Annotated in this window: 107 protein-coding genes and 2 pseudogenes; 49 read left to right on the top strand and 60 right to left on the bottom strand. The window is 60.3% G+C overall.

Annotated features, from left to right (window positions below; genetic code table 11):
* Positions 1-566 precede the first annotated feature (566 nt).
* The 3 genes from acs (at position 567) to AUR_RS18680 (ending at position 4,542) form a co-directional block, all read left to right on the top strand.
* Positions 567-2,564 carry an acetate--CoA ligase gene (gene acs / locus AUR_RS18670; protein ID WP_062096405.1) on the top strand — a complete coding sequence of 666 codons (1,998 nt, stop codon included), beginning with the start codon at positions 567-569 and terminating at the stop codon, positions 2,562-2,564.
* Between the two features lie 76 nt (positions 2,565-2,640).
* Positions 2,641-3,744 carry an EAL domain-containing protein gene (locus AUR_RS18675; protein WP_062096407.1) on the top strand — a complete coding sequence of 368 codons (1,104 nt, stop codon included), beginning with the start codon at positions 2,641-2,643 and terminating at the stop codon, positions 3,742-3,744.
* Between the two features lie 66 nt (positions 3,745-3,810).
* Entirely contained in the window at positions 3,811-4,542 is a 732-nt protein-coding gene (locus AUR_RS18680) for an amino acid ABC transporter ATP-binding protein (RefSeq protein ID WP_479680824.1), read from the top strand.
* Positions 4,543-4,829: 287 nt separating this feature from the next.
* Here the strand turns inward: AUR_RS18680 and AUR_RS18685 are convergent.
* The 10 genes and pseudogenes from AUR_RS18685 to AUR_RS18730 form a co-directional block, all read right to left on the bottom strand.
* Positions 4,830-5,081: pseudogene (locus AUR_RS18685) on the bottom strand (lipoyl synthase); the annotation flags it as partial.
* Positions 5,082-5,728: 647 nt separating this feature from the next.
* Positions 5,729-5,965: a hypothetical protein gene (locus AUR_RS18690; protein WP_128397276.1), complete on the bottom strand. Its 237-nt coding sequence runs from the start codon at positions 5,963-5,965 to the stop codon at positions 5,729-5,731.
* 403 nt (positions 5,966-6,368) lie between these two features.
* Positions 6,369-7,400 (bottom strand): NAD/NADP octopine/nopaline dehydrogenase family protein, encoded by a 1,032-nt coding sequence (locus tag AUR_RS18695; protein ID WP_062096412.1) that lies wholly within the window; start codon positions 7,398-7,400, stop codon positions 6,369-6,371.
* 228 nt (positions 7,401-7,628) lie between these two features.
* Positions 7,629-8,762 (bottom strand): NAD(P)/FAD-dependent oxidoreductase, encoded by a 1,134-nt coding sequence (locus tag AUR_RS18700; RefSeq protein WP_062096414.1) that lies wholly within the window; start codon positions 8,760-8,762, stop codon positions 7,629-7,631.
* Positions 8,763-8,786: 24 nt separating this feature from the next.
* Positions 8,787-9,650 carry an amino acid ABC transporter ATP-binding protein gene (locus AUR_RS18705; RefSeq protein ID WP_277749652.1) on the bottom strand — a complete coding sequence of 288 codons (864 nt, stop codon included), beginning with the start codon at positions 9,648-9,650 and terminating at the stop codon, positions 8,787-8,789.
* Positions 9,577-10,515, bottom strand: coding sequence for an amino acid ABC transporter permease (locus tag AUR_RS18710; protein ID WP_164888705.1), 939 nt, complete (start codon positions 10,513-10,515; stop codon positions 9,577-9,579). Before AUR_RS18710 ends, AUR_RS18705 begins: the two co-directional genes overlap by 74 nt.
* A gap of 13 nt (positions 10,516-10,528) precedes the next feature.
* The gene (locus AUR_RS18715; protein WP_082694574.1) at positions 10,529-11,446 is read right to left on the bottom strand and encodes an ABC transporter substrate-binding protein; all 918 of its coding nucleotides are present in this window, start codon (positions 11,444-11,446) and stop codon (positions 10,529-10,531) included.
* A 57-nt stretch (positions 11,447-11,503) separates the two neighbouring features.
* Positions 11,504-12,217, bottom strand: coding sequence for a GntR family transcriptional regulator (locus AUR_RS18720; protein WP_062096422.1), 714 nt, complete (start codon positions 12,215-12,217; stop codon positions 11,504-11,506).
* A 412-nt stretch (positions 12,218-12,629) separates the two neighbouring features.
* A pseudogene (locus AUR_RS18725) lies at positions 12,630-13,894 on the bottom strand (IS256 family transposase).
* 117 nt (positions 13,895-14,011) lie between these two features.
* The gene (locus AUR_RS18730; protein WP_062096427.1) at positions 14,012-15,043 is read right to left on the bottom strand and encodes a DUF4192 domain-containing protein; all 1,032 of its coding nucleotides are present in this window, start codon (positions 15,041-15,043) and stop codon (positions 14,012-14,014) included.
* A gap of 2,079 nt (positions 15,044-17,122) precedes the next feature.
* Between AUR_RS18730 and AUR_RS18735 the strand changes: the two genes are divergently transcribed.
* The gene (locus AUR_RS18735) at positions 17,123-18,289 is read left to right on the top strand and encodes an AAA family ATPase (RefSeq protein WP_164888706.1); all 1,167 of its coding nucleotides are present in this window, start codon (positions 17,123-17,125) and stop codon (positions 18,287-18,289) included.
* Between the two features lie 137 nt (positions 18,290-18,426).
* On the top strand, positions 18,427-18,978 hold the full coding sequence (locus AUR_RS18740; RefSeq protein WP_164888707.1) for an HNH endonuclease: 552 nt from the start codon (positions 18,427-18,429) through the stop codon (positions 18,976-18,978).
* A gap of 465 nt (positions 18,979-19,443) precedes the next feature.
* Here AUR_RS18740 and AUR_RS18745 read toward each other — a convergent pair whose 3' ends face one another.
* From AUR_RS18745 to AUR_RS18760, 4 genes are all read right to left on the bottom strand, one after another.
* On the bottom strand, positions 19,444-19,929 hold the full coding sequence (locus AUR_RS18745; protein ID WP_062096432.1) for a DUF4145 domain-containing protein: 486 nt from the start codon (positions 19,927-19,929) through the stop codon (positions 19,444-19,446).
* A gap of 1,190 nt (positions 19,930-21,119) precedes the next feature.
* Positions 21,120-21,326, bottom strand: a complete 207-nt coding sequence (locus tag AUR_RS20625) for a GGDEF domain-containing protein (RefSeq protein WP_062096434.1) — start codon at positions 21,324-21,326, stop codon at positions 21,120-21,122.
* 820 nt (positions 21,327-22,146) lie between these two features.
* Positions 22,147-22,407 (bottom strand): hypothetical protein, encoded by a 261-nt coding sequence (locus AUR_RS18755; RefSeq protein ID WP_062096436.1) that lies wholly within the window; start codon positions 22,405-22,407, stop codon positions 22,147-22,149.
* A gap of 311 nt (positions 22,408-22,718) precedes the next feature.
* Positions 22,719-22,973, bottom strand: a complete 255-nt coding sequence (locus AUR_RS18760; RefSeq protein WP_128397277.1) for a hypothetical protein — start codon at positions 22,971-22,973, stop codon at positions 22,719-22,721.
* Positions 22,974-23,715: 742 nt separating this feature from the next.
* Here AUR_RS18760 and AUR_RS18765 point away from each other — a divergent pair.
* Both AUR_RS18765 and AUR_RS18770 read left to right on the top strand, forming a co-directional pair.
* A complete protein-coding gene (locus AUR_RS18765) occupies positions 23,716-23,928 on the top strand; it encodes a response regulator (protein ID WP_062096438.1) in 213 nt (70 codons plus the stop codon).
* Positions 23,912-24,373 carry a winged helix-turn-helix domain-containing protein gene (locus AUR_RS18770; protein ID WP_128397278.1) on the top strand — a complete coding sequence of 154 codons (462 nt, stop codon included), beginning with the start codon at positions 23,912-23,914 and terminating at the stop codon, positions 24,371-24,373. The genes AUR_RS18765 and AUR_RS18770 overlap by 17 nt, the downstream gene beginning before the upstream one ends.
* An 89-nt stretch (positions 24,374-24,462) precedes the next feature.
* Here AUR_RS18770 and AUR_RS18775 read toward each other — a convergent pair whose 3' ends face one another.
* On the bottom strand, positions 24,463-24,657 hold the full coding sequence (locus tag AUR_RS18775; protein ID WP_128397279.1) for a hypothetical protein: 195 nt from the start codon (positions 24,655-24,657) through the stop codon (positions 24,463-24,465).
* A gap of 167 nt (positions 24,658-24,824) precedes the next feature.
* On the opposite strand from AUR_RS18775, the gene AUR_RS18780 reads away from it, so the two are divergent.
* Positions 24,825-25,562 carry a GAF and ANTAR domain-containing protein gene (locus tag AUR_RS18780; protein ID WP_241650972.1) on the top strand — a complete coding sequence of 246 codons (738 nt, stop codon included), beginning with the start codon at positions 24,825-24,827 and terminating at the stop codon, positions 25,560-25,562.
* Between the two features lie 127 nt (positions 25,563-25,689).
* On the opposite strand, the gene AUR_RS18785 is transcribed toward AUR_RS18780, so the two are convergent.
* From AUR_RS18785 to AUR_RS18795, 3 genes are all read right to left on the bottom strand, one after another.
* Complete coding sequence (locus tag AUR_RS18785) at positions 25,690-26,100, bottom strand: magnesium transporter CorA family protein (protein ID WP_128397280.1); 411 nt, start codon at positions 26,098-26,100, stop codon at positions 25,690-25,692.
* 654 nt (positions 26,101-26,754) lie between these two features.
* Positions 26,755-27,771: a magnesium and cobalt transport protein CorA gene (locus AUR_RS18790; RefSeq protein ID WP_062096449.1), complete on the bottom strand. Its 1,017-nt coding sequence runs from the start codon at positions 27,769-27,771 to the stop codon at positions 26,755-26,757.
* 310 nt (positions 27,772-28,081) lie between these two features.
* Positions 28,082-29,155 carry an ANTAR domain-containing protein gene (locus AUR_RS18795; protein ID WP_062096451.1) on the bottom strand — a complete coding sequence of 358 codons (1,074 nt, stop codon included), beginning with the start codon at positions 29,153-29,155 and terminating at the stop codon, positions 28,082-28,084.
* 679 nt (positions 29,156-29,834) lie between these two features.
* Between AUR_RS18795 and AUR_RS18800 the strand changes: the two genes are divergently transcribed.
* The 3 genes from AUR_RS18800 to AUR_RS18805 all read left to right on the top strand — a co-directional run bounded on the left by AUR_RS18800 (position 29,835) and on the right by AUR_RS18805 (position 31,292).
* Positions 29,835-30,614 carry a fatty acid desaturase family protein gene (locus tag AUR_RS18800; protein WP_321171944.1) on the top strand — a complete coding sequence of 260 codons (780 nt, stop codon included), beginning with the start codon at positions 29,835-29,837 and terminating at the stop codon, positions 30,612-30,614.
* Positions 30,515-30,844 (top strand): fatty acid desaturase family protein, encoded by a 330-nt coding sequence (locus tag AUR_RS20800; protein ID WP_308292717.1) that lies wholly within the window; start codon positions 30,515-30,517, stop codon positions 30,842-30,844. Before AUR_RS18800 ends, AUR_RS20800 begins: the two co-directional genes overlap by 100 nt.
* A 223-nt stretch (positions 30,845-31,067) precedes the next feature.
* On the top strand, positions 31,068-31,292 hold the full coding sequence (locus AUR_RS18805; protein WP_308292716.1) for a lipopolysaccharide assembly protein LapA domain-containing protein: 225 nt from the start codon (positions 31,068-31,070) through the stop codon (positions 31,290-31,292).
* Between the two features lie 367 nt (positions 31,293-31,659).
* Here AUR_RS18805 and AUR_RS18810 read toward each other — a convergent pair whose 3' ends face one another.
* Positions 31,660-32,517 carry a diacylglycerol/lipid kinase family protein gene (locus AUR_RS18810; protein ID WP_308292715.1) on the bottom strand — a complete coding sequence of 286 codons (858 nt, stop codon included), beginning with the start codon at positions 32,515-32,517 and terminating at the stop codon, positions 31,660-31,662.
* Positions 32,518-32,562: 45 nt separating this feature from the next.
* On the bottom strand, positions 32,563-32,985 hold the full coding sequence (locus AUR_RS18815) for a pyridoxamine 5'-phosphate oxidase family protein (protein WP_062096458.1): 423 nt from the start codon (positions 32,983-32,985) through the stop codon (positions 32,563-32,565).
* A 137-nt stretch (positions 32,986-33,122) separates the two neighbouring features.
* Between AUR_RS18815 and AUR_RS18820 the strand changes: the two genes are divergently transcribed.
* Positions 33,123-33,311, top strand: coding sequence for a hypothetical protein (locus AUR_RS18820; RefSeq protein ID WP_128397281.1), 189 nt, complete (start codon positions 33,123-33,125; stop codon positions 33,309-33,311).
* Between the two features lie 95 nt (positions 33,312-33,406).
* Complete coding sequence (locus AUR_RS18825; protein WP_241650973.1) at positions 33,407-33,847, top strand: hypothetical protein; 441 nt, start codon at positions 33,407-33,409, stop codon at positions 33,845-33,847.
* A 1,096-nt stretch (positions 33,848-34,943) separates the two neighbouring features.
* Here the strand turns inward: AUR_RS18825 and AUR_RS20760 are convergent.
* The 6 genes from AUR_RS20760 to AUR_RS18855 form a co-directional block, all read right to left on the bottom strand.
* Entirely contained in the window at positions 34,944-35,078 is a 135-nt protein-coding gene (locus AUR_RS20760; protein ID WP_277749653.1) for a hypothetical protein, read from the bottom strand.
* A gap of 947 nt (positions 35,079-36,025) precedes the next feature.
* On the bottom strand, positions 36,026-36,814 hold the full coding sequence (locus tag AUR_RS18835) for an SDR family NAD(P)-dependent oxidoreductase (protein WP_062096463.1): 789 nt from the start codon (positions 36,812-36,814) through the stop codon (positions 36,026-36,028).
* Positions 36,815-36,957: 143 nt separating this feature from the next.
* Positions 36,958-37,770 carry a sugar phosphate isomerase/epimerase family protein gene (locus AUR_RS18840; RefSeq protein ID WP_062099138.1) on the bottom strand — a complete coding sequence of 271 codons (813 nt, stop codon included), beginning with the start codon at positions 37,768-37,770 and terminating at the stop codon, positions 36,958-36,960.
* A gap of 116 nt (positions 37,771-37,886) precedes the next feature.
* Positions 37,887-39,305 carry an MFS transporter gene (locus AUR_RS18845; protein ID WP_062096466.1) on the bottom strand — a complete coding sequence of 473 codons (1,419 nt, stop codon included), beginning with the start codon at positions 39,303-39,305 and terminating at the stop codon, positions 37,887-37,889.
* A 296-nt stretch (positions 39,306-39,601) separates the two neighbouring features.
* A complete protein-coding gene (locus AUR_RS18850; protein WP_062096467.1) occupies positions 39,602-40,144 on the bottom strand; it encodes a P-loop nucleotide/nucleoside kinase family protein in 543 nt (180 codons plus the stop codon).
* On the bottom strand, positions 40,144-40,791 hold the full coding sequence (locus AUR_RS18855) for a bifunctional 4-hydroxy-2-oxoglutarate aldolase/2-dehydro-3-deoxy-phosphogluconate aldolase (protein ID WP_062096470.1): 648 nt from the start codon (positions 40,789-40,791) through the stop codon (positions 40,144-40,146). Before AUR_RS18855 ends, AUR_RS18850 begins: the two co-directional genes overlap by 1 nt.
* Positions 40,792-40,933: 142 nt before the next feature.
* On the opposite strand from AUR_RS18855, the gene AUR_RS18860 reads away from it, so the two are divergent.
* The 9 genes from AUR_RS18860 to AUR_RS18900 all read left to right on the top strand — a co-directional run bounded on the left by AUR_RS18860 (position 40,934) and on the right by AUR_RS18900 (position 49,204).
* A complete protein-coding gene (locus AUR_RS18860) occupies positions 40,934-41,920 on the top strand; it encodes a Gfo/Idh/MocA family protein (protein WP_062096472.1) in 987 nt (328 codons plus the stop codon).
* Positions 41,913-42,908: a LacI family DNA-binding transcriptional regulator gene (locus AUR_RS18865; protein ID WP_062096474.1), complete on the top strand. Its 996-nt coding sequence runs from the start codon at positions 41,913-41,915 to the stop codon at positions 42,906-42,908. Before AUR_RS18860 ends, AUR_RS18865 begins: the two co-directional genes overlap by 8 nt.
* The gene (locus tag AUR_RS18870; RefSeq protein WP_241650974.1) at positions 42,905-43,534 is read left to right on the top strand and encodes a VOC family protein; all 630 of its coding nucleotides are present in this window, start codon (positions 42,905-42,907) and stop codon (positions 43,532-43,534) included. The genes AUR_RS18865 and AUR_RS18870 overlap by 4 nt, the downstream gene beginning before the upstream one ends.
* Positions 43,476-44,375 carry a sugar phosphate isomerase/epimerase family protein gene (locus tag AUR_RS18875; protein ID WP_062096476.1) on the top strand — a complete coding sequence of 300 codons (900 nt, stop codon included), beginning with the start codon at positions 43,476-43,478 and terminating at the stop codon, positions 44,373-44,375. Before AUR_RS18870 ends, AUR_RS18875 begins: the two co-directional genes overlap by 59 nt.
* A complete protein-coding gene (locus AUR_RS18880) occupies positions 44,375-45,367 on the top strand; it encodes a Gfo/Idh/MocA family protein (protein WP_062096478.1) in 993 nt (330 codons plus the stop codon). The genes AUR_RS18875 and AUR_RS18880 overlap by 1 nt, the downstream gene beginning before the upstream one ends.
* A gap of 121 nt (positions 45,368-45,488) precedes the next feature.
* Positions 45,489-46,679, top strand: a complete 1,191-nt coding sequence (locus tag AUR_RS18885; protein ID WP_241650985.1) for an MFS transporter — start codon at positions 45,489-45,491, stop codon at positions 46,677-46,679.
* Between the two features lie 129 nt (positions 46,680-46,808).
* Positions 46,809-47,846 carry a Gfo/Idh/MocA family protein gene (locus AUR_RS18890; protein ID WP_062096482.1) on the top strand — a complete coding sequence of 346 codons (1,038 nt, stop codon included), beginning with the start codon at positions 46,809-46,811 and terminating at the stop codon, positions 47,844-47,846.
* A 100-nt stretch (positions 47,847-47,946) separates the two neighbouring features.
* Complete coding sequence (locus tag AUR_RS18895) at positions 47,947-48,696, top strand: SDR family NAD(P)-dependent oxidoreductase (RefSeq protein ID WP_062096484.1); 750 nt, start codon at positions 47,947-47,949, stop codon at positions 48,694-48,696.
* 55 nt (positions 48,697-48,751) lie between these two features.
* Positions 48,752-49,204: a VOC family protein gene (locus AUR_RS18900; RefSeq protein WP_062096486.1), complete on the top strand. Its 453-nt coding sequence runs from the start codon at positions 48,752-48,754 to the stop codon at positions 49,202-49,204.
* 363 nt (positions 49,205-49,567) lie between these two features.
* Here the strand turns inward: AUR_RS18900 and AUR_RS18905 are convergent, their stop codons facing one another.
* From AUR_RS18905 to AUR_RS18920, 4 genes are all read right to left on the bottom strand, one after another.
* Complete coding sequence (locus AUR_RS18905) at positions 49,568-50,428, bottom strand: carbohydrate ABC transporter permease (protein WP_062096488.1); 861 nt, start codon at positions 50,426-50,428, stop codon at positions 49,568-49,570.
* The gene (locus AUR_RS18910) at positions 50,425-51,357 is read right to left on the bottom strand and encodes a carbohydrate ABC transporter permease (protein ID WP_241650975.1); all 933 of its coding nucleotides are present in this window, start codon (positions 51,355-51,357) and stop codon (positions 50,425-50,427) included. Before AUR_RS18910 ends, AUR_RS18905 begins: the two co-directional genes overlap by 4 nt.
* Before the next feature lie 55 nt (positions 51,358-51,412).
* Positions 51,413-52,669, bottom strand: a complete 1,257-nt coding sequence (locus AUR_RS18915; RefSeq protein ID WP_128397283.1) for an ABC transporter substrate-binding protein — start codon at positions 52,667-52,669, stop codon at positions 51,413-51,415.
* 432 nt (positions 52,670-53,101) lie between these two features.
* Positions 53,102-54,133: a DUF4192 domain-containing protein gene (locus AUR_RS18920; protein ID WP_062096494.1), complete on the bottom strand. Its 1,032-nt coding sequence runs from the start codon at positions 54,131-54,133 to the stop codon at positions 53,102-53,104.
* Between the two features lie 342 nt (positions 54,134-54,475).
* On the opposite strand from AUR_RS18920, the gene AUR_RS20865 reads away from it, so the two are divergent.
* Complete coding sequence (locus AUR_RS20865) at positions 54,476-54,832, top strand: DUF2510 domain-containing protein (RefSeq protein ID WP_082694582.1); 357 nt, start codon at positions 54,476-54,478, stop codon at positions 54,830-54,832.
* Here AUR_RS20865 and AUR_RS20870 read toward each other — a convergent pair.
* Positions 54,771-55,184, bottom strand: coding sequence for a DUF4192 family protein (locus tag AUR_RS20870; protein ID WP_164888708.1), 414 nt, complete (start codon positions 55,182-55,184; stop codon positions 54,771-54,773). The two genes, AUR_RS20865 and AUR_RS20870, sit on opposite strands and share 62 nt — an antisense overlap.
* A complete protein-coding gene (locus AUR_RS20360) occupies positions 55,120-55,608 on the bottom strand; it encodes a DUF4192 family protein (RefSeq protein ID WP_062096496.1) in 489 nt (162 codons plus the stop codon). Before AUR_RS20360 ends, AUR_RS20870 begins: the two co-directional genes overlap by 65 nt.
* Positions 55,609-56,111: 503 nt before the next feature.
* Here AUR_RS20360 and AUR_RS18935 point away from each other — a divergent pair.
* Together AUR_RS18935 and AUR_RS18940 are read left to right on the top strand one after the other, a co-directional pair.
* Positions 56,112-56,318: a ribbon-helix-helix protein, CopG family gene (locus tag AUR_RS18935; protein ID WP_241650976.1), complete on the top strand. Its 207-nt coding sequence runs from the start codon at positions 56,112-56,114 to the stop codon at positions 56,316-56,318.
* On the top strand, positions 56,315-56,683 hold the full coding sequence (locus AUR_RS18940; protein ID WP_062096498.1) for a type II toxin-antitoxin system death-on-curing family toxin: 369 nt from the start codon (positions 56,315-56,317) through the stop codon (positions 56,681-56,683). Before AUR_RS18935 ends, AUR_RS18940 begins: the two co-directional genes overlap by 4 nt.
* A gap of 897 nt (positions 56,684-57,580) precedes the next feature.
* Here the strand turns inward: AUR_RS18940 and AUR_RS18945 are convergent.
* Positions 57,581-58,522 (bottom strand): aromatic alcohol reductase, encoded by a 942-nt coding sequence (locus AUR_RS18945; RefSeq protein ID WP_062096501.1) that lies wholly within the window; start codon positions 58,520-58,522, stop codon positions 57,581-57,583.
* A 264-nt stretch (positions 58,523-58,786) separates the two neighbouring features.
* Here AUR_RS18945 and AUR_RS18950 point away from each other — a divergent pair, with 264 nt between their 5' ends.
* Positions 58,787-59,164 (top strand): MerR family transcriptional regulator, encoded by a 378-nt coding sequence (locus AUR_RS18950; RefSeq protein ID WP_082694583.1) that lies wholly within the window; start codon positions 58,787-58,789, stop codon positions 59,162-59,164.
* Positions 59,165-59,361: 197 nt separating this feature from the next.
* Here AUR_RS18950 and AUR_RS18955 read toward each other — a convergent pair whose 3' ends face one another.
* The 5 genes from AUR_RS18955 to AUR_RS18975 all read right to left on the bottom strand — a co-directional run bounded on the left by AUR_RS18955 (position 59,362) and on the right by AUR_RS18975 (position 64,296).
* Positions 59,362-60,141: an isocitrate lyase/PEP mutase family protein gene (locus AUR_RS18955; protein WP_062096505.1), complete on the bottom strand. Its 780-nt coding sequence runs from the start codon at positions 60,139-60,141 to the stop codon at positions 59,362-59,364.
* 192 nt (positions 60,142-60,333) lie between these two features.
* On the bottom strand, positions 60,334-60,537 hold the full coding sequence (locus tag AUR_RS20415; protein WP_179012845.1) for a hypothetical protein: 204 nt from the start codon (positions 60,535-60,537) through the stop codon (positions 60,334-60,336).
* A 153-nt stretch (positions 60,538-60,690) separates the two neighbouring features.
* On the bottom strand, positions 60,691-61,530 hold the full coding sequence (locus tag AUR_RS18965) for a cyclase family protein (RefSeq protein ID WP_062096511.1): 840 nt from the start codon (positions 61,528-61,530) through the stop codon (positions 60,691-60,693).
* A 46-nt stretch (positions 61,531-61,576) separates the two neighbouring features.
* On the bottom strand, positions 61,577-63,223 hold the full coding sequence (locus AUR_RS18970; RefSeq protein ID WP_062096514.1) for a thiamine pyrophosphate-binding protein: 1,647 nt from the start codon (positions 63,221-63,223) through the stop codon (positions 61,577-61,579).
* A 131-nt stretch (positions 63,224-63,354) separates the two neighbouring features.
* Positions 63,355-64,296, bottom strand: a complete 942-nt coding sequence (locus tag AUR_RS18975; RefSeq protein WP_164888709.1) for a LysR substrate-binding domain-containing protein — start codon at positions 64,294-64,296, stop codon at positions 63,355-63,357.
* Positions 64,297-64,417: 121 nt separating this feature from the next.
* Here AUR_RS18975 and AUR_RS18980 point away from each other — a divergent pair, with 121 nt between their 5' ends.
* The 13 genes from AUR_RS18980 to AUR_RS19040 all read left to right on the top strand — a co-directional run bounded on the left by AUR_RS18980 (position 64,418) and on the right by AUR_RS19040 (position 77,241).
* Positions 64,418-65,896, top strand: a complete 1,479-nt coding sequence (locus tag AUR_RS18980; RefSeq protein WP_062099142.1) for a 2-hydroxymuconic semialdehyde dehydrogenase — start codon at positions 64,418-64,420, stop codon at positions 65,894-65,896.
* The gene (locus AUR_RS18985; RefSeq protein WP_062096519.1) at positions 65,893-66,681 is read left to right on the top strand and encodes a 2-keto-4-pentenoate hydratase; all 789 of its coding nucleotides are present in this window, start codon (positions 65,893-65,895) and stop codon (positions 66,679-66,681) included. The genes AUR_RS18980 and AUR_RS18985 overlap by 4 nt, the downstream gene beginning before the upstream one ends.
* Positions 66,678-67,139 carry a RidA family protein gene (locus tag AUR_RS18990; RefSeq protein WP_062096521.1) on the top strand — a complete coding sequence of 154 codons (462 nt, stop codon included), beginning with the start codon at positions 66,678-66,680 and terminating at the stop codon, positions 67,137-67,139. The genes AUR_RS18985 and AUR_RS18990 overlap by 4 nt, the downstream gene beginning before the upstream one ends.
* A complete protein-coding gene (locus AUR_RS18995; protein WP_062096523.1) occupies positions 67,136-67,681 on the top strand; it encodes a 3-hydroxyanthranilate 3,4-dioxygenase in 546 nt (181 codons plus the stop codon). Before AUR_RS18990 ends, AUR_RS18995 begins: the two co-directional genes overlap by 4 nt.
* A 38-nt stretch (positions 67,682-67,719) precedes the next feature.
* Entirely contained in the window at positions 67,720-68,775 is a 1,056-nt protein-coding gene (locus tag AUR_RS19000) for an amidohydrolase family protein (protein ID WP_062096525.1), read from the top strand.
* Between the two features lie 69 nt (positions 68,776-68,844).
* The gene (locus AUR_RS19005; protein ID WP_082694585.1) at positions 68,845-70,194 is read left to right on the top strand and encodes an MFS transporter; all 1,350 of its coding nucleotides are present in this window, start codon (positions 68,845-68,847) and stop codon (positions 70,192-70,194) included.
* Positions 70,195-70,269: 75 nt separating this feature from the next.
* Positions 70,270-71,412 carry a thiolase family protein gene (locus AUR_RS19010; protein WP_062096528.1) on the top strand — a complete coding sequence of 381 codons (1,143 nt, stop codon included), beginning with the start codon at positions 70,270-70,272 and terminating at the stop codon, positions 71,410-71,412.
* Entirely contained in the window at positions 71,409-71,714 is a 306-nt protein-coding gene (locus AUR_RS19015; RefSeq protein ID WP_062096537.1) for a hypothetical protein, read from the top strand. Before AUR_RS19010 ends, AUR_RS19015 begins: the two co-directional genes overlap by 4 nt.
* A gap of 7 nt (positions 71,715-71,721) precedes the next feature.
* A complete protein-coding gene (locus tag AUR_RS19020; protein ID WP_082694586.1) occupies positions 71,722-73,338 on the top strand; it encodes an ATP-dependent acyl-CoA ligase in 1,617 nt (538 codons plus the stop codon).
* 81 nt (positions 73,339-73,419) lie between these two features.
* Positions 73,420-74,229, top strand: a complete 810-nt coding sequence (locus tag AUR_RS19025) for a 2-keto-4-pentenoate hydratase (protein WP_062096539.1) — start codon at positions 73,420-73,422, stop codon at positions 74,227-74,229.
* Between the two features lie 39 nt (positions 74,230-74,268).
* Entirely contained in the window at positions 74,269-75,225 is a 957-nt protein-coding gene (locus AUR_RS19030) for an acetaldehyde dehydrogenase (acetylating) (RefSeq protein WP_062096540.1), read from the top strand.
* On the top strand, positions 75,222-76,256 hold the full coding sequence (dmpG, locus tag AUR_RS19035) for a 4-hydroxy-2-oxovalerate aldolase (RefSeq protein ID WP_062096543.1): 1,035 nt from the start codon (positions 75,222-75,224) through the stop codon (positions 76,254-76,256). Before AUR_RS19030 ends, dmpG begins: the two co-directional genes overlap by 4 nt.
* 19 nt (positions 76,257-76,275) lie before the next feature.
* Entirely contained in the window at positions 76,276-77,241 is a 966-nt protein-coding gene (locus AUR_RS19040) for a quinone oxidoreductase family protein (protein ID WP_062096545.1), read from the top strand.
* 1,045 nt (positions 77,242-78,286) lie between these two features.
* Here AUR_RS19040 and AUR_RS20630 read toward each other — a convergent pair.
* From AUR_RS20630 to AUR_RS19085, 9 genes are all read right to left on the bottom strand, one after another.
* On the bottom strand, positions 78,287-78,856 hold the full coding sequence (locus AUR_RS20630) for a DUF6036 family nucleotidyltransferase (protein ID WP_241650977.1): 570 nt from the start codon (positions 78,854-78,856) through the stop codon (positions 78,287-78,289).
* Complete coding sequence (locus AUR_RS19050; protein ID WP_082694587.1) at positions 78,853-79,473, bottom strand: helix-turn-helix domain-containing protein; 621 nt, start codon at positions 79,471-79,473, stop codon at positions 78,853-78,855. The genes AUR_RS20630 and AUR_RS19050 overlap by 4 nt, the downstream gene beginning before the upstream one ends.
* A gap of 313 nt (positions 79,474-79,786) precedes the next feature.
* Positions 79,787-80,137, bottom strand: coding sequence for a hypothetical protein (locus tag AUR_RS20635; protein WP_241650978.1), 351 nt, complete (start codon positions 80,135-80,137; stop codon positions 79,787-79,789).
* 559 nt (positions 80,138-80,696) lie between these two features.
* Positions 80,697-81,635 carry a quinone oxidoreductase family protein gene (locus AUR_RS19060; RefSeq protein ID WP_062096548.1) on the bottom strand — a complete coding sequence of 313 codons (939 nt, stop codon included), beginning with the start codon at positions 81,633-81,635 and terminating at the stop codon, positions 80,697-80,699.
* A gap of 10 nt (positions 81,636-81,645) precedes the next feature.
* Positions 81,646-82,587: a fumarylacetoacetate hydrolase family protein gene (locus tag AUR_RS19065; RefSeq protein WP_062096550.1), complete on the bottom strand. Its 942-nt coding sequence runs from the start codon at positions 82,585-82,587 to the stop codon at positions 81,646-81,648.
* The gene (locus AUR_RS19070) at positions 82,584-83,630 is read right to left on the bottom strand and encodes a phosphotransferase family protein (protein ID WP_062096552.1); all 1,047 of its coding nucleotides are present in this window, start codon (positions 83,628-83,630) and stop codon (positions 82,584-82,586) included. Before AUR_RS19070 ends, AUR_RS19065 begins: the two co-directional genes overlap by 4 nt.
* Positions 83,627-84,931 (bottom strand): phosphopyruvate hydratase, encoded by a 1,305-nt coding sequence (gene eno / locus AUR_RS19075; protein ID WP_062096554.1) that lies wholly within the window; start codon positions 84,929-84,931, stop codon positions 83,627-83,629. Before eno ends, AUR_RS19070 begins: the two co-directional genes overlap by 4 nt.
* Positions 84,928-85,917, bottom strand: a complete 990-nt coding sequence (locus tag AUR_RS19080) for a C-terminal binding protein (protein ID WP_062096556.1) — start codon at positions 85,915-85,917, stop codon at positions 84,928-84,930. The genes eno and AUR_RS19080 overlap by 4 nt, the downstream gene beginning before the upstream one ends.
* A complete protein-coding gene (locus tag AUR_RS19085) occupies positions 85,914-86,990 on the bottom strand; it encodes a fumarylacetoacetate hydrolase family protein (RefSeq protein WP_082694588.1) in 1,077 nt (358 codons plus the stop codon). The genes AUR_RS19080 and AUR_RS19085 overlap by 4 nt, the downstream gene beginning before the upstream one ends.
* Before the next feature lie 167 nt (positions 86,991-87,157).
* Between AUR_RS19085 and AUR_RS19090 the strand changes: the two genes are divergently transcribed.
* Entirely contained in the window at positions 87,158-87,673 is a 516-nt protein-coding gene (locus tag AUR_RS19090; RefSeq protein WP_206616287.1) for a cupin domain-containing protein, read from the top strand.
* A gap of 78 nt (positions 87,674-87,751) precedes the next feature.
* Here AUR_RS19090 and AUR_RS19095 read toward each other — a convergent pair whose 3' ends face one another.
* The 4 genes from AUR_RS19095 to AUR_RS19110 all read right to left on the bottom strand — a co-directional run bounded on the left by AUR_RS19095 (position 87,752) and on the right by AUR_RS19110 (position 91,607).
* Positions 87,752-88,861, bottom strand: a complete 1,110-nt coding sequence (locus tag AUR_RS19095) for an alcohol dehydrogenase catalytic domain-containing protein (RefSeq protein WP_206616288.1) — start codon at positions 88,859-88,861, stop codon at positions 87,752-87,754.
* A 57-nt stretch (positions 88,862-88,918) separates the two neighbouring features.
* Positions 88,919-89,461 carry a carboxymuconolactone decarboxylase family protein gene (locus AUR_RS19100; RefSeq protein ID WP_062096562.1) on the bottom strand — a complete coding sequence of 181 codons (543 nt, stop codon included), beginning with the start codon at positions 89,459-89,461 and terminating at the stop codon, positions 88,919-88,921.
* Between the two features lie 28 nt (positions 89,462-89,489).
* Positions 89,490-90,491: a VOC family protein gene (locus AUR_RS19105; protein WP_062096564.1), complete on the bottom strand. Its 1,002-nt coding sequence runs from the start codon at positions 90,489-90,491 to the stop codon at positions 89,490-89,492.
* Between the two features lie 84 nt (positions 90,492-90,575).
* Positions 90,576-91,607, bottom strand: a complete 1,032-nt coding sequence (locus AUR_RS19110) for a LacI family DNA-binding transcriptional regulator (protein WP_062096566.1) — start codon at positions 91,605-91,607, stop codon at positions 90,576-90,578.
* Positions 91,608-92,091: 484 nt separating this feature from the next.
* On the opposite strand from AUR_RS19110, the gene AUR_RS19115 reads away from it, so the two are divergent.
* The 5 genes from AUR_RS19115 (at position 92,092) to AUR_RS19135 (ending at position 99,180) form a co-directional block, all read left to right on the top strand.
* Complete coding sequence (locus AUR_RS19115; RefSeq protein ID WP_206616289.1) at positions 92,092-93,375, top strand: MFS transporter; 1,284 nt, start codon at positions 92,092-92,094, stop codon at positions 93,373-93,375.
* A gap of 30 nt (positions 93,376-93,405) precedes the next feature.
* Positions 93,406-94,647, top strand: a complete 1,242-nt coding sequence (locus AUR_RS19120; protein ID WP_082694589.1) for a CaiB/BaiF CoA transferase family protein — start codon at positions 93,406-93,408, stop codon at positions 94,645-94,647.
* Positions 94,644-95,807, top strand: a complete 1,164-nt coding sequence (locus AUR_RS19125) for an acyl-CoA dehydrogenase family protein (RefSeq protein ID WP_062096571.1) — start codon at positions 94,644-94,646, stop codon at positions 95,805-95,807. Before AUR_RS19120 ends, AUR_RS19125 begins: the two co-directional genes overlap by 4 nt.
* A gap of 3 nt (positions 95,808-95,810) precedes the next feature.
* The gene (locus AUR_RS19130) at positions 95,811-97,904 is read left to right on the top strand and encodes a 3-hydroxyacyl-CoA dehydrogenase NAD-binding domain-containing protein (protein WP_062096573.1); all 2,094 of its coding nucleotides are present in this window, start codon (positions 95,811-95,813) and stop codon (positions 97,902-97,904) included.
* Between the two features lie 88 nt (positions 97,905-97,992).
* Positions 97,993-99,180, top strand: a complete 1,188-nt coding sequence (locus AUR_RS19135) for an acetyl-CoA C-acetyltransferase (protein WP_062096575.1) — start codon at positions 97,993-97,995, stop codon at positions 99,178-99,180.
* An 8-nt stretch (positions 99,181-99,188) separates the two neighbouring features.
* Here AUR_RS19135 and AUR_RS19140 read toward each other — a convergent pair whose 3' ends face one another.
* A complete protein-coding gene (locus tag AUR_RS19140; protein ID WP_062096577.1) occupies positions 99,189-104,024 on the bottom strand; it encodes an NAD-glutamate dehydrogenase in 4,836 nt (1,611 codons plus the stop codon).
* Between the two features lie 1,171 nt (positions 104,025-105,195).
* Between AUR_RS19140 and AUR_RS19145 the strand changes: the two genes are divergently transcribed.
* Positions 105,196-105,402 (top strand): ribbon-helix-helix protein, CopG family, encoded by a 207-nt coding sequence (locus AUR_RS19145; RefSeq protein ID WP_241650980.1) that lies wholly within the window; start codon positions 105,196-105,198, stop codon positions 105,400-105,402.
* Positions 105,399-105,767, top strand: a complete 369-nt coding sequence (locus tag AUR_RS19150; protein WP_062096579.1) for a type II toxin-antitoxin system death-on-curing family toxin — start codon at positions 105,399-105,401, stop codon at positions 105,765-105,767. Before AUR_RS19145 ends, AUR_RS19150 begins: the two co-directional genes overlap by 4 nt.
* Before the next feature lie 512 nt (positions 105,768-106,279).
* Here the strand turns inward: AUR_RS19150 and AUR_RS19155 are convergent.
* A complete protein-coding gene (locus AUR_RS19155) occupies positions 106,280-107,026 on the bottom strand; it encodes a hypothetical protein (RefSeq protein ID WP_062096581.1) in 747 nt (248 codons plus the stop codon).
* Between the two features lie 279 nt (positions 107,027-107,305).
* On the opposite strand from AUR_RS19155, the gene AUR_RS19165 reads away from it, so the two are divergent.
* On the top strand, positions 107,306-107,524 hold the full coding sequence (locus tag AUR_RS19165) for an SDR family oxidoreductase (RefSeq protein WP_241650986.1): 219 nt from the start codon (positions 107,306-107,308) through the stop codon (positions 107,522-107,524).
* Positions 107,525-107,559: 35 nt separating this feature from the next.
* Here the strand turns inward: AUR_RS19165 and AUR_RS19170 are convergent, their stop codons facing one another.
* From AUR_RS19170 to AUR_RS19185, 4 genes are all read right to left on the bottom strand, one after another.
* Complete coding sequence (locus AUR_RS19170) at positions 107,560-107,802, bottom strand: hypothetical protein (RefSeq protein WP_021473047.1); 243 nt, start codon at positions 107,800-107,802, stop codon at positions 107,560-107,562.
* A 377-nt stretch (positions 107,803-108,179) separates the two neighbouring features.
* Entirely contained in the window at positions 108,180-108,752 is a 573-nt protein-coding gene (locus AUR_RS19175; RefSeq protein WP_062096583.1) for a flavin reductase family protein, read from the bottom strand.
* A 2-nt stretch (positions 108,753-108,754) separates the two neighbouring features.
* Entirely contained in the window at positions 108,755-109,801 is a 1,047-nt protein-coding gene (locus tag AUR_RS19180) for a methionine synthase (protein ID WP_062096584.1), read from the bottom strand.
* Positions 109,802-109,821: 20 nt separating this feature from the next.
* Positions 109,822-110,814, bottom strand: a complete 993-nt coding sequence (locus AUR_RS19185) for a DUF1852 domain-containing protein (RefSeq protein ID WP_062096586.1) — start codon at positions 110,812-110,814, stop codon at positions 109,822-109,824.
* 123 nt (positions 110,815-110,937) lie between these two features.
* Here AUR_RS19185 and AUR_RS19190 point away from each other — a divergent pair, with 123 nt between their 5' ends.
* Complete coding sequence (locus tag AUR_RS19190; protein WP_062096588.1) at positions 110,938-111,879, top strand: LysR family transcriptional regulator; 942 nt, start codon at positions 110,938-110,940, stop codon at positions 111,877-111,879.
* Here AUR_RS19190 and AUR_RS19195 read toward each other — a convergent pair.
* The 3 genes from AUR_RS19195 to AUR_RS20645 all read right to left on the bottom strand — a co-directional run bounded on the left by AUR_RS19195 (position 111,868) and on the right by AUR_RS20645 (position 115,180).
* Positions 111,868-112,719: a DeoR/GlpR family DNA-binding transcription regulator gene (locus AUR_RS19195; protein ID WP_021473042.1), complete on the bottom strand. Its 852-nt coding sequence runs from the start codon at positions 112,717-112,719 to the stop codon at positions 111,868-111,870. The genes AUR_RS19190 and AUR_RS19195 overlap by 12 nt on opposite strands.
* Before the next feature lie 92 nt (positions 112,720-112,811).
* Positions 112,812-113,849, bottom strand: coding sequence for a 4-hydroxythreonine-4-phosphate dehydrogenase PdxA (gene pdxA / locus AUR_RS20640; RefSeq protein WP_062096589.1), 1,038 nt, complete (start codon positions 113,847-113,849; stop codon positions 112,812-112,814).
* On the bottom strand, positions 113,846-115,180 hold the full coding sequence (locus tag AUR_RS20645; RefSeq protein WP_062096591.1) for a four-carbon acid sugar kinase family protein: 1,335 nt from the start codon (positions 115,178-115,180) through the stop codon (positions 113,846-113,848). Before AUR_RS20645 ends, pdxA begins: the two co-directional genes overlap by 4 nt.
* Positions 115,181-115,343 lie beyond the last annotated feature (163 nt).

Below are 115,343 nucleotides of genomic sequence, written 5' to 3' on the forward strand. Positions count from 1 at the left end.
CGATTCTTACCCCTCGTTATGCTCTAGCTCACTGTCTTCAGTATGAATCCCGGCGCCGCCTCAGTGGGTCGTGCAGCTTCTGCCGTACATGAACGCAGGTGCGGTTGGCTTCAACCGTGAATCCATGTATGTGTGCGGAGGAAACACGGCGGAGTTCATTGAAGCTGATGGCGAAGTTTCTTGACTAATCAGTCCCGACGGAGGTGAAGGCATTGGACAAATCAGCTGATGCAAGCACATTCCACTGGGCGGACCAGTGGCAATCGTTGCTAGGAACCGGGATTGGAGTTCGACTGATTGGACTCCGTTGTTGCCAAGGATTGGTGGACGACTCAATGCCTCATGTGTCAGGTCGGGGGCCTCGCAGGTGTTGCCGGCGCACAGGCCATCACCGGGGGGGGTGCACCGAGGCACCAGTGGGCCTATCGGTCTGGAAGCGGCGGGCGGGCGAACCTCCGCGTGCAGATCCAAGCTCATTCAACTCCCTCTCTTGGCCTTCAGTCACAGGCCAATATGCCTCAAGGCTCGTTCTGGACCAATTGGCGATTGATGACGATAGGAAACACATGACCTTTCCTCAGGCCCCACACGTAGAGGCCCTTGAAAACCTCCTTCACGAGAACCGCAAGTTCGCGCCATCGGCAGAGTTCACCGCCAACGCCGTGGCAACAGCTGACGCCTATAAAGAGGCTGAGGCCGATCGTCCCGCATTTTGGGCGAAGCAGGCCCGTGAGCTGCTGACGTGGAGCAAGGACTTCACCGAAGCCCTGGATTGGTCCAACCCGCCCTTTGCCAAGTGGTTTGTCGGCGGCGAAATCAACGCTGCCTACAACGCCCTGGACCGCCACGTCGAAAACGGCCTGGGCGACCGCGTTGCCATTTACTTTGAGGGCGAACCCGGCGACACCCGCAGCTACACCTATGCGGAGCTGACCGAAGAGGTGAAGAAGGCCGCCAACGCTTTCGAATCCCTCGGCGTGGCCAAGGGAGACCGTGTGGCCGTGTACCTGCCCATGATTCCCGAGGCTGTCATCACGCTCCTTGCCTGCGCCCGTATCGGTGCTGTTCACTCCGTGGTGTTCGGCGGGTTCTCTGCCGACGCCCTGCGCTCCCGCATCGAGGACGCCGAAGCCAAGCTGGTGGTCACTGCCGATGGCACCTACCGCCGCGGCAAGCCCTCCCCGCTCAAGCCCGCCGTGGACGAAGCCCTCAGCAAAGAGGGTCATACAGTCCAGAACGTCGTCGTGGTCAAGCGCAACGGCGAGGACGTCAACTGGGTCGAGGGCCGCGACCTGTGGTGGAGCGAAACGGTAGACAAGGCCTCAACCGAGCACACCGCCGTCGGACATGACTCCGAACACCCGCTGTTCATCCTGTACACCTCCGGCACAACCGGTAAGCCCAAGGGCATCCTGCACACCACCGGCGGCTACCTCACCCAGGGCGCCTACACGCACAAGTCCGTGTTCGACCTCCACCCGGAGACGGATGTGTACTGGTGCACGGCCGACGTCGGATGGGTCACCGGCCACTCGTACGTCACCTACGCGCCGCTCATCAACGGCGCCACCCAGGTCATGTACGAAGGCACCCCCGACTCCCCGCACCAGGGCCGCTGGTGGGAAATCGTGGAGAAGTACAAGGTCTCCATCCTCTACACAGCCCCCACCGCCATCCGTACGTTCATGAAGTGGGGCCGGGACATCCCGGACAAGTACGACCTGTCCGCCATCCGCGTGCTGGGCTCGGTGGGCGAATCCATCAACCCCGAAGCCTGGATGTGGTACCGCGACGTCATCGGTGGCAACGCCGGCAAGAACGGTGAAAAGAAGGAGAACCCGGCGCCGATCGTGGACACGTGGTGGCAGACCGAAACCGGTGCGCAGATGATCGCACCGCTGCCCGGCGTCACCGCTACCAAGCCCGGCTCCGCCCAGGTTCCGCTTCCCGGAATCGCTGTGGACGTCGTGGACGAAAACGGCGAGTCCGTGGCCAACGGCGAAGGCGGTTACCTGGTGGTGCGCGAGCCGTGGCCTTCCATGCTCCGTGGCATCTGGGGCGACCCCGAGCGTTTCAAGGACACGTACTGGTCCCGGTTCGAGGCCATGTACTTCGCAGGTGACGGCGCGAAGAAGGACGAAGACGGCGACGTGTGGCTCCTGGGCCGCGTGGACGATGTCATGAACGTCTCCGGCCACCGGCTCTCCACCACCGAGATCGAATCGGCGCTCGTCAGCCACCCCTCCGTCGCTGAAGCAGCCGTGGTTGGTGCCGCCGACGAGACCACCGGCCAGGCCGTCGTCGCGTTCGTCATCCTCCGCGGTGACGCCGTGAACAACGGCGACGAAACCGTCCTGGAACTGCGGAACCACGTAGGTAAGGAAATCGGCCCGATCGCCAAGCCCAAGCAGCTCCTGATCGTGCCGGAACTGCCCAAGACGCGTTCGGGCAAGATCGTCCGCCGCCTGCTCAAGGACATCGCGGAAGGCCGCGACACCGGCGACGCCACCACCCTGGCAGACCCGGGAATCATGACCCAGATCGCGGAATCGCTGCGCAAGTAGCGTCACCTGCCATTGCGACTTTTCGCCCAGGGCGCGTCCTGCGCCACCAATGAAGAATATTCAGAAGGAGTAGCCGATGGCTGGTGGGGCCGAAATCTTTCCACAGCTCGATGGTCCGGAGCGACAATCCAACGGGAGTGGAGACGCCATTCGTTCCGAAGCCACGCCCATGCGAGAGCACGTGCTGGACATTATCAGCTCCATCCTTGCCGACGATGATCCGCGGAATCGAAGCGGCAGAGACAGGCTCCGCCGACTGCTTGACGCTCGTCCAGATAACCCTGAGGGAGCCTTGCTGGAGCACCTGCTTGAAACACGGAAAAACACCGCACAGGAATCCCGGACGGCAGCCCGAGAGGAAGCCATTAGCCTGCACTTTGATTCACCGGATACGGATCAGACCGTAGCAGTTCCGGTGCACCACGAGATTCGTGAACATATTCAGGCAATCCTCGCTGCGAAGCTTTTACTGACAGCTTTCCAGCCCGTCCATTCTCTCCCCGACAAGAACGTCGTGGGGGTAGAAGCACTGACAAGGTTCGTTGGAGAAGACGGCGCCGGCGCAGACGTCTGGTTCAATGAAGCCGCGGAAGCAGGGTTTGGAACTGAATTGGAAATAGCTGCCCTGCATTGTGCCCTGACGGCGGCCAAGGCCATTCCCCACGGCATGTATCTCGCATTAAACCTAACGCCTGCAACATCGCGCGATTCAAGGGTTCGGGCTCTTCTAGCTTCGGCAACCCTGCCGCCCAATAGGATCATTGTCGAGCTCACTGGAAGCCTCCAAGCGGCGGAAGGGTATGACGGCCAGGAAGGACTGGGCCCACTTCGTGCAGCGGGGCTTCGCTTGGCTGTTAGCGCTTCTGGAGCCGCCTTCACGTCCTTCTATCGGATTGCCGAGCTGCGCCCTGACATCATCAAACTGGATCGTCACCTGATTAAAGGCATCGATCACAACGAAGGACAACGGGTGCGCGCCCGAGCCGCCATTTGGCTCGCGCGCCAACTTGGTGCCACCGTCGTGGCGGAGGGAATCGAAACGACGGGCGAACTCAATGAAGTTATTGGACTGGAGGTAACTGCAGCCCAGGGTTATCTGTTCGGACGGCCTTCAACACATCCGCTGGATTGGTCGGAATGGCGTATTCGCAGCCAGCCTGAGGCGCAGCCCGCCCTATAGCCAGATCAGAGACTCCACGACGCTTGATGTCGTAAGGGAATTGTAGCCACGGGAGAGGTTTGTTGCTTGCTGGGCCCTTCAGGCGCAGGCGAACGCACCTTGCTGCGCTGCGTCAATCACCTCCAAAGCATCGATGGCGGACAGTTAATGGTGGACGGCGAAATCATCGGCTACAAAGAAAAGGCCGGAAAACTGCATGAGATGCGCGGTCGCGACATTGCACGCCAACGTGCATCCATCGGCATGGTGTTCCAGCACTTCAACCTGTATCCGCACATGACAGCTGAACAGAACGTAAGTTTGGCGCAGGTGGCCGTCCACAAGATCGAGAAAGTGGATGCCCAACATCGAAGCCGGAAATTGTTGGACCGTGTAGGGCTAAGCGCCAAGACTGGGAAGTATCCACGCCAACTGTCTGGCGGCGAACAGCAGCGGGTGGCCATCGCTCGGGCACTGGCTATCTCCCCGAAGCTCATCCTCTTCGACGAACCGACCAGCGCACTGGACCCGGAGCTGGTCGGGGAAGTGTTGGAAACCATCCGGGCGGTCGGCAGCCGAGGGAATCACGATGATGGTCGTCACCCACGAAATTGGCTTCGCTCGAGAGGTCGCCGACCGGGTCGTCTTCATGGACGGCGGCGTCGTCGTGGAGCAGGGCCCGCCAAGCCAAGTGCTGGAAAGACCGATCGAACCACGGACTGCGGCATTCCTGGAGAGAGTGTTGTGATTCGTTGCGCGCAGGCGTTTGCCGCCAAGACAGGACTGTGCCGAGGTAGGCCGCCTGCGCGCTGGAGGTGACGTTAACCAATGTCCAGGTTGGAGAACACTACGTCCACGTCCAGGTCGCGCTCCAAGACTCCTACACGGGAGTGCCGGCCCTGAACGGAAGATTGCCTATTCAGCCACCCACACCGACGTACTCATGCTAAGTCAAAGCATTTTCAACGAGGGGAGATTCGCCACGATTGGAGGGGACGATCCTTGACAGGGTCAAGAACGGCTGCACTGAGCGATGCGCGGACATTCACGGGCGTGTTGTAGCCTTCTCTCGGTTCTGAGGGGTTCGTCGTGAGGGGCCGCTGGGTGGCGAGGATGGTGGAGGCTTCCTGACGGGTGGTTCCGGAGGATTCGACGTCGGCCAAGGCGGCGGGGATTTCCCAGCCCTTCTTGCGCATCGCGGTGGCCCACAAACGCCCGGCCCGGTACGAGGAGCGCACCATCGGCCCGGACATGACACCGAGGAAGTTCTGGTGGTCCACGAACTCCTGCGGCTTGACCCACCGGTCCACCGGCAGGTGCCGTGCGGAGGGGCGCAGGTACTGGGTGATCGTGACCAGGTGAGGAAATCCAATGAAGGCTTCTTGGTCAGCTCTTATCGTTAGTTCCGGTAGCCGCGGTGTACTTGGCGTCCCCACTGTCCTACATCGCTTTTTCGGGCCATGGGCTGCAAGCCGGCAACCAGTGATGGGGGCAAAAAGGACGTGTGGACAGTAGTCTCGTTGGGACTCCGAGACTTGCCGCTGCTGCAGAGGAGCGGATGCGGCGACTGCGACTTCGTCCTAACAGGGGCGCGGTCGCCGCTGCGTACTCGACCACTTAGACGACGGACGGGAGTTCACGCAGTTACCTCTACCCCGTGCTTCTAGGGCCGATAACCGTGATTCCATCAGCTAGCGGAGCGGTTGAGATCGCCAACGCGTGAGCGGCTTCAGCGACAGGACGTTGTTGTGCACCGGCGTCAGGCTAGGGCTCGACTTTGTGTTAGCTGACGCTGAAGCACGACGTTCATAGATCCCAACCTGACAGATGGACAGGGCCTGAAAAGACCGGGAAAGCCCGATAACTGGGCATAGGTCCAAGGAACTTGAAACATTTGAGTCAGCACGGGGTCTTCCGGCGGCCGAATCACACGATCTGATCGCCGGCGCATCTTCGAGCCGCCCGGGCAACAGCAGGTATTTTGGTCGCCTTGTTCCGAATTTTTCTAGGAAAACTTGGTTCTCTCGTGCACCGGTGGTTTGGCGGTGCTACGGAGTACCTCGTTCACGTCGTCCGGAATGAACATTTGCCTGCCGCCAGCGGTGATGAGCCACATGACATCGCCGTGAATAGAGATCAGGTCGACAGTGCCGGCGAGGCTGGTTCCGTCGATTAAGCTCAGGGAGACCTGATCGTCCTTATGTAGTTTTCGCAAGATGGCGCTAAACGCTTCAAGAGACATCGCATCCGCTGGCCTCTTAGTGTCCGTGAGTCGCGGTTCTAAGAATCGTCTAGGTTTCATCGCATTCCTCTTACTACGGGCTTCGCTGTTCAGGATGTTCATCCGCTGTACCGCGGCAGGAGGCGCTTGGAGCTGGGTGGGAACCGGAACCTTCCAAGTTGCGAGCATCGGAAGGTTCCGGTGATTTGGGAGCCGTGCTCAAAGCCGAGATCACCGGCTTGGGGGCGTTGCGAGTCAGTCTGTCTCCGGGCCGTGGCAGAAGTGACAGTCGTCGTCGCAGGTACTTGTCGCCATCGTTGTAGTCCTGTCTTGCACAGTCTCACCTACGCCGGGTTTGCCATGTTCTGCACCACTTATCTTCTGGGCAGCAGGATTTTCTTCTTGCCGACGGGCTTCGATCGTACTAGTTATCATGGCGTTCAATTGGAAAGTGAAGGGTGTTCAACAGGTTCAGAAAGTCCTGGGCAGGTCGTGCAGCGTGATCCCGAATGTTCTCTTCAAGAAGAATTTCGCCAAGCCTCACGACGGCGCTAACCGTAGGGACATCCACCCGGACTGCTGCGGCCAGTTCCGCCATGGGGGCGAAAGAGGACCGCAGCTCGTGACGCAGAAACCGATGATGGAAGCTTGAAGGAAGCGCGGCTGTCTGACTGGACAGGGTATTGACCTGCTCTCTCAAACTGAGACCTTTTGGCGCATCGGGGCCGCTGTATCTGGCCTTCAGCTCCTGCACTGGCATAAGTCCGAGACCCAATGCCGCGCCCAGCCGTTGACGGTCTGCATCCAGGGCGAGGAGGAGTCTGCACACGCTGTCGCCGAACCCTTCGACATAAAACCTTGTTGCGTCTGCCCGCTCGACGCTCATCGCATTGAGAAGCATCGGTGGAACGTGGAACAAGGCGTTGATACTCGATAGTGCTACAGCAGCCGGATTCCCCAGTGAAAGCCGAGGGAAAGTCGATAGAGCCAGCTCAACTGTCTCTCCAGGCGTATTCGGTCCTAGGAAGCCTGCCAACACGTCATGCTTCTCTGCTCGCACTGCGCTCAGGTTGCCGCCCACCAGGAAAGCACCGACATGGAGTACGTTGGAGGGGTCATAACCAAAGTGGCGCGCCGCCTCGACCGCTTCAACGGCGCCGGTCACTCCACCTCCGACGATGACCATCAGAGCTGGTGAAGCAATCCGTAAAACGTCCTGCAATCCGGTCCTCACATCCTCGCCCTCGGCAAAGACAATCCCGATTACTGATGTTCCGGTCGTGAGCTCATCGATCCCGTGTAGGACCACCTTGCGTGAATCCCCGAAGTATTCGAACTCGTATGGTCCCGGAGAAACTTTGTCCGACAGGAGACACACCCTGTGGTCCCGGGCCGCCAGAGTCAGGGCAGTAGCAGCGGCATTTGCCTCATTGGACCGGATAACGATGTCAACCATTGTCTTCTTTCATAAAATCGCGGCGGCTTATGAATCTGGATACTGTGTCTAGCCAAGGTGCCCTGGCAGGTAGGTAACCAACTGAAACGGGGGCCAAGGAACCCTGCTCGATTAGGAGCCATGATGCTGTATGATCGCCGAAAGGTGTGCGGTGACAGCAAACGATTTTCGGGGCAGCGGGGGAGTGGTTCAGCCAACGTCGGTGGCGAAACCACTCCCGCATCTCTTCTAGAGCGTGACGAACCGGGACAGGCCGAAGGCCTCCAGTGAGGGGTGCCGGTTCCCCGTAAGGACCTCTTCTGCGACAGATGCTGCAAGGTGTGCCGAGAGTGTTACCCCGCTATGTGTGGCTACCGCGTATATAGAGGGGAGGTCGGCGACTCGGTCGGCGATGGTGAGACCGTCTTCAGGCAAGACCCTGATGCCGAGGCTGACGTTTTCTGTGGCTACGTTTTTCAGGGCAGGGTAGAGCTCGCGGGCACGCTCGAGCAACAGCGCCGGGACTGTCCAGATTCGTGGGTCATCGATGTCCCATTTGCCGCCTGTAGGATGGTCGGCGAAGGTTATGCCGCCGTTGCGGGCGGGCCGCATGGCGATGCCTGTTGCCCGTACGATGTGGCGCATTCCAGATGCTACCGGTCCGGTGGTGCTGATGATTCCGATGCCGGCATTCTTCGCGCCGCCTTCGGCTCCGCTGACCGATGGCTCGAGGGTGGGGAAATCGAAACCAGCACTAGCAAGTATCTTTCGGTTTCCGTTGCCCGCGGCCAGAATAATGGTGTCTGCCTCATACTCATGCGCAGCGCCGTCGGGGGTTTGTGTTGTCACACGGTTTGGCAGAATATCGGTGACGGTTTCGTAGGGGGCGAAGGTTGCGCCTGCCTCCATGGCTCGATTCAGAAGGCTGGAGCACATGGTTAGTGTGTCTATCCACCCTTCCTTCGGGTAGAGGGCACCCCCGGCAAGGCGTGGAGCTTCGAGTGCGGGTTCGAGTTCCCGTACTTGAGCAGGCGTTAGCAGGCGCACCTGGTAGCCGTTGGATGCGAGCTTATCGACTTTGTGGTGGAGGGCTCCGAGCTCGTCGTCGCTTTGTGCGATTTGCACGTTTCCGGTTTGGTGGAACCAGCGTCCGCCGCCTCGTGCGGCTGAGCGTTCGTGGGCTTGAAGGCCGAGGAGATTGAGGTTGCTGTATTCCTCGGGGCTTTTGTTGTTGGAGTTCACCCAGGCGAATGTGGCCGCACTGGTAGCTGATCCGACTTCGGCGGCGTCAATGACGGTGACGGAAGCGCCCCGGCGGGCTAGTTCATCTGCGAGGCAGCAACCTATGACTCCGGCCCCGATGACGAGTACTTTGTGTTGCACGACTGATTTCAGCCTTTCTGGGTCTTAAAGTGCCCCGACGGATGCGAAGAACTTTTTTGCTCGGGGTGTTGTGGGGTTGTGAAGTATGTCTTTGGGCGCTCCGCGCTCGATGACGCGGCCGGCGTCCATCATGACCACTTCGTCGGCGACATCTTCTGCGAATCGCATTTCATGGGTGACGATCATCATGGTTGATCCCTGTTCCGCGAGGCCCTTCATGACTGCCAGGACTTCTGCGACAAGTTCGGGGTCAAGGGCGCTGGTGGGTTCGTCAAAGAGCAGGACTTTTGGTTCCATAGCGAGAGCGCGGGCGATGGCAACGCGCTGTTGTTGGCCGCCGGAGAGCTCGCTGGGGTAGTGATCCATTCGGTTGCCCAAGCCAACTTGTTCGAGTACCCGCCGACCGATAGATTCGGCGTCCTTCTTCCGCAGGCCCTTCACGATCATTGGTGCAGCCGTTACATTTTCCAGGGCCGTGTAGTGCGGGAAAAGATTGAAGTGTTGGAACACCATGCCGAAATTCAGGGTCTGTTTACGCCCAACTTTCTTTGACACGGGCACACGATGGCCATTGCGGACTTCGTGCCCGATCATCTTGCCTTCGAAAAAGATCGCACCCTCATTGATCTCTTCCATCATGTTCACTGTGCGGAGCAGGGTGCTCTTACCGGATCCGGATGGGCCGACAAGGCAGGTTACTGAACCGCTGCGGATTTCCAGGCTGACGTCGTCTACCGCTTTGAGGGCGCCGAAGTGTTTACTCACTCCGACGAGTTGAAGCAGCGGTGTTTGTGTTTTAGGGGCGGTTGTCATTTCAGAGGTTTTCCTTGCCTGCGTTCTCGAGGGCTGCTGGCTTCGGGCTGCTGGGATTGCGGCGTGCAAAGCCACGCCCGAACCGCTTCTCCAGCCGTGACTGGCCGAACATCGCGATGCTAGTTAGCACCAAGTACCAGATGACCGCTACGACGAGGAGGGGAATGGTCTCGAAGTTGCGGGCGTAAATGGTCTGCACTGTGGTCAAAAGTTCTGTGTAACCGATGACCGAGACCAGCGACGTGCTCTTGAAAATCGTGATGACGTCATTGGCCAGGGACGGGATAATGACGCGGATCAGCTGTGGTCCCAGGATTTTCTGATAGGCCCTGAACGGCGGAAGACCAAGGGACTTGCAGGCCTCAAACTGACCTGAAGGCAAGGCCAATATGCCGCCGCGGAAAATCTCGGCTGAGTAGGCGCCCAAGTAGATCGACAGGCCGATGATTGCGGCGCTGAACCGAGAGATGACCTCATTTGCCGGTACGGAGGCGAAAGTCGGGCCGAAAGGGATCCCGATTCCCAACGTAGGTGCAAGTGCGCCGAAGAAGAACACGAAGAGGAGCATGACCAGCGGGGGCATGGCTCGCATCAACCATATGTACAGGATTGCAATTGTTCGCAGCACAAGCAAAGGGGACATGCGTGCCCACGCGGTGATCACGCCCAGAATCAAACCGAAGAATGTCGTGAGGAGCGTGAGATAGATCGTGTTCAACAGGCCATTCATGATGATCTGGCTGAACAAGTAGGAGAAGACTACATCCCATTTCCAGTTGTTATTGAATGCGATGAACTGGAGGGTTGCCAGCCCCAGATACACCGCCAGGGCGATGCTGACCCATTGTGCTACGCCGATTCTGGGCCTGATTTTGAGGCCAGCCAGATCAGCCGGTGCCCTTGAAACTGTAGAAGCCTGCGCTGTCCGCCGCCTGGTCAAAAGACTGGACATTCTACTTGCCTCCGAGCCTGTTGGTGCTGTTCACATGCATGTCAGGGATTCCGAAGTCTTTGAGACCCCATTTGTCCAGAAGAGCGTCGTAAGTGCCGTCCTCGACCAGCTTGAGCAGAGCAGCGCGAAGCGCGTCCCGGAGCTTGGGGTTGTCTTTGTTGATGCCGATCCCAAGGACGCTTTTTTGTTCCTGGTATACGATCTTAAAAGCGTCGGGGTCGGTCTTGACGTTGTACGACATCTGCGGAAGGTCGCCCCAGTAGGCGGTTGCGGCCCCGCTCTTCACTGACAGGATCCCGGCGCCAGAGTTCTGGTAGCCATTGACTTCCAGCTTGGCTGCTCCTTTTTCTGCGCAGGCCTGGGCGTATTTCTCCAGGTTGCCCTGCTGGGATGTGCCGCGGGCGTACCCGATGCTCATGCCGCAAAATTGCTCCGGCGTGACCTGGTCTTTTTCGAAGTTCTTGCTGGCGATGATCGCCGTACCGTTTTTCAGGTAGTCGATAAAGTCAATTCGGGTTTGCCGTTCGACAAAGTCAGCGACAGAGGCGATGGCGTCATAACGTTTGGCTTCCAGTCCGGGAACCATGGCATCGAAGGTGCCCTCCTGGAACTCGGCTTCGGTGCCGAGCACTTTAGCTGCTGCCCTAAGGAGCTCGGGGTTCAGCCCCGTGATCTTGCCGTCGCCGTCGACGAACTTGACCGGAGCCACGTCTGCATTGATTGAGATTGTGAAGCCACCCTTTTGGCGGATTTCTTCGGGCAGCATCGCGGCGATGGTGTCGTCCTTCTGGACCGCCGCAAGGATGTCGGTGCTGCCCGATTGCTGGGCGCCAACATTGTCGGTGGGATTCGCGCAAGCGCTCATCCCGAGAATGCCCGCCACAGAGGCGAGAGCCAGGACTGCAAGTCGTCGTTTCATTGGGGTGTGCTCCTGAAAATTTTGTTCTTTCGCCCAGGGATGAGGTCCTCGGGCTTCTTAGTGGCTTGGTTCGGAGTATTCGACGTAGAACTCGAGGGCGTCAGGGCGTAGGTAATACGCCGCGGATTCCGCGATTTGACCGTTGGGCTGCCACATCATGCGACGGCGTCGCAGGACCGCGACCCCTGGTTCGATGCCGAGCAGGTCCGCGTGGCGGGGTTCCAAGAGGATGGGGTCGAAGTACATTCGCGATCTTGCGATTGACACTTTGTTCTTTGCGAAATGTGCCCTGACTGACAGGCTTTCGAGCTGTTCTTCAAGCAGCCTGGGAGCCAGGGAGAAGGGGATGGCGACGACCTCGATGACGATTGGGGTGTCGTCCTGGTCGTGCCTGACACGGACCAACTGTGTAACAGGGTCATCGTCATCGAGGCCGGGTACTTGCACCTCTGCTTTGCCGGCCGACATGATCTCGCCGGAGATCACAACCATGCGGCCGGGAATACCCGCGCTCTCGATCCGAGGATCCAATGAGCGAAGCAGGTTCACCTGGCGGGCACCTTCTGCGACATGAGTGCCCAACCGCTTCTGACGCACGACCAGCCCCGCTTGAGCGAGATCGTTCAAGACCCGCTGAGCAACCGAACGGCTAACGCCATGCTCGGCCTGCAGTTCGGCCTCAGTCGGCATCCTTGCCCCTGGTGGCAATTCACCGGACTGGATCTTCGCTTCGAGGCCGGTGCGGATCTTCAAGTGAAGTGGCGTGCTCATGTATTGACCGTACAATTAAGTAAATGACCGGTCAATAGATTTCTTCAAAAAATTGTCCTCGACATCACAGCTTCCAGGCGTGCGACCCCTGGTTCGATGCCGAAAAGATCTGCGTATCCGCCGGCCTGACGGCCTACTCCGTTGTTGCCAACCCGGCCATCTTCCAGCAGGCCGGCGTCCCCATGCCGAGCGTCCCGCGCGGGTGGCCGCCATGACCGGCTCCGATGCGCCTTTTCCCCTGCCTTCTTTGATATCGCCGCCGCGAACCAAGCACTGGCCAAGCCTTTCAAAGTCCCCGAGCAAGGTGAAGGCCGCCGCAATCGGCCGTGATCTAAAGCCCCATCCACGACACTCCCGGTAAGTTTGACTACGCGGGACTGTCCGATAAACGGTGTGTGGGCTCCGGCGGTTTTCATTGTTTGATGGTTCTTTCGAACCGTCCGGCGAACGTTATGGCGAACGCGTTGAGCGCGGGCTTCCACCTCATGGTCCAGCGTGCTCTTCCGCCGCCTGTTGGATCAAGGGATCTGGTGACCAGATACAGGCATTTCAGGGCAGCATTCTCGTTCGGAAAGTGGCCTCGGGCCCTCACGGCCCTGCGGTAGCGGGCGTTGATCGATTCGATCGCGTTCGTCGTGCAGATCACCCTTCGGATCTCGACGTCGTATTCCAGGAACGGCACGAACTCCGCCCAGGAGCACTCCCAAAGCCGCACGATTGCCGGATACCGTTGTCCCCACTCTTCCGTGAATTCAGCGAACCGGTCTTTGGCTGCTTGCTCGGACGGGGCGGTGTAAACGGGTTTGAGTGCCTTTACGATGCCGTCGCGGTGTTGGCGGCCGGCATAGCGGAAGCTGTTTCGGATCAGGTGAACGATGCATTGCTGCACGATCGTGCGTTCCCATGTGGTCGTGATCGCTTCCGGCAGGCCCTTGAGCCCGTCGCAGACAGCGATCAACACATCTTCCACACCCCGGTTCTTCAACTCGGAGAAGACCTGCAGCCAAAACCGGGCACCCTCGCCACCGTCACCGGCCCAGATACCCAGGATGTCCCGTTCCCCGTTCGCGGTTACTCCCATGACGACATAGAACGGGGTGTTGCGTACCTGCCCGTCACGGACCTTGACCACGATCGCGTCAACGAAGAGCACCGGATAAACCGGATCCAGCGGCCGGGAGGACCATTCAGCCAGTTCGGCTGCGACTTTCTCCGTGATGCGGCTGATGGTGTCTTTAGAAACTCTGGCCCCGTAAACCTCCTCGAAATGCGCCGCGATCTCCCCTGTGGTCAGCCCTCGTGCCGAGAGCGAGAGCACGACCTCGTCGATCCCGTCCAAACGCCGTCTCCGTTTCGGCACGATCATCGGCTCAAATGACCCGTCCCGGTCCCGGGCACCTCGATCTCAACCGGGCCGATCTCGGTCAGCACGGTTTTTGATCTCGTGCCGTTACGCATGTTCGCAGCGACCGGTTTCTGGCCATGCTCATGCCCGAGGTGCTCGGTCAGTTCCGCGTCCAGTGCGGCTTCCAGGACGTTCTTCGTGAGCTGGTTCAGTAGTCCGCCAGGGCCCACCAGGCTCACGCCCTGTTCCTTGGCCTGCGCGAGCAACCGCTCCGCAAGCTCCTTCTGGTCAATGATTTCTCCCGTCACAGGATCGATCATCATCCCTGTCATCTCGGTCGCGGATTCTGACACGGCCGTCTCCTTCGGATCAGGCCGAACCCCACACACCGTTATTCAGACGGTCCCGACTACGCCGATATGGACGTTTCGTTAAGCTGTGGTTCGCCGTCAGGGCATGTCGAGCCGGTTTCTGTAGGCGGTGTTTTTGTTGGTGTTCCATCCTGCGATGATGCCGGCTCCGAGCATGTGGTCGGTGAGGCGTGCGAAGCGGTATCCGGGGTCGGTGTCGAGGGCGAGTTGGAGGTATTGGTGGGCTTTTGATCCTCGGCCTTGCCACCAGTTGATGTATCCGATGGTGGTGAGGATGGGTGCTGCGTGTTCTGGTGCTGTGAGGGTGTAGGTGTGGGTGAGGAGTTGTTTGGCCCATTCGATGCGTGACCAGTCGGGGGCTTGGGTGGTTTGGGCGAAGAGGATGTGTTCGGGTGGTTCGTTGATGCCGGGGATGTCTGCCATGAGCCGGTCCCGGATGTGCGGGAATTGGTAGTAGGCGATGAGCTTCAGGGCGTCGTGGTGGGTGGGGTAGTCCTTGGTCTCCAGCATGCTGGTCCAGAGCTTGTGGCCGTCCTGGGTAGCGGCCGCTGGTGGTCCGTTGAGGATGGTTTCCTTGTGGTGTTCGACGGCGGTCGCGTGCTCTCGCTGGTCGGTCGCCGCTGGAAGACTGACTTGGTTGGTGGGTTCGATGGTGCTGCCGCGGTAGATGAATTCTGCGTTGACTTGCGAGTACTCGGTAGTGCTGAGGGGTATGGCGATGTTGTTACCTGGCACCGCGTCGTAGGGGGAGTAGGTGGTGTCTGTGACGTAAATGCCGTCGCGGATGGTGATGCCTTCCCTTGCGAGGACTCCGGTGAGGGCGGCGATGGTGGCCCGGTGCGGCCGTACTTCTCCCGATTCTGGGGTTTTGGTGGTGTAGAGGGCAAAAACGATGCCGTTGGCTCGTTCGTCGGTCGTGAGGTAGGCGGCGACGGTTTGGGCGAAGTGGATCTCCAGGCCTTGTTGCTTTGGGAGGTCGATGCGGAGGGTGGCGCCGACTTTGTCTTTGTCGAGGGTGATGCAGACGAGGCTTTCTGTTGGCCAGAAGCCGAGGGTGTGGCCGATGAAGCTGAGCAGGTCGGCGGGGTCCTTGATTGTGAGCGCATTCATTGTCCTGTCTCCTCGTGCGTTCTTGACCGGTGTTGACGGGGCCCGTTCTGCGGGAGCTCCAGCTATCCATAGGCGTTTGACAGGCCAGCACTATGACCGGAGTGCGCCGCAGCCGGTATCGGGCGGCGAAGCGACCGGTCGAGCCAGTGCCACGGCGAAGGGAATCCACGAAGATGGGGCGCAGTCATAGCGGGTTGCTTGGTTGCGCTTGCTGACACGAACGCGTCCACGGGGTTTGTTTGTGGAAGCTTTTGTGCAGAGCCTGGGCCCTTAGCCGGAAGGCCGAAAGAGGGGAGTGGAAGATTCGAACATATGCGCCGTTATCGGTGATGCTCGGTGGTGTCGGGGCGGGGTGACCGGAGCTGACCTATTAGTCCCTTTGCCCAAGAGTATTTGCCACGCACGGGGCAAGCCCCCGTAGGACTCGTAAAACCGTGGGAGAAGCCCGCGCAGGGGGCTGTTCGCGCACGTTTGTGCAGTTAACTGCACCTAGGTTTGATCAGAAGGTCGTATTGCAGATAAACCTCGAGTTTGTCGAAAGAGTTACTGGAGACCCCATGCACGTTCTCCGCAGGGTCCAAAGAGCCAACGGCCCGCACTGTACTTGGCTGATTCCATCTCGCCTGCAATGGCTCAGCGTATGATGCGATTGTGGCCAAGGCGGTGGAGATGAACACTGACGATGCGTTCCCGACGCTGTAGCTGGGCTCTAGCTATCCCGGGCATGTAGGCCGGGAGGGCTCATCATTGCGACCCAGACCGTCGCTGCCGCGCGCCGTCCCGTCAGTGTGGCCGTGTAACCAGACGGTCTACGGCGGGGAGCTAAATGGACACTGACAGACGCAGTGCGCATAGCACCGGACGGCGAAATGATGCGGTCCCGTCAGCCTCACCGCCGCTTGACACTGATACCTGTTGGCTATTTTCTAGGGCCAGCTGTACCGATGGAGTTCGTGGGGGCGCCGGTTCATGAAACCATTCCAGAACTCCCCTGTCGCTTGAAGGAGTTTGAGGTGATCCCAGAGGCGATGCGTCGAGACAGCGCTGTCAGCCAAGGATGCCAGTGCAGATTATGAGTCAGCAACTTCAGCCTCGGCCGTACTGATACGGGCCCCTGAAGGTCTAACCGCCTAGCACGCTATCAACTGCCGAGTGCGGCCGGGGAGCTCCATATGTGCTCTCATGTCAAACCGCACGATGGAAACCTAAAGATTGACGACGGGGCAGGCAGACTCTGTCGCGGATGAATTGTGCCAGCTGAGTCAGCGAATGCATCAGAATCGTGGTCTCGACTGTCTGATTTATTGCGCAGGGGTATGGCGAAGGCCGCGCCTGGAATTCAAAGCGGACCTATATTCAGCGATGGCCGACTTCGGACAGAACGGGGACTGGTGGCAACGGCGGAGTGAATCCATAGGTCGTTGACCGTAAACCGTTGTTGGCAGCGACGTCCATTTGATCCGGAACTCAACGTCAAAATTTTGCTCCATGTGCGCCCCCGCCGCCCCGAGTTCCGAACCGTCCGGTCATCGCTCAGCGGCTACGATCCAGTCGACGGGCAGTTGTGAACGTTGGCAGTTGCGTGCGACCGGGATCGACGCGCTAATCGGGGTAGCGTAATGTTCTAACGGCATCAGTTTGTAGGTGGTCTAGGTCGCTGCAATCGCGTTGATAGCTGGATTACAGCGACCTCGTTGAACTGCCACTCGCTTAGCAAACGAAGGTGGTAATGAGAGAAAGTAGATCATGAAAGCATTTCGGTTGTCTTCCTTCGCGGAACTAGATCCGGATTCTGGCGAACCAACACTTGAGGTGAACTTCGATGCCGGGCGACCCGATTCACCAGGAGCTGGTGAAGGCACAGCATCGTGGACAACCATTCTCACGGGCCGAAACGGGGGTGGTAAGAGTAGAACGTTGAGGGCTGTAACGTCATTGTTGGCTGGGAGCCGTGAAGGTCGCCTTCGAACTCGAGGAGCGAGAAAGCTCTGGGAGGTTCGCTACTCGGTTGGCGATACTCAATACTTAGTACGAACTGATCGGCGCGAGAAGGTTGCTGTCTTCAAGGATGGGGTAGAGGTGGCGATCGAACAGGCGGAATTCCCATCCAGAATTATTGCTGCAAGTGCTGCGGCCAACGATAAGTTCCCAAATGCTCGCCGGTATCCTCTGCCTGATGATTATTACTACTATTTTGGACTAAGAGATGCGACGGGCAGGGCGTCCGGAATCGCGCCCCTTCTATCTGCACTTCAAGCGCTCAGTGCGGCGGAAGCGGGAGACGCGCGGAGAATAAATGCGGTTGCCACTGTATTTAGGCTTCTTGGATACCGGGAAGTGCTGACGCATCGTTACGGTTGGCGGTATTTGAGGCACCTACGTCAGGGTGAATCACCGTCAAGTCTCTACGTGCAAGGTTCGTTAGGGCCTGATGCACGCCATCGAATTGAAGGGCTACTTCGCCACGATCCTGACGTTTTGGAAAAGCTGGATGCTGCGGTTGCGTCAGCGAAGATTACTTCGTCGAAAAGCCTATTCTGGGAGATTGAAGCCGACTTCTCAAAAGAAAACATCGGTGCTAAGTCGAATGCAAGCCGCGAATTTTCAGATTCCAATTTGTTGCGGCGTGCCGGTTTGATTCGTCTCGAGTCAGTTATCTTGAAGAGGCTCGGAGACGGAGCCTTGCTTGATCTCCGCGAAGCTAGTTCAGGGCAAATCTCTCTTGCCACCACATTCTTAGGTATTGCAGCATCGATAACCGATGGCGCACTTGTCTTGATAGATGAGCCGGAGATAAGTCTTCACCCAGAATGGCAAGCGGCCTATCTAGGCCTTGCGCAGCGGCTATTCTCGAGTTATACGGGATGCCACTTCTTGGTTGCTACACATTCCCCCTCCGTCGTTGCGGGCATGTCCGAAACCAACGCGAATGCTGTTTCGTTGGATCTGGCGTCTGTTGGCCCGGAAGTAAGTTCCAACTACGGCGGGGACTCTGTCGACGAATTGCTTGTACGAGAGTTTGGGGTTTATGAGAGCGGCAATCTCTTCTTGCAGAAGGAGTTGGCAAGAGCGCTTGATTTGGCCTCAGTCGGGGAAATATCCAGTGATGCGTTTCGGCATGCAGTTGAGGTGATATCTCCTGCAGCGATTGAGCTTAAGGACGAGCCGTTCGGAAGGCTCGTTGCAAGCCTACTCCGCGCGGCAAAGCATGCCGACGACAGTGAAGTGGGTTCCGTTTCGCGATGAGTTCTATGGAATATGAGTACCTGCCCGAAGACTCCCAGGCGCTTCGGTCACACGTCGGAGATGGTCAGGATTTGTGGGGTGCTGACTGGGGTGCATCGGATTTGGAGCCCGTACGAAGTCGGTTGAAGAAGTTTCACATGGCCAATGAAAGTCAGCGCTGTGTGTACTGTCGCCAGCAGATCATTGACCAGCATGCGATCCACTGGAACATTGATCATATTGTGCCGAAATCAGTCGTCCCAGATTATTCCTATTTCCCGAAGAACCTAGCTCTTTGTTGTTGGGGTTGTAACCAGGCAAAAGGAAAAGCAGATCCTCGCACTAGACAGGCCGTTAAGCACGCCTCGTATCCCTCTGAGGCGCGACACTATGAGGCATACCACCCCTATTTTGATGAGTGGGAGGATCACTTTTATATGGATGAAGATTCACTTGTAATTATTCCTCGGAAAGGCAGTGCTAAAGCGAAGAAGACGATTGAAATGTGTCGCCTGAAGCGCTTGGCTGAAATTAAGGCTCAACTCGCAATGGATGCGAAAGAGAGTCGCGCCATCGACACAATGCGCGAATTGATGGGTAAGGGGAATCAGAGCTTGATCCTGAAGTTTATTGCAGCCCTAGATGACTTTAGTGGGTCGAAGGCGGAATTTTCGCAGTTGGTTCGGGAAATGCAAATTACGGGTTCTTGATAGGAGCGGGCGGCTCGCATAGTTGATATGTTTGTCCGTTCCGCGCGGCGCTCTTTAGTCATTTAGAGTTGAGCTGCTCTTTTATAAGGCGGGTGCCACGGCTTGGCGGGATCGCAGGGGCGGATGGAGCAGGAGGCTTCTTCCAGTCCCAACATATGCGCCACAATGATCGATGTGGAAGATGTCGGCGGCAGGGTGATATGCGTGGGCCGAAATTCGCGATTTGGGTCTCTCTCGATGCATGAGGAGAGTAACTTTGCCACGGCGAAGTGATCGGCGGCATAGTGTAGCCGTGTCATCGCAGCCGTCAGCCGTGACTCTCTGATCCTGAGGCGGCCAGTGAGGTGACGCGGCCTCTGGGCTTGGCAGTTGACTGACTTCTCTCAAGGTCATCACAAAATGGCTGGTTATGGCCAAACGATTACAGCGGACTGCACGTTTTTGAGTCCTACGGCGCGGAAGCAACTAGTGGGCCGACGTGTCGCTGTCCCCAGCTGCCGAATTGAGCAAGTTCAGTTCACCCGGTACTTCGAATACGTTTCTTAAGAACTGAGTGGTGAAGCTTAGCGCACGACTTACCTCCTGGGGACTCAACGTCTCGTCCGAATAGTGAGCGCCGATATTGCCGAGTTTTCGCACGTGAGTGAGAACGTCTCCAAAGTCTCGAGTCACCAAGCCGTCTGCAATCATCTGTTCGACGCTCTGTACCAGTGTCCGTTTGCTTGCACCCTTGTGGGCTGCGGCCGCCTCCAGGGTACGCCGCAGTTGAACAGCCGCGGCGTCCGGAACTCCGGCTTCCATGACTCGTAGAGCATCGACGAAGAACTTTTCAACATCCTCCGGGAGATGGTTGATCTGGTACTGCCTATGCTCCCCTTCCGGTATCGCTCTCAGTTCGCGTACCTCCCAAGTGTTGGGGACTGGTTGCTCATCAGAGTGGTTATTGGTCACAAGAATCTCCACCTCGACAGAGACTACGCCCGCACATCGAGGGCAAGCCATAACTAGCCAAGTTCGCTTAGCATAGTTGGCGCTTCGAATACCAACTCGGGACCACATGGGGTGCATTGCGGCGTGCTTGACCCCGCACCACGGACAATCTCGGAAGTATGCCTCTTGAACCTTCATATCAACACAGTAGTGTCCTCTGTGGTCCACTTGGCGGAGACTTGCTAGCGATGCAGCCTGTTAGGATCCAAGGACGTACTTGCGCTGTTTTCTGAGACCGCACTCACGGATGCTTTTGCTTCGGTGTAAATGAGCAAGATCAACAGCTTGTCGCTGAGGCGCAAAAATAAGTGTGGACAATGTCCACACTTTCCGCCTCGGACTGGCTTGTACAGCCGTCGGACTGGTCCGGATTCCGCATGTTTCCGCCGCTTCCCAGTGTTTTCAAGGCTAGGAATCCCGTTCGAGTCCCACCTCGGGCACGGCATAACCCCTCGTCAGAGGGGTTTTTTGCTTTTAAGTGTGGACAAATGTTGACAAGTCCCTCGGATTTGGGAGTCCCGGATGGTGCCTGGCCGCCGGGAACGGCCTGTTCAGTTTGGGTGGGGGAGCGGGGTCAGTGCCCGGGCGTGTGGGCGCTCCGCTGGCTCTACGCTGGGGTCATTCGTGTTCCTTCTTTCTGTTCTGTCCGGTAGGTCTGGAGTGGCCTACACATGTTCATGAGCCCGGGGGACTGGGTACGACATGACTTCGGAAGATTTCTGTTCGTCGGTTCAGCCATCGGATATTCCTCCCCTCACGGCACCTAAGAGTCGCTTTGCAGGGCCTAAGTGGGTGTGTACATCTGCACACTGACGTCTGTTTTGTTGCTGACCGCGGTCTGCTCTTTTCTTGCAGTCACGTGTCCATTCCGCTCGCCGGATGCGGCCACATGACCTAGGCCAAATCCGTGTTGCTCTGCCGGTGCTTCGTTTCGCGGCTGGTAGGCAGTCGCATTACAGCGACGAGGGCGCCAGGGCTGTCTTGCCTCGAGTCCAACGGAATGTCCGGTTGAGGTCTATGACCTTGGGTTTCTGCCGTCTTGCTGATTTCAGCTGCGAATGTTTCGGCTTGTGCGGGACTTGATCCGGGGGGCAAGCGGATGAACTCTACCCCGCCGTAGCGTCCTGTAAGGTCGGTCAGGTGGAGTCTGGCTAGGCAGACGTCGGCGATCCGCGAAGGGCGTTGTCCCCGGCGTCATGACCGTGGGTGTCGGTGATGGCTTTGAATTGGTCGAGGGCGGCCATGGTGAGTGTGCCGGTGCCGGGGATGACGGTGTGATCGGCGAAGGGCTCGGCGGCCAGATCCAGGAAGGCCTTGCGGTTGAGGAGGTTCGTGAGGTTGTCGTGCGATGCGACCACGCGCAGTGTACGTGTTGCTGCACGCTGCTGAGGGCGGACATGCTGGTGGAGACCACCACGAGCAGGACCATCGTGACCAGTGTGGTCACAGCCGAGCCGAAGACCGTGGTGAAGGTCTGTCCATCATGGCTTTTAACCATGCACGCGATCCAACGCAGGAGGTGGAAGGCCGCCAGCGACCCCGAGGCCAGGACCATGGGGATCCTGGCCGGGGATAGCCGGGCTCAAGTCGTCAGGGTTCGTAGGAAGCCATTCCGATGCCCACGCTCATGGAAGTTTCAGTCTGGTTTGTCGACCAAGTCATCGGCACCGTGCCGAAGGTCTTGGAGCCAGCCGATTGAACGGTTACGCCCGCCGATCAGTCAAGTCGGATTGGCGTTTCCAGCAATGGTGTAAAGCTCTACATATGCTGGTAACAAGCCGACGAAATCCCACTGCAGGCCCTATTCCGGGAGTACAGGCAGCGGAAGATTGAGGTCTGTTGATGGCCAGCAAGGGTGATTCGGCCCGGCCTGGAGTTCTGGCGTGGCCGGGGGCGGGGGAGAGGCTTTTCCGGTGGCCCCGTTGTGGAAGTCTTTCCCCGATTGCCCGATACAGGTGTGCATCTACGTCGGGGTCCGGTAGGGCTACCTGCGTCGGAGGACCGGTGGGGCAAAGCACGGCCAAGGGCTGACGTCGCTTGAGGATTTAAACTCTCGCCAATTCTCTCGTTGCGCAAGAGAAAATTGTTTTGCCGCGGGATGCCGCCGGGGAGGTCATCGATGCCGGGGTCCTCTTCCATGGCGCGGGCTTGCCTCTTATTTGCACCTTCCGGCTGGTTTCAGGGCTGGGGTCCGGACTTGGAACCTGCTGCAGTTGGTGGTCGGGCCGGCCATTGCGCGTCTTTAGCGACCAGGTCCTGCAGCGCCCAGATCAGGACTTGCTGCTCTCCGTCGGCTGGGTCCTGAACCTGATCCAGGTAAGCGCTGAAGTCCGAGCACCCGGTTTGTCCGCCATTGGACCAATAGTGGAGCCAGAGTTCGTCAGTACCGAGGTGATGCTGGTTCAGGTACTCGTGCGCCGCTTGCCTTGCGCTGTCCATGAGGTGCCTTCCGTGGTACCGGCGGCGGCCTCATAGAACAATCATCAGCCTCCTGATAGTTGAACTCTACACCTCCCTGCGGAAGCAAGCACCTGAAAGAGCACTATATGTTTTATCGCAGGGCCTAGGTCGGTGTCGCCATCGCCTTCTGGCGGTTACCGCCATGACAAGGCGCAGTGGGTGAGTTTCGACGAGTAAAGTGTTCGTGCGCTGCGGCCTTCTGAGCTGGGGGAGCACCCGCCCGTGAGCGAATCAGTCGGTGAACGCTGCTGCTGAACGATATTCAGCGAGGATTTTGTACCGGCGCAGCGTTAGTGAGGGTGGTCAGGTCCGTTGTCCATCAAGTCGTCGGCAACACGGCGAAGGTCTTGGAGCCAGCCGGTCGAATGATCGGGGGCAACTGAGTTGGCTTCAAAGTTTCCCAGCGCAGTAGCCATGTGTTCCAACGCTTCCGAAAGGTTGGCCTTGACGGCTGTGTATCCTTCCTCTGACCGAGGGTCCGATGAGGCCGCTGAGAGGTGCTCGGCCCCGGCTTTGATGACGAGTGAGGCTTCGTATTCGTTCATATGGCACCTCGCGGTTTCCTGACCGGGGAGCAGATATCTCCCGCGATCCCAACCGTACACCCATAGCAGGGGGATGCGCCTGCCGGTCAAGAAAGCAGAATTCCTGGCGGCGGGAAGGTCGGGGCGTCGGGCAGTACCGGCGGCTCGGGGGCATGAGGCGCTCGGGCTGATACTCGCATCTATGAGCCGGTGCCCAGTGCTTTGCCCATCAGTGGAGCTGTATCAGTAGTAGTCTTTTCGCGGTCCCTGCCGTGAGGAACGCGAGGGGAACGAAAGGAATGGAAGTTGGCACCTTGCCCCGGCAACGCGTCGGTTTTGAAGTTCTTGAGCAGCTGCGCGTCGGTCCGGTAACTCTACAAACCACCACCGGTGCCCGGATATGCTGAGAGCTTTTTCAACCCCGGGCCCGTGATGCCCCACCCCAAAGGGGGTCAAGGGCCCGGTACGTGTCCTCGTTGAGTTCACGGGTGACTGTACGCCCGAGAGCGCCAGCGAGCCTGACCCAAAGTCATCCTACGGGGGCCGCCTTGCTTTCTGTTTCCGCTCCGGGGACGTCGATTGCCCGGGCCCGAGGGGTCCGTTGCTGTAACGTGGTGGCCCTAAGGGGCTACCGCTCCGTTCAGGGGCTGACGCCATGGAACAACCCGCACCGCAGATCACAAGCCCTTCCGTGGTCGTGATAGACAACGCCCCTGATGTTCATGTCCTCCTTCGAGGAATACTGGGTGCGGCCGGCTTCTGAGTGTTCCCTTACCGGTCGGGTGTTGCCGGTCTCGACGGCGTGCTGCGTTTCCGGCCTGTGGCCATCATCCTGGATCTGACATTGCCCGATGTTTATGGCTGCGCCCTCATCGGGCGCATGAGGCGGATCAGTGATGCCCGCTTGATGATCCTCACGGCCCTTGATTCCGAGGCTGACACCGTGCAGGCCCCGGGAAGTGAGGTACCGCATTGAGGCTTTGCTGCGCAGGCCGGCCAGCCGGCAGTGGCAGCACCGGACAGACGGCGGGGACACGGGCGCGGGACGGGCTGGTGCCGGGGCGGCAGAGCCGGACCCTGGGTTCACGGCCCAGGCCGGGTCGCTGACATACCAGGGCATGGTGGTGAGCGAGCAGGACCGCACTGTGGGCCGGACCGGCGAGCAGGTCCACCTGACCCGGTCGGAATTTATCCTCCTTCAGGCACTTCTCCGGTCGGCCCCTAGGACTGTCAGCACCGGTGACCTGATCCAGACGCTGCACGATGAAGAGCCCAAGCAAGCGCCGTCGAGGAGTACGCACGATGCCCAGGCGATCCACGTCCATATCTCAAACCTGCGCCGGAAACTGGGCCCGCCAAGCAGCCATGGACAACGGATTGAGACCATCCGCGGAGCAGGCTACCGCATCAGGGCCGCCTGAAACCCCGGGCAGCCTCGCCGCATGGGCCGGCACGGGGCGTGGACAGAGGCCGGAACGTCAGATGAGGGCTGAGAGTGTGGTTGGGCTGCTTAGCGGGTTTCGTCGATCGCCCAGGTGAGGACTGTTCGGTCGAACTCCGGCCTTGTCCGCACCTCGTGAATATACGCGTCGAAATCGATCATGGAGGCGTTGCCGCGATTTCCCCAGTACCCGACCCACAAGCGTTCAAGGGTCGTGGCAGGCTCTTCCATAAGGAGCCGCGCGGTCCGCATCGGGTCGTTCATGGCCGCTCACCCCATAATGGTTACACCTTACCGGAAAATTATCAGGCACCTTACTAAAGGGTATTCTCCGCTTCCCGGAGAGGTAAAGAGAGCAGCGGACGGGGGCAACAAGTGCTGGTGGCCGCTGATGAGTGACGTACGGAGGTTGAGTTCTTAGGATGGTTCTCATGGAACCGACCGTGCACGCCGAGCATATCTTGAGCCTTCATGACCTTGTCACGGGCACCTCGGATATCCGCACCATCCTGGAGGGCGTGACGCGTTTCGCGGCGAAGGCCATGACCGAGGCTGCGGGGGCACCAATCGATTGCGCCGTGACGCTACGGCGGCGGAAACGGACCGCCACCGTTGCCGGCAGCAGCGACAGAGCGGTCGAACTTGATCGCATTGAACAAAGCCTCGGGCAGGGCCCGTGTCTGGAGGCCCTCGACCGTGGCTGCCCCGTGGTGTTAAAGGACGTGGCAACCGATGTTTCATGGCCCCAGTACAGCAAAGCCTTGGCATCAGCGGGCTGCCACAGCGCCCTGGGGGTCCCGATGGACCTGGGAGAGACCTCCGAGGCGGTGTTGAACTTTTTCGCCCCCGCACCCGGGTTGTTCACCGAAAGGGTGATCGATGAGGCCGCTGCTTTCGCTGACGTCGCCGGCAGTACCCTCCGCCTGGCGATCCGGATCGAATCCGTTGAACGACTCAACGAGGACCTGAAAGCTGCCATGGCCAGCCGGACCGTGATCAACCTGGCCAGCGGCGTGATCATGGCGCAGAATCAATGTTCCCCCGAAGAAGCTTTCAGGTACCTGCTGGCAGCCTCGAGCCATCGTAACCAGAAAATCCACGCCGTGGCCGAGTCCATCGTCTCCCGCTTCAGCGGGACCAGCATTCCCAACCTCCAATTCGATGATTAACCACTGAGACCACCTGCCATCCGGCAAGGGGCCCCTCATGCAGTCGGCACCATTAAGACTCCGGGCGCGGGATCGCAAAGGTTCCTGATGCACAGCCGGCATGACTCGTGACGTAGCGACCCATATTTCACAGGTGAACGTGGTGCCGGGGCCAGGAGGGATGCCGAGCCGTGCTTCGACGACGGCGTTCGGGTAGAGGGTCGGGCCCAGGGCAAGCCAAGGAAACGGCACCACTGCCGTGGCCGGCGGGGCCAGGAGGTTGCGGGTGTTCCTTGGTGAAGTCGCCTGCCAGGGCTTCAAGGATGCCGGAGAGCGAATGCGTGGAACGGGAATGTCGATGACTTCGCGGGAGAACTTGTGGGGGCGCCGGGGAGACTGCGGGATCCCCGCCGAAGACTTCGTTTTCGATTTCGTCATTGTGGTTCTCCAGCCCGAGGGTAATGTTCGGATTGATGCTGAAGGGAGCCCGGAAGACCACGGGCGCCTGCCCGCCGACAACGGTCTCCAGGATGGCGCAGGGCACAGCTTCGGGTCCCAATCGCAGCAGGTTCGCGTCGTTTCAGGCCTACGGCCCACCGGGCCAGGTGCGGGACCCGCGGTGCCGGACGTTGATGATGAAGTTCGGGGCCGACAAAGACGTGGAGTTGGCTGACTTCGATTTATTCGCGTGACTCGAGAGGGGCGGCCCGCAGGACCACGAACAGGCTCTCGTGGTCGCGTTCAGGCTTGGATCGGTGATGGGTCAGGACGGCGTCTTCAACGGCAGGTCGGTGCAGGTCGATTTCAGCGGCTAGGGACTGCGGCCCGGAAGCCTCTGGACGGACCAGACAGATCCATTCCCTCGAGCCGGGGAATGGTTCAGCTCAGGACGGTATCAGGCAGGGTTACGGGCGACGAGACCTGCTCACCGGCCGGATACGCCACTGTCGACCAGGCCGGGACGACCGGCGCGTAGGTGCGGATCGGTGGGTGGGCTCCTCCTCGAACTTCTGTTCCTTGCTGTACTGGTGGTCGGGGTCACTGCGTCAGATAGCGCGGCAGCGTAGGGTTCTGCATCCCCAGCTGGTCGTTCCGGCCCTCTGGCCGTTTGTCCTGCGATTCGTTTACCGTAGGCCGCGGATGCTGCAAGGCGCTGGCGTTTATCAGTGGTTCGGTTCTGGTTCGCGTCTTGAGGTTTCCAGAGCGGTGCGGTTCAGAGCCATTGACGGTGTTTGAATGACAGATACAGGGCAACGCCCATCGCAAGCATGAGGCCGACCGCGGCTGGGTAGCCCATGGGCCAGGCCAGCTCGGGCATGTGGTCAAAGTTCATCCCATATATGGTCCCCACCAAGGTCGGGGCGAAGAGGATCGCCGCCCAGGAGGAGATCTTCTTGACTTCCTCGTTCTGGGCCAGGCTCGACTCCGAGAGACGCTGCATTTCAGCGTTCTGCTGCTGGGCTACCAGGGTTGCGTGAACTGTCAGGGCGCTCTGGAGCAGGACGCGGAAAGCATCGACCCGCTCCACGATACGGATGATGTGGTCATGGACATCCCGAAGCCGGGTCTGCAGCTCCAGGTCCAGATGGTATTTCTCCGCACCGCGTTCCAAGGCCTCCAGCATGGCTCTCAGAGGATGGGTGGCGCGTTGAAACTCGATGACTTCCCGGGAGAGTTCGTAGATGCGCCGGGCCACGTCAGGTCCGGCACTGAACAGCTCGTCCTCGATTTCGTCAATGTCGTTTTCCAACCCCGCGACGACAGGCCCGTACCCGTCCACGACCTCGTCCAGGATCGCGTACAACACCGCCTGCGGACCCAGCGCTAGAAGGTCAGAGGCAGCTTCGAGGCGGTGGCGGACTTTTACCAGGTCCGGGGACTCCGCATGCCTGACCGTAACAACAAAGTCAGGCCCAACGAATACGTGCAGCTCGCCGAACTCGACCTTCTCCACGTCATCGAGGTACCGTGCCGGGCGCAGAACGGTGAACAGCGTGTCCCCATAACGTTCGAGCTTGGCCCGCTGATGACCGTTGAGCGCATCTTCCACGGCGAGCTCGTGTAGGCAGAACTCCTCCGCCACTGATCTCAGTTCCTCCAGCCCCGGGCGGTAAAGCCCGATCCATGCCATCCCGCTTCGGTCCCGCAGCATCTCGTACATCTCATCCAGGTTCTTTGGGGTGTCGGTTCGCCGGCCGTCAACATAGACGGCATTGTCGACTATGGTCATCAGAGTCCGTCCTTTCCGCTCCCTCAGGCAGTTGTCGCGCGCGTGGCTGGTCCACGGTATCCGGAGGCTAATCGTCGTCATTAGGATGCCGGTCTACGATGCCGTTTTCGCTGGCAAGGGTTTTGAAGCAATTCATCGCACCGGGCGGGGCCAGATTGCTGGGGATCCGGAGGTGCAGGTCCGGATATGGATTCCAATTCCTTGGCTCATGCCCGGGATCGATCCCGGCCACGATAGCCGCAGGGCCCCTTTTTCTTCATGCCAAGACAGGTCCGTCTCTGCCATCGTCTGTAGGCGCGGACCGCGTGGCCTACTTCCCTCGGAACTGAGCCCAACGGTGTTGAATTTGCCTGATGCATTCCTGCCGCGAATGGAAACGGGCAGCTGAGACCGAGGCGACGACGGCGGCGGCGACGTCGCGCACTTTGGTGTTCCTGCTGTCGGCTGCGCGCACGAGGATGTCGAAGGCAGTGTCGTGGCCGCAGTGGTTCTGGGCCATCACGACGCCCAGTGCCGTATCGATGACTGTGTTGTTGGCAAGGGCTGTCTGGAGGTCCTCGGCCAAGTCCTTGAGTTCCTCGACCCGCAGGGCAGTCCGGAGGGTCCTTGCGGCCTGACCGGCAAATTGTTCAGCGGCCCGAATCTTGTCAAGGCTCAAGGCGTCCGGCCGGTCGCCGCACAACGTCAAGATGACGCTGGCTCCGCCCTCGGCAGGAGCGGGAACGGCGAGAACGGATGTGATGCCCATGCCCGCAGCTGCTCCGGTCAGTACCGGCCAGCGGCAGTCATTGGTCAAGTCGCCGACGAGGACCGGCGCCTGTCCGGCCCTGGCCGTCATTCCAGGTCCCTGCCTCAGATTGTCCTGCATATCGTTCAACGCAAACGCCAGCGCCCCGCTGCCTCCAAACGCGGGTGACCGCTTCGGGCGGAACAGACTGAAACCGCAGGACACCCCCGGGATCGTTGTTGAGAGGCTGCTCACAACCTGGGCTGCCAGGCCGGTGAGGATATCCCGTACGTGTTCTCTTTCCATCATGACTACGTCCAGCCCTCCGCGGTCTTGCCAGGCCTGGTGGGCTGCCACGGCCCTTCTCTTGGCGGCTGCCGCCCGGAGGTGGTTCCGGGAGCGGGCCAGCTCAACCGGGGTCTCCGGGTCATCAACAGGAGCGGCGAGGCTATGGTCCTGAATGAGGCCGGTCCCGGCACACTCGCGCACATCACGTATGGCAGCGGCTGCGGCCTTTGTATCACCGAACGGTCCTGAGACGGCCAGGAGCCCCCCGCCGGGAGCGAGAAGCCGGAAACGGATGTGGGATTGATGATCGGTAAATAATTCGAAGTATCCAGCCATGATCCAGACCTTCCAGGCCCCAAGGGGCTTCATCTGGTGAAGGCTTCAAGCCGGAAAGAAAGCCAGGCGACGAAAAGTCTGCACGATTAATGTGTAGGGCAGGTTACGCCTGCATCCGCAGTCAACATTTTCTGCTGCAGCTGTAACTGGCCGTAAGCCCAGACTACGCCCCTGCCGGGGCGGGTATCTATGGTCCCGACTTACAGGGCGGGACAGGCGAAGCCGGAGGGCCCCGTGCAGCGGTGCGGGCTATGGCAGCTTCCCGCTGCCGCTTGAACTTTCAGAAGACTTTGCCGGGACAGCACCGGCGTCCCTGAGCGGGCTGGTGACGACTTCAGCCTCCTAGGCCCGGCGTGCACAAACGGGCAGCATTTTTCGTCTTCATGGGCAGCTGCTTCGCGGGTTCCCGTGGAGGTTCCCTGAGCCACAGATGAAGCCCCCGACTTGTCGGTCACGGCGAAGCCTTTCCCTTGATCAGCGTGCCGGATGCGATCCTGGCTGGCGGCAGTGGTGTGGGCGGAGTGTGGGCCACAGGGGCCGCTCCGCTGAAGCCCACGCAGGCGTATTGTGTGGACAAGGGTAAGTAGTGCCAATGACAGAGCATCACGCTGACCCCCGAACGGTTCGAGGCATCATGGAAAAAGCACCGTCGCAGCCACAAAACCCTCGGCGGCGCCAGCCCCCGAACCAGGTGGTGAATAGCTACCTCACAATGCTGGGACAGGTGCGGGACGCGGGCTTTCTGCGACGCAGGCGCGGCTTCTACATCACCCTCTTCGCCGTTCTCGTGGTGGCGTGGGCAGGCATTTGGGGCGGTTTCTTCTTGCTTGAGGACACCTTGTTCCAGTTGCTGATTGCCGCCGGCATGGGCGTGGTGCTGACCCAGTTCGGATTCCTCGCCCACGAAGCTGCACACCGTCAGGTCTTCACGTCAAAAGTCACGAACGAATGGGCAGCGCGCCTGCTCGGCGCCGGATTGGTGGGGATCAGTTACGCCATGTGGGCGCAAAAGCACACCCGCCACCACAACCACCCCAACATGATAGACAGGGATCCGGATATCCACACCGGGGCGATCGCCTTCCACCCCCAGGCCGCCGCTTCGCGGCGCGGCTTCATGATCCGGGTGACACGCCGACAGGGGTGGCTGCTGTTCCCGTTGCTGTTCTTCCTGGGTCTAAGCCTTCACGTGGACTCCCAGAAGTACTTGGTCCGCCGCGGAAGCGTCGATCATCGCTGGGTTGAGATCCCGCTTCTGGCGATGCGGCTACTCGTTGTTCCCGTGCTGGTGTTCTGGCTGTTACCGCTCGGCATGGCATTCGCGTTCCTGGGCGTGCAAGTTGGCGTATTCGGGTCTACATGGGCGCCTCGTTCGCTCCAAACCACGAGGGGATGCCCATCCTGCCGGCCTCCAGCAGAGCGGATTTCCTTCACCGACAGGTTCTCACCGGACGCAACATCGCCGGGGGTTGGTTCATGGACATCCTCATAGGAGGGCTGAACCGACAGATCGAGCACCACTTGTTCCCGGACATGCCTCGACCGTACCTGCACGGCGCCGCAGCGCTGGTGCGCTCCACCTGCCAAGAGCAGGGTATCCCCTACACCGAGACCAGCCTCATCGACTCCTACGCGATCGTGGTTCGTTACCTGAACGCCGTGGGCCTGTTCGCCGGTGGTCCGTTCGAATGCCCCGTAGCAGGAAACCACAGACCACGCTGAGCCCGACCCCTGGCACCTGCTGCCCCGGCAGGCGTCCGCGCAGAACCAAAAGCGGAGACTTGACGTGCACGGAAAGGAAGCAATGATGGCATCGGAACCACTCACACCGGGAGGGCCCCCGCCGGAACAGACACCCCCGACCGGGCCACCCCCGGGACCGGCACCTGCCCTTCACACTGAGCCCAAACCCAAACCAACCCGATCCGGGATGGTCTGGGTGGCCGTGACCACGGCCCTTGTCCTGCTGGTGCTGTTGATCATTTTCATCCTGCAGAACCAGGAACCTGCCAGCGTCAGGTTCTTCGGCCTCGAAGGCACGCTCTCCTTGGGAATGGCCCTGTTCATCGCCAGCGTCGCAGGTGGAATCGTCGTAGCGGTCGCCGGAGCAGCAAGAATCATCCAACTCCGCTCCAACGCCCGCAACGTGCGGCTCCACAAACGTAGCTAGCCGGTGCTTCACCAGGCCATGAAGGAGTGCTGACGGCATTCAGGCCCGCAGGGCCTCCATGCAACCGGCAAACCTCCACACGCTGCCGTCATTCTTCCAAGGCTCGGCGACGGACAGCTCATCGGGTCCAATGCTGTGCCCGACAGCGTGGTGACCATTTTCCGGGAAGCCTCGGTACGGCCCGCCAAAGAGCACGGTGTAGCGTTTCCCCACGGGTGATCCCCGGCCCGTTCGATCCAGGACCCGGCAACGCACAGGCGACGGGCAGAGGTTCAGGTACGGTCATATCAGCCTCATTGTTGATAATCCCCGTATGGCTATCGACATCACCAGCTTGTGATGTTGTTGCGACGCTGCGTTCCGTTGCCTATCCGAGGGTGGCCAGGGCCTGGTGTCGGGCTTGGACCAGGACGGAGGTGTGGGCGTTGATCTGCATGATTTCACCGTCGATCTGCAGTGGAATTGGATCGAGGGTGAGGAATTCGTAACGGCTAACGCTTTGTTGGGCTCCAAGCCCGATGGTAACTGCCCGAAGAGTCATCAAGGCGATGCGCCATTTACTGGCGTGGGGAAGCATGATGACTTCGAACATGCCGTCGTTGGGTTCCCCTGCTTCACTGATCCTGCCGTATTTGGCCATGTGGGCGATGTTGGCCAGCACGAGGCTGTCGAACGTGGCACGGGCACCATCGGTACGGGCAATCTCGATGGGCCGGAGGCGTGAGACGGTCCGGGTGACGGAGATCAGCTCGGAGAGCCTGCCCTTGGTGCCTTCTTCTATGCCCGTGGCCATGGCCGGGGTGAGCCCGAAGCCGATGTATGAGTGGGCATACCGGGACCAGGCACCAGGGCCTTCCCCGATCTGTAGCTCCAGCAGGTCAAGCCGGCGGACTTCGGCACCAATGATGGCCTCGATCAGCGGCATCGTACTGGTGCTGCGTCGGTGGTCGTTGGCGTTGCCTCCGGCCATGACCGCGCAGACCGCGTTGCCCCCGGCATCCATCACACCATTAATGACTTCGTTGTAGCCGCCGTCGCCACTGATCGAAACGATCAAGGGCCGACCAGTAGAGGCCATTTCGCGCGCCAGTGCTCTGCCATGCCCGGCGAAACCGGTAGGTTCCAGACTGACCGGGATCGCGGGCAGCCGGGCGCGCAGGTCTTGACTCAACTGCCTGGCCAGGCGTCCCGGATCGCTTCTGCCCTTAGGATTGAAGATCAGCACGATCCGGTCGAACCGCCCCGGAGTAGACGGATCAGACAGTGTTCCTCACCGCCACGGTTCCGGCCCGCGGGTGAATCTGCGGCCCGTGATCTGCTCCGGGGTGATCTCAACAAAGACGTACTTGATCGTCGGGATCCAGGAGTGCAGCGGCAGCTTTTTCGCCGCTTCGATGTCGATTTCCCGTTCCAGTGAACGCGCGGTTCCTTTCACGATAACGCTCCAGGCCGCATCGGCCGTGTAACCGTCCGTTTCCAACGCCACATGGCGGTTGATGGTCAGGCTGACAAGTTTGCTGCCCTGGGCCGTCCTGAAAAGGACTCGCCCGTCATGGGCCAGATAATTGATGGGGAAGATTTCCGGCTGGTCTCCGACACTGACCGCCAACCGGCCAAGCTCTGACCCGCTGAGCAAATCCCAGGACTGGGCCCCGTCCAGCACGACCACCGGATCCTCCTGCTCAACGCTCATCACGTCTCCGTTCCACGCTGCTCTCAAAGCCCATGACCTGCCCGCCCGGGCACGGCGCGATCGATTTCATTCTCTCCCCACCACACCCGCCATGGAAGATCCTGCCCAAACCGACCGAAAGCGTGTAGACTCAATATATGTCGGGACATTATGACAATCTCTCCGAAACCCCGAGCAAAGAGCCGAGCCCCGCAAATGCGCCCGTGAAAACCCCCGATGCGACCCCAAGAAGCATCGAGGAGGACGCTGCGGAAAGCTGGGACAACGAGGGCGGCCATGACCGTGCTGCATCCGCAGAACGGCCCATAGGCAGCGACCTCCCCTAGGCGGCCCGGTTTCGGGACCGCCTAAATGCAGCCACCGCCGCCCCCAGGTTTTCGCGGATCCGCCGGTGCATCCAAAGAAACGTGGGCACCACGCCATGACCACCACCCAGAACCAGCCCGTTCAAGCCAGCAGCGTCCTCACCCTCAGCGGTGTCCTCGCCTCGGCCTTGCCGCACGACATCGGCACGGCGAAAGGTTCCGCGCTTTACACCGTCCCTGCCGTCTTCTCCCGCAGACCTGAGCCCAGGGAACTCGATCTCCTTCACAGCAGCGACTTAGCCAGGCGCCTGGCGGATGCGGGCTACAGCGAAGTCAAGTTGCGGGTCTCGGACCGGCGGCTCCTGATCACCAACACGAACCTGGAAGAACTCAAGGCAGGCCTGGCCACTCTCGTGGGCACGATCCTGCGCGAAATTTCTGAACAAGCCTCACTTGAACGCACCAACCGGGCAGAGGAACTGGACGCCTTGGGCCTGATCGAGGAACACCGCCTCGAAGCAGTACGCGCATCCGCCGCAGAAGTCCGCTTCGACTAAGGCCCACACCCCAGGGTGCTTTTGCTGACCTGAAGGAACTCAGCGAACAGTGGCAGCACCCAAGCTCCACCCGAAGGTAGTGAACCGCGGGACTGCAAGACCCTCCCCGGTGGAAGGAACCAAGAGATGCCGCACCCTCGACCGACCCTCCGCGCGAGGTACTGCATGACCGGGACGCGGCCTCGAATAATCAACGCAGTCTTCGGGCGGCCCGCCTCCGGCTATCAAGGATCAGGTGACCGGCTGCAGGCATATCAGGGCTGCATTCTCGCTTGGAAGTGTCCCCTATCTGATGACGGGTGCTTGCATTTCGCTATTCGGCTACCGACCAGTTCCTGTGGCATGCCCCGATTTGCCGGTCATGGGCAGCGACCCGACGTTCGCCGACAGCGGCAAAGAGAGTGTGGAGAATGTCCACAGTTTCCACCCCGGACTGGCCCGAACAGGCGCCGGACTGGCCCGGATCCCGCACGTTTCCGCGGGATCCGGGCAACGGCAAGGCCGGGAATGGCGTTCGAGTCCCACCTCGGGCACGGCATAACCCCTCTTCGGAGGGGTTTTTGCATTTAACTGTTGACAAACGTTGACAATTCCCACTGATTTGTGGTCCCGGACGGTGCCTGGCCGCCGCGTGCGGCCTGTTCAGTTTGGGTAGGGGACCCGGCTCAGCGTCCTTGCGTTGGGCGCTCCGCTTGCTTGGCTCTGGGCGGGCCTGATGTCCGTCTCTGGTGTTCCGCCGCCCCTGTAGACCGCTCAAACTTCATGGTGGGCTGAGGCCACTCGGACATGACTTTTTGGTGGCTATGTCGGGTTTTTCTCGGGAAAGCGTGCTCCTCTTGGGCCGTGGTATCGGCGACTCGATCTTCAACGTAGGCACGGGGCTCACAGGCGACGCCCTTGAGTCCGTCTGGGAGTTTGAGTTCCCTTCGGGGCCTTGCCCCTCTTGACCGACGACCCGCTCACTCAGCACAGCGTCACCTTTGCTAAGGAAGATACTCGACAACAAGAGTGCGGCTATGGGGGCTCGCTACCGCAGGCAGTCGCGCCAGTACACCTGGAAAGCTCCGGAGCTTTCCCACGTAGCAGCCGTCATCGCCTATTTGACCTTGCTCACGTAGCCGGCGACGGTGTCGAGGAGCTCACTTGAGAGGCCGGTGAGGTCCACTACTTCGTTGACTGCAGCCAGCTGGGAGTTGGCCGTCGCTGTGGCTCTCCGAAACTCTTCCCGCACAGTTTTGTGTGTCGGGAGCTGGGAGGGGCCAGAGGAGGGGATCCCTGGCAGTGGGCTAGTTGAGCTCTTCGAAGTCCCTGACATTCCATCCGCGTACAGCGAGCAAGTAGTGCTTTTCAGTAGCCGCCGTGCCGTGGCATCCAAGTGCTGCCTGAACGCTTGCGAGGGCGTTTCAATCAGTGAAGCTGATACAAGTTCGACCGCGTCCTTGCTGCTGAAACTCATGACTTCATCTGAGACGCCTAACATTGCAGCAACTTGTTTTAGGGTCGCTGCGCGCTGCGCGGCGGCATCAACGGTTGCCTTCTCGGAAGCACTCAGTGAGGTTCCTTCCGGTACCTCTTTCAGCATGTCATCAATCCTCGTGGACAGGCTTTTGAACTCCGAAGGGTCCGCCGCCCTGGTCAAGAGGCTTCAGGCTTCATCTGCGCTCCTCTTCAGATTCGCCAGGGCCTGAACAGGTTTGCCGCACGATGTCAGTAGCAACAGCAGAGCGGCGAACAACACCGGCAGGAGATACTATCGTCGTCCTCGTCTCAGTCAGCTGGATAGATGCTGCTGTCGACGTATGTTTGTTCATCATGGGGGAACGTGGGTCAACCTGTTCGGTGCGGCGTTCCGTCTCTGCAAGGAATTTGAAAGCGCTCCACGGCCTCGAAATCAGTTGACAGTCCTGCGTGTGTCTGGCAGCAAACAAGGGCTGGCGCTTCTGTCCCGCTCGGAACACAGCGCGCCCGTCACAGGACAGGCATACCAATTCTTGGCGGGCTGCTTTCTGATCTTCCGGCGGAAGTCCAGCAAATTCTGTTGCCGTCCATTCGGTGCCGTCCAGAAGGCTCTTTGCCATATACAAGTCGACTCCTCGTGTAATGGTAATTCGAATCGGATGTCTAAAGTCATGGACCCGCTGGTATGGCCCTGCGGGTCCATGACGGACATCAGAACTGCTACTTCGAGCTGGGTCGCCCGGGGATATGGCTAAGAATGGACTTGGAGAAGCCGCCGTCGACACAGATGTCTTGCCCTGTGACGTAGCCCGAGAGAGGACTCACGAGAAATTCGATCACGTTGGCAATGTCTACTGGTTCTCCGATCCTTGCCAGCGGGATGATGTCTTCTCTGGCTTTCTTGATTTTTGGATCTTCATACATCTTTGCGGTCATCCTCGTTTGAGTCATGCCGGGGGACACGACGTTGACACGGATGCCGTCCGGCGCCCATTCCAAGGCAAGTGTCTGTGCCAGCATGGTCAAGGCAGCTTTGGTTGGGCTGTATGCGCCTGACCCGGCATGTGGCATCTGCCCTGACATTGAGGAGGTGAAACATGCGGCTCCGTGGCTGGTTTTCAGGTGCGGGTAGCTTGCTTTGGCTAGGAGCCATGGTCCGCGGAGGTTCACCGAGAACATTGCGTCCCAGTCTTCAAGGGATACGTCGCACATGGCGCCGGGGTTGGCAACGCCGGCATTGGCTACCAGGGCGTCCAAGCCGCCGAATTCTGCGACGGCAGCTTCTACGAGCTGGCTCGGTACGTCGGGGTCGCCGAGGTCTCCCGCTAGCGCAATGGCGGTACCGCCCAACGACTCGACTGAGCGTACAACTTCGTCTTGGTTGCTGTTTGTGTCGTGGCCGCATACGGCGATCATCGGGCGCTCACCTCGAGCCAGGGCCGCCTCTGCGAGCCTCAGGGAGGCAGCTGCACCGATTCCACTACTTCCGCCACTGACCAAAGCTCTCACTGTCCATACTCCTCTTGATGCGGATTCAAACGAAAAATGGCTATGTCTGCGCCAAGGTGTTCCATACCAGCACATTGCAAAGTTATTCGCCTCGTGAATCACTAAGTTATTTGAACTCATTGTGAGTTCGGGTTTTCGTGGTTTTAGTTCTCGAGTTCCCAGCCGTGGTTCTTGAGGTCTTGCATTGCCTTCGCAAACTCTTGTACTGGGTTTTCCTCGCGGATGATTTCAAGAACGACGTTTTTGACTCCGCAGGTGTTCCTGACGACGCTGCCCAGCCCATCCCAGTCGATAACTCCGGTGCCGATGGGATCGTGACCCCAGCTTTCGATGCCGGTGTCTGAAATGTGCACGAGGCCGATGGACTCGTGATGCTCACGCAGGCTGGCCACAGGATTCTCACCGATATAGGCAGCATTGGCGACGTCGTAAACGATCTTGACTGAATCGTCGTTGATCGTGCTGACGACACCGGCCAAGTCCTGGATGGTGGGGGTGAAGCAGTACGGGGTGTTTTCGAAGAGCAATCGTGTGCCAGCCGACTTGGCCAGAGGGATTAGACCTTCCAGACTTTCATACATCCATCCGTGGACGCTTTCGAGCGAGGGTGAAATCATGGGACGGCGCGTGCCGGTGGATATGACAACCTCGGGTACGCCCCAGTCGCAGGCCAGGTCAATCACTGACTTGATGTGGTCAACGCTCTTGCGGCGCATGTTGGCGCCGGGGCTGGCCAGGTTGATGTCATACCCACCCGCGTTCAAGGACCTTATTTTGGCGCCGTATTGGTCCAGTTTCGCTTGGATTTCCGTGCGTTCGGGGCTTGATAGTTCATCCGGCCAGCAGTGCGGAGAACTGACCGGAACCTCGAACGTTTTGTAGCCGTTGTCGACAAGCTCTGCTATCGCATCGATCGCTGTCGCTGACCAAAGATATGAAAACGTATTGATAATCATGCTTTTCACGTAGGTGAAACCCTCTCGGTTCCGCGCCATATAGAAGAAAGCTGTTCTTCATAACGCGATAGGAATTTTGCGCTGTGGCCGAGCCGCAACTGCTCCGTGGCTGCTGTCTATTTGGCGATCCTGGATGCGTCCACCATCGACGTCGTGCCCGTAGTCAGCTGTTGCCCTTCGAGTACTTCCGGGTCAACGAGGGCCACAGTGGGACGGTCACCTCGGTTGCCGGTCTCCGGCAGCGTGAAGTAAACGACGAGGCAGAGGGCGACGACGACGATCATGTAGACGGCGACGAGCATCGGCTGTCCGGCGCCAACGAAAGCGGCGGCGATGAGCGGTGCGGTGCCACCAAAGACGGCAATCACAATTTGATGTGCGAAACCGATGCCGGAAACCCGGACGGATGCCGGGAAGAGTTCGGCCTGGATGGTCGGATAGACCGACTGCCAGATACCGAGAACAACCCAACCGGAGGCCGATACGAGGACGTATACCCAGAAGCCAGGCTGGTTGAGGAGCAGAAGCAAGGGGTAGAAGAGCACGATCATGCCGATGGCGCCGATGATCGGGAAGATTTTGCGCCGGCCAAGTCGGTCGGAAAGCGCGCCGCAGATCGGCACGACAATGACGAGCAAGGCCAGCCCGATTACGCTTCCGGCGAGCGTGGACGAGAGGTCCCGACCGCTGGTGAGTTTGGCGTACGTGGGAAGGAAGGTGGCCCATGTGTAGTAGGCAACGGCCGGCGCGGAAAGCGCTGCTGCCTGAAGCAAGGCCTTCGGGTGCTCGCGAAGCAGGTCCATCAGTCGGGCCGCAGCAGACTTCTGGTCGACAAGGGATTCGGCTTCGAACTCAGGCGTTTCTTCAGCACGGGCCCGCATGATGAGGCCGACGATGCCGAGGATGCCGCCCACAACGAACGGGATGCGCCAGCCCCAGGCGGCGAGGTCGGCCGTCGAGAATGATGACGTCACCATTGCGGCTGCGCCGGTAGCTGCGAGGGTCGCAAGGCCACTGGCCATGTTGGTGAAGGAACCAAACAGGCCCCTTCGGTTTGCTGGAGCGTGCTCGACCATGAACGCGATGGCGCTCTGGCCCTCGCTGCCCGCCGAAATGCCTTGGATGATGCGCGCAACCAGGAAGAGGACGGGCGCCGCATAGCCGATGCTCGCAAATGATGGCGTGAGGCCGATGATGAGTGAGCCGAGCGCCATTCCGGAGACGGACAGAGTCAAGATGATCCGTCGTCCAAAACGATCTGCCAGTGGGGAGATGATGATGCCGCTAAGCGGCCGGACAACAAACCCGACGGCGTAGGTCAGGAGTGCGGCAATCAGGGAGGCGAACGGGGAGTCGCTGGGGAATATCTGCGACGAGAACACCGCCGCGAGCAGCCCATAGATGTACCAGTCGTACCACTCGACGAAGTGGCCGATCGTCCCTGCCACCAGGTTCAGGGTGCGGCGTGGGTGCTTGGACGTTTCGGGACGCCCTGAAGTGTCGGGACTGCCGACGGCTTCTTTTGAGGTCTTCATTGAACTCTCCATGTTTTCACGTTTGGCGCTGTGGTTATAGTGCTGGTTCCCGGCTCCTACGGCGGAGGCGAGGATTGCTGTCTAACTGGTCCGACAGGGTCGAAGGCCCGCGACGCGATTGCTGCGGCGTAAGGGCGCTGCTTGCTGATAGCGGAAAGGTTTTTATGAGTCCCAGGGCCCAATGAGATCGGTTGCTGAGATCGGTTGCATTCAACGATACGAATGAACTGTGATGCTTGTCAATGTCCATGAGTTCGTATTGCGCGAGCCGATTCCGCTGAGGCCGCGAGGCTGCCTCAATCGACCGAAAGCGGGGCCTCGTTGTTGACGTCCTCAAACTGCACCCCGGACCATGTGCATTCCAGGCTGCCGTAGGTGGCCCAATACTCATCCCAGTGCGCAAGTTTCCACTGGTCGCGCTCCAAGCCACGCTGGATGAGGCGTGTGCGCAGAACGTCTTGGGGAACCCGGACCCGTATCACGGTGATCCCGGGGGAGGGCCAGTGGAAGTTGCTTGCCGCGCGGGTCAGGTATTCCGGATCGTCAAAGTAGGCTCCGAAGGGCGCATCGAGGACGACGGAGCGTCCGAGCCTTAGGTTTACGCCTGCAACATCCATGAGGGTCTCGTACTCAAGGGGCAGCAGGTTGTCGCGGTAGAAGTCGTTTGATTCGCGGTCTGTCGGGTCATGCCCCATGGCGGTCAGGGTGAACTCGACGAAGCGGCCGCTCACCCGGTCTTTATCCAGGTATGCCGCTTGATGCTTCTCGGCCGTTTGTTGGGCAATGGTTGTTTTCCCTGAGCCTGCTGGCCCAATAACGATGAAGACGTGCGGGAACATTATTGGCGGGCCTCTGCCACTGCGGCGAGGAAGGACCGCGCCGCTTCGGAGACGCGCGTGAAGTCGCCGTCGGGCTGCCATGCCTTGGTTACGTAGCTGCCCACGCCGACGCCTGCCACACCCGCGGCAAACCATTCGCCGACGTTGTCCAGGGTTACGCCTCCTGCAGGCATGATTGGCAGGTGTGCCAGGGGTGCCAGCACTGCCTTCGCGTAGGCAACTCCGCCGGCTTCGGTGGGGAAGAGCTTGATGATGTCGGCGCCCGCTTCGGCGGATTCAACGAGTTCGGTGGGTGTGTAGGCTCCGCTGATGGTTGGTACTTGATAGCGGTTTGCTGTGCGGATCATTGCGGGGTTCAGTTGGGGGCTGACAAGGAACGCGGCGCCGGCGCGAATGCACTCGTACGCGGCGTGCTCATCGAGCACAGTCCCCGCGCCAACGGCCACACCGGCGGGCCCATGCTTTGCGGCCAAGCGCCGGATCACCTCAACGGCTCCGGGAATCGACAGGGTGATCTCCAGTGCCCGGAAGCCCCCCTCGATGGCGGCCTCTGCGACCTTCTCGGCGACTTCGGCACTGTCGAGTCGCACGATGAGGACGGCCCCGGACTCGTCGATGGTCTGCAGGGTACGAAGTTTTCTATTCATGGCGGCCTCTCGTATGGCCGGGGAGCATCTTTTTTCCAGCCATCCCCGGCTCTATTTATGTTTCGTTGACAAACTCTCCCACCATCCATAGTGTTATTGCAACCGATCTCAGCAACCGATCTCATACAAGGGGGTATTGCGGTTGAGTCAAGTACGAACAATCATTCTCGGAGCTTCCCATTGGCATGTTCCGCTATGCGCGCAAGCCATCGCCGAAGAACACGAAGTAGTTGGCGTTGGCGACGACGATGTGACCCGTGTGCAGGTGACGGATCTGGCAAAGGTGTGGGAGGCGCCGGTTGAAGGCGATTGGCGGAAGCTGGTCGATCTGCCCGACATAGGACTGGCATACGTCTTTGGTCCCCACGAGGGGATGGCAGAAAAATGCCTGGCCCTGATCGAGCGGGGTATTCCGTTCGTGGTGGAAAAACCCTTGGGCACTTCCCTGAGCGAGCTATCCACCGTGCGTCAGGCCGCAGATGCTGCGGGCGTGCCGGCGACTGTGCCCTTGGTCCAGCGTGGCGGGCCCACGGATCAGTGGCTGGCCAAGGCAGGCCGGCCTACCTACCAGCGGGCGTCGTTTATTGCCGGTCCACCCTCACGCTATCTGGACAATGCCAACCCTTGGATGCTGGATCCGGCCAAAGCGGGCGGGGGTTGCCTGGCCAATCTGGCTCCGCATTTTGTCGACCTGTTTCTCAGGGGCACTGGCGAGTCAGAGGTGCAGGTGCAGTCAAGGCTTTCTTCGGTTCTTCACAACCAGGGCGTTGAGGATCATGCAAGCCTTATCCTCACTACACCCGAGGGCAGGGAAGCCATTGTGGAGGTTGGTTACGCATTCCCTTCATCGGCACTGAAGCGCTATTGCAGCTTCACCTCGGTTGGTGACGCTGGGTTCGCCACCGTTGATTCCGACGGCACAGCTACTTTCACGTCTACGACGGGCACTACGGAGATCGACAAGCTCAATGTCGACAGCGACCCTCTGTACGATCCGTTTGTCCGAAGTGTAGCCCGGACGCTGGAAGATGGATTCCGGGGCCTGACAACGCTGGCCCAGCTCGAAGATGTCATGCGTCCCATTTGGCGGGCGTATGACGACCAGCACGGAGGAAGAAAAAATGTCTGACTTGAGTATCGACGTCGTCGCTAAAGCCGCCGGAGTCCATCGGTCAACGGTTTCGCGGGCGTTCTCGCGCCCGGAGGCGGTGAAGAGTGAAACGCGCGAGCACATCCTCCGGGTTGCCGAGTCACTGGGCTACACGATGAATCCACTCGCCCAGGCGCTTCGGCGGAAGACGAGCACCATCATTCCGTTGATCGTGCCAGACATTACCAATCCCTTCTTCGCAGAACTCGCCAAAACGATGACCCAGGCAGCCGACGAGCGCGGCTATCAGTTGATGCTCTGCGTCACCAACGGCGACCCTGCGAAAACTGATGGCTACTTCACGGCAATGCAGGCGATGTATGCCCCCTTCGGAATCGTTGCCCCGTCCACCAAGGTCGACACCGAGGCCCTGAAACGCTTTGACTTCGGCCACAAGGTAGTGGTGATCGACCGTGTGGAAGGAGATTCTTCGGTGCCTACGGTCACCGTCGATAGCCGTCGAGGGATCATGCTTGCCCTGGAGCACCTGCACGGACTCGGGCATACGTCGATCGGCTACGTATCCGGCATCGCCGGCACGCATACCGCACAGGACCGGATTGAGGCCTACCGTGAACTCACGGCCCAGAGCGGCAGCACCCCTATCGTCCTGGACAGTGGGTCGGACCTTGACGCCGGTACCCGGGGTGCGGAGCACTTCCTGCAAATGGACAACCCACCAACGGCCATCATTGCAGCAAACGACATGGTGGCGTTCGCCGTGATTTCTGCGCTGGGCCGCAACGGCGTGCGTGTACCGGAAGATGTCTCGGTTGTCGGTTTTGATGGTCTGGCGCTTGGTGCCCGGTTCAACCCTGCTCTGACAACTGTGCGGCAGCCCATCGCCGATATGGGGCACATCGCCATCGAGTTGGCCGAGAAGCAAAACCTGGATGGGTCGGTGGACCACATAGTCCTCGAACCCGAACTTCTGGTCCGTGGTTCGACCTCGGGACCGCGCAAATGAGCGCGGCACAGCAGCATGGTCTCCAGCGTCTGCCGGGGCTTCGGCACACGGACCACGTCGGGTTGACTGTTCCCAACCTTGAAGAAGGCGTCCGATTCTTCGTTGACGTCCTCGGCGCCGAGGAGCTGTACCGTTCCGAACGGGGGCCGGATGAAGAATTCATGCCCACCAACTTCGAGGTGCCAGCAGATGCCAAGCTCACTCTCGCCATGCTGCGCCTGCCACCAAACCTCAATATCGAACTTTTCGAATGGAGCAGCGCCGAGCGGCGCGGGACTCCACCCCGGCACTGCGACGCCGGAGGACACCACCTGTGCTTCGTGGTCGACGACGTCGATGAGGCCATTGCCGTGCTGCAGGAAACGCCTGGGGTACGGGTGCTCGGTGAACGCAAGGAAGTCGCCGGCGACAGCCCTCGCGTAGCCGGCAACCGCTGGACCTACTTCATCACCCCATGGGGGTTGCTGATGGAAATCGTGGACCGATCCCGCGTCCCATCTCCGCCCCGGCTGGTCGGTCCAACGGACTGGGCAGCCATTCCAAACACTTCAGAAAGGACAACGAACAATGCGGCTAGCGGGTCACACACTCGGCACCCCGAACCACACGGTTCCCCAAGCACTTAGTCTCTTCCGGGCCGCAGGGCTCGACGCTGCCGAAGTCATCTACCAGAATGACTACAAATCCGGCCTGCCCCTGGGCGACCGGCACTCGGCGATGGAGGCACTCAAAGCGGCCGAAGGCGAAGGTGTACCCATCGTGGGACTAACGCCTTACACCACGGCCATCAACTCGCTGGACAACACTGAGTGGAGTAAAGGCGTAGACGAGTTCCGTGGCGCGATCGATACCGCGCAGTTGCTCGGCGCCGACCGGGTCCGCGTCTACGCCGGATCCTGGCAGCCCGGAGACTCAGACCACGCCGCGCGGTGGGGGCAGCTGCGCAAGGCGCTGGAGACCCTTGCCCCCGAAGCCCAGCAGGCTGGCGTCCGCCTCTGCGTCGAGAACCACTTTGGCACCATGACGCAGACTGCAGCGGACACCGCGGCCTTGGTCCGGGAAATCGCCCAGCCCTCTGTACGGGTGCTCTATGACCAGGCCAACCTGACCTTCACGCACGACGAAAGCTACGAAGAAGCCTTCGCCGTCCAAGGCGACCTGATAGGCCACGTCCACGTGAAAGACCTCGTCTTCACAGATCCCAACGCGGCCTTCCGTGCCACCGAGACGGCCCGCGTCAACGCCTCCGAGCGTGCAGTCCGTTCGCGCGTGGTCGGAAGCGGCGTTGTTCCGTGGTCCCAGATCCTCGCCTCTCTGCTCCAGCACGGCTACGACGACGTACTGAGCATCGAACTCGAATACCGCTGGCACCCCCAAGACCTCCCCGCGCCCGAGGACGGATTCAGCGAATCCGTCTCTGTCCTGCGCTCAATGCTCACAAATCTGGCTGAAGTAAGGAACGCCTGATGGCCAACAACCGCCTTCGCGTCGGAGTTATCGGCGCCGGCAACATCGCAACCATTGCCCAACTGCCCACCCTCGTGCAGCGCGACGACGTTGAACTTGTCGGGCTGGTGTCCCGGCGCGAAGATCCAAGCAGCCTTGTCCGGCGCTGGGGCTTCAATGCGGCCTATAAAACGGTGGAGGACATGCTGGCCGCGCAGGAACTGGACGCAGTCTTCGTATTGACCCCGCGTTCCGAGCACGCCCACGCCGTCGAGCTTTGCCTTAAACACGACGTGGACGTGTTCTGTGAGAAGCCGCTTGCCCCGGCGACCGATGAAGCCGAGCGCCTGGCTGACCTCGCCGACGAGCGGGGACGGATCCTCATGGTCGACTTCAACCGCCGCTATGCTCCCGTCTACACCGCCGGCCGGGAAGCCTTCGGCGATAAGGGTGCCACCTTCTGCGTCGCCCAAAAGAACCGTCCCGGATCCGAATACCGTGCAACGTTCGAGAACGCCATTCATATGGTTGATCTCCTGCGATGGTATTGCGGCGGCGAGCCGGAACACGTGACCGCCCACGCCGCGGGTGAGGACCCCTGGGAAGAAGACGGACTCGCAGCGACTATCCGCTTCAGCACCGGTAACACCGGCGTCCTGATGGCAGCTCGCACAGCAGGGGCATGGAACGAGAAACTGGACGCCTACGGTGACGGAAAGACCGTTGAAGTCAGGGCACCCGAAACGGTCTCTACCACCATCAACGGCGTCACCACATCACGGGAACTGAGCGCCGAAGCATATGGCTGGGCGACTGCGACAGACACCCTGGGATTCTCAGCCGCTGTTCATCACTTCCTGGACCGGGTCGCCGACAGGGCCCAACCGCTTACATCAGGCCGCGAAGCTGTCCGTACCCAGCGCCTGCTGGACCAAATCCTCGCCGCCGCCGGACTGCCTACAAAGGAGCAATCCGGGCGCGAATGGGCGAGCCACGCCGTCAACGCAAGCTGAATCTCCACTGACGTAAGGAGGTGTCACCATCGCTCTCCTTCGTGCGCGCAAGGATGCACCAAAAATCAGGGGAGCGGGGAAGCGGCTTCGCGGGCGTTTCACCGCGCTTGTAGGCATCCTGCTGGTTGGCTTCAGCGCCAGAGAAGCGGTTTCTGCGGCATCCCCGCTCCTGGGTCAACTCAGCGCGGACCTTCCCTTTGACGCTGTGTCGACAGGGATCCTCGGCATGCTGCCGACTGCCAGCTTCGCAGTGATGGGCTTCCTTGCGCCGCCGCTCCTGCGGCGCATGCAGTTGGAATACCTCCTGCTGCTTGCGATCATGCTGACAACACTAGGTCAGCTCGGCCGCGCGATGGGACCCAACGTCCCGACTTTTTTGGCGTTCACCTGCATCGCCATGCTCGGGATCGGTCTGATTAATATTGTGGCGCCGCCTCTCTTGATGAAGTACTTTCACGACAGAATCGGGATTCTCTCGGCCGTCTATGTCACTCTCTTGGGGGTCAGCACGGCTGTGGCCGCCCAATTCGCCATCCCCTTGGGCACTCTCTATGGCTGGCGGTTCTCCATCGGTAGCTGGGCTGCACTCAGCGCGGTCGCCGTGATCCCATGGCTTGCCCTCCTCACCGCTAAACGAAGGATTCCCCACTGCGGAACTCCTCCAACCAAGTATCGGCCGCCGTCCCGGGCGAACGCTGTCAAGCCTTGGAAATCATCAATCGGTTGGGGAACGGCCTTAATCTTTGCCGGCTTTTCCAGCAATACCTTTGCGTCGCTCACTTGGCTCCCGGCTGTCCTCGTGGACCGAGGAATGAGACAGGAAACTGCTGGATCCATGCTGGCGGTCTACTCAATTCTTGCCCTACCGTTCGCTCTGATTGTGCCTGTGGTGGTTCAGAAAATGGCCCGTCCGCTGCCGGTGGCCGTTCTGTTTGTCGCCGCATTCGCCACAGGTTACGCAGGCATCATCTTCGCTCCACCAGCTTCGGCAGCGGTCTGGGTCGTTATTGCAGGCCTGGGCCAAGGTGCCTATTCCTTTGCGTTTGCCATGATCAATAAGCGAACTCGAACGCAGTCCGGCTCCGGGAGCTTGTCCGCGTTTGCCCAAGGAACGGGTTACGCCCTTGCAAGCGTCGGACCTTTCCTGTTCGCGCTCCTGCACCGTCCAGGGGACGGCTGGCTGCCCTCGTTCGCCATGCTCGGTGCCTGGCTTCTGGTGCTAATGACGGGGGCGATCATGGTCAACAAGGCACGCACGCTTGAAGATCACCCGCCGGTCCCGCGGCAAGCACTGAAAGTACAAGGTCCCTAACCACACTTGAAGACGCCAGACCATGGCGACCCGAGTTTCATACAACCACTCCATGGATTTGTTGGAGTACAGGAGAGACATAATGAGCACCTTTTGCAACTTCGCCCTTATCCTCGCGCGGCCGGAATCATGACGACGGCGGCACGGCCCATGCGGGTGGCGGTGGTCGGCGCGGCCGGGTGGGCAGGATCCCGACATGCCAGAGCATTCGCCAAGGCGGGCGCCAACGTCACCCACCTTGTTGAACAAGGCGACCGGGCGCTCCCATTGGCCCAAGAGTTGGGCGCCCACGTGGTGGCCAGCGTCCACGAGCTCCCTTCCGATGACCTGGACCTGGCCGTCGTCGCATTGCCCACTACTTTGCAACCGTCCATCTGCGCAGATCTACTGAACAGGGGATGTCGGGTGCTGACCGAAAAACCGGTGGCCGCAGATGCCGAAGGTGCTGCCGTCCTGGCAGCCGCCTCCGGAGTGCACGAACGACTCATGGTGGGGTACACACTCCACCAACATCCCGCCGTCGAAATCCTCTCCCAGTGGGTGCGGGACAACGACGTGATCGCTGTAAACGTCCGTTCGGTCGCCCATAAAACGAACATCGACTCATGGCGTTCTGATCCGAAAGAGGGCGGCGTTGCCGTTGTAAACGGCATTCACGCCGTTGAACTGGTGTCTTCGTGGTTCGAGGGGCATCCAAAAGTCCTGGCCACCATCACGAGCAGCAGCCTGTACGGGTCTCCCGTGCCGGAACACGTTCTCTCCACCCTCGAGTTCCCCTCCGGAGCGGTGTTCACTTTGCAGAGCTACTGGTCTCCCTGGCAGGAACCTAAAGGTCTCAATCAAGGGGATTGGAGCCTCACCATCGATGTTCTGGCCGTCGGCGGCCGGTTGCTTTGGTCTAACGATTCTCTACGTGTGTGGGACCGTGATGGCCGACAGAACGGAAGGGACTTTGATCCCTCCGACCTCTTTCTCCGTCAGGCAGAAGCGGCACTGAGGTTCTGCGCCGGTGAAACCCCCGCCGTCACTTTTGCCCAGGCGCTCCGCGCCACGGAAATCGCCGATGCAATCGGGGCCGGCGCAGTCCGGACAGCGGTGGCCCCAGGGCACTCGGGAGGTGCCAACCCCGTAACACCATCCAAGCCCGGAATAACGACCACCTGCTGAACCGGGCAATATCGAATAAGGAAACGAAAATGAAGCAAGAACCTCACAAGCCAACCACAGGCGTCCTGTCGTCAAGCTGCGTCAAGAGCGGAGAGAACCAATGAGCCTCAAAGACCAAGTAGTTCTCGTCACTGGGTCCAGCGGCGGTATCGGTGACGCTGCAGTCGCCGCACTGAGAGCAGCCGGAGCCAAAGTCATTGGTGCGGACCGTTCCCCCAAGGAAGACCAGTCCTTGGAGGCGTTCTACCCTCTGGACATCACCTCGGAACAACAATGCGCAACTGTGATACAGGACGTTCAAGCCAAATACGGCCGTGTGGATGTCCTCGTGCATGCAGCCGGGGTGCTCGGCCCCACCCCCGACATCATGGAAACAACCACCGAAGAGTTCGACTCCATCCTCAGGATCAACGCCACCGCGACCTTCACCATGGTCAGGGAGACCGCAAGATCAATGCTTGATTCCGGCACAGCCGGCGCAATCGTGGTCCTGTCTTCAGTTGCGGCAAAAGAAGCACGACTCAACTACCTGCCCTACAACGCCAGCAAGCTCGCGGTCCTCCACATCATGTGGTCCTTTGCCGAACTGCTCGGACCCAACGGCATCTCCGTAAACGCGATCGCACCAGGGCCGGTCAACACGCCCATGTGGGCGCAGTTCGCCCGTGACTCAGGCCCGGATGCAGCAGCCAACCGAGCCAAGAGGGCAGCACAACTGCCGATGCGCCGATTCGCAGAACCCGATGAAGTTGCCCGTGCCATCCTGTTCCTTTCTGACCCCGACAACCGCTACATCACGGGAGTCTCCCTCGACGTGGCCGGCGGCGCACACCTGGGAATCGGATCCTGAACACCCGGAAGAGGGCAATGAGGTACGAGTCTTTGATCTACCAAGGAGACACCTAATGCGACATCACCACACCGCGCTGCACGTTACGGATATGGAGCGCAGCGAGCGGTTTTACGTGGATGGCCTCGGACTAACCCGTTTGGATGCATGGACGTCGGGTCCGTATATCGGCGACCTGTACGGCCGTCCCAACGTCAAAGTGAGAGCCATGCTTCTGGCTACCAGTGACGGATCCTTTCGGCTGGAGCTGGCCCATGCCGAGCCATTGCTGCCAGCCATCGATCCCTCTGACGCGCGGCCGGGTACAGCCCATCTTGCCTTTACGGATATTGACGTTCGGGAGGTTTACTCCAGGATGACAGCGCTTGGTTACAGCGCGGTATCCGAACCTGTTGCCCCGATTTCAGGCCCCATCGCTGGCGGGTGGCTGGTTTACCTCCTTGATCCTGACGGGAATCGCGTGGAACTTATACAGCCGCCGGGCTGGCGTTCGGGCGAGGACTCATAAGTCACTGCTTTTGAATAACACGCACTCATAAGGTGAAAGCGCAGTGGGTGGACAGGTTGCAACCTGTCCACCCACTGTCATTTTAAAACGTTGTAAGAGAACGCGGGCATATTGCTCGAAGCCTTCGTCAAACCCGGCGGGGCCGGGGCAGGTTCTCACATATGAGGGCATGCCAAGCTTGCTGGGAGCATCAATTGGGCAGCGACATCTCCGCCGTGGAACACCGCACTGCAAGCCGAAGACTTGTCGGCCTGGCCTTCCCATGGCGGCGGTGGTCCAGACAGACATGCCCCGTGAGCCGAAGGAGACGGCTCACGGGGCTTTTCTCTTCTGTCAGATGTTGAGGCTGAGGAGTTGTTCCAGCTACCCCTTGACACCCCCGGAGGTCATTCCCGCAACAAACCAACGCTGGAATGCCAGGAAGATGGAGAGAACAGGGATGAAAGCAACGACGATGAATGAGGCGAAGAGCCCCCAGAAACTACCGAAGCCGGTGGTTATGTAACGCACTATGCCGTTCTGGACAGTCTTCATGTCCTCTGTGGTGGCCAGGACGGTACCCACAAGGAAGTCGTTCCACACGAACACGAAGATGAAGATGGCCACGGCTGCGATACCGGGACGGATGAGCGGAAGGATGATGCGCCACAGAATCTGTATCCGCGAACAGCCGTCGATGGCTGCCGCTTCCTCGATTTCGACGGGTATGTTCTCGATGAAATTCCGCAGGAACAGGATTGTTTGTCCACAAATGATTGCCGTGTAGACGATGATCAGCATCGGGTAGGTGTTGATCAGTGCGGTCTTGACAAACATGGAGTAGAGCGCGATGAAAACGACGATCGCCGGGACCATGGACAGGACCAGAATTCCGGTCATCAAGGTTTCCATGCGGCGGCTACGGTATCTCGTGGCCACATAGGCTGCGGGGATGCAGATGGCCAGAGCAAGGACGATCGAGCCCCCGGCATAAATGAGAGAGTTCACGAAGAAGCGAATGTTGGTCGATGTCAGAAGACCCACATAGCCCTCGGAGGAGAACGGAGCCGGTATCCACCTAGGCGGGAATTCCAGGGTTCCCGAAGCAGTCTTAAGTGACGTGGACACGATCCAGGCCACCGGCGGGAGTACCACAGCGGCGGAAAGTATGACGTACGCCCAGGCCGGTACTCCCCGGACGAAACTGCCCAGACGGCGCTGGCGGCGCGAGGTTGTGGTACTCACAGACTTTCCTTCCGTCGGAATCGGATGGCGACGAGGGTCAGGGCGATATTGACCGCGAAGAGCAGGATTGCCGTTGCCGAGGCGCCGGAGAGATCGAATTTGTCAAACATCTGGTTGTAAACGCGCATGGACAACGTCTCTGTCGAGCCGATGGGGCCTCCGCGTGTGGTGACCAGAATGATGGTGACCATCTGCACATAAAGCATGAGAAGGACCACCACAACGGAGACTATGGTGTTCCGCAGGTAGGGGAGGGTGATGTTCACAAATCCGTGCCAGATGCCGCCCCCATCCACTTTCAGGCTTTCGCGGAGCTCCTCGGGAATCGTTTGAAGAGCGCCCAGAAAGAGGAGCATGGCCTGCGGGTAGGACCACCACGCAGTCATCAGGGTCACTGCAATCAGCGCACTGGTCGGCGATGAAAACACGTCAGTGGGACCGAACCCGAGGGATTTGGTGATGGCGGAAGCCGGTCCGTAGTTGGGGTTGAGGAACCAGAGCCAGATTGTTCCTGCAGTGGCTTGCGACATGAGCCAGGGCAGGAGGAAGAGGCTCCGAACGGAGCGCTTGAAGCGGTGAAGGTTGTTGAGCACGATTGCGGAAAGCAGCCCCGCCGGCAGAGCGATGACCAAGGCGCCCAGCGAGAACACCAAGGTTGTCCAAATGCGGCTCGGCAGGTCGGAGTCTGAGAACAGTCGGACAAACGAATTCAGCCCTGAAAACTTGCCGATCTGGTAATAGGACGTCTCGTGTAGTGCCGTCCACGCTGTATAGATGAGGGGCCCAACAAAAACGAAGAGGAAGACGGCGCTGACTGGGAGGACATAGAGCCATACCATTCGGTCCTTGCGGACCCGGCGAAGAGCCTGGGTGCTTAAGGGAGACGCTGCGGTCTTGAGTGGGCTGCGGGTGGGGCTTTTAGTTGACATTATCTGTCCCTTCCGAGGGGGCCTGATTGCTCAGGCCCCCGAATATCACGAGCGGCTACTTCTTGTTGGCCGCATCCTGCGCAGAACGGATAAAGTCGTCGCCTGATGAACCGTTAAGGGTCAGCTTTTGTCCGGCCTGGGAGAGGCCAGTGGCAAGCGCGGTCCATGTGTTGGAATACGTGCGTGGTTCACTGTTGCTCTTGACGTAGGCTGCGATGTCGTTCACGGTCTTTGCCTCAGGAGTCGAGAAAAACGGTTGCTCGTAGGTAGCTGCGCGCGTGGGTACCTCGCCGCCGGTTGCCATCAGAGCACCGGCTTCCGGGCCGGTCATGTACTCGATGAACTTCCAGGCGGCCTCGCTGTTCTTGCTGCCATTGCCGATGCCCAAGGTCCAACCAATGGTGGTACCCGTCGTATCGCCGGTACTCGCTTTCGGCAACGCCGTCCACTTGAGGTCCTTGTTCTGCGAGCCGAAAGACACCGCCCGTTCCGTGCCCAAAACTGCCATGGCGACCGTTCCGCTCGCCATACCGTCAGCTACAGTGCCGTAGGTGTCCGAAACGACGTTGCTACCAAGGGCTTTCGCGTCCCTGAGCTTGGCCAGGAAGTTACCGAACTCGTTGCCTTTGGCCGTCGCGAAATCCGCCTGTCCGTCTTTGTTCCAGATTTCCTGATCTACCTGTGTCATGAAGCAGTTGAAAAAGGTGCTGATGATGGCCGAGTTGTCCGTGTCCGAGAAGCCGGTCCCGAATCCGGTGTAGCCGGCCGCAGCAGCCTTCTTGGCAACCTCGACGACCTCCTCATAGGTAGAGGGAACTGTGGCGCCGATCTGGCTAAGGATCTTTTCGTTGTAGTAAAGGGCGCAGGTCCTGTATTCGTACGGTACGGCAACTGCTTTGCCATCAGGGCCTGCGAGAGTATCCGTGGGGCGCAGCCAGTCAGTCACCTTGGAAGCAGCGTCTGGCAGAGGGGAGTAGACGCCGGCGGATGCCATCTGGGGAACTACGGGAGTGAACATCTTGAAGACATCAGGGGCCTGACCTGCTGCCGCGGCCTGCGGAAGTCGGTTCAACATATCGCCCAGTGAAACAACCGACAGGTTGACCTTGATGTCCGGGTTGGCCGCCTCAAACTTAGCAATGTTTTCTTTTAGCGCCTTTGAACGCGGATTTGCCTGGCTGGGATCAAGGAAGTCCCAGTAGTTCAGGGTCACGGGACCTTTGGGCTCCGAAGCCGAGGGGGAGCAGCCACTAAGGGCTAGGCCGGCTACGACGGCTGTAACGAGCGCCAAGCCCCATCGCTTTTTAATCATGAATTTCTCCTGTGAATGAGTGTGTGCTGATGCGGAAGCATGCCGTGCTCAAGCGACGCGCGCTCAATGCGGAACGTCGACGGTCAGGAGAAGTCGATTTGTTCATCAAGTCTCTCCTTTGAGATCGGTTGCATTTTTGATAACTAGAAATGAGATCGGTTGCTGAGATCGGTTGCACTAAATTTAGAGCGGTGGAGTTGCTCTGTCAAGGGATCATGTGATGTGGGTTATATGACGGCGAACTTCGCAATGCCCACTCCGATGTGCCGCCGGAAGGGGCCCGCCCCTTCGGACAGGGTTATCGCCGCCTAGGTCATGCCGGCGTCGATCCCGATGAGCTTTCGGATGTGATGGCAACTCAAAGGACCGCTCATCAAACGACGCCGTCCACCCTCGGATCAGACCAGTCCCGCGACGTTATCGCCAACCCCCTCAGGGCATGTCGAGATGGGTTCGGTGGGCGGTGTTTTTGTTGGTGTTCCAGCCTGCGATGATGCCGGCGCCGATCATGTTGTCGGTGAGGCGTGCGAAGCGGTAGCCGGGGTCGGTGTAGAGGGCGAGTTGGAGGTATTGGTGGGCTTTGGATCCTCTGCCTTCCCACCAGTTGATGTAGCCGATGGTGGTGAGGATGGGTGCTGCGTGCTCCGGTGCGGCCAGGGTGTAGGTGTGGGTGAGGAGTTGTTTGGCCCATTCGATGCGTGACCAGTTCGGTGCCTGGGTGGTTTGGGCGAAGAGGATGCGAACCGATGGTTCGTCGATGCCGGGGATGTCGGCCATGAGCCGGTCTCGGTTGTGCGGGAACTGGTAGTAGGCGATGAGCTTCAGAACGTCCTGGTCGCTGGGGTAGTCCTTGGTGGCGAGCATGCCGTTCCAAAGCTCGTGCGCATCGTGCACCGCTGTCGCTGGCGGCTGGTTGAGGATGGTTTGTTTGTGGTGTTCGACGGCGGTCGCGTCCTCAGCCTTGTGGGTCGCGGTCGGGAGGGTGATTTGGTTGGTGGGTTCGATGGTGCTGCCGCGGTAGATGAATTCGGCGTTGATTTGTGAGTATTCGGTGGTGCTGATGGGTATTGCGATGTCGGGTCCGGGTGGGGTGTCGTAGGGGGAGTAGGTGGTGTCAGTGACGTAGATGCCGTCGCGGATGGTGATGCCTTCGTGGGCGAGGACTCCGGTGAGGGCTGCGATGGTGGCCCGGTGGGGCCTTGCCTCTCCTGCCTGTGGGGTTTGGGTGGTGTAGAGGGCGAAGACGATGCTGTTGGCTTGTTCGTCGGTGGTGAGGTAGGCGGCGACGGTTTGGGCGAAGTGGGTTTCGTGGCCTGGTTGTTTGGGGAGATCGATGCGGAGAGTGGCGCCGACTTTGTCTTTGTTGAGGGTGATGCAGACGAGGCTTTCTGTTGGCCAGAAGCCGAGGGTGTGGCCGATGAAGCTGAGCAGATCGGCGGGGTCTTTAATGGTGAGCGCGTTCATGGTCGTGCTTTTCCTTGTCGTTGGCTAGTGACGGTTCTATGGTCTGGGGGCCGTCTGCGTTCTACGGCGGCCACCGCCTGGGCCTGTGCATCGAGAGTTTGTTGGTCTATTTCTTCATGGACGGCCGCGGGTTGAGCGCCATGACTAAGTGGAAGCCAGGTAGCTCGGTTCATTTATTGCGGGAACGTGGTCTTTATTTGCTCTGGCTCTGGAAATATTGCTTGTCAACTGCCGGTTTATTGAGCGCGTGGTGCAAGATTGTGCTGGGGGAGCGAAACCTGTTGTTGTCGACAGTTGCGGTGAACCCGCAGCCTCTGTTTCCTGACGACGATAGGTCTATAGATGAGCGTTCCCGCCGGCTGGTACACCGACCCCCAAGAAGCTTCTTTGGTCCGGTATTGGGACGGCCGTCGATGGACCCAACACGTTCAGCCTGCTCAGCAGCAACAGCTTGTCCAGCCGCAGCCGACGGTGCCTCAGGTTCCGGTCCCCGTGCAGCAAGCACCGCAACAGCCGTCCGTAGAGCAGCCTGGTCCGGAACCAGTGCGGAAGGTTGGGTTCTTCGGTGCACGGAAGACAGCCGGGAGCCGCACAAAGAATAGTGCCTGCGGTGTTCCAATCAACGAAGAATCGCTTGTCACGGCATTTCGAGGTTGTTCCGGTATGCGGTGTTTTTGTTGGTGTTCCAGCCTGCGATGATGCCGGCGCCGAGCATGTGGTCGGTGAGGCGTGCGAAGCGGTAGCCGGGTTCGGTGTCGAGGGCGAATTGGAGATATTGGTGGGCTTTGGATCCTCGGCCTTCCCACCAGTTGATGTAGCCGATGGTGGTGAGGATGGGTGCTGCGTGCTCCGATGCGGCCCGGGGTGTAGGTGTGGGTGAGGAGTTGTTTGGGCGAAGAGGATGCGAACCGATGGTTCGTCGATGCCGGGGATGTGGGCCATGAGCCGGTCGCGGATGTGCGGGAACTGGAAGTAGGCGATGAGTTTCAGGTGTCCTGGTTGGTGGGGTAGTTCTTGGTGGCGAGCATGCCGTTCCAAAGCTCGTGCGCATCGTGTATCGCTGTCGCTGGCGGCCGGTTGCCGATGGCTTCCATGTGGCGTTCGACGGCGACCGCGTCCTCAGCCTTGTGGGTCGCCAGGGGGAGGGTGATTTGGTTGGTGGGTTCGACGGTGCTCCCACGGTAGACGAACTCGGCGTTGACCCGTGAGTATTCGGTGGTGTTGAGAGGAACCGCGATGTCGGGTCCGGGTGGGTTGTCGTAGGGGGAGTAGGTGGTATCGGTGACGTAGATGCCGTCTCGGATGATGATGCCTTCCCTCGCGAGGACTCCGGTGAGGGCTGCGATGGTGGCACGGTGCGGTCTGGCTTCTCCTGGTTCCGGAGCGTCAGTGGGGTAGAGGGCGAAGACGATGCCGTTGGCTCGCTCGTCGGAGGTGAGGTAGGCGGCGACGGTTTGGGCGAAGTGGATCTCCACGCCTGGTTGTTGGGGGGCGATGCGGAGTGTGGCGCCGACTTTGACTTTGATTGATGGTGACGCAGACGAGGCTTTCTGTTGGCCAGAAGCCCAGGGTGTGGCCGATGAAGCTTAGCAAATCGGCGGGATCCTTGATGGTGAGTGCATTCATTGTCCTGTCTCCTCGTGCGTTGATGGCAGTTGGCGGTGGAAGCCCTTCTGCTGGGGGCCTCAGCCATCCATGAGCGTGTGACATGCCTTGCGCCATGACCGTCTTCCACTGACTTCGGAGATCGAAGACAGCGCGACGAATCATTTGAGCTGCAGCGCCATACGGACACCGTCAGTACCTTGTCCGGAGGGGTGCCGGAGAACGTTTTGGCCCACCGTCATGTCCCGTCTGCTCAGGCCGGAACCAAGGAGTGAAGCATTCGAACATATGCGCCGTTATCGGTTTCACTTGGCTCGGTGGAGGATGTCTTAGTCCCTGCCCGCTAGGTACCGTTTTGGTACCATGGGGTTTCATGGCTATGAATCTCCGAGTCCCTGAGGACCTTGATCGACGGCTGGAAAAGTTGGCCGCCGAGGAACACACGTCCAAGTCCGCACTCCTATTGCAGGGGGCCGAGTTGGTTCTGCAGCGGCACGCGCGCCGGCGTGAAATTAGTGAGGGCCTTGATTTTGTGTTGAGTCATGATGCTGAGCTGCTGACGCGCCTTGAGGACGCGTGACGGCTTACCTTGACATTGAGGATGCGCTTCAAGTTATTGATCGCTACGGCTTCCATATCCGCGACGTCGGCTTGTTGGCGTCGGCGTTGGCCAGGCCGGCGACAACGGTCATGGGCGCTGAAGCTTATCCGGAACTAGCGGTGAAGGCGGCTGCCTTACTTGAGTCGGTCGCGCGGTTCCATCCACTCCTTGATGGGAACAAGCGGACTGCTTGGACGCTCATGGTGCTGTTGTTGTGGATCAACGGCTACCGTCATGACTTCTCAACTGACGAGGGCTTCGGACTGGTCGTCGGGGTCGCCGCTGGGGAAGTTGAGATACGGGATTCGGCCGCTGTGATTTCGAATCATTTGGTGCCGCGTTAACTCGGCCTTCCCCTAAGAGGAAGGTGTGGACAATGTCCACACCTTCCGCCTCGGACTAGCCCGTACACCCCCCGGACTGGCCCGGACTCCGCAAGTTTCCGCGGGAACCCAGCAATAACAAGGCCGGGAATCGCGTTCGAGTCCCACCTCGGGCACGGCATAACCCCTTTTCAGAGGGGTTTTTGCTTTTAAGTGTGGACAAATGTTGACAAGTCCCTCTGCCTCATGACCCGGATGGTGCCTGGCCGCCGGGAACGGCCTGTTCAGTTTGGGTGGGGGAGCGGGCTCAGCGTCCTGGCGTGTGGGCGCTCCGCTGGCTCTGGGTTGGGGACATTCAAGCTCCCTCTTTCGGTTCTGTCCGGTAGGTCTGGAGTGCCCTACACATCTTCATGGAGAGGAAGACTGAGCGCAGCATGACTTCCAGTCTCTGGGTCAAAGTTCTTGATCTTGGCGCGTTGCTGGAGCTCAGAGCCCTGACTGAGTGCGAGCCTAGTCAGGCCAAAAGGGGGTGTGGACATTGTCAACGCCTAAACTTCCGTCGGTGACCTACGTCCAGAACTGCCCCGCAGCCATCTTTGTTGAAGTACATCGGCCTTGAGCGCTAGAAGCTGAATAAGTCGAGTTGGCTCGGTGGCCCGCACTGCAGGGTCACGACATCGTTTCGGGTGAATCGGTATGAAAAATCCCACGACGTCGACATAGCTCAGGTCGTGCAGTTGATGGCCGCGACAACTCGCTCCGCGAGTCGGATGGCAGATAACCAGCCGAAGTTCGGACTCCACGGGCCCTGCAAACTGAGCGAATTCGTGCGAACTGTTTGCATCGGGTCTGGGCCGCCCCGTCAGGGCAGCCCAGACCCGGGGCAAAGGGGGCAGCATTTGCCAGTCCTCTGTCCTGTCAGGCTGCGATGTTGTACTTGATCCACTCGGTCAGGCTGGTGACTGGAATTGAGTGCCTCGCGTTGAAGGTGTCGTCCTTTGGCCAGGCCACTCCTCGGCCCTGGGCAAAGACGGCGCGGTATTTTCGTGTCATATTGTCCGGGTCGTTGGCCAGCTCGTCCAGCAGGAAAGGCACTGTCCATTCCACGACCCGGAACGGACGCTCAAGCACGGATTCAAGGGTCCGCGCCAACTCACCGTATGTGATGGTGTCGCCGGCAAGGTAGACGATCTCGTTGCGGATGCGTGGTTCAGCAAAGAGGATCTCAGCGGTGAGGACGCCGATGTCTTCGGGGGTCGTTACGGTGACAGCTGTATCCAGGCTGCCCAAGGCGTTGACAGTGTCGTTAGGGAGATCGACCATCCCGGACCCCGGCTCGAAGAGGTAGTTCATGAACATTCCGGTGGAGATGATCACCCACTCGGTCTCGTGCTGGGACCTGAGCAGATCCCTGACATCCAGTTGCGAGTCGAAGATGTCCTGGGGACTTCCCCGGCCGATCACGTCGAAGTCGACGCCGAACTGCCAGGGGAAGTATCGAGGGAGTTTCGCTTGGAGAGCGGCCTGTGCAACTTTCATGGGAGTGTCAAGTCCGGCGGTGATGCCCGTGCAGCCGATCACGGTGTCGTAGTTCGCGAAGATCGAGGCAAGTTCATCGACCGTGTTCTTGACCAGGTCGCCCTGGACAATCCTTACGCCCAGGTTTCGGATCTCGGCGAGATCGCGCTGCTTATCCGGGGCAGCGGATTCGACAGTATTCGCCCGCAGGAGCACACTGACAGTTGAGACGTTCACGTCTCTGGCCCGCCGTGCCACATTGCGAAGCACGGGCATGCCAAGTTCTCCCGCTCCGATGATGAGGATGTGCCGCGAGCGGGCGGACGGAATTTCGTTTGTCATTAGCGCAGAGTCCTTACTTGATTCGTGTTCCCAGCTTTTGCTGATGTGGAGCGCCGAACGCCGGCAGTGTGTCGACGTTGACGTCGTGTTCAAGAGGTCAGGCTCGAGCGCTCCACTCCTGGGCGAGAGGCGGTCATGTCTTTCACCCAAGTGTCCGCACAGGATCCGTTTGGGAACAGACCTGTCGACGGGCACGAATGCCAGCGTAGACTTTGACATTAGTGTCAAGGTCAAGTCGACGATCCAAGTGAAGAGGTACAGACGGTGAAAATCGGTGAGGTTGGCAAGGAACTGGGCGTCCAAACTCGAATGCTCCGCTACTACGAGCAACAGGGGCTCATCCAGGCATCCCGTTCGACCAACGGGTACCGCGAGTACTCTGACGAGCAGATCGAGCATGCCCGCCACGTCCGGGCTCTGATAGCGGCCGGCCTGTCGACGAGGATGATCAAGATCGTGCTGAACATCGAAACTCCAGCAACCCAAGGTCAATCCACTGTAGGCAATCGGGCTCTGGCGGAGGAGCTTGCTCAAGAACTGCGCGTCGTGGAAAACAGAATCGTCTGCCTGGAGAAGAGCCGTGATGCTGTCATTGACTACCTTCAGCGGACAAATCACGCAGATCTACTGACAACGACGTGACCTTCCACGTGCCATTTTGCTTCGCTCAGTTAGATCACAACCACCCGTGGCCACGAACGCACAATGTCCTTGCAGCACGTCTTTTGAGGGGTTGCTCAATCGGGAGTGCGATGCCGTCAGCCGCGTGGTGGAAGCTTTCGAGATGCGATCCGGCCCCTGACCGGTCACGCCCGTGACGCAGGACCGGTTGGTTTGGTTTAGTTCAGGGCCGGGGTGTCCTTGGGGATGACGCCGGAACCGTAGAGATCGGCGGCGAGATCCTGAAGGGCGCGCAAGGCGACCCGCTGGGGAAAGGGACCGTAGGAAACACGGGCAACACCCAGTTCCTGGAGCTCGGCCGCGGGCAGCGCTCCGGGCGCGCCAATCACGGACAATTTGCCGTGTCCGAGGCCCGCGACGAGCGGCTCAATAACGTCGCGTGTCAGGGCACCAGGGACAAAGACCAACGCCGCGCCTGCATCAAGGAAGGCGCGACCACGAGCAATAGCGTCCTCAACGCTGTCCTTGATCGGACGGTCCCCGCCCTTCGCGATGGCGTCGGTGCGCGCGTTGAGCTGGAACGGGATGCCTTCGCCCTTCGCGGCGTCGACGATCGCCTTCACCCGGGCGACAGCTTCATTGAAAGGACGCAAACGGTCTTCGACATTGGCGCCCACGACGCCGATGCCAATCGCCCGGCGGATAGTTTCCGCTGGGTCTTCATAACCGTCGTCGAGGTCTGCAGTGACCGGAAGTTCAACCGCGCTGACGATCCTCTTCACGCCCTCCAGCGCGACATCCAGGGGCATGGTTCCATCGGCATAGCCATACGCCGCTGCAATCGAGTGCCCGGCGGTGGCAATGGCCTTGGTTTCGGGCACGGATGCAACGGTCGAGGCGCTGATGGCGTCCCATACGTTGACCACACTCAGGATTTCCGGTGCCTCATGCAGAGCCTTCAATTTCTCTGCCCGGGCGTTGATATTGTGTTCGGTCATGGTTGTCCTCCGTGGTCATGATCAGGATCACTCGCCCATCTCAGCCTGGACGCCATGGCGCCTTTAGGTGACAAGGCGATAGGCGGGTTCGGGTCTTAGTTGGGGCGGGTCCGTAATGATGTTCGAAAGGGCCGTCGCAGGTGAACCTGCTTCAGCCCGAAAAGGTATCTCTCGGGCTCACGCACTCGCCACCTAACCTTCTACAGTGTGGTCGACACGCCGCTGGGGCCGTTCTCGCCATCTGGACGGGTAAAGATTCTCAGCGGTCATTCGGTATCGAAGCTCGCCGACGAGCTGGCCCGGTTCGAGCCAAACCTCGTAGTTGTCCGCGGCCAGGAACAATTCACGCCCGTAAGGCCCGTCCGCTGCCACCCAGATCATGCTTGAATCGGGCATTACGGCCTCCACCGTTCCCGCGCGGACCAACGCTCCCCGCTGCCTTATCTCTATGGGGACCCCGTCCAAGCGGTGCCACTCAGATGCGGGATACTGCATCATCGAATTGCCCTGTCATGGAGCCCGCCGGTGCCTTCCGCATGGATCAACAGATCACTCTCCTTTGATTGGGCTGTCCGTGGCAGTGGATCCGGACCCGGACTCTTCAACGAACGCCAGAACACGGGCTGGACTCGCCGTTCCGCCCACGATGGGTAAGGGCGTGACGACGATGAAAGCGCCTGCTGCCGGTAACTGGTGAAGGTTTTTCAGGGATGTAACCCCGTATTTGTCGTTTCCGAGAAGGAAATGATGCATGGGGAAAGGCGGCTCCAAGCTGAAGCCTGCGCCGGCGTCGATCCCAACGGTTTCGACACCAAAGCCGGCAATGTCGGTCTCCTCAGCGAGCCAGCGCGCGCACTCTGCAGAGACGCCGGGTGTATGCGGACCCGACTCGTCAGCATTGAGGAAAAGAGCTTCGTTGTCTCCGAAAGCATCCCATCCTGTGCGGTAAAGCAGCCACGCACCCTTGGGCAACTTGCCGTACCGGGCCTCCCACGCCTCGATGTGGCTGACCTCAAGCAAGAAATCGGGATCTGAGGCGGCTTCAGCGGACGCATCGATCAGAACGGCGGGGCCGACGAGTTTTTCGGGTGGCAGCTGTGAAATGTCCCGTCCTTCCCTCCCACTGACCCAGTGGATGGGCGCGTCAACGTGAGTGCCAAAATGTTCGCCCACATGAATGTTGTTGTGCGCCCACATTGGTCCGCGTTCGTCGTATGCCGCGACCTCTTCGAGCCTGAGATCGATGACGTTGGACAGAGGCGCCGGCAGGCGCAGGGCAGGAGTCTCAGGGGTCAAGGGCGTTGTCAGATCGATGACGCGGATGCTCCCATGGGCAAGGCCATCAATCAGGTTGGCCAGTAGATCCGGCGTTCGCGTTGTGTTGGTCATATGCGTGATGCCTGTGTAGTCAATGTGGCGCCCTTTCTTGATGGCCCTAGTGGCCCTTAAATGCTTCCTCAAGCCACCAGGACGCGAAGCTGACGGTCTTTGCATCGATGAGCAGCGGCTTGTCACGGCTTCCGTCGAGCCACTCACGCACCGGCTCCAAATCTTCGAGGTTCCGCACGGTCTGAGCTGCAAAGCCGTAACCGCGCGCGATGGCTGCGAAGTCGGTGTCAGGGAAGGTGATAAGACCCATGGCGTCATCGTCCTCACCGAAGTGATGTACTTCCGCTCCATAAGCTGAGTCGTTGTAGACGATAACAACAAGGGGGATACCCAGCCGGACAACAGACTCCATCTCCGCTGCCGCCATCAGGGCGCCGCCGTCACCGGTGCCGAGGACCGGGAGCCTGTCCGGCTGTGCGTATGCTGCCCCGATTACACTGGCCAGACCCAGACCCACACATTGGAAGGCCTGGCTGAAGACGAGCCCGTTCTCGTCAGGAATATCAAGGAAGGCACTGGGATATCCGAGGAAATTGCCCGAATCGACGGCCACCACGCGTTCCTTGTCGAGCATCCCGTCTAAAGCAATGGTGAGGGTCCGGGGATCGATGCGCTCTCCATCGCCCAGGTCCTCGTAAGGGACGTCCTGCCATCGGCCTTCGGACTTGATGGCTTGTGCGATCTCTTCAGTTCGGTAGCCAACACGGGAGAAACCGCGGCTGCGGAGCTCTCTGGCTGCGGCCGCTGCCGTAAGCCCTGCGTCGCCCAAAACGCCGAAGTCGACGGGCCGGTGCTTGCCGGGCGCCAGTGGATCAACGTCTACCTGCACCACTGTGGTGTCCGGGCCAATGAGTTCGCCGTGACGCATGGTCCACATGTTCAATGCAGAACCAAAGGAGATGATGAGGTCGGAGTCCTGGATGGTACGAGCCGCCAGCGGTGTACTGAAGCCACCGGAAATGTCCAGGTAGAACGGATCGTCATTGAACAGCCCGCGGGCGACCGCCGAGGTTGCCAAAAGGGCCCCCGAAACCTCCGCAAGATCGCGTAGCTGAGGCCCGGCACCGCGCCCTCCTCGGCCGGCAATGATGACGGGTCGATTCGACCGCTCGATGAGGTCGGCCAAGTGGCTAATGTCTTCGGTTACTGGTTCAGCCACCGTTAAAATGGCGGCCCCGCTGGCAACTGAGGCAGCATACTCTTCAGTGGTTTCGGAGTTTTGAATGTCCAAGGGGAGATTGACCAGCACAGGAATGCGGCGAGTTACTGCTGTCCTGTAAGCAAGGGCAACGTCCCGGGCGGCAGTCTCTCTGGAGATACGGAAGCTCGCGGCTCCCACGGATTCAACGAGATGGCTCTGCTCGATGCGGAAATTGGAATGAATAGCAGAAGACGCAACTTCGGCGGCGAGAATCAGCATTGGTGTGCCGGATTTCGCGGCTTCCGCGATGCCGGTGATGGCATTTGTCAGCCCGCATCCCTGATGCAAGGAGATTACAGGGACTGAGCTGCCGACTCGCCCAAAGGCGTCCGCCATCGATGCGGCACCGCCCTCGTGACGCGCGGCCACGTATGTAGCACCGCGGGCAATGAGGGCCTTGGTCACGTCATAGTTGCCGCTGCCGACAACACCAAAGACCTGGCGGACACCAAGCCCTATCAGCGTTTCGGCCACTTTTTCAAAAACACGCATCTGATTGGTACCTCTGGTTCTGATTGCTGGAAGCTCTATACGAAAATGCTCCCTGCGACGGGCTCGTCTGGCTAATGCCTATTTCAGTCGGAGAGTCTGAATAAGGCATAGCTGCTGAAGAGGTCCCGCCATCAGGAGGCCGAAAGGGTCTTCCGGATTTCTACAGCTACTTGTTCAAAACAACGCAACATCAACACCACTGCCGGGCTCGGCAGCCTGTCCTGCAAAGTGGTCACGCCAACCGTTTGGCTGATGCCTTTGATTCTCGCTCCGACAATGCGTAGCAGGGGATCGGCGGTACCGATGGTGCGTGGTTGGAGCGCAAGAAAGTCCGTCTCTGAGACCATGGCACGAAGTGTCATGGTGGAGGAGCAATCCACCTGCTGTTCGGGGAGTTCGAGGCGCTCACGGGCGAAGGCACTCTCGAGCTCCCCGCGCAGTGCCGTCTGCGCTACCGGCATGATCCACGGGTAGTTCCGCAACTGATTGAGGGCGGTTTCGCCGCGCTCAAAAACAGGATGACCGTGTCTAGCAACGACCTCGAAGGGCTCATGGTACAGCGCCGCCTGCTGCAGTTCAGGAACGTCAGGATGGGGGGTAAGACGGCCAATGACTATGTCGATTTCTCCCGCAACGAGTCCGTTGGTTAACCGGTCAGGAGTCGCTTCGTGGACGTGGACGCTGACGTGTGGCCGCTGCTGCTTTAGCCGCGCAATCGCTTTGGGCAGCAAAAGGTTGCCTCCGGCGACATACGTGCCAATGGTGACTGAGCCGGCGCTGGCGTCCGCCAGCTCTGCTATGTGCTTGGTCGCTTGCTGGAGGTGACCGACCACTGCCCGTGCGTGACTGATGAAGACTTCGGCAAATGGTGTGGGGCGGACTCCGCGGGCGCCCCTTTCGAAAAGAGGCGCCCCGAGGGCATCCTCAACTTCGCGCAAACCGCGGCTGACCGCGGGCTGCGTGATGTACAGGTGCCTGGCCGCGCTGACGATGGTCCCGTGATCGGCGATAGCTAAGACCAACACCAGATGACGGATCTTCAGGGGGCCATTCAGCAAGGTTCTGATGTCCATGCCGATGATGATATGCCCATATGGACATGGCTTGCACGCGAAAAGGCATTCGACGGACATGGTTTGGGTCCAGCAGACTGGTGATACAACCCACACCGACGAACCGGGAGAAGCACCCATCATGGCGATTCCTACTCTGCGCAACTTCGTCGGCGGAGCCTTCCTTGACGCCGCCGACAGGACATTTGAAAAGATCAGCCCCGTCGATGGCAGCGTTGTCGCCCACGTTGCCGAGGCCGACCGCGGCACTATTGACATGGCGGTCAAGGCCGGTCGGAGCGCACTTCAAGGCCGCTGGGGGAGTTCCACAGTCAATGAACGCGCAGCCCTGCTGCGGCGTATCGCGGATCGCATCGAAGCACGATTCGACGATCTGCTCGCCGCCGAAATCGCCGATACCGGCAAACCGGAAGCACTTGCCAGAGACCTCGACGTAGCCCGTGCAGCAGCCAACTTCCGCGCCTTTGCAGACATCATCGCCGCCGAAGGCCTGGACTCCTTCCTCACCGAACTTCCCGACGGCCGACGGGCCCTGAACTACGCTTTGCGCCGACCGCTGGGCGTAGTGGCCGTAGTCGTGCCGTGGAACCTGCCTCTGTTGCTGTTGACCTGGAAAGTGGCTCCCGCAATCGCCTGCGGCAACGTGGTGATCGTCAAACCATCGGAGGAAACGCCATCGTCCGCGACCCTCCTGGCTGAAATCATGGCCGAGGCCGGCGTACCCGATGGCGTGTTCAACCTGGTCCACGGCTTTGGTCCAGGATCGGCTGGCGAATTCCTCACCACGCATGAAGGCATCGACGGAATCACCTTCACAGGGGAGTCATCCACCGGCTCAGCCATCATGCACGCGGCAGCGTCCAACGTCCGCCCGGTCTCTTTTGAACTGGGCGGTAAGAATGCTGCACTCGTTTTCGCAGACGCGGACCTCGAAGCTACTGTGGACGGGCTCACCCGGTCAATCTTCACCAACACCGGGCAAGTCTGTCTCTGCACCGAGCGCGTCTACATCCAGCGTCCCATCTTTGACGATGTCGTAGCTGGACTTGCTGAGCGCGCCAGAGGCTTGACGCTAGGTCAACCTATGGATCCCCGGACCACCACCGGACCACTGATCTCCCTCACTCACAGGCAAAAAGTTCTTTCATACCTCGAACGCGCTAAGCAGCTAGGCGGTGAGGCGATCGTGGGTGGTGGAATCCCCAATCTGGGCCACGAACTCAGTGGTGGCGCTTGGATTGAGCCGACACTCTGGACCGGGCTCAGCCACGACGCACCCGTGATGCGCGAAGAAGTCTTCGGCCCCGTCGCAGGCCTGATTCCCTTCGACGACGAGGAAGAGGCCGTGCGCCTGGCCAACGACACAAAGTACGGCCTGGCTGCTGCCGTTTGGACCACCAACCTGGAGAGAGGACACCGGGTTGCTGGCCGCATGAACACTGGAATTACATGGGTCAACACCTGGTTCCTACGCGACCTGCGCTCACCCTTCGGCGGAGCCGGACTGTCCGGTATCGGCCGCGAAGGGGGAACCCACTCCCTCCACTTTTATACCCAACCCAGCAACGTGTGCGTAAACCTGAGCGAGGCAACACGATGACCGCAACCCACCCAGCCCCACCAATCAGCGAGATAGCCCGCAGACTCGATCAGGCCGAACGTAAAGGTATCGCCATAAGTCAATTCGGCGACCTACTGTCGCTCGAAGCTGCCTATGAGGTACAAGCCGAATTGCGGGACCTTCGCTTGGCGCGGGGAGAGCACCTTACAGGCGCGAAGCTGGGGTTCACCAGCGAGGCGAAGATGGCGCAGATGGGCGTCAAGGAAGTGATCGTTGGATTCCTCACCTCGACCATGGAAGTGCACAACGGCGACCGCCTTCGGCTTGACGGGTCCGTTCACCCACGCGTTGAACCCGAAGTCGCCTTCCGCTTCGGCCAGGCCGTTCCGCCAGATGCATCGGAGGAACAGATCATTGCAAGCGTGGACGCAGTGGCACCCGCGCTTGAGATCATCGATTCGCGTTATCTCAACTTCTCGTTCAGTCTCGCTGACGTCGTTGCCGACAATACCTCGGCCAGTCGCTACGTCCTGGGCGAGTGGGCTACCTTTACGGACGATCTTGCCGGTCGGACGGTAACGCTGCTTGTCGACGGATCCATCACCGAAACAGGGACCACTTCGGCTATCCTCGGTGACCCCCTGAACGCTCTGCGGGAGTTTGCCCGAGTGTACCGCCGCCACGGAGTCGGACTCCCTGCCGGTGCAGTACTGCTGGCAGGTGCAGCCACTGCTGCGGTTCCTCTCTCGCCAGGGTCCACCATCACTGCCATCGTCGCCGGCATCGGCAGCGTTGAACTGGAGACGGCAGGAGCTGACTCATGAGCGGGGCGAAACTCATAGGGGACATGGCAAAGCCCCGTGGCCGCTTTCCCCACGTCAAGACTGCCGGTGACGTTATCTACGTCTCCGGGACAAGCAGCAGACGACCGGACAACACCTTCGTTGGTGTTGAAGCAGATGAACTGGGCACCACGAACCTCGACATTCGTGCGCAGACCCAAGCGGTCATCGAGAACATTGGACGCATTCTCCAGAGCGTCGGCGCCTCTCTCGACGACGTCGTTCAAGTCACTGCTTTCCTCGTCAACATGAATGACTTTGGCGGCTACAACGAAGTGTACGGACAGTATTTCGACGAGGATGGTCCGGCCCGCACCACCGTCGCCGTCCACCAGCTTCCACATCCACACCTTCTTATCGAAATCCAGGCGATAGCCCACAGGAGGCAACCGCCGACAACATCAACACGACAACTGGAACAACAAGGAGCAGGACAATGACCACAAGCACCAACAAGACAAGCATCCTTCCCGTTTTCAACTTCCAGCAGTGGCTGGCCGAAAACGAGGCCTCTTTGAAGCCACCGGTAAACAACAAAGCAATGTGGACCCAAGTCGATGACTTCATCGTCCAGGTGGTCGGCGGCCCGAACCAGCGCACCGATTTCCACGTCGATCCCTACGAGGAGTGGTTCTACCAGGTAAAGGGCAACATGCATGTGAACGTCGTCACAGACGAAGGCATCAAGCGGGTAGACGTCCGGGAGGGTGAGATGTGGCTGCTCTCGGGCAACATCCCCCACTCACCCCAGCGACCCGAAGCCGGCTCCATCGGCATCGTAATCGAGCGCATCCGGGAGGAAGGAACCACGGAGAAGTTCCAGTGGTACTGCCTTGAGTGCTCCGACCTCATTCACGAGGTCGAACTCCAGGTCCGGGACATCGTGGAAGACCTGCCGCCCGTATTCGAGCAGTTCTACGCCAGCGACGTTTCGGCGCGCACGTGCAAGAACTGCGGGGCTGTCCACCCCGGCCGGGGCTAAGCAACCCTCCGGAAAACGCATCTAAGGAAAAGATCCCTGTGACCAACCTTTCACCAACCATCGACATCCACACCCACTACGTGCCGAACGGGTGGCCCGACCTTGCCCAGGAAACTGGCGCAAACGGGCCGTGGCCTTGGCTTCGCAGCGATTCGGAACGGGAAGCGATGCTCATGCTGGGCTCCGCTGAATTCCGGCCCCTCCGCTCTAACGCCTGGGCCGCCGAAGAGCGGCTCGCCGCCATGGATGCGGACGGTGTGGACGTACAGGTTGTCTCACCTACCCCTGTGTTCTTTTCCTACGCCCGCGATCCAAAAGAAGCGGTCAAAGTGAGCCGGATCTTCAATGATCTGGCGTTGGAGGTCTGTGATCCAGCACCCCAACGCCTCATCCCTTTCTGTCAGGTGCCGCTGCAGGACACGGATGCTGCGTGCCGTGAACTTGACCGGTCACTGGAGAACGGCCACGTGGGCGTTGAAATCGGCAACCACGTGGGGGACCGCGATCTGGACGATGAAGGTATCATCACCTTCCTGCAACACTGCGCAGACCGGAACGCCGCCGTTTTTGTGCACCCTTGGGACATGCCCACTTCACCCCGGCTCGATCGATGGATGGCGCGCTGGTTAGTGGGCATGCCCGGGGAAACACACCTGTCCATACTGTCGCTCATCCTCGGTGGTGGCTTCGACAGACTGCCCGCCCACCTACGCCTGTGCTTTGCACACGGCGGTGGCTCCTTTCCCTACTGGGTAGGGCGCATGGACAACGCCTGGCACCAGCGCCCGGACCTCATTGCCACATCCGAGTTTCCACCATCGCACTACATCAACCGGTTCAGCGTGGACTCAGTAGTTTTCAATGACGCCTCCTTGCGGCTACTCACCGACGTGATGGGAAGCGAGCACATCATGCTGGGATCCGATTTCCCCTACCCCTTGGGCGAAAGGCCCGCGGGAAACCTCATCAGAAAGTCTGCCTTCTTGACTCAAGAACAACAGAGTCAAATCCTGAGCAGTAACGCACAAAAATTTCTCGGGATGGACGTCGACGCTGACGTCCAGATCTTCGACGAGACTCCGGCCAGTGCTTGATGGCTGACCCGAAGGATCCCCAATGTCGCGGATCTTCGCCCCTTACCCCCCTTTTCCCAGGAGACGCTCATGTCACAAAAAGCCCCAGGCACCAGCGATGCCAAAAGCCATGGAATTAAGCGCTATATCGTCGCATCCCTCATCGGGAACTCGCTCGAATGGTACGACTTCTTCCTCTATGCGACGGCGGCTGCCATCGTATTCGGAAAACTGTTCTTCCCGGCCGGCACTGACCCGCTTGTTGGTACTTTGGGAGCCTTCGTCGGCTTCGCAGTTGGGTTCGCTGCCCGTCCTTTTGGCGGGATTCTGTTCGGTCACATCGGTGACCGGGTGAGCCGAAAAACGGCCCTGGTGTTGACCCTGACCATCATGGGTATCGCCACCTTCCTGATGGGCCTGCTGCCCACGTACCAGCAGGTAGGTATTTGGGCGCCGATCTTGCTGGTCGTTCTGCGCGTTCTTCAAGGCATCGCTGCCGGCGGTGAGTGGGGCGGAGGCGTTCTGATCATCAGCGAAAACTCATCGGATAAGCGCCGTGGCTTGTTTTCCGCATTCAGCCAGGGCGGCGTTACCCTCGGATTTGTCCTCGCGTCGGCAGCTTTCTATCTCGCTCAGCTACTTCCAGAGGAACAATTCCTGGCGTGGGGCTGGCGCCTGCCGTTCCTTGTGAGCATCCTGTTGTTCGGCGTGGGAATGTACATCCGGTTCCGCTTGCCGGAAACCAAAGAATTCGAGCAGGTCAAGAACGACGGCGAACGGGCCGCATTGCCGGTATTGACGGCACTGCGGACACACCCCAAGGAAATCCTGGTCGCCATGGGACTCCGGATGGCAGAAAACGGCGGCTCCTACCTGCTGCTGTCGTTCTCACTCGTTTACGGTGTGCACGTGGGAGTCGAACGAGGAACGCTGCTCTTGGGCGTTATGCTCTCCATGCTCTTTGCATTCTGCACCATTGTTTTCTTTGGGCATCTATCCGACAAGATCGGCCGGCGAAAAGTGTACGCAATCGGGGCTACCGCACTGGCACTCATGGCCTTCCCCTTCTTCTGGCTCATCGACTCGAACTCGCCAGGCCTTATTGTTCTCGCCTACTTCATCGGAAACGGAATTTGCCACGCTGCCATGATCGGGGCCCAGCCGGCATTCTTCCACGAACTGTTCAGCCCCGAGGTGCGTTATTCAGGAATGGCATTGGGCCACGAAGTAGCAGCCGTTTTTGCCGGGGGACTGGCACCGTTCATCGCTACCGCACTCCTGCTGACGTACAACAGCTCGACACCGGTTGCCCTGTATGCGATCGGCCTCGCTGCCATCACACTGATTGCGTTGGTCTTTTCCAGGAATGTGGGCCAGCACCGAACGTCTCCTACAGATACTCAAAAGCACATCGACGACACTAGAGTCGCTCGCCGCTAGCCTCGTCCATTCCTGCCGGAGCCCCCACCGTGGCACTCCGTGGGCTCCACCCAACTGAACAGAAGAGAACCAGACATGGCAGTATCCATCATCGGCGCCGGCGAATCTCCGTACACGCGGCATCCACAACCGCAGACCACAACATCGGGCACTCTCGTTGACGCGGTGAGCCGCGCGCTCAAAGATGCCGGGCTTTCCCCAAATGACGTCGACGGTTTCGCAGTATCAAGCTTTACCTTGGACCCGGACCACGCTATCGACCTCGCATGGAGGATGGGTCTGAAGCTGACTTGGCTCATGCAAGATACCAACGGGGGTGCCAGCGCCGGGAACATGCTGCAGCACGCCGTCCACGCCATCGAAGCAGGCGACGCCTCGGTCGTTGTACTCGCTGCTGGCGATCTCATGGACCATGGTGCCTTCGCCAACCTCGTTGCCACATACAACCGGGCTACGGCTGACCATTTGTCCCCGCTGCCCATGGCGGGACCCAACGCGCTCTTTGCCATGCTGACCACCCGCCAGATGGAGAAATATGGTCTGACACGGGAGGACTACGGACGCATTGCAGTGGCCCAGCGGCAATGGGCGGGCCTGAACCCAGGGGCGGTGTACCGCGCACCTTTGACACTCGAGGAGTACCTTGCCGCTCCTTTGGTTGCCGAACCCCTGGGCCGCTTCGACTGTGTTCCCCCTGTTACAGGTGCCGACGCCGTTGTGGTGGTTGCGGACGAGAGGGCAAACGGACAGCGTAGGGCGAAGATTCTTTCGACAACCGCTTCCTACAATTCGGACAACCAGGCGGGCGATGGCCTGGTCACCGGCTTGCGGTCTTGCGCACCCTTGGCATGGGAGAGAGCGGGCGTCTCCCCGGGGGATGTGGACCTCATAAGTGTCTACGACGACTATCCGGCAATGGTGGTCGCCCAGCTCGTGGACATGGGGGTGGTCGCAGAGAACGCGGGCATCCCGGAATTCATCAGGTCCCGGATTCAGCCCCGGGAACTGGCCCTCAATACCTCTGGAGGGCAGCTCTCCGCCGGGCAGGCAGGATCTGCTGGCGGCATGCATGGCCTCGTGGAGGCCGTAAGGCAACTGCGGGGACAAGGGGGAGACCGGCAGGTGCAAGCGAAACTTGCCGCAGTAAGCGGCTACGGCATGGTGTTGTACCGCTACGGTGCGTGCGCAAACCTAGCAGTGTTGGAGGCTTCTGAATGAGTGCTGTTTTTCAAAGATGTGTCAATTGCCGGGCGGCCTACTTCCCGTTCCGCCTCATCTGCTCCACATGCTTCAAGTCTTCGTTCATTGAAGACAAGGTCGACTCCGGGCTGGTGGAATCTGTCACCCTGCTCCCCAGCGGGCAGCAGACAGCCACCGTAGTATGCCTCGAGGACCTCCACTTCATTGCCCGGATTCAAGGGGGAACAGTGGAAGCAGGCGACCGAATCAGCCTCACCAACACTGCCAGTCAAGAAACTGCCCTTGCGGGCTACGTACCTTTTCAGAGAACTGAAGCCTAGGAGTACCATGTTCGACGATACCTACCATGCAGGGTCGGGGCCCGCCTCGATGACAGTTCCCGGCCTGCTGATAAACCGGGCCATAAAGCGCCCCAACGCACCGCTGCTGCGCTGCGGATCCATTCGCCGTGACGGTCAGCAAATGCTGCAAGCCATTGCCCTGGCCGGAGGAGTCCTGGTGAACCATGGCATCCGTCCCGGTGAGCGTGTGGCGTTGATGTCCTCTAACCGGGTGGAACTCCTGGACCTCATCCTAGGGTGTGCATGGGTGGGCGCCATAGCTGTTCCCATCAATACAGCCGCCCGCGGCGAGCAGCTTCACCACATTCTTGCCAACTCCGAGTCGTCGCTTCTCGTCACGGAGGGTGCACTGCTTGAGCATGTGGACCGCATTCCGGAGCTTTCATCATTGCGACAGATCTGGCTGCTGGATGAGCCGGATTCCGGCCTCGGCAGCCGGTACCCTGTCACTGGTCTTCCCCAGCCGGATTCGCGAGCCGAGCCTGCACCTGTGCTTCCGGGCGACACGGCCGCAATCCTGTACACGTCCGGTACCACCGGTGTGTCCAAGGGTGTTCAATGCCCGCAGGGCCAGTTCTACTGGTGGGGCGTCAACGTATCCCAGCAGCTTGAGCTCACAGACAAGGACGTACTCTACACTTGCTTGCCGCTTTTCCACACGAATGCCCTAAATGCTTTCAGCCAAGCACTGGTCAGCGGCGCCGAGTACGTTCTGGGACCTCGCTTCTCGGCTTCAAGATTCTGGTCAGATGTTCACAGCGCCGGTGCGACGTTCACGTATCTACTTGGTGCCATGGTGAGCATCCTCGCGAGCAAACCACCTACTCCGCTGGACCGGGCGCACGGAGTGGTTGCCGCTCTGGCGCCGGCAACACCGGCTGGCTTGCTGGAGTCTTTCCGGGACCGGTTCGGAATCACCCTGATGGACGGCTACGGTTCAACCGAAACCAACTCGATTGTGGCCTCCAGCCGGAGAGAGCAAAGGCCCGGCTACATGGGAAAGGTGCAGCCCGGGTTCAGTGCCCGTGTAGTGGACGAGTATGGGCTGGAAGTCCCCGCCGGACAGCCAGGCGAGCTGTTACTGCGCAGCGACCAACCCCATGCATTTGCGACTGGTTACTACCGGATGCCCGAAGCCACCGTCACAGCTTGGAAGGACCTCTGGTTCCACACTGGAGACCGCGTTGTGGTAGACGCCGACGGATGGATGCGGTTCGTGGACAGAATCAAGGACGTCATCCGCCGCAGGGGCGAGAACATCTCCTCCGCCGAAGTCGAGCATGCCCTCCTTGAACACCCCTTGATCAGCGAAGCCGCGGTCTACGCCGTGGACTCCGAACTCGGTGAAGACGAAGTCATGGCAGCAATCGTCGTCAAGGAACCCATCGAGTTCAGCGAGATCGCAGCCTTCTGCGAGCCACTGCTTGCCAAGTACGCCATCCCGCGCTTCATGCGCATTGTCCAGGATTTGCCGAAAACCGAAAACGGCAAAGTTCGGAAGACCGTGCTGAGAGAGGAAGGCACTGCAGCAGCCGAATGGGACAGGGAATCGCAGCAGCACAAACAATCCACGCCGGCATTGAGCCCCATGGGCCATAGATAAGCCAGTCGAGGACCGTTCATGGAACCTCCAGCTGCCAACAACGACAAACTGGCAAGTCTTCACGCGCTGATAGGAACAACAATGCATACAACCACCAAGACCGGGCAGCGGCGGGAAGAGGTCCTGCAGGGCTTCGCCCAAGAGCTGCTCACCGCCACAAGAACCAGAGTCCCTGTGCCACCCGTGCGTGACCGGCTGGCCTCCATGACCATCCAGGATGCGTACGAGGTTCAGGCCGACCAATTGAAGCAACACCAGGCAGCCGGTCGGATCCTCGCCGGAAGGAAAGTCGGCTTGACCTCCCAAGCCATGCAAGCACAACTTGGCGTCGACTCGCCCGACTTCGGTTTCTTCTTCGAAGACATGGTCCATCACGACGGAGCAGAAATCCCCAGCGACAGTTTCATCTCTCCAAAAGTTGAGCCAGAGTTTGGCTTCCTGCTCAAAGAGTCACTCCAGGGCCCCGGTGTCACCTACCAGCAAGCAGTTGATGCCGTGGAAGCCGTCTACCCAGCGATCGAGATCATCGATTCACGCATCGCTGACTGGAATATCCGATTGGTGGACACTGTGGCGGACAATGCTTCCTGCGGCGCCATCGCAGTTGGCCGGACGCCGCTGGATATCCGCGTCGACGAACTCAAACAGGTCGAATGCACCCTGCGCATTGATGACCATCCTGTGGAAACCGGTACTGGCCAGGCTGTCATGGGTGACCCGATCCTGGCGCTGGTTTGGTTGGCCAACATTTTGGGAGAACAAGGCGTTGTCTTGGAAGCCGGACACCTTGTCCTCCCGGGATCATTCACCAAGGCCCTTCCTGTGGTTGCTGACAGCAGCGCGACCGCAGACTTCGGCGACCTTGGATCCCTGACAATCCACTTCACCTAGCCCACGCATATCAACGGCTACCAATCAAAGGAAACCCACATGGCCAAGAAGACCGCCGCAATTGTCGGTTCAGGCAACATCGGGACCGACTTGATGTTCAAGATCATGCGACGCTCGAAAAACGTCGAAGTCAAATACATGATCGGCATAGACCCCAACTCTGACGGCCTTGCCCGCGCAGCCCGCCTCGGCGTGACAGTCTCTTCAGAAGGCGTCGAGTGGCTGCTGGCGCAGGAGGACAAACCGGACTTTGTGTTCGAATGTACTTCCGCTAAAGCCCACGCCGCGAACGCCCCGAAGTATCGAGAGGCGGGCATCCGAGCCATAGACCTCACCCCTGCCGCGGTGGGGCCTTACGTCGCCCCGGTAGTCAATTTGGAATCGATCACCGACACCATGAACGTCAACATGATTACCTGCGCCGGCCAAGCGACGACGCCGATCGTTGCGGCTATCTCGTCCGTAGTCCCAGTGGATTATGCAGAAATCGTGGCATCCATAGCCTCGAAGTCTGCCGGCCCCGGCACACGGGCCAACGTCGATGAGTTCACCGAAACTACCGCAGAGGCGCTCCAGGCTGTCGGTGGTGCCAAGCAAGGCAAAGCGATCATCATCATCAACCCGGTTGAACCGCCCATGATCATGAGGAACACCATCTACTGCGCCATACCGGCAGAAGCGGCCGAACCGGGTCCAACCCAGGAGCGAATTCGGGCTGCGATCGCCGAGGCTGTCGAAAAAACCCGCGAATACGTTCCTGGTTACGAACTGCGTGTCGAACCACAGTTCGATAGCTCCCGCGACGATTGGAATGGTGCCGGAAGAGTGGGCGTGTGGGTCCAAGTCAAAGGTGCCGCAGACTACCTACCCGAATATGCCGGCAACCTGGACATTATCACTGCGGCTGCAACCCGCACTGCAGACCTCCTTGCCGAGAAGATGGACGAGTCTGAGCTCGTCACAGCCTCCACCGAGAACACCGGGAGCCAGTCATGAGCCCTACCGAAAACAGCGGTTCCAGCATCCGTCTGACAGATACCACCCTGCGCGATGGTTCACACGCAATGAGTCACCGATTCACCGAAGCGCACGTACGAAGCGTGGTCCGGGCACTCGACGATGCCCATGTCGAAGTGATCGAGGTGACCCACGGAGACGGCCTGGGTGGCTCGTCCTTCAACTACGGGTTTTCCCTGACGCCGGAACTGCAGCTCATCAAGGCCGCCGCCGATGAAGCCGAACGCGCCAGGATCGCCGTGCTCATGCTTCCGGGCCTGGGCACCATTCACGACCTCAACCAGGCATACGACGTCGGCGCAACAGTTGCGCGGATCGCGACCCACTGCACCGAAGCAGACATCTCCACCCAGCACTTCTCCCATGCTCGGGATTTAGGTATGGAAACTGTAGGTTTCCTCATGCTCTCGCATCGTGCCAGTCCCGAGGAACTCGCCAAGCAGGCCCGCATCATGGCCGATTCCGGCTGCCAGTGTGTCTACGTCGTCGACTCAGCCGGTGCCCTAATTCTTGAAGATGTCGCGGATCGGGTCGCGGCCCTGGTGACCGAACTCGGTGCCGATGCGCAAGTAGGGTTCCATGGCCACCAAAACCTGAGCTTCGGCGTCGCCAATTCCGTCTTCGCTGTACGCGCCGGTGCGCGGCAGATCGACGGCACTCTTGTTGCCCTGGGGGCAGGGGCAGGCAATTCGCCCACGGAAGTACTTGCTGCAGCATTCGATCGGCTCAACATCTCGACGGGCGTAGACACCCAGGGTCTGATGGCCGCAGCGGAAGATATCGTGAAACCGATCATCACCCGCATGCCCGTCATGGATCGTGCTTCAATCATGCAAGGCTACGCCGGGGTCTATTCCTCATTCCTTATCCATGCAGAGCGGGCAGCAGAACGCTACGGGGTGCCGGCCTGGCAGATCCTCCAGGAAGTGGGCAAAGCCGGCTACGTAGGAGGACAGGAAGACATGATTGTCGATGTGGCGTTGAACCTACAGGCGGCCGGAACCAACTGAAACTCACACCAAGGACGCTATGCCACACGCAATCGTTGCCACCCGCGCCGGCGGACCCGAAGTCTTGAACTATCTAACGGTTCCACGCCCTGTCCCTCAGCGGGGGCAGTTGCTGGTGCGGGTGGCCGCTGCTGGGATCAACTTCAGAGACGCCCTTGAACGAAGAGGCACGCGCAAGACCCTTTATCCCTACATACCCGGCACGGAAGCCTCAGGCACTGTTGTAGAAGCAGCAGAAGGGTCTGAGGAATTTAGCGAGGGCGATCGCATAGCCACGGCAGAAAGCGTCGGCTGCTACGCGGAATACGTCCTGGTCGACGCGGAAAAAGCATTGCCAATACCTGACGACGTCGACGATGTCACCGCGGCCGCGCTAACCTTCCAAGGACTGACTGCCCACTACTTGGTAAATTCCTCCTTTGCTGTAGCCGGCCACCACACGGCCCTAGTCAACACAGACGGAGATGAAATGGGCTTGCTCCTTATCCAACTGCTCAAGGCCAAGGGCGCCCGGGTCATAACTACTGCGCCGGCGGACCAACGGGAAGCCCTCGCTCTGCAAGCCGGAGCAGATCAAAACTTCCGTCGCGCCGACTTCAACACGGACGTCCGCAACCTTACCGATGGCCGCGGGGTCGATGTTGTGTACGACTGCGTCGGTGGGGAGACAATTGCCGAATCAATTGCCTCGCTCACTGTTCGCGGTACCTTGGTGTCGTTCGGCCAACGCTCGGGTCCTGTCCCTCCCATCGACCTGCAAGGAACGATAGCCGAAAAGTCAATCACCCTCATGCAGCCATCCATGGCGGCGTATTTACAAAATCCCGTCGAACGGCGCTGGCGCTCCTCGGAGATCTTCACTGCTGCTGGAAGCAATGCTCTCAAGGTCCTTGCTAGCACTCAATATCCCCTACGAGATGCGTGCCGCGCGCACCAGGAACTTGAAGAGGGCCGACTTCAAGGGAAAGGCATTCTCATACCGTAGTTATCGGTCCTTTGACCACACCGGCAGTGCATCTGTGCCCCGAAAAGTCTCTGTAGGTCAGGGTTTCTCCTGACCGCTGGTCACGCGCGGAGTGAAAGCCTCATCCAGCAGCGAAGCTTCAAAGGTGGCAGCCGTCGATTTCCGGGGGGCAGATTTTGCGTGCCCCTTCGTGTGAGTCGATCGAGCGAAGTATCGTCTGAGCAAAAAACGAGGTGTGGACAATGTCCACACTTTCCGCCTCGGACTGGCCCGTACAGCCGCCGGACTGGCCCGGATTCCGCATGTTTCCGCGGGATCCCGGCAATAGCAAGGCCAGGAATCGCGTTCGAGTCCCACCTCGGGCACTGCATAACCCCTCGTCAGAGGGGTTTTTGCGTTTAAGTGTGGACAAATGTTGACAAGTGCCTCTGCCTCATCGTCCCGGATGGTGCCTGGCCGCCGGGTACGGCCTGTTCAGTTTGGGTGGGGGAACGGGGTCGGTGCCTGGGCTGGTGGGCGCTCCGTTGGCTGGGTTGTGGAGTCAGTCGGTGTCCTTTTCTGGGGTTTTCCGGCGGCCCCGGTTGGCGGCGCACTACTTCATGGGCGGTGGTTGTGGCGACGACATGACGTTTCACCAATGCTGCTGAAATTTCTTCTCGAATCCGCTCCCCGTGTTGGCTGGCATCGAGGTTGCCTCCCGGTTTGTCCTACCAAAGGGGGGTGTGGACACTGTCCACACTTAAAGCAGGTACCACGTGGAGCCCTTCCTGACTCGGATTCCGGGTGATCACCTCTTCATTTGGTCTCTGAGTTCCTGGCAACATGATTTATCGCAAACGGAGCAGTGAACGAGCCGGCGCTGCGCCGCGCCGATCACAGGGCTAGCGGCGCTGCTGCTCGGATAGGTGTCCGAGGTTCTTCTCCTTCGACGCCCGCGCCCAGCGAAGGCCACGGAGATCAGCAATGAGTGGCTACGCAACGGGCCACACCCCGCCCCGAGGTCGGGCCGAACAGGAGGTCCAGTCTGATTATGAGGCACAGTTCGAGCGGAGCTGACTGTTCGCCCCTACTCAGCTTTCTCCCTGGAGCCCGGTTCAAGGGTGGTGGCCGCGTCGAGGGCGTCATCGACGACAATGAGGTAGTTGTGGCGTCCTGCTGCCAAAGGGATGGAGTGTTCGCCGTATTTGTTGTAGGCGATGTCGACGGCGTCGTTGGCGTTGGTGATGTTGAGTCGCCGTAGGAGTCGGGCGATGTCGAGGGTGTCCTTATCCCGTTCCGCGGCGATCTTCATGGCGAGGAGCGTTTCGGTATCCGCTGCATGGATGGTGATCCCGTCGAGGCGTTCAAGTTCGACCCAGGTGGCGTTGTCCGGGAGGAAGGCTGCGGCGTTGGAGTTGAGCCAGTCGGGTGGGAGATCGTAGTCAGCGGCCATGTCCGCGACGACGGCGTCGATGGCGGTTTTGTCCGCGTAGCTGGCATCGATGTCGGCGGTAGGTCGGTTGCCGATTCCCTGCAGGATCAGTGCCGCACCGCCAACGAGCTTCACGTCCCCGTAGACGCCGCGGGCCTGCAGGCGGTGGCCGAGCTCTTCGAGGAGTGCATGGATTTGGATGGAGGTGAGTTCTCCGGAGCTCATGCGGTGGCCAGGCTGCGTTCGCGGATGAAGACGTTCATGGCGGCGAGTTCGTCGGGTGTTTCGGACATGGTGAGTTGCTTCATGGGTTCGCGGATGTGCCGGTAGGACTCGGCAGGCATCCACGCTTCGGTGAGTGGTTTGATGCGTTGGGTCCAGGGCGGTGCTGGTTGGCCGAGCCGGTGTGCCGTGTAGTTGGTGATGCCGGCGAGGGCAGCGGACCAGTGCGGGTCCTTCAGCCGGGGGCTGCGCTGGAGCAGAGGGTGACCTGCCTTGAGGGAGGCGGTGGCGTAGTCGGCGAGCATCTTGATCGCGAACTCGAAGTCCCGGTTGGCGAGCAACTCTGTGAAGGTTTGGGCGTAGTCGCGGCGGCCCGGGTCGTGGTCGCTGCCGCGTGGAATGGGGTCTATGGCTTCCAATGAGAGGCCGAGGGCTGACATGACGGCGAGGGTCTTGCCGAGTTCAGCGTGTTCGTGGCCGGCTTCGAGATCTATGAGGAACTTTCGTGACACCCCTGCCTTGTTGGCAAGAGCCTGTTGGGAGAGCCCGTTTGCCTGGCGCCGGGCGCGGAGGATCGCTCCGGCCGCGATCGGTGAGTTGATGCTGGTCCTGTACGTCATTATCGTTTCCCCTTCCTTTGCATTATGTCACCGAATGGTGACAGTTGCATTCTTGGCGGGCGTGGGCCGCGCCCGGGCAGGCGGGTCATGTTGCCGCGAGGTCGAAGCGCCATGAATGTGTGAAAGGAGGAAATCTGATGACAGCTTCCTGGACAGCTCTTATCAGTAGATCCGGTAGCCGCGGTGTACTTGGCGTCCCCACCGTGATGTCAGGCTGGCGTGCCCTCAAACCGTTGTGGGACCAAGTGGGCCGTTTCGTTCAGGTCATGGGGTGACCAAAACAACAGAGTGTCGGCTGCGATCATGCCTCTGTTTATGGGTGGCTTGGCTGGTCGGTGATGCGGTGGTCCAGGCGCCAAATGTCGATCCCATCGAGGTGATGGATCAGCATGCGGCCCCGGCCGTTGGAGAGGATAATCCATAGAACGCTTGCATCATCTGTTGTTTCGTCCACGTGCCCGGTGCCAACTATTGCGTTGCCACGCCGGAGTTCCACGAATTCACGGCGCCAAAGGTACTTCCAGTGCTTGATTAGCTGCGGCGTGCGTCGTAGTTCATCTTCCAGGTCAGCGGGTCCATTGGAGAGTTTCCAGTTCGCAGCAGTTTTGGGTGTACTGCGGCTGCGGCCCGCAATCCGGATGCGAACGTGCTTGTCATTTATCACGGGGATGCTCTTTCGGCGAGGTGGTCGGGGTTGGGCTTGGTTCTGAAAAGCCGCTACAAGGCTTTAGCTTCCGGTTTCTTCGATTGTGTAGTGAAGGCCCATCCATGGCAGCGCTATGAGCGCGGTTTCATGTTGCGGTAGTTGAGGTTTTGGAGCGGCTCTTTCGACGTCCTTGGGGTCTGTGTCGTTCCGTCGTGACGTTGATGGTGTGCTGACGTCGAAGTACATGTCATCTCCTTGGGGTCTGGCATGGTCATCGCTTGGAGGGTTTTGTCAGGAAATTCTTGTGGGGACGGGGTTTGACAACTCACGTTCGGTAATCGTTCCGTGGGGCACATCATTAGTAAGTTCGATAGTGAATGTTCGTCGATCGCGTCGGGTAACCAAGACGCCGCAGCCCGGGTTCGTTGGAGCTTCTTGAATTGCTTCCTCAACGGCTTTGTCGAGTTGGTGTTCAAGCTCTTTACCATCGGTTATTACTATTTCCGCGTAGTAGTGAGTCGATTGGGTAATCATTGGGTTCCTATATTTCGAGGGAACAGGCCACAGATGCTCTGCTTTAGGGGGTTAGAACGAGCTTGGCAGGGGAGCCCTGTTGCTGGATTTCCCATGCCCGCCCGCATTCGGCAAGCGGAAGAACTGCGGTATCTACGTTCAGGGCGCCGGTCGCTGCCAGCCCGGTAAGTTTCAGATAGGCGTTGCGGCGGACGTCGTACGGCGCATCCACATGTGCGAAACCGAGCAGTTCCAGCCGCGCTGCGCGGATGACATTCGCGGGCAGTTGTATAGTCGATGCCGCCGACTGGCCGATCTGAATGTGGCGGGCCCCGTTTGCAGCGACGTGCATGGCCGCCAGCGCTGGGTCACCCCAGATGGGATCAATGATGACGTCGTAGCCGCGCCCCCCACTGGCCTGTCTTAGGGCTTCTACCAAGTCCGTGTCCGGTGTAATGGTTACCGTGGCATCGGCACCTCGCTGTCGGGAAACGGCAAGACGGTCGGATTCACGGTCCGCGGCGACTACCCTGGCAGCGCCGAGGGCAGCTGCGATCTGGACAGCCACTGACCCAAGTGCGCCGGTTGCTCCGAGCACGAGCACGTTCTGCCCGGGTTGAAGGTTCGCGCGCCAAGTGAGGGCCAGCCAAGCGGCCAGTCCGGTGTTGCCGAGGGCGGCGGCGGTGACGTCATCTATGTCGTCAGAGAGGTCCAGCAGATCCTGTTCAGCAACCAACGTTTGCTCGGCCCAGGAGCCGTGGGGCGCAATTGGTGCGGTGAAGAAGACTCTGCGTCCGGAGGCCGTCCGTCCTACTCCGTCTGCCCCTATGACGTATGGCAAGGTGCCCGGGTCCCCGTAAGCGCCGGAGGCCCTTGCCAGGTCGAGGTGGTGGACCCCGGCAGCAACGACATCGACGATGACATGGCCAGTTTCGGCTTGAGGGTCCGGGAACTCTGCATACTCCGGTGCGGTTCCGGTCTGTGTGAGGACTGCTGCTTTCATGGTGTGTCCTTTATGACGGAGCGTTGGTTGTGGTGTTGGCGACGATCTGCACGCTGATTGAACCGAGGCCGGTGATCTGACCTTTGAGCTGATCACCCACGGTCATCCATGTCCCGGTGCTAAGGCCCACACCTGCAGGCGTTCCGGTGAGTACGACGTCGCCGGGTTCAAGTGTCACGTGTTCGCTGATTTGGGAGATCAGCTCGGGCACCGACCAGATGAGGTTGGAGGTGTTGGCGTTTTGCCGTAGCTCGCCATTGAGCCAAAACTGCAGTTGCAGGTCCGTGTCATCTACAAAGCGGGCGGGCACGATTTCCGGACCCAGGGGGCAGCTGTCGTCGAAGACCTTGCCCCCGAACAGGTCGAACTTGACCAGGTGCTTGGGATGGCGCTGCCAGTCCCGGGCCGACAGGTCCAGGGCGATCGTGTAGCCCGCGATGTGTTCCCGAGCCCGCTCCGCAGGTATGTGACGGCCGGCCCGGCCTATGACGAACGCCAACTCAAGTTCGTAGTCGAATTTCTCGGTCTGGGTGGGGTACCGGACTGAACGTCCTTGGCCGACGAGGGTGGTGGTGGGCGGTTTGAGGAAGAAGACCGGAACGTTGTCCTTCTTCGAAAATCCCGCATGACCGCCGTCGTTAATGACATGGTCGTAGTAATTGGCGCCAGTGCAGATGACTTTGTTCGGATACTGCAGCGGAGTCAGCCAGTCCTCCAGCAGCGTCGGCTCGGTAATTGGCTGGACGTCACTGTTTGGCAGATTGTCGACGGCGGTGAGCAGCCGGGCTTCAGCGGCCTCCCAGTTGGCAAAGACAGCCATCAGCCCGCGCGCGGAATCGGCAGAAACCAACTCGGGGGAGACATCAGCGATTTTGTAGAGGCGACCGTCAGGGAGTCGGAGAGTTGGGGTTGGTACCCCATTGATCCGGATGGTCGAAAGAGAGAACGTCACAGGGTTGGCTCCTTGATGGGCGCCGTGTCTGGTCTGCCGGCACTTGCCGCCACCATCCAGTCGTCGACGATCACGTCGACCGTGGAGATGGGGCCGGTCATGAGGGACCGCGCGAGTTCCCGGACCCGGTTGCGTTGGGATAGCGACAAGTACTCCACAGGGGATGCGCCGTCAACGCGTGCAAGTGCCAGCAGCGGCAGGAGCGCAGCGATGCGTTCCCTAAGGCGGTCTTCCGCTTCCCAGTCGATGTGCTGGACATATCCTTCCAACAGACGATGGACGGAGTGATGCAATTCCTCGGTGCGATCAGGCAGAACGATGGCCTTGAGCAGCAAATGGTTCACGCAGAACGCCACATCGAACGCAGGGTCACCGAACCAGCCACACTCGGCGTCGAGCAGCACCGGCCCGTGGGGTCCAAGAAGAATATTCTTTGGACTGACGTCCCCGTGGATCACTGTCAGGTGCGTGCCGGCTGTCACCTCCGCGAGCCAATCGATCCGGTCTTCAAGGTCCGGGTTTGCCCGGGCGGTGACGCGGAAGTAGGGCTCGATGCGCAAGGCATCGAAGTTGTCGTCAGTAGCGAACGTGGTTGCAGCCGTTGAGTCCTTGGTGCTTGCTGAGTGCAAGCGACCAAGCAATTCTCCGACTGACTGCGCGGACGCTGGATCGATGTGCCCGGCAAGGAGCTCGGACTTCCACACCGGGTAGTCTTCCGGCGGGAGGAACTGCATGGCGAACAATCCAGCTAGCTCGTCATAAGCCAGCACCTGCGGAACCTGCTGGGGAGCAGTCCGGGAGGCGAATTGCAGCCAGTCATACTCCACCCGGTTTCGGGAAGTGGGTGCCAACCATTCCTGGGCTACCTTAAGCCGGCCCAGCGCACCCTTGACGCAGAGCGTACGGCCAGGCAAGTCCACCCGCCAGAGGTCCGAACTCACGCCACCAGTCAGGGGGGTGAATTGTGCCGCCTCGGAAGGCTGCACGAGCCCGTGGCGAAGCAGGAACTCCCTCACGCGGGCTTCAGGCTCCACGGCGTTCACCGGACAGCCAATGGAGTGGTGCCCAAGGTGGGCAGCTGCCTGAAAGCCAAGGACGAATCTTCGGCGATGCGCACCAGTTGGTTGTACTTGGCCAGTCGCTCCGAGTTCCGGACAGAGCCAATTTTGATCTGCCCGGCCCCGGTGCCAACTGCGAGGTCCGCAAGGAAGTCATCCTCGGTCTCCCCGGATCGCGCAGAAACAACTGGCGCATAGCCAGCCGCGCGCGCCTCCGCGACGACGTCGAGTGTGCCGGAAAGAGTGCCGTTCTGGTTGACCTTGACGAGGACACCGTTGGCGACACCGCGTGCTATGCCTTGGGCGAGCCGTGAGCTGTTGGTTGTGAACAGGTCATCACCGATCAACCTGACACGTTGTCCCAGTTGCGAGGTCAGTGCCTCCCATCCGGCCCAGTCATCCTCATCAAGGGGATCTTCGATCGAGACGATCGCAAAGCGATCCACCCAGGACGAGACCATGTCGATCATCTCAGCTGTGCTGAAATGGCGTTCCTGCCGGCGCAGATGATAGTCACCGGAGCTGCTGTCATACAGGGACGAGGCGGCCACGTCGATGGCGATTGCGATGTCAGTTCCGGGCTGTAAACCCGCGGCCTCAATGGACTGTGTGATCAGTTCGAGGGCTTCTTCACCGGTCCGACATGCCGGGCTGAGGCCGCCTTCGTCGGCCAACAGAGTTGGCAGCCCCTGTTCGGCGCAGAGCCTGGCGGCCGCCGCCCGCACCCGTGATGTGAGCTGGATCGCTTCGAGGGCTGACGTTGCCGCTACCGGGACGGCCAGAAAATCCTGGACATCCATTCCGCGGCCGGCGTGCAGCCCGCCGGAAAGAATGTTGACCATCGGCATCGGGAGCGCCGGCTCGTCGATGTTGGCGAGCTGGGCGATTCGCCGATACAGTGGCAGCTCTCTCGCGATGGCGGAGGCCCGGCAGACAGCCAGGGACACGCCGAGTACGGCGTTGGCGCCAAGACGTGACAAGTTGGCTGTTCCATCCAACTCCCGAAGTCGCTCGTCTATGGCGCGTTGGTTCTCGACGTCGAGGCCACGCAGCGCTTCGGCGATCTCGCCGTTGACATGGTCCACGGCTGCCGTGACGCCGAGTCCGTCGAACGCCGACTCATCCCCGTCCCGCAGTTCGTGGGCCTCGTGAGTGCCGGTGGACGCGCCGGAAGGCACGGATGCCCGTCCCCTGACACCAGTGTGGAGGACGACCTCGACCTCCACAGTGGGTCGTCCTCGAGAATCGAAAATTTGGCGGCCGTGGACATGGTGGATCGTGCTCAAAATGACACTCCAGTGGTGAGAGGGGAAGGGGTGTTGCAGGGATAGCGGGCTGGTTCACCGCGCAGGACGCGCACAACTTCCTCGGCAGCGCTGCGGCGCAGGTCGATGACGGAAGCGTCGGACGCGAAAGCTATATGCGGCGTGACGACTACCCCGGGATGGGCCAACAGCTCTTCGGGAACAACTGGCTCTTCCTCAAGGACGTCCAAACCTGCACCGCCCAGATGTCCGCTGTTCAAGGAAGCGAGCAGCGCTGCCGTGTCCACCAGGCCCCCGCGGCTGACGTTGATAATAAACGCATCACGCGGCAGCAAGGCCAACTCCCGTTGGCCGATGAGATGGTGCGTCTGCGGGACCAAGGGCGCGTGGAGAATGACCACATCACAGCTCGCAAGGAGATCGTCAAGGGCCAGCACCTCCATGCCGTCGGTGTCGGCAGGCGCATTCGGATCACTGATCACAACGCGGGCTTCGAGGGCGCGCAGCTTAGCGGCGGTTGCTCTGCCGATCCGGCCATATCCGATGACGCCGCAAGTCAGGGTGGACAAGCGGCGAAGGCGGGCACCTGCCGGGTTCCACTTGCCGGCGCGCACTTCACGGTCGGCAGTGACCAGGCCACGGGTCCAGGCAAGAGCCAAGCCAACGGCGTGATCCGAAACCTCGGCCACGCAATAATCGGGGACGTTAGTGACCTGCACGCCGCGATTAGTAGCGGCAGATACGGCGATGTTGTCCAAGCCCACTCCCATGCGGGCTACGATCCGCAGGGGGACCGAGGAGGCGATCGCATCTGCGGACACGGCTGCCCAGCAGGTGAGGATGGCAGCGGGCTGGTGTTCAGCGACCAGCGCGTCGATGGTTTCCACCGGGGCGGGGTCGGCCGGGCCGGAGATGACGCGGTATCCGGCTTTTTCGAGTATTTCCCGCTCGATGCCGTCGTCGGGCCAGGCCCGGTCGGTCAGCAAGACGGTCTGCTGCTGGGTCATGCGTACTCCTTCATTCCTTGGCCTGTTTCGGCCGGATATGGGTGGGGTGTGGTTGTGTTGGGGGCTGGTTCCACGCACTGTGTGACCTGCGTGCCCAGCCCGGATACCGAGGCCGTGACTAAGTCGCCTGCACGGAGGAAACGGCCGTGGTGGAGGCCAAAACCGGCAGGGGAGCCCGTGCAGAGCAGGTCGCCAGGGCGAAGTGGGGTGTGCCGGGACAGGTGCTGCAGCTGTTCAGGAATGGTGAACACCATGTCCTCTGCTGTGTCATCCTGCATAGTCGTGCCATTAAGGGTCAGCTGCAGCTTGAGGCTGGAGGGGTTGGGTACCTGCCATGCAGGGACGAACCACGGGCCAACAGGCAATGATCCTTCCATGCCCTTGCATTGCAGCCAGTCGCTGCCCAGTACGGGGAGGTCGGGCCTGACCACTCGCGAACGGATGGTCAGGTCGTTGACGACGCAGTAACCGGCAATCACCAGCGGCGCTTCGGAGAGCGTCAGGCGCGTGGCAGAAGCCCCTATGACTGCACCGATCTCGACTTCCCAGTCCATCGTGTCCACGTCCTGGTCAATGATCAGTTCGCCGTAAGGGACGCCCACGCGCTCCATGCTGGTGAGGCAAATGTACGGGCTGCCCTCCCGTTGCCGCTGATCGAGCGCCCGCATAGTCGCGGTGCGCGTTCGTTCGGCGTCGACTGGAAGGGCGGCGTCGACGGCGGCTTCCACCACTTGCCTCCGATAGTTGCCAATAGTGCAGAACAGCTGCCTGGGCCGGAGTGGAGCTTCGATGCGAAGTGACCTGACGGCCAAGCCTTGTTCGGCGATCGCCCGTCCGGTCGCCGGTAGTTCTGTTAGGCATTGCAGTTCAGAGTGGTGCTCATTCCACTGTTGGAGCAGGTCGCTGATCGAGGTGAACCTTGCGCACGGCCATTCTTGCGCCCAGTCCAGTAATGGAAGAGCACGGCTACCTTGTACGAGCCACACCTCGGCCACCCCTCCAAGCGAGGCCGCTTGGGCGAAGACAACTCCTTTGGGGGCAAAGTCGGGGTTTGAGTGATCGTCATCGAACATAGTGCTAACGATAGCACAGACTCGACACCGCGGCACTACCTTGCTTTCAACTAAAACGAACAGTTGCTTGGGAATTCACTCCTCGTTGACAGCGAGGCCGAGCTGAGTAATAGTGCTAACGATGGCACTGACGTTAGTTGAAGGGATTCACAGTGAATGTTCGCAGGGTGGTTACAGGTACCGATGACAGTGGAAGATCGGTGCTGGTCTCCGATGGGTTTGTCCCCAACAGCCATGACTTCCAGAGCATGCCTGGACAGTCGCAGACCAGGATCTGGTTCACCGCGGGCACGCCCACAGGAGACCTTCCTGAAGGCGAACCTACGGACAACCATGGGCCGGTGGTCCCCGGACCCGGGGGCGCCAGCTTCGTCATCGTCCGGTATGCGCCGGATTCCGTGGTTATGAGCCCGGACTTTGACCCGGTTGCGGCAGGACAGGAGCTAGGGGACTATGCACCGGACCTGGCGGAAGTATTTGAGCCCAATGGGATGCACAAGACGCGCAGCGTCGACTATGGGGTTGTTTTGGACGGAGAACTGTGGCTTGAACTCGATGACGGGTTCCAGGTGCGTCTCACGCCCGGAGACACAGTAGTCCAGCTCGCTGCGCGACACGCATGGCGCAACAAAACGAAGGCGCCGGCGGCGGTGGCTTTCCTGCTCACCGGCGTCGACGCCTGAGTTCCGGGATCCCCGTCACGGGATCCTTGGAGCGCGGTGCCGGTCGATCACGTGGAGCGACCGGCACCGCTTTTCTTGCTAGGGGAGAACGATGTAGTTGCTGAAGCCCCCTCGAGGATCCTTCAACCGGCCGGAGATCGCGGTGTTGACATCCGACAAAGGAAACGCCTCGGTCTCCAAATAGTTAAGGTCGAGTGTTCCTGTCTCGATCATGTCGGCCATTTCCTGTCCCTGGGCTGCCGTGAACCAATTCGAGCCGATGAGTTGGACTTGCTCGTCCATCAGCCATTTCATGTCAACTGGAACCTCCTCGGAAACCCCGCCAACGTTCACCACTTTCCCGCCACGCCTGACGCCCTTCATGGAGTCAATCATGGCTGCAGCATCGGCCCGGGCACCGAGCGCACTGATGACAAAGTGCGCTCCGTCGCCGCGTGTCCGCTCCCTGGCCCACTCTGCGCTCGACTGCTCGCCGAGCGTAAGGACTTCGATCCGGCGCGGCGAGAGGGCCTTAACACGCTCCAGCAACTCCTGATTGCGTCCGGTCCCGAGGATTTTCGCCACCCCCATGCTCAAGCAGAGCACAGTTGCTGCAACGCCGAGTGTGCCCGTGATGCCGTCGATCAAGGCGACAGTGCCGGGCCCGGCGTCAGCCAATTTGAGGGCGCCGTACGCTGTGCCGATGTAGCCGAAACGGGCGGCCAACTCGAACGGCAAATTGTCCGGGATTTTTACCAATGCCTGTTGAGGTGCGGTCATGAATTCACTGAAGCCGCCATATGGATATTGGTCGAAAATCCGCTGGCCGTCACGGGACGTGCTGAAGTACCCGTTAAGGGTGTAATAGCGGCAGCGGCTCGGAGTACCAGCCGAACAGGCGTAGCAACTTCCGCAGGAGCGCAGCGGGCTTACGTAGACACGGTCACCTGGCTTGACGTTGATGACCGATTCTCCGACCTCCTCCACCACGCCGGTGGGGTCGAGTCCAAAGATTGCAGGAAAGGCAGGGATGGGCTGGTGTGGGAACCAGGTCGGCCAGCTGTTGATGACGTTGGCCATGTTGGGCACGATGCCAACCGCCTTGACCCGGACAAGCACATCGGTGGGACGGGGTTTGGGTACTTCGATCGTGTCGATCGACATGGGTTCGCCGATCTTATGTAGTCGTGCGGCGCGCATCATCGTCATTGACGGGGCTCCTTTGCATAGAAAGTTGGTTGGTATGGGTGTGTCCTTCGGGAACAGCTACTTGCGGTAGCTGTCCTCGAGATCGATGTGGAGGAGGCCCATGATGCGGACCCCGGAGTTGTACCAGGCAATGGTCAGGGTCAGTTCCACCATTTGCTGGTCATCCAGGTGTGCGGCGGCGGCATCCCACGTTTCGCTGGACACGTGCACGTCGTTGGTGGACTCCCTGGCGAGGGCAATGACGGCAAGTTCAGCCTCGGTGAACAAGCCGGAGTTCGCGGCGTCTGCCACTGCTGCAAGCTGCTCGTCGGTGATGCCGGCCTTGCGGCCATGTGACTGATGATGGGCGATCTCATATTCGGAGCCTGTGGCATGGCCTACTGACAATATGGCCAGTTCACGCAGCTTGGGGCTCAGCTCGGAACCGTCCCGCAGGGCGTTGGCGTAGGAAAGGAAGGCGTCGAGAAGGACCGGGGCGTTTGCCAAGGTGCGGAAGATGTTGGCCGTCGGCACTTTGCGCTCCGCTTCGAGCCTGTCCCAAAGGGGCTGTTGGTCGATGGACGCTGCATGGTCGCGGGAGAGGGAAGGTACTCGGGACATGATGTGTTGGACCTCAGTTCTGTGGGGATCAGCGTGGTTGCGGGCTGGACAGGAACTTCTCCAGCGTCATGGGTGAAGGGGGAATGGCGGGGGACCTCAGCGGGACATCAACGAAGGCAGAAGCCTCGAAGTACCACTTCTCCAAAGCGGGGAGTCCCCACCGGGCATTGGTGCTGACCGATGTTGCGTCCCAGCGGACGGGCTCTGTCTCGATGTCGATGGTTTGGTAGTGGCTGTTGAAGACTTCGACGCGGTGGCCGTCCGGATCGCGAAGGTAGCTGAACAGCATGCCGCCCGGCCCGTGGCGGCCTGGACCACGCTCGACGCCGTCGCCGTACCCCAGGATGCCCGCGAAGTCGCAAGCGGTAAAGATGTCATGGCTTTCGGAGACGGTGTAGGCGAAATGGTGCAGGCTGGGGCCGTCGCCTGGAACCATGGCGAGGTCCAGACAGGTTCCTTTGCGATACATGAAGGCGCCGATGAGCTCGTCGCCGTGCTCCAGGTACTCCGAGTTGCGGAACCCCAGGCCGCTGTAAAAAGCACACGACTCATAGACGTCCGGCACCAGCAATTGAAAGTGATCCAGCCGCTGCGCATGTGCACCTTTGTAGTGTTCAAAGTTGATATGCAGACGTGGCCTGGTGGACATCGTTGCACACAACTCAAGGGGTGTGCCGGTGGGGTCGGATACTTGCAGCGTCCGGCCTTGGTGAGGCATCTCCACCCACTCAGCCGGGAGTCCGCGTTCACGGAAGTACCGGTAGGCCTCATCCAAGTCCTCGTCGAAAAAGACGCGGAATCCGAGACGACGGGCTGTACCGCCGTCGGGGCTTTTTTCCAGGACGAGGCTGTGGTGACAAGCCTCGGCCAAGCCGCGAAGATAGACGGTCGAGTCGTCCTCGTCACTCACCACCAAGCCCAGGACAGTGGTGTAGAACTTGCGGCTCTCGGCCAGGTCGGCGACGTTTAGTCGTAAATGGCTCGTCCGACTGATGTTGAACGGCGGGCGCAGGTCGACCGGTGGCAGCATGATGTTTTCTCCAATTGGTGCTACGGGTAGCACCCTCTATTCTTAGTGCGCACAGAGTGCGTATTTATTGTTGGTGTCACGGTTTCAGGCGGAGCGCTTGTGCTTTTCCGCCCGCGGTGCGGCAGTGCTTCCGCGGGGCACAAGCCAGCCCGCCGACACGGACTCATAGGGGTCGTTGCCGGCTGGCGGGCTGGTGAGCCTGCGGATGAACCAAAGCCCACACGAGGTGGCGACGTCACCGATGGGAAGGCTGATGGTGGTAAGGCCGCGCCCCCACCATGAGAATCCGCTTTGATCGCCGAAACCGACGACGGAAAGCTCCTCGGGCACCTCAAGGTCCATGTCCAAAGCTGCGTCGAGCACGCCGACGGTGTGTTGCACGGAACCGAGCACAAGGGCTGTCGGCGGGGTTGGCCGGTTCAGAAGCCGGCGGAGAGCCTCCTTTGCGTGTTCTGGCGACGCAGGTGGACCCAGCTCAATGAAGTCGGAGGTCAGCGGGATGCCTTGGGCGTGCAATGCCTGTTGATAGCCCTCAAGTCGTTCCTGGCCTGTAGGCAGTTCCTTCGAGGCTCCGATATACGCAATGCGCTTGTGGCCCAGTTCCAGAAGATGCGCTGTGGCGTCCTGGAGCGCCCGTTGATCGTCAAGACCGAACCACTGCGCTCCAAGCGACGCATGCCTGCGCAACAACTGAACGTGCGGCATGCCGCGCAGCAGGTTGGCCGAGTCCACGTGCGGGTTAGGGGTCGGCGCAATTATCAAGCCCGCTGCGTGACTGGCCGACAGTTCCCGTAGGTGTCGTCTTTCAATCAGGCGATCATCGAATGTTTCCGCGAGCATCAGCTGATACTCCTCGGCGGCCATGATGGCCGACAACTCGTGGGCGATAGTGGAGTAAAAGCTGTTGCGGACATCCGGGATGACCAGCCCCACAACGTTACTGGAGGCACCACGCATCATCCTCGCCGCGCGGTTGCCGACATATCCAAGCTCAGAGGCAGCTTGACGGACACGAACTTTGGTTTGTTCGCTGATGCGTGCGTCGTCTGCCAGTGCTCGGCCCACCGTAGAAACCGAAAGTTTCAGGTGTTCGGCGATGTCTTTGGTTGTGACCATCATTCCTCCAGGGCAATTCTTTTAGTGGGTCATTGCGTACGACGCGGCGGCTCGTAGCCATATCAGTCGCTTTGATGCTAACGATAGCACGAGTGCGGCACTCGTCAAGAGCGGGCTGGACGCTCGGCTGCGGTCCAGCGTGGGCCTACGTCTTTGCTTTCCACTCTCCGACGAAGGCCGCGTGGCGTTAGGAAGGGGAATTTCCGGCCGCGCCCTTGACTGGGGTCACTCCAGTGCTATCGTTAGCATCATCAAGCACCGAAAAATCTTCAAACCCCTCCCAGCGCCGGCACACCACGGCCAGAGCGAGACGAGGGTTCCCGCAGAGGTCTGTTAACCGCCTAAAGCCAGATCTTTCCTCTCCACGAAACAGCCCCATAACCAGGAGACAACGATGTCCCATCCCAATTCTTCCGTCCCGGGCAGCCCCTCGGGCGCAACGGGTTCCAGTGTCAAGCATTCAGTACCCACCTACCCTGAGCCTATGGACGCCATCTCCATGGATGCCGTCCCAGCCAGCCCTGCTCCTTCCAGGGTCAAGAACAACCCCGAAGGCATGGCCACCAACGTCACAGCTGGCGTCTCACTGGGAATTCTGGCAGTAACGTTCATGCTCAACGCGATGGACCGCCAGGTTTTCGCGCCGCTATTGAGCACGATCGCGAAAGATTACGGCTTTACCCTTCAAACGGGAGGGCTCCTTGCCACCGTTTTCACCCTCGGAATGGCTGTCGCCGGAATACCCGCAGGTTTCCTGGTGGAGCGTTTCTCCCGCAAAGCCGTTCTGTTGGTGAGCATCGTCATCTACTCGCTCGGCACGCTCGCCACCCCACTGGCAACATCGTGGGGAGACATGGCCGTTTACCGGATCATCTCCGGGCTCGGCGAAGGTATGCAGGCTGCTGCACTCTTCGCCGCCGTGGGAGCGTATTTCCATCATCGCCGCGGTCTAGCCCTCGGAATCCTGGGCTTCGCATTTGGGCTGGGCGCCACCTTCGGTCCTGCGCTCGGCATCATGTTCGCCGGCCAATTTGGGACGTGGCGGGCCCCGTTCACCATTTTCGGGCTACTCGGACTGCTCCTGGCAGTAGTTGCGATGTTCACCGTGAGCCGTAAATTCACTGAGCAGGCCATCAGCATGACGGGCGTTGGGGGCTCCTACGACTACATGCCGGCCAAAGCCTACAACCGCAACTCCCTCGCTATAGCCGCAGCCTCAGGATGCGGTGCCCTCGCCCTTTATGGCTTCCTGGGGTTGTACCCAACGTTCCTGACCACACAACTGGGCGTCTCCACCGGAGAATCCGCGGTGGCACTCAGCTTCGTGGGTCTGGGCGGGCTGGCAGGCCTACTCGGTGGTTGGATGGGTGACCGGATCAACCAGCGGACCTTGCTCATCGTTTCCTTGGTGGTGATGGCTGTGCTCGGCGTACTCATCTATCAGGTGCAGGCGAACTTTGCATGGCAATGTGTGTTCGCCTGCCTCATGGGCGTCTTCGGAACGGGTGTCTTTTTCCCCAACACCAACAGTGTGATCCAGCGAGCCGTCCGTCCACACCAGGTGGGGCGTGCGGCCGGATTGTTCGTCACGTGCTATTACGGTTCCGCAGCCTTTTCGGGTCTCTTGTTCGCTGCCCTTGTCCCGCAGGTCGGCTGGCAGGGAGCCGGACTCCTGCAGGTCACCGCACTTCCGCTGGCGGCCGCTGCGATCATGCTTGTAGTTCAGACGTCCCTGTTCAACAACGCACCCCGGGCGGCCAGCCATTGATGTCCTGTGAATGGCTCAGGAGGAAACCCCATGACTGATGTGCACCACCATCCGACGGGTGCGATGGCCGGTGTGGTCGTTGCAGACTTCAGCCGGGTGCTTGCCGCTCCCTACGCAACCATGGTGTTCGGCGACCTTGGCGCAGACGTGATCAAGATAGAGCGCCCCGGCCTTGGGGACGACACCCGCCACTGGGGCCCACCCTATACCGATGATCACGAAGCGACGTACTTCTTGTCCGTAAACCGCAACAAGCGTTCGTTCACGGCAGACATGTCCAACGAAGCAGACCATCGAAACCTCGTCGAGCTCATCCGGCGGGCAGATGTACTCATAGAAAACTTCCGTCCGGGCACAATGGCACGGCATGGCTTGTCCTACCAACAAGCTGCAGCCATCAACCCACGATTGGTGTACTGCTCGGTCACGGGCTTTGGCTCAACTGAAGCCGCGGCTGCACTGCCTGGATATGACCTTCTGGTCCAGGCCGTTGGAGGGCTCATGAGCGTGACAGGTCCCGGCCCCGGCTTCCCTGTGAAGGCAGGCGTGGCCTTGGTGGACGTTCTGACTGGGCTTCATGCTGCGGTCGGTGTGCTGGCGGCCCTGCGGGCCCGGGAAACAACCGGCCGGGGTCAACTGGTTGAAGTCAACCTGCTGAGTACGTTGTTGTCCAGCATGGTCAACCAAAGTGTAGGTTACACCGCAGGTGGCTCGGTTCCAGGCATCATTGGGAATCGTCATCCGTCGATCGCCCCCTACCAGCTGTTCCCGGCGTCGGACCGTCCGATCGTCATCGCGGTCGGAAATGACCGGCAGTTCGGCCGGCTCTGTGCAGCCCTGGGTATCCCGGAGGCCGCAGATGATCCACGGTTCACCGCCAACGCGTCCAGGGTGGCCCACATCGATGAACTCGACCGGCTCATCAGTACCCGCACCAGTGGGCAGACTGCCGGCTACTGGTACGGCACGCTTTCGGCATGCGGGGTTCCCTGTGGCCCTGTCAACAACATCGCCGACGCCTTCGCGATGGCCGAGGAATTGGGACTGAACCCCCTCGTCAATGTCGGCGGCGGGAACAATGCCGTCAGCTTGCCCGCCAATCCGATCAGCATGTCCGAAACACCCGTCTCGTATGTTCGACGGCCTCCGCGGCTCGGACAAGATTCCGACGACGTATCAGCGTGGCTTCATGGACCCGTCAACGCGAAATTACCGCAACAACCAAACCACTTCAGTAACAGCAAGCAGCAACCAATGGGAGCACACTCGTGACCGACCTCGCCACAGACTATCTGGACATCGACGCCTTACTCACCGAGCCGGAACTTGTCCTTCGCGGGCAAGTACGGCGATTCGTCGATGACCGTATCCGGCCCAACATCAATGCCTGGTACGAGGACGCCGTCTTTCCCCAGGACCTGGTCAAGGAGATGGGCAGCCTCGGCCTCTTGGGAATGCACCTGGAAGGGTACGACTGCGGTGGCCGGAGTGCCGTCGAATACGGCATCGCCGCGATGGAGCTTGAGGCCGGGGACTCCGGGATCAGGACCTTCGTGTCCGTGCAGGGGTCTCTGGCCATGAGCGCCATCTCCAAGTTCGGCTCCGAGGAGCAGAAGCAACAGTGGTTGCCGGGCATGGCTGCCGGGGAGCTTATCGGTTGCTTCGGCCTCACCGAGCCGACTGCTGGCAGCGATCCCGGTGGAATGGTCACCCGTGCCGTGCGCGGTAAATCGGGATGGGTCCTGAATGGAGCGAAACGCTGGATCGGCCTGGCCTCCATTGCAGACGTCGCGATCATATGGGCGAAAACCGAGGACGGCATACGCGGCTTTGTCGTCCCCACAGACACGCCGGGCTTCTCCGCCACCCCGATAACCGGGAAAATGTCCATGCGCGCGTCTATTCAGTGCGACATCACCTTGAGCAACGTACATTTGCCGGAAAGCGCCGCGTTACCCGGAGCGGAGGGTCTCCGAGGTCCCTTCTCCTGCCTCAACGAAGCACGCTACGGCATCATGTGGGGGGCCATGGGCGCCGCCCGTGATGCCTACCAGACGGTTCTCGCCTACACACAGGAGCGCACCCAATTCGGAAAGCCGATCGCCTCGTTCCAACTCACCCAACAAAAACTCGTGGATATGGTCCTGGAGATTCAGAAGGGAACGCTAGTTGCCCTCCAAACAGGACGGCTCAAGGACGCCGGCAGGCTGCGCCCCGAACAGATTTCCTTCGGTAAGCTCAACAACGTCCGGCAGGCGATAGAGATCTGCCGGTCCGCCCGCACCATTCTCGGCGGAAACGGGATCACCCTTGACCACTCACCGCTCCGGCACGCCAACAATCTGGAGAGTGTGCGCACCTACGAAGGCACCGACGAGGTACACACACTGATTATGGGTCGCGCAATCACCGGCATCCCGAGCTTCTCGTAACCGATGGAATCACTTGTCTCCATCTCGGCACCGCACGTCGCCGAGACTATAGTCGAAAAATCAGTTACAGAGACATCGATCTCCTACATCCACCACGCGGGTTTCCGCTTTGCACTCCTGACACTGAGGAACCCAGAGCGGCGCCCGGTGACCATGGGACCTGCATCCTTGGCCGTGTTCGAGGCCGTATTGCAATCCGTGGATCCGTCCCAAGTTGACGCAGTGGCAGTTACCGGCGATGGTTCGGTGTTCTGTGCCGGAGCGGATTTGAAGTCGATGACCAGGGCCACCACCCAGCGTGATGCCGAGGACGTGGCCAAGCAGGGCCTCAAGGCCTTGGGTCGCTTGGCGGGCCTCCCCGTGCCAACCTTTGCTTTTATCAACGGCACAGCCTTGGGCGGCGGCCTGGAACTCGCCCTGCACGCGAACTACCGCACTGTTGCCGGCTCTGCCAAGGCCTTAGGATTTCCCGAGGTCCGGCTTGGCCTGGTTCCGGGCTGGGGCGGCATCCCGAAAACCATGGCTCTCCTGGGCCTTGACCTCACTGCGCGGTTGGTAGTCACGGACGCACTGGCGGCCAAGACGCTTACCGCGCAACAGGCCACCGACATCGGATTGGTCGATCGCAGGTTCCCGGAGGACGGATTCCTTGAAGCCTCGCTGGATTTCGCGGCCGCTATCCTCTCAGGAACGGATCCGTCCACGGCCCACGTTGACCGCCCCACGCAGCGGAGACCGCCTGCCGCCGTCGTCGATCTCACTGCCCTGGACACAATCCGAAGGAAGCTGGACGCGCGCCTCCACGGTGCCGCGCCCGCCCCGTACCGGGCCCTGGAGCTGATCGCGGCGGCGGCCAGTGCACCAAGAGAGACCTCCGGGCAAGATGCGGAGATTCGCGCCTTCGGCCAGCTGTTGCTTTCCCATGAGGCCCGAGCCAGCATATATGCCTTCGACCTGACGCAATCCAAGGCAAAAAAGCCCACGGGCAGGCCGACCGCTGATCCGCAGTTGGTTCGATCGGTCGGCGTCGTCGGTGCGGGGCTGATGGCGAGCCAACTCGCGCTCATCTTTGCGCGAAAGTTACGCGTCCCGGTGCGGATCACAGACTTGTCCCCGGAACGCATCGATTCGGCGTTGACCTGGATCGGCGCCCAAGTGGACAAGCTCGTGGACGGGAACGGCCTTTCCGCCGACGACGCCGACGAAATCCGCGCGTTGATCACCGGCGGGACGGACAAGTCGGTTCTCGCGGACAGCGACGTGGTCATTGAGGCAGTCTTTGAGGAATTGGAGCTCAAGCGCGCTGTGCTCGCAGAACTCGAACCCCTCCTTCGTACCGATGCCTTGCTGCTGACCAACACCTCCTCGCTGTCCGTTGAGGCCATGGGTGCCAGGCTGGAACGCCCGGAGCGTCTCCTTGGCTTCCATTTCTTCAACCCCGTGGCGGTGCTGCCGCTGGTGGAAATCGTCACAACCCCGCACAATGACGAAGCGACGCTGGCCACTGGCTTTGAGCTGGCACGGCGGCTGCAAAAGACGGCCGTGCTCGTCAAGGACACCGCCGGTTTCGTGGTGAACCGACTGCTGACACGGCTTTTGGACGAAGTGCTGTCCCTGATTGACGACGGCGGCGATCCTCGCACGGTGGACCTCGCACTGGACCCGCTCGGACTTCCCATGAGGCCGCTGCAGCTTCTGCAATTCATCGGGCCATCCGTGCAACTTCATATCTGCGAGACCATGAACCGTGCGTATCCTCAACGCTTTGACGTGAGCCGTAGCCTGACCGCACTGGTGGACGCGGGGCTCCCCGGCTACTTGGACAACGACGGCGGTATCTCACCCGCCGCCGCTGCCCTCCTGCCGCCCGCCCGGCCGGTGGATCCCGGCGCGGTCCGCACCACAGTGCTGGCAGCGCTGGCCCAGGAGGTTACGGCGATGCTCGACGAGAACGTGGTGACCGGCCCTGGGCAGATCGACCTGTGCATGATCCTCGGCGCAAATTATCCCTTCCACACCGGCGGCCTGACACCGCTGCTGGACCGAGAGGCAGGCACTTCCTTCCATCCCGGACTGCGCGTCTCCGCTGTCGGATAGACAGGGCAGCCCCAAAGTTCGCCCGGAACTGGCGGCGTCCGCCGTCGTCCGGCCCTTCCCACCCACTTTCCCGTCCAAGGAGAAGAAATTGAACCCAACGGAAGATGTTGTCATCGTCGGGGCGGCCCGCACGGCGCAAGGCCGTCTGATGGGCCAGCTCGCACCGCTGTCCGCAATCGACCTCGGTGGTGCCGCAATCGCCGCTGCACTTGACAGGGCCCAAGTCCACCCGGAGGCTGTCGACGCCGTCATCATGGGGCATGTGCTCCAAGCCGGAGCCGGGCAGAATCCTGCACGTCAGGCTGCAGTGGCAGGAGGCATCCCGCTCAAGGCTCATGCCGTGACCGTCAACAAGGTGTGCCTATCCGGGTTGAGCGCCATTATTGATGCGAGCCGGCTGCTGCGTCTCGGGGAAGCCGCAGTCGTGGTCGCCGGAGGACAGGAATCAATGAGCAACGCCCCACATTTGCTGCAGGGGTCCCGCGCCGGGCATCTGTATGGGGACACCGCGCTGATCGACTCAGCTGCCCACGACGGGTTGACCGATGCTTTTGACCACGAGGCGATGGGCCTGGCAACCGACCGCGCCAACGATTCCCTCGGAATAGCCCGGGTCGAGCAGGACAAGGCCGCGGCCGACTCTCACCGGCGAGCCGCGGCCGCGCAGGTCGCCGGACAATTGGAGGAGGAGATTGTCCCGATCAAGGTGCCGCAGCGTCGTGGGCAGACCGTTCTGGCCGACAAAGACGAAGGTGTACGCCCGGACAGTGACGAAGAGTCGCTCGGCAGGCTCAGGCCGGCGTTTTCCCCCAAGGGCACCGTCACCGCCGGCAATGCTTCCCCGCTCAATGACGGCGCCGCCGCCGTGGTCCTCACAACGCGGGCCTATGCCGACGCCCACAGTCTGAGGATCATGGCAGTACTTGGCGCTCCGGGTCAGACCGCCGGCCCGGACACCTCGCTGCCGGACAAACCAGCCCGTGCCATCTCAAAGGCGCTGGAGACGGGAGGCTGGAGCGTGGAAGATTTGGATTTCGTGGAGATCAATGAGGCGTTCGCCTCAGTGGCCCTGCATTCGGCCGCGCAGCTCGGGATCGGCATGGACAAGGTCAATATTCACGGCGGAGCGATCGCCCTTGGACATCCCATTGGTGCATCCGGTGCCCGGGTGGTGGTTTCCGCAGCGTACGAGCTCCAGCGTCGCGGCACTGGCAAGGCAGCAGTCGCCCTCTGCGGAGGCGGGGGCCAAGGAGAAGCACTCCTTCTGTCACGTTGACCCACCCCTCACCGCCGGACGATGGTCCGCAGTAGTTTGAGGGCCACAGAGACGGAATCGAGGTCTACTTTCCCGGGTATTGTGACCTCCGCGATAGTGTCCTTTATACGGCCCAGTTGCTCCTTGTGCGCGCGCTCCCACACGGCAATGCGCTCCATCGTTTCGACACGTGCCCCATTGGGGCTGCTCTGCAAGACAGACAGGGTGATGTCGGCCACGGCGGAGTACACGTCGTCACGCAATGCGGCCCGGGACAAGGCCTCCCAGCGGTTTTGCCGGGGAAGGTCGGTGATGCGCAGCAGCAGATCCAGCGCATCGATTCGATGAAAGACCGCGTAATACAAGTCGGCGATCGTCGTAGAGGGTTCAGCCACCTTCTCGGACAGAAGTGAGATGTCAAGCAGTCCAAAGCCTTCAAGCAGATCGGAGGCGCGCTTCGCCAGCTCTTGCGGCATCCCGACTTCATTCCAACGCGCCAGTCGCTCCTCGCTGTGGTCACGATCTGAGCCCCGCAGAAAATCCCGGGTCTTTGTCAGTAGCAGCTCAAACGTCGGCGCAATCCTGCCGAAGGCTTGAGCGACAGGCTGGTCCCGGTGGTCGTGAGTGACGTACCACCGAGTTGCGCGGTCCAGGGCCCTGCGCATATACAATGCCACTTCTGCCGCGTACTCTCCGGGAAAATCCGGTGGGAGTGCCGACAACCTGTCCATTATCCAGGGCAGGTTGTAGGCCTCCCGCATCACGACAAAAGCCCTGGCAATTGCAGCCGCCGAAGCGTTCGTTTCTTCGATGGCACGGAAGGCGAACGTGATTCCTCCGAGGTTGATCATGTCGTTGGCCAGCACGGTGCAGATGATCTGTCGGCGCAAGGGGTGTTCATCCAGTTCGGAATCAAAGCGCTCCGACAACTGGCGCGGAAAGTAGTCATGGAGCGTTCGCCTGAACCACGGGTCGTCGGTGAGGTCGCTGGCATTGAGTTCCCTGGCCAGCTCGATTTTTGCGTGGGCGGCAAGCACGGAGAGCTCTGGCGCAGTCAGCCCCAAGCCCGACAGCAGCCGGCCGTGGAGTTGCTCTGTGCTCGGAAGCCCATCGAGGCCGCGGTCCAACTCCGTGGCGTGCTCGAGCCAGTCCATCATCCGTTCAAAGCCGGGGCTCAGTTCCAGCACGAGGTGCCGGTCATTGAAAAGCAGGACGTTCTGGTTCACGTTGTTGGCCAGGACCAATCGGGCAACTTCGCTCATCATGGAATGCAGGAAAGCTGCCCGTTCTGGCGCCGGCATCTTTCCTGCCGCGATTACGCGGTCCACCAATATCTTGATGTTGACTTCGTGATCCGAGCAGTCCACGCCGGCGGAGTTGTCCATGGCATCGGAGTTTAGAAGGACCCCCGTGAGAGCTGCCTCAATGCGTCCGCGCTGGGTGATGCCCAGATTCCCGCCCTCGGCCACTACCCGCGCCCTCAGTTCGTTGCCATTAACTCTGAGGGCATCATTGGCCTTATCGCCCACCTCCATATTGCTTTCATCGACTGCTTTTACATAGGTGCCAATGCCTCCGTTGTAGAGAAGGTCCACGGGTGCCCGGAGAATGGCCTGAATGAGGACATGAGGCGGTAGCGAAGCCGTTCCCGGCCTCAGGCCGAGCGATATCCGGACCTCGTCGGTGATTTCGATCTCCTTTGCACTTCGAGAATGGATGCCACCTCCCGGGCTGATGAGGGATGGATCGTAGTCCGCCCACGAAGAGCGGGGGAGAAGGAAGAGACGTTGGCGTTCCGCGAAGGTCCGTTCTGTGTCAGGGGATGGGTCGAGGAAGATGTGCCGATGATCAAACGCTGCCAAAAGACGGATGTGCGGCGAGAGCAGCAAAGCGTTGCCGAACACGTCACCGCTCATGTCACCGATACCCACGACCGTGAAGTCCTTGCTTTGTGGATCCATTCCCAGTTCGTTGAAATGGTGCTTCACGGATTCCCATGCACCGCGGGCCGTGATGCCCATCTGCTTGTGGTCGTATCCCACCGACCCGCCGGAAGCGAATGCATCGCCGAGCCAGAAGCCGTACTCCTGCGCCACTGCGTTTGCGGCGTCGGAAAAGGACGCTGTTCCTTTGTCCGCTGCCACAACAAGGTAGTAGTCGTCACCATCGTGCCGGACTACGCCCACTGGTGGGAGCACCTCTGTTCCGCTGGAGGTGGAGACCAAATTGTCCGTGAGGTCCAATAGACCCCTGATGAAGATTCGGTAGCATTCCAAGCCCTCGGCCAACCACGCTTCCCGGCCCGAGGCCGGGTCCGGTGGTTGCTTCGGGTAGAAACCTCCTTTGGCTCCGGCCGGGACAATAATGGAGTTCTTTGCTTCTTGTGCTTTGGCCAAGCCCAAGACCTCGGTTCGGAAATCCTCCCTCCGGTCGGACCAGCGCAGACCCCCACGGGCAAGGGCTCCGAAACGGAGGTGGACCCCTTCAACTCGTGGAGAGTACACCCAGATCTCGTATTTCGGTCGCGGTAACGGGACACTGGAGATCACTGTTGGATCCAGCTTGAAGCTCAGATGTGGCCTGTTCAGGAAGTAGTTGGTACGGAGCGTTGCTTCTACGAGTTCCATGAAAGTGCGAAAGATACGATCGGACTCGAGCGCAGGGATCTCGTCGATCGCGGTCTGCAACTCATTCTTCGCCGCCTCCGTGCCAGTGAAACGATCGGACCCGTCCAACCTTGGACCGAACTTGGCCTCAAATAGCGACAGCAGCGCGTGAGTAGCCCGCGCGTTTTCAGTCAGGGTGTCCACGATGAACTCGTAGGAGCTCGTCGTCCCCAACTGCTGGAGGTACTTTGCATAACTTCGCAGAATCGACGTCTGCCGCCAGTGAATCCCCTCCCGGATGACGAGCGCCTCGAATCGGTCTGATTCAATGTCACCCCGTACCGCAGCCGAGAACGCGTCCCCAAGCAGTTCCCTGCTTGCCTCCGGGTCAACGCCCTGCGGGTACTTGATACCGAGGTCATATAGAAACAGTGGCTGGCTGTCGCCTGGACGCAGTTCGAAGGACAGCTGGTCCAGCACTTCCAGCCCGAGGTTGTGCAGGAAAGGCAGGATCTGGGTGAGGCTCCGAGGGACAGCCAGATAAAGGCGGAGCCTGGCGTCCTCCTTTTGCGCGAGGGAGGCACCGCTTTTTTCGACGTAGACCTTCAGCGGGGGCTCCCCACTTTGACTGGCGCCTGAGCCTGAACCAAGCGACTCGATATTGAGAATGTCCCGGAGTGCAACGTCCGCCTGATAAACCGCACGATAGCTCGCTGGAAACGCGTTCGACCACAGGTCCGATATCCGCGCGGCCTTGTCCGGAGGGATGCGGTCACGAATCACGGCGTATAGTGCGTCCGACCAAGATCCCATGGCTGTGATGAGGTTCCGCTCAAGTTCGAAGGGATCAAGGGGGCCATTACTGTATGCCGGGCTATTTTGCGTGGACCTGCTTAGGGGGATTCTGAAGAAAACGCGTGCCATAGGGGACTCGGTCAGAACGGGAGTGACGTCCAGGAACTCCACTCCTAACGCCTGCCCGAGTACCTGCTCCATTCGAAGCCTTGCTGCCGTGTTGTATCGATTTCGGGGGAACAGAACCAGCGCCGACACAAATTGGCCAAAACTGTCTGGTTGGAGGAACACACGTATCGCCAGCAGCCCCTCGGCATGCAGTATCTCTCCCGCTAGCCGTGCGAGTTCGCTTGCTTCAAGATAAAAGAGTTCATTCCGGGGAAAGGATTCCAAAAGGGCCGTTACGTCCTTATGCCGGTAAGACCGGGGTGCAAGTCCAACGTATTTGGAGACGGCTTGCACCTTGTCGCGAAGTACCGGAATGGTCTGAATCGGTTGATGGGCCGCACTGGGCGTGAAAAACCCCACGAACCGCCGTTCTCCGGAGACCCTTCCGCCCTCGTCGAATGCATCGAGGCACAATTCGTCCAGATAAGATGTCCGCAGGATTGTGGACCGAATCTCAGAAGTCACAACTGTCAGAGTCTGGTGTCGACTACCTCGGTATAGTCGTTGCTCCTGCCCGGCAGTGGTCAACGATGGCGGCCTCAGCAGCCCCAGCGAGGAACCCTGCCGCTCAGTGAGCAGCTCCTGGCCACCCGCCGTCGTAAGTTCATATTCGGCGTACCCGAGAAACAAAAAATTGCCTGCCTCGAACCATCGGAGCACCTGGCTGAGTTGATCCGTTGACGGATCAACGGCCCGCCGAAAATTATCCACCGTGGCGACAGCCTCTGTGAATTTACCTTGAATGGCCGCGGAGTCGTCGGCGACAACTCGTACATCGTCCAAGACCTTTAGCAGGCGTTCCGTGAGCACGTTCGCGGCCGCACGATCGGCCAGTCTTCCGATTTCTACGGCCACCCAAGTCTCAGACCTTCCTCCGACGGAAGGCACTGATTCTTCCGGAAATCCTTCTCTGCGCCTGCCGGGGCGGATCTCCAAGAGCACGTGAGTATCAGGATCACGCAGCACGGAGAAGACCGGGTGGACAAGTAATCGGATGAATGCGTCTTCACGTGCGAGCGCCTCCGCTATGGAGTGAACCAGATAGGGCAAATCGTCGGCAACCACTGCAATGACGCTCGCGTCCGGCTCGTTGTGAATGCTGACCAAACTCTGACCCGGTCGCCGAGTGGACGCCGCCGCGAAATGGCCTGCCGCCCGGGAACGGAGGGTTTCGAGGTTGTACCCCTTTAGATCCTCGGTGGGGACTTGCGCGTAGTAGGCGGCAAAGAAAGGCTCGTCCGGCGTGATTCCGTGCGATGAGGCAATGGGCTCCGCGGGGCCTGGTTTGGGTGACATGCCTATGCGCCTCCACTGCGCCGGGGATAGTCGCAGACTGCGATTAGACTTCGCGTCGCCGCGTACATCTCATCATCGCCGTCGATTGAGGGCACGTCCAGAGAACCTGCACTTCGCCAGACGGATCCCTCAGGTGCGGAACAGCGTCGAGAGTGCGTGCAAGTGTCCATTTCAGGCATGCACCATCTGGGGGCGTCAGGGCTACACCGACGCACGTGTCCAGGCTCTCCTGGAGCCTACGCCTATTCTCCACGGAGTAGGGGACGGCAGAGGTCGGGTTCGGATGCCCTCAACATTCTCCGGCTTTTCAGGGTCGGGGACAGGCAAGCACCTGCCGGACATGAATGACCTGCATAATTACCCCACCCGACGCCTTGCGGCCGCGCTCGGCCCGGAGCCGGACCTCATCCAAACGCCGCGACTCATAGACCGTGAAACGTTGCATTAGAAGCCGGGAACCACGGCCGCAAGAACTGTAATGGCAAGCGGAGACAAGCCGGGAACCCAATATCCGGCACTACTGACCGGGTTAAGACTCCGATGAGGCTACGTCACTCGGAAATCGAACTGCCAGAATCGCCCGCGACAAGGTAACGGCTCGGTCCGCCATCTTCTCGAGTTCAACGTCGTCGCAGTCGACCGGCGTCCATCGGGTAGCGCCTTCCAGTAAAGTCACCACCACCCGGACGCGTTCCGTAGGCTCGGGCAGCCTATGTCACGGGCCGCGGGCATGTGGTCGGTGAGGCGTGCAAAGCCGGCGCGTTCACGACTGACTTCCTCGTGCGTTCTTGACTGCTATTGAAGGGCCCGTCTTGCTGGGGGCTTCATCCGTCCATGGGCGATTGACATGTACTGCGCCATGACTGGATACCCCCGACCTCGGGGTTCGGGCGCGGCGATGCCATTGGTCCTGCGAGCGACCCGGATGCAACGAATCTATTGAGCTGGAGCGCGCAGTCGTACGGGTTGGTTGAATGCGGTCGAGGTCGAGGCTCGAAGGAGTCCACAGGGTTGCATGCAATCGCTTTAGCCCTTCGCCAACCCGTCGGAGCAGGCGCGAATCGGGGGAGTGGAGGATTCGAACATATGCGCCGTTATCGGTTTTGCTTCCCTCGGTGGAGGATGTCTTTATCGCGGCCCGCTAGGGTACCGTTTTGGTACCATGGGTTTCATGGCTATGAATCTCCGAGTCCCTGAGGACCTTGATCGACGGCTGGAAAAGTTGGCTGCCGAGGAACACACGTCCAAGTCCGCACTTCTATTGCAGGGGGCCGAGTTGGTTCTGCAGCGGCACACGCGCCGGCGTGAAATTAGTGAGGGCCTTGATTTTGTGATGAGTCATGATGCTGAGCTGCTGACGCGCCTTGAGGACGCGTGACGGCTTACCTTGACATTGAGGATGCGCTTCAAGTTATTGATCGCTACGGCTTCCATATCCGCGACGTCGGCTTGTTGGCGTCGGCATTGGCTAGGCCCGCGACAACGGTCATGGGGGCTGAAGCTTATCCGGAACTAGCGATGAAGGCGGCTGCCTTACTTGAGTCGGTCGCGAGGTTCCATCCACTCCTTGATGGGAACAAGCGGACTGCTTGGACGCTCATGGTGCTGTTGTTGTGGATCAACGGCTACCGTCATGACTTCTCAACTGACGAGGGCTTCGGACTGGTCGTCGGGGTCGCCGCTGGGGACGTTGAACTACGGGACTCGGCCGCTGTGATCTCGAATCATTTGGTGCCGCGTTAACTCGGCTTTTCCCCTAAGAGGAAGTGTGGACAATGTCCACACTTTCCGTCCCGGACTGGCCCGTACAGCCGCCGGACTGGGCCGGATTCTGCATGTTTCCGAGGGATCCCAGCAATGACAAGGCCGGGAATCGCGTTCGAGTCCCACCTCGGGCACGGCATGGCCCCTCTTCGGAGGGGTCTTTTGCTTTTTAATGTGTGCGAATGTGGACACGTCCCTCTGATTGGGATCCGATGACTAAGCTCTGGCCGCAGCGATCGGTCTGTGGAGGTGTGTGCGTAGCGCGGTCAGCGTCGGGACGCTCCGCTTTTGAGTTCCCCTTGCAGCCGTGCCCTCTTGGACCGACTATTCGCACACCAGCGGCGGCGTCGGCCCGCTGCAGTATCGCAGCAAGAACATTTCACCTGAACCAAGAAACAGTCCATGACGACGCGCTCACTCAGCACAGCGTCCTCATTACGGCGGCAGATACTCGACAACAAGAGTGCGGCTATGTAACGGGGGACGGCTCGCTACCGCAGGCAGTGGCGCAAATACACCTGAAGGGCTCCGGAGCTTTCCCACTCAGCAGCGGTCATCACCTTTTTGACCTTGCTCACGTAGCCGGAGGCGGTGTCGAGGAGCTCACTTGAGAGGCCGCTAAGGTCCATTACTTCGTTGACTGCATCCAGCTGGTAGTTGGCCGCCGTTATGGCTCTCCGAAACTCTTCCCACACAGTTATGTGTGTCGGGGGTTGAAAGGGGGCAGAGGAGGGGATCCCTGGCAGTGGGCTAGGTGAGCTCTTCGAAGTCCCCGACATTCGATCGGCGTACAGCGAGCAAGTAGTGCTTTTCAGTAGCCGCCGTGCTGTGGCATCCAAGTGCTGCCTGAACGCTTGTGAGGGCGTCCTAATCAGGGAAGCCGATACAAGTTCGACCGCGTCCTTGCTGATGAAACCCATGACCTCATCTGAGACGCCCAACATTGCAGCAACTTGTTTTAGGGCCGCTGCGCGAGGCGCGGCGGCATCAACGGTTGCCTTCTCGGAAGCACTCAGTGAAGTTCCTTCCGGAGTGTCTTTCAGCATGTCGTCAATCTTCGTGGACAGGCTCTTGAACTCCGAAGGGTCCGCTGCCCTGCTCAAGAGGCTTCCGGCTTCATCTACGCTGCTCTTCAGATTTGCCAGGGCCTGAACAGGTTTGCCGCACGATGTCAGTACCAACAGCAAAGCGGCGAACAAAACCGACAGGAGACACTGTCGTCGTCCTTGCTGCCGCATACTGGCCACCTTCAGCCGCTGGATCCTGGACTCCTGTATACGCCGAGTGGGCAGCGGCGTCCAGAGGGTGGTGTGGCGCCATTGGAAGTCAGCTACAGACGCCGTTCCGCGAGGAATATGAAGGCGCTCCACGGCCTCGAAACCAATCGACAGTCCTGCCTGTGCCGGGCAGCAAACGACGGCTGACTTTTCTGTCCCGCACGGAACATAGCCCGTCCGGCACAGGACAGGCAAACCAATTAGGGAGCCGCATGTTTTACCTCCTCAATGTCCGGACAGATGCCACATGCCGGGTTGGGCGCTTATAGCCCAACCAAAGCTGCCTTGACCATGCTGGCCCAGACACTTGCCTTGGAATGGGCGCCGGACGGCATCCGCGTCAACGTCGTGTCCCCCGGCATGACTCAAACGAGGATGATCGCAAAGATGTATGAAGATCCAAAATCAAGAAAGCCAGGGAAGACATCCGACCGCTGGCATGGATCGGAGAACCAATAGACATTGCCAACGCTTAGCCCGCTGTCGGGGAAGTTTCAGTCCGGTTTTTGGACCAAGTCATCGGCAACGCGCCGAAGGTCTTGGAGCCAGCCGATTGAACGGGTAGGCGCCGCAGTGTTGGATTCAAAGTTTTCCAAGGCTGTGGCCAGATGGTTCAGTGCTTCGGATAGGTTAGCTTTGACGGCTGCGTATCCTTCTTCGGAGCGGGGGTCGGCTGAGGCCGTGGACAGTTGCTCGGCACCGGCTTTGATGATGAGTGAGGCTTCGAATTCGTTCATGTGCCACCTCGCGTCTTAAGGCCGGGAACAGGCGTTTCCCGGTGTGCCAACCGTACACCCGGAGCAGGGCTGCCGGGCTGGAGGTCTTCTCGAGGAGGAGGCTTGCCGGCCGAATCATCGCGGTCTTTTCGTGCCGAGTCCTTCCTCTTAGGCGTGTGGAGGAGGTGAGCGGTGGGGAATTCATGCCCCGGCCACGCGCGCTGCTTCCGTTGGCCTACATCTATGCTTCTTTGGCCGCCCTCCCGCTTATCCCGTCTAATAGAAGACCAAAGAGTCGCAAGTGCCCCTGTCAGCGAGGACGACGGCGGGAGTAACCTCCCGCCGTCGTGAGCCGTTCGGCTTACCGCAAACACCGCTTCGGTTTGCTGGCGAGACACTCAGCCTTCAAGCTTGGAATGCTCGCCCAGCCGGTGCCATGAACGGTTGTGGTAAACCAGAGCATCGCCGGGTTCGCCCGCGTGGACGTCACGCAGCACCCGGGACTCAAGGGCGTGAACGGCGATGATCGTGGAGGTCCCTACCTCCATGCGATCGATGACGGCGCAGCGCACCCAGGCGCGGACGTCGTCATACACCGCTTCGCCGGTTGCAAGGGCCGACCAGCGGTGCGTCTGGTCAAAGCGGTCGGCGCCGGGGGTTGCGCCAAACTTCGCCAAGTCGACGTCGTGCGCGTCCAGCAGGTGCACGACGACGGTCTCGGCGCGGGAAAGCACATCCGACGCAGAGGACAGTGCCGAGACCGAGAAGATCAGCAACGGAGGTTCCGCGCTGACCGACACCACCGACGACACCGTCAGTGCCACCGGTCCTTCGCCGGCATCGGCCGTGATGACGGCGACACCTCCGGGGTGGCCACGGAACAATGCTTTGAAGTCGTCGGCCGAGAGGGAAGACGGGAAGCTTTGAGTCGGAGCCCCGAACCAAGTGTCTGCGGGGTAGGCGTGAAACATCGTTATGACGCCTTGGGGGCGGAGCGCGCGAGTTCCTCGCGAATGATGTTGGTCCCTGCGCTGAGGGCACTCAGCTTGGCCAGTGCGACGTCCCGGGGGAACGGTGCCATGCCGCAGTTGGAGCTGGGGATGAGCTTGTCCGCATCGACGAACTTGAGGGCCTTGCGGAGGGTATCGGCGACCTCCTCCGGGGTCTCGATGGTCTCGCTTGCGACGTCGATTGCCCCAAGCATGACCTTCTTGCCGCGGAGGAGCTCGATGAGGTCCATGGGCACGTGGGAGTTCTGGCATTCCAGCGAAATGATGTCGATGCTGGAGCTCTGCAGCAGCGGGAACGATTCCTCGTACTGCCGCCACTGTGAGCCGAGCGTCGCCTTCCAGTCCGTATTGGCCTTGATGCCGTAGCCGTAGCAGATGTGCACGGCGGTCTCCGCACGCAGTCCCTCTGCCGCTCTCTCAAGTGCAGCCACGCCCCAGTCCTTGACCTCATCGAGGAAGACATTGAACGCGGGCTCGTCGAACTGGATGATGTCCACGCCGGCCGCCTCCAGTTCTTTCGCCTCCTGGTTCAGGATCGTGGCGAATTCCCAGGCGAGCTTCTCGCGGCTCTTGTAGTGGTCATCGTAGAGCGTGTCCACCATCGTCATGGGACCGGGAAGAGTCCATTTGATCGGCTGGTCCGTGGCTGCGCGGAGGAACTTTGCGTCGTCGACGAATACCGGCTTCTCGCGGCGCACCGGTCCGACGACGGTCGGCACGCTGGCGTCGTAGCGATCGCGGATGCGCACGGTCTTGCGCTGTTCAAAGTCGACCCCGCTCAAATGCTCAATGAAGGTTGTGACGAAGTGCTGGCGGGTTTGCTCGCCGTCGCTGACGATGTCGATGCCGCGCCGGCTCTGTTCGTGGAGCGCGATGCGCAGCGCATCCTGCTTGCCCTCGAGCAGCCCTTCTCCCTCCAGCTTCCACGGGGACCAAAGAGTCTCCGGCTGTGCGAGCCAGGATGGTTTAGGCAGGCTTCCGACAACGGTGGTGGGCAAAAGTGTATTCATGATTGACGATTCTCCGTGGGTCAGTTGACGAGGGCGGGGTAGTTGGCGGTCCACTGGTCCAACAGGTCCTTGTGGGGCGTGATGAAGTGCTCCTCCGTGTACTTCGCCTGCGTGACCGCGAGCTGGCTGCGCTCGACGCGGTCGTAAGCGATCTGGGTCCGCGAGAAATCCTGCTCGCCCAGGCTCGGCTGGTAGACGTGGGCGGCGGCGGAGTTCGCGTTGTAGATCTCCGGGCGGTAGATCTTCTGGAACGTCTCCATGGTGCTGATTGTGCCGATGAGCTGCAGGTTGGAGTAGTCGTTGAGCAGGTCGCCGCGGAAGTAGAAAGCGAGCGGCGCAACGCTGCCGCGGGGCATGAAGTAGCGGACCTGCAGCCCCATTTTTGCGAAGTACGCGTCCGTCAGCGAGAACTCGTCTTGCTGGTACTCGACGCCCAGGACCGGGTGAAGGTTTCCGGTCCGCCGGTACGTCTTGCTCGTGGAGACGCTGATGCAGACCACTGGCGGCTGCGGGAAGCGTTCCTGGCCTTCGGGGGAGTCGAGGAAGTGCTGGAACAGTTTGCCGTGAAGATCGCCGAAGTCCTCGGGAACGGTGGGCTTGCCCGAGTCCCCTGTGGCCGCTGGCAGTACGACGCTGAAGTCGAAGTCACGGACGTAGGAGGAGAAGTTGTTTCCCACGATGCCTTGGTGACGGACCCCGTTCAGCAAATCGAGGATCTGGATGTCGAGGACTTCGAACAGCGGGAACTGCTGACCCGTTCCATCCCCGGTGAGCTGTATCTGCACGGAGACGATCTCAAGTTCCAGGGCGTAGCGGTCCCGGTCCGGATTATCCCATTCTGCGAGATCGTTGAAGCGGCGCCGCATCATGGTCAGGGCATTGCGAAGGTTCTCCTGGCGGTGCTCGCCACGTGCCAGGTTGGCGAAGTTCGTGGTGATCCGCGAGCCTTCCGAGGGGGAGTAGTCCTCGTCGAAGCGGGTGGTCGTGATGCTGAAGGAGAAGTCGTCTGCCAGGCGCTGCCAATCCGTGGGTGATGGGCCGGGACGGCCTTTTCGAAAGGGGATGCATCCATGGTGCCGACTTTCAAGGGGTATCAAGTAACTCGTGGATACTATGCATTCATATAGACTTTTCCTATGGCCCAGATTTCGAGCGGATTGACCCTGCAGCAGCTCCGCTACTTCATTGAAGTTGCCGCTGAGGGGTCGATCTCCGCAGCTGCCGATCTTCTCTACGTAGCGCAGCCCACAATGTCCGCAGCGATGAAGGAGCTTGAGGCCCGGGTGGGCCGTGCGCTCCTGCTTCGCTCCGCGCGCGGGGTCACCCTTACCGCCGACGGGGCAGAGTTCCTCGGCTACGCCAGGCAGGTCGTCGAGCAGTTCTCCCTCCTCGAGCAGCGCTACCTTGGCAGGCCACCAACACGACGACTGCTCGGAGTCTCAACGCAGCACTACTCGTTCGCGGTGGACGCCTTCGTCCGGATGGTCAAGGCCACTGAGGTGGCCGAATACGAGTTCTCGCTCCGTGAGTCCCGCACCTGGGACATCATTGAGGATGTCCGGACGCTCCGCAGCGAGATAGGCATCCTCTATCGGAACGATTTCAACCGGAAGGTCATTGACAAGCTGCTCCGGGAATCCGGACTCGCGTTCACACCGCTTTTTCTCGCCGATCCGCACATTTTCATTTCACGAAAGCACCCGCTCGCCTCGAAGGAGCGTGTAGCTCTCGCCGATCTCTCCGGCCTGCCGCGGCTAACCTTCGATCAAGGTGCGAACAACTCTTTTTACTTCGCCGAGGAGATTCTCTCCACGCTGTCCAGTAAGCAGGAGATCCGGGTGTCCGACCGTGCCACGATCTTCAACCTCATGATCGGGCTCCACGGTTATACGATCTCGACGGGCATCATCAGCGGGGAGCTCGACCCGGAGATCGTAGCCATCCCGCTCGACGTTGACGAACGCATCGAGATCGGCTGGATCGGCCACGCCTCGATTCCGCTCACCGACCAAGCGCAGGGCTACCTCAAGGAATTGCGCGCCGTCGTCGCAGAGTTCGGCGTAGCGCTACTCGACTGAATACGGTCGAGCGGACGGGTTGTTACCCTGTCGGTGATCCTGGTCTGCAGCCGGGCCGGTTGCCGCGGTCTTCGCGACCTCGGCCAGCTCAACCTTGATGCCGGCGTCGACGAATTTCCGGACTTGTTCAGGCTCGGCACCGTCGTCCGTGACGAGGGTCCATGGGAGCGCGAGCCGGGCCCACGCGTGGAAGGGCCGGAGTCCGAGCTTGGACGAGTCGGCGAGGACGTAGACGTGGTTGCCGCGGCGGGCCATGAGTTCCTTCAAGCGGGTCTGGGCATGGTCGGCTTCGCAAATGCCGTCATCGGCCGTGACGGCGTCCGCGCCGAGGAAGACACGGTCGAAGCTCATTCGTTCCAAGGCCGCTTCAGCGAGTGGGCCCACAAAGCTTTGGCTGACACTCCGGAGGCGGCCACCGATGCAGTCCACTTCTATGCGGTCGGAATCGGCAAGTTCCTGCATGATGTTCAGGCCCGGTGTGGTGACGGACAGCTTCTCGAACTTTTGCAGTTCGTGGGCGAGGGCTCCGACGGTGGACCCGGCGTCGAGGAGGATGCTTTCACCGGGAACGATCACTGCCGCGGCCCAGCGGGCGATGGCGTGCTTCTGCTCGAATGCTTCGCCTGTTCGCTGCCGCAGCGATGCTTCGGGGTGGGCTCCCAGCGCCATAGCGCCACCGTAGGTGCGGGCCAGCCGGCCTTGGCTATTCAAGAGAGCCAGGTCGCGGCGGATGGTGGAGGCGGTCACCTCGAACCGGGCGGAGAGTTCCTCCACCGAGGCAAGGCCAGTGGTGACAGCGAGGTGGTAGATTTCCTCGCGCCGCGCGTTTGCGCTCAGCATTCCCGGTCTCCTTCCCGTGGCCGTGGTTACCATGCTAGTTCCGGCCCGGCGCAAGTACCCGCCGCACCGCCGCCCGCCCAGCCCTCAAAGACCTAGCCGGCCGGCGCGGGTCGGGTGGCCATTTCAGCCGCCTGGTGGAGCGCCTCGACCATGGACCGCGGATCGGCGATCGCCTTGCCGGCGATGTCGAACGCGGTGCCGTGGTCCACGGACGTCCGGATCACCGGCAGGCCCACAGTGATGTTCACTCCGGCTTCGATCCCCAGCACCTTCACGGGGCCGTGTCCCTGATCGTGGTACATGGCAACGACGAGGTCGTAGTCGCCGCGTCCGGCCAGGAAGAACAGTGTGTCCGCGGGCAGCGGACCTACCGCGTTGATTCCGGCTGCCTGTGCTGCTTTGACGCCGGGCTCGATCTTCTCCGCTTCCTCGCCCTGTCCGAACAGTCCGTTCTCGCCTGCGTGCGGATTGATGGCGCAGACGCCGATCTTCGGGTTGAGGATGCCCGCGCGGACCAGTGCCTCGTGTCCCCGGCGGATGGTGCGCTCCACCAGGCCAGGGTTGATCTTGCGCACGGCATCCACCAGCCCGATGTGCGTGGTCACGTGGATTACCCGGATCTTGGGAGTGGAGAGCATCATGGATACTTCTTCGGTCCCCGTGAGGTGCGCCAGCAGTTCAGTGTGCCCGGGGTAGATGTGCCCCGCCGAGTGCAGCGCCTCCTTATTCAACGGCGCCGTGCAAATGGCCTGCACCTTACCTGCCATCGCAAGCTCGCCGGCCACCCGGATGTACTCATACGCGCCGTGCCCGGCCACGGAGGAGAGCTGCCCCCACGGCAGGTCTTCGGGCAATAACGCCAGATCGATCACGTTCACCCGGCCCGGCGTGAACACCGCGTCCTCCACGTTTTCGATGCTCTGGATATCGGCCTCAATGCCCAAAACGTCCGCGGCCTGGCGAAGGCGCAGCGCGTCGCCGATCACCACTGGACGGCACTCTGCGTTGCTCTGCGGATCCAGCACGGCGGCCACCACCACCTCCGGGCCGACCCCGGCGCCGTCGCCCATTGTCACGGCTACGTAGGGCAATTTGTTTTGCTCTGCTGTGGTGCTGGCGGTCGTTGTCATTTCTGCTCCAGTTGGTTCGAAAGTCGTGCGGGGGAAGTGGTAGGCACTGGCATGGATTGGCCGCGGCGCTCCCGTATTTCGTTGTATAGCTGCAAGAGGGCAAGCTCGTCGCCGAAGCTGCCGGGTTTGGTGCCCACGAGCGTTCCGTCATCGGCGCGGGTGAGTACCGCCCCGTGTTGCACGGCCGCGATCGGCACCAATTGTTGAAGTCCGACGGCGTCCAGGACTTCCCGGGCCGTCTCACCGCCGGTGAGGATCAGGTCGGCCGTTGTTCCCCGTGCTGCTTGTGCCGCAAATGCGGACAGGGACCTGACGATGCCGGCGGCCGAGGCCGGGTCCACGATTCCTCCAGCCATGGTGACGGCTACATCTGTGCCTGCCGCAAGGGATCGCTGCAGGTCGTCAAGCTGTTTTTGATAGGCGCCGTTCATACCGGCCTGCTGCGGGTGCAGCCTCACCACGGCGAAAGTGTCCAGCCGCTCCAGTTGGGCCTGTGCTGTTGCCGAAGCAGAGCCGACGACGGCGAGCACCGGCCTGGTGCCGTGCTGCACTTCCGTGGTGGTTCCGTCTGCGTGCGATGATTGCGCGTTTTGCGCAGGTTGAGCGGCGGTATGTTGCGCAGCGAGGCGCTGCGCAAGGACGTCGGCGGTTCCGCCAGTACCCACGAGGACGATACGGCGGTTGGAGGCCTGGAAGCCAAGATGCAGCAGCGCGTCCGCCACGTCCTGCAGGTCTTGGACCGTCTCGCCGTCCACCACGATGATGGAGGGATGAACGGATTCCAGCGCGGCCGACATTTTCTGCGGCAGTAATCCTGAGCGGACCGCGGCCAGATCCAGGGCCCGCAGTGGCGTGGAATCTTCGGAACGGAGCAATGACGGAATATCAGCGGGTGGTTCAAGAACCTCGGCCTGCCACAGGTTGGTATCCGCCAAAGCAGTGCCAGCCACCAAAGGCTTTCCATTCAAAACGGAGCGGTGCAGCTGGGGGAGAGCGCCGGCAACCACGGCGTGGAAGCCTAAGACAGTCAGTGCCGCCACCTCGGCGCCGATGTTCCCGCGCCATAGAGAGTCGATCTTCTTGAAAGCAACCTTAGCCCCCAGCGCCGCAGGACAAGCGAAGGCGTCCCGTACCAGTGCTTCCGCCGTGGCACCGGGGAGCCCTCGTGAGTGCGAGTCGACGACCACAACGTCGGTGCGGGCCATCGCGAAGGGGGAACCGCCGTCGTGCGTTCCCAGCACGACCTGCGTGGAAAAGCCGTGCTGGACAAAGCAATAGCCAACCTCGGCGGCGCCGGAGAAATCGTCGGCTTGCACAAATACGGAAGCCACGTTGCTCCTTTCGTCTGTGGCGGCAGGTACCCGCCGTTCAGCGGGAGGCTTTCGAGCATTCTGGCATGGATGCGCGAACCACGCTAGTTGGTTGCGTAAAATGCGCATAGACGGCAAAGTGATCGACACAACATTCGGCGCACCCATCCGGCCGCCAGCCGGC

The organism is Paenarthrobacter ureafaciens (genome assembly GCF_004028095.1).
Classification (GTDB): domain Bacteria; phylum Actinomycetota; class Actinomycetes; order Actinomycetales; family Micrococcaceae; genus Arthrobacter; species Arthrobacter ureafaciens.

Coding starts and splice junctions, on each gene's coding strand:
- acs (WP_062096405.1), top strand. CDS start 567: ATGACCTTTCCTCAGGCCCCACACGTAGAGGCCCTTGAAAACCTCCTT.
- AUR_RS18675 (WP_062096407.1), top strand. CDS start 2,641: ATGGCTGGTGGGGCCGAAATCTTTCCACAGCTCGATGGTCCGGAGCGA.
- AUR_RS18690 (WP_128397276.1), bottom strand. CDS start 5,965: ATGTCTCTTGAAGCGTTTAGCGCCATCTTGCGAAAACTACATAAGGAC.
- AUR_RS18695 (WP_062096412.1), bottom strand. CDS start 7,400: ATGGTTGACATCGTTATCCGGTCCAATGAGGCAAATGCCGCTGCTACT.
- AUR_RS18715 (WP_082694574.1), bottom strand. CDS start 11,446: ATGAAACGACGACTTGCAGTCCTGGCTCTCGCCTCTGTGGCGGGCATT.
- AUR_RS18720 (WP_062096422.1), bottom strand. CDS start 12,217: ATGAGCACGCCACTTCACTTGAAGATCCGCACCGGCCTCGAAGCGAAG.
- AUR_RS18730 (WP_062096427.1), bottom strand. CDS start 15,043: ATGAATGCGCTCACAATCAAGGACCCCGCCGACCTGCTCAGCTTCATC.
- AUR_RS18740 (WP_164888707.1), top strand. CDS start 18,427: ATGGCCAATGAAAGTCAGCGCTGTGTGTACTGTCGCCAGCAGATCATT.
- AUR_RS18755 (WP_062096436.1), bottom strand. CDS start 22,407: ATGGACAGCGCAAGGCAAGCGGCGCACGAGTACCTGAACCAGCATCAC.
- AUR_RS18760 (WP_128397277.1), bottom strand. CDS start 22,973: ATGAACGAATACGAAGCCTCACTCGTCATCAAAGCCGGGGCCGAGCAC.
- AUR_RS18775 (WP_128397279.1), bottom strand. CDS start 24,657: ATGAACGACCCGATGCGGACCGCGCGGCTCCTTATGGAAGAGCCTGCC.
- AUR_RS18780 (WP_241650972.1), top strand. CDS start 24,825: ATGGAACCGACCGTGCACGCCGAGCATATCTTGAGCCTTCATGACCTT.
- AUR_RS18790 (WP_062096449.1), bottom strand. CDS start 27,771: ATGACCATAGTCGACAATGCCGTCTATGTTGACGGCCGGCGAACCGAC.
- AUR_RS18795 (WP_062096451.1), bottom strand. CDS start 29,155: ATGAAGCCCCTTGGGGCCTGGAAGGTCTGGATCATGGCTGGATACTTC.
- AUR_RS18800 (WP_321171944.1), top strand. CDS start 29,835: ATGCTGGGACAGGTGCGGGACGCGGGCTTTCTGCGACGCAGGCGCGGC.
- AUR_RS20800 (WP_308292717.1), top strand. CDS start 30,515: ATGCCCATCCTGCCGGCCTCCAGCAGAGCGGATTTCCTTCACCGACAG.
- AUR_RS18815 (WP_062096458.1), bottom strand. CDS start 32,985: ATGAGCGTTGAGCAGGAGGATCCGGTGGTCGTGCTGGACGGGGCCCAG.
- AUR_RS18820 (WP_128397281.1), top strand. CDS start 33,123: ATGTCGGGACATTATGACAATCTCTCCGAAACCCCGAGCAAAGAGCCG.
- AUR_RS18825 (WP_241650973.1), top strand. CDS start 33,407: ATGACCACCACCCAGAACCAGCCCGTTCAAGCCAGCAGCGTCCTCACC.
- AUR_RS18840 (WP_062099138.1), bottom strand. CDS start 37,770: ATGATTATCAATACGTTTTCATATCTTTGGTCAGCGACAGCGATCGAT.
- AUR_RS18845 (WP_062096466.1), bottom strand. CDS start 39,305: ATGAAGACCTCAAAAGAAGCCGTCGGCAGTCCCGACACTTCAGGGCGT.
- AUR_RS18850 (WP_062096467.1), bottom strand. CDS start 40,144: ATGTTCCCGCACGTCTTCATCGTTATTGGGCCAGCAGGCTCAGGGAAA.
- AUR_RS18855 (WP_062096470.1), bottom strand. CDS start 40,791: ATGAATAGAAAACTTCGTACCCTGCAGACCATCGACGAGTCCGGGGCC.
- AUR_RS18865 (WP_062096474.1), top strand. CDS start 41,913: ATGTCTGACTTGAGTATCGACGTCGTCGCTAAAGCCGCCGGAGTCCAT.
- AUR_RS18870 (WP_241650974.1), top strand. CDS start 42,905: ATGAGCGCGGCACAGCAGCATGGTCTCCAGCGTCTGCCGGGGCTTCGG.
- AUR_RS18875 (WP_062096476.1), top strand. CDS start 43,476: ATGCGGCTAGCGGGTCACACACTCGGCACCCCGAACCACACGGTTCCC.
- AUR_RS18880 (WP_062096478.1), top strand. CDS start 44,375: ATGGCCAACAACCGCCTTCGCGTCGGAGTTATCGGCGCCGGCAACATC.
- AUR_RS18890 (WP_062096482.1), top strand. CDS start 46,809: ATGACGACGGCGGCACGGCCCATGCGGGTGGCGGTGGTCGGCGCGGCC.
- AUR_RS18895 (WP_062096484.1), top strand. CDS start 47,947: ATGAGCCTCAAAGACCAAGTAGTTCTCGTCACTGGGTCCAGCGGCGGT.
- AUR_RS18900 (WP_062096486.1), top strand. CDS start 48,752: ATGCGACATCACCACACCGCGCTGCACGTTACGGATATGGAGCGCAGC.
- AUR_RS18910 (WP_241650975.1), bottom strand. CDS start 51,357: ATGTCAACTAAAAGCCCCACCCGCAGCCCACTCAAGACCGCAGCGTCT.
- AUR_RS18915 (WP_128397283.1), bottom strand. CDS start 52,669: ATGATTAAAAAGCGATGGGGCTTGGCGCTCGTTACAGCCGTCGTAGCC.
- AUR_RS18920 (WP_062096494.1), bottom strand. CDS start 54,133: ATGAACGCGCTCACCATTAAAGACCCCGCCGATCTGCTCAGCTTCATC.
- AUR_RS20865 (WP_082694582.1), top strand. CDS start 54,476: ATGAGCGTTCCCGCCGGCTGGTACACCGACCCCCAAGAAGCTTCTTTG.
- AUR_RS20870 (WP_164888708.1), bottom strand. CDS start 55,184: ATGCGCACGAGCTTTGGAACGGCATGCTCGCCACCAAGAACTACCCCA.
- AUR_RS18935 (WP_241650976.1), top strand. CDS start 56,112: ATGGCTATGAATCTCCGAGTCCCTGAGGACCTTGATCGACGGCTGGAA.
- AUR_RS18945 (WP_062096501.1), bottom strand. CDS start 58,522: ATGACAAACGAAATTCCGTCCGCCCGCTCGCGGCACATCCTCATCATC.
- AUR_RS18955 (WP_062096505.1), bottom strand. CDS start 60,141: ATGACCGAACACAATATCAACGCCCGGGCAGAGAAATTGAAGGCTCTG.
- AUR_RS20415 (WP_179012845.1), bottom strand. CDS start 60,537: ATGCCCGATTCAAGCATGATCTGGGTGGCAGCGGACGGGCCTTACGGG.
- AUR_RS18965 (WP_062096511.1), bottom strand. CDS start 61,530: ATGACCAACACAACGCGAACGCCGGATCTACTGGCCAACCTGATTGAT.
- AUR_RS18970 (WP_062096514.1), bottom strand. CDS start 63,223: ATGCGTGTTTTTGAAAAAGTGGCCGAAACGCTGATAGGGCTTGGTGTC.
- AUR_RS18975 (WP_164888709.1), bottom strand. CDS start 64,296: ATGGACATCAGAACCTTGCTGAATGGCCCCCTGAAGATCCGTCATCTG.
- AUR_RS18980 (WP_062099142.1), top strand. CDS start 64,418: ATGGCGATTCCTACTCTGCGCAACTTCGTCGGCGGAGCCTTCCTTGAC.
- AUR_RS18985 (WP_062096519.1), top strand. CDS start 65,893: ATGACCGCAACCCACCCAGCCCCACCAATCAGCGAGATAGCCCGCAGA.
- AUR_RS18990 (WP_062096521.1), top strand. CDS start 66,678: ATGAGCGGGGCGAAACTCATAGGGGACATGGCAAAGCCCCGTGGCCGC.
- AUR_RS18995 (WP_062096523.1), top strand. CDS start 67,136: ATGACCACAAGCACCAACAAGACAAGCATCCTTCCCGTTTTCAACTTC.
- AUR_RS19005 (WP_082694585.1), top strand. CDS start 68,845: ATGTCACAAAAAGCCCCAGGCACCAGCGATGCCAAAAGCCATGGAATT.
- AUR_RS19010 (WP_062096528.1), top strand. CDS start 70,270: ATGGCAGTATCCATCATCGGCGCCGGCGAATCTCCGTACACGCGGCAT.
- AUR_RS19015 (WP_062096537.1), top strand. CDS start 71,409: ATGAGTGCTGTTTTTCAAAGATGTGTCAATTGCCGGGCGGCCTACTTC.
- AUR_RS19020 (WP_082694586.1), top strand. CDS start 71,722: ATGTTCGACGATACCTACCATGCAGGGTCGGGGCCCGCCTCGATGACA.
- AUR_RS19025 (WP_062096539.1), top strand. CDS start 73,420: ATGCATACAACCACCAAGACCGGGCAGCGGCGGGAAGAGGTCCTGCAG.
- AUR_RS19030 (WP_062096540.1), top strand. CDS start 74,269: ATGGCCAAGAAGACCGCCGCAATTGTCGGTTCAGGCAACATCGGGACC.
- dmpG (WP_062096543.1), top strand. CDS start 75,222: ATGAGCCCTACCGAAAACAGCGGTTCCAGCATCCGTCTGACAGATACC.
- AUR_RS19040 (WP_062096545.1), top strand. CDS start 76,276: ATGCCACACGCAATCGTTGCCACCCGCGCCGGCGGACCCGAAGTCTTG.
- AUR_RS20630 (WP_241650977.1), bottom strand. CDS start 78,856: ATGAGCTCCGGAGAACTCACCTCCATCCAAATCCATGCACTCCTCGAA.
- AUR_RS19050 (WP_082694587.1), bottom strand. CDS start 79,473: ATGACGTACAGGACCAGCATCAACTCACCGATCGCGGCCGGAGCGATC.
- AUR_RS19060 (WP_062096548.1), bottom strand. CDS start 81,635: ATGAAAGCAGCAGTCCTCACACAGACCGGAACCGCACCGGAGTATGCA.
- AUR_RS19080 (WP_062096556.1), bottom strand. CDS start 85,917: ATGACCCAGCAGCAGACCGTCTTGCTGACCGACCGGGCCTGGCCCGAC.
- AUR_RS19085 (WP_082694588.1), bottom strand. CDS start 86,990: ATGTTCGATGACGATCACTCAAACCCCGACTTTGCCCCCAAAGGAGTT.
- AUR_RS19095 (WP_206616288.1), bottom strand. CDS start 88,861: ATGACGATGATGCGCGCCGCACGACTACATAAGATCGGCGAACCCATG.
- AUR_RS19100 (WP_062096562.1), bottom strand. CDS start 89,461: ATGTCCCGAGTACCTTCCCTCTCCCGCGACCATGCAGCGTCCATCGAC.
- AUR_RS19105 (WP_062096564.1), bottom strand. CDS start 90,491: ATGCTGCCACCGGTCGACCTGCGCCCGCCGTTCAACATCAGTCGGACG.
- AUR_RS19110 (WP_062096566.1), bottom strand. CDS start 91,607: ATGGTCACAACCAAAGACATCGCCGAACACCTGAAACTTTCGGTTTCT.
- AUR_RS19115 (WP_206616289.1), top strand. CDS start 92,092: ATGGACGCCATCTCCATGGATGCCGTCCCAGCCAGCCCTGCTCCTTCC.
- AUR_RS19120 (WP_082694589.1), top strand. CDS start 93,406: ATGACTGATGTGCACCACCATCCGACGGGTGCGATGGCCGGTGTGGTC.
- AUR_RS19130 (WP_062096573.1), top strand. CDS start 95,811: ATGGAATCACTTGTCTCCATCTCGGCACCGCACGTCGCCGAGACTATA.
- AUR_RS19140 (WP_062096577.1), bottom strand. CDS start 104,024: ATGTCACCCAAACCAGGCCCCGCGGAGCCCATTGCCTCATCGCACGGA.
- AUR_RS19145 (WP_241650980.1), top strand. CDS start 105,196: ATGGCTATGAATCTCCGAGTCCCTGAGGACCTTGATCGACGGCTGGAA.
- AUR_RS19155 (WP_062096581.1), bottom strand. CDS start 107,026: ATGCGGCAGCAAGGACGACGACAGTGTCTCCTGTCGGTTTTGTTCGCC.
- AUR_RS19165 (WP_241650986.1), top strand. CDS start 107,306: ATGCCACATGCCGGGTTGGGCGCTTATAGCCCAACCAAAGCTGCCTTG.
- AUR_RS19170 (WP_021473047.1), bottom strand. CDS start 107,802: ATGAACGAATTCGAAGCCTCACTCATCATCAAAGCCGGTGCCGAGCAA.
- AUR_RS19175 (WP_062096583.1), bottom strand. CDS start 108,752: ATGTTTCACGCCTACCCCGCAGACACTTGGTTCGGGGCTCCGACTCAA.
- AUR_RS19180 (WP_062096584.1), bottom strand. CDS start 109,801: ATGAATACACTTTTGCCCACCACCGTTGTCGGAAGCCTGCCTAAACCA.
- AUR_RS19190 (WP_062096588.1), top strand. CDS start 110,938: ATGGCCCAGATTTCGAGCGGATTGACCCTGCAGCAGCTCCGCTACTTC.
- AUR_RS19195 (WP_021473042.1), bottom strand. CDS start 112,719: ATGCTGAGCGCAAACGCGCGGCGCGAGGAAATCTACCACCTCGCTGTC.
- pdxA (WP_062096589.1), bottom strand. CDS start 113,849: ATGACAACGACCGCCAGCACCACAGCAGAGCAAAACAAATTGCCCTAC.